This window comes from Algoriphagus sp. AGSA1, from assembly GCF_021390545.1.
Taxonomy (GTDB): Bacteria; Bacteroidota; Bacteroidia; order Cytophagales; family Cyclobacteriaceae; genus Algoriphagus.
The window spans coordinates 1-115,343 of record NZ_JAJUWR010000008.1; the positions used below are offsets into that span (position 1 = coordinate 1).

Annotated in this window: 94 protein-coding genes (1 of these 94 running past the window's edge); 57 read left to right on the top strand and 37 right to left on the bottom strand. The window is 42.8% G+C overall.

Translation table 11 applies throughout. The features are described from left to right. From LZF95_RS07485 to uxaC, 6 genes are all read right to left on the bottom strand, one after another. Positions 1–352, bottom strand: a 352-nt coding sequence (locus LZF95_RS07485; protein ID WP_233754359.1) for a hypothetical protein, incomplete at its 3' end; no start/stop codon positions are given. Positions 353–1,034: 682 nt separating this feature from the next. Continuing rightward, the gene (locus LZF95_RS07490; protein WP_233754360.1) at positions 1,035–1,967 is read right to left on the bottom strand and encodes a UDP-glucuronic acid decarboxylase family protein; all 933 of its coding nucleotides are present in this window, start codon (positions 1,965–1,967) and stop codon (positions 1,035–1,037) included. Positions 1,968–2,064: 97 nt separating this feature from the next. Continuing rightward, positions 2,065–2,619 (bottom strand): sugar O-acetyltransferase, encoded by a 555-nt coding sequence (locus tag LZF95_RS07495; protein ID WP_233754361.1) that lies wholly within the window; start codon positions 2,617–2,619, stop codon positions 2,065–2,067. Then, positions 2,616–3,791 carry a mannonate dehydratase gene (gene uxuA, locus LZF95_RS07500; RefSeq protein ID WP_233754362.1) on the bottom strand — a complete coding sequence of 392 codons (1,176 nt, stop codon included), beginning with the start codon at positions 3,789–3,791 and terminating at the stop codon, positions 2,616–2,618. The genes LZF95_RS07495 and uxuA overlap by 4 nt, the downstream gene beginning before the upstream one ends. Positions 3,792–3,857: 66 nt before the next feature. Continuing rightward, positions 3,858–4,676, bottom strand: a complete 819-nt coding sequence (locus LZF95_RS07505; protein WP_233754363.1) for an SDR family oxidoreductase — start codon at positions 4,674–4,676, stop codon at positions 3,858–3,860. A gap of 2 nt (positions 4,677–4,678) precedes the next feature. Further along, entirely contained in the window at positions 4,679–6,118 is a 1,440-nt protein-coding gene (uxaC, locus tag LZF95_RS07510; RefSeq protein WP_233754364.1) for a glucuronate isomerase, read from the bottom strand. Positions 6,119–6,293: 175 nt separating this feature from the next. Between uxaC and LZF95_RS07515 the strand changes: the two genes are divergently transcribed. Continuing rightward, positions 6,294–7,316 carry a LacI family DNA-binding transcriptional regulator gene (locus LZF95_RS07515; RefSeq protein ID WP_233754365.1) on the top strand — a complete coding sequence of 341 codons (1,023 nt, stop codon included), beginning with the start codon at positions 6,294–6,296 and terminating at the stop codon, positions 7,314–7,316. Positions 7,317–7,523: 207 nt separating this feature from the next. Here the strand turns inward: LZF95_RS07515 and LZF95_RS07520 are convergent, their stop codons facing one another. The 5 genes from LZF95_RS07520 to LZF95_RS07540 form a co-directional block, all read right to left on the bottom strand. Continuing rightward, the gene (locus LZF95_RS07520) at positions 7,524–9,359 is read right to left on the bottom strand and encodes a RagB/SusD family nutrient uptake outer membrane protein (protein WP_233754366.1); all 1,836 of its coding nucleotides are present in this window, start codon (positions 9,357–9,359) and stop codon (positions 7,524–7,526) included. 16 nt (positions 9,360–9,375) lie between these two features. Continuing rightward, positions 9,376–12,474 carry a SusC/RagA family TonB-linked outer membrane protein gene (locus tag LZF95_RS07525; protein ID WP_233754367.1) on the bottom strand — a complete coding sequence of 1,033 codons (3,099 nt, stop codon included), beginning with the start codon at positions 12,472–12,474 and terminating at the stop codon, positions 9,376–9,378. Between the two features lie 375 nt (positions 12,475–12,849). Continuing rightward, the gene (locus LZF95_RS07530) at positions 12,850–14,520 is read right to left on the bottom strand and encodes a RagB/SusD family nutrient uptake outer membrane protein (RefSeq protein ID WP_233754368.1); all 1,671 of its coding nucleotides are present in this window, start codon (positions 14,518–14,520) and stop codon (positions 12,850–12,852) included. Between the two features lie 5 nt (positions 14,521–14,525). Next, complete coding sequence (locus LZF95_RS07535) at positions 14,526–17,543, bottom strand: TonB-dependent receptor (RefSeq protein WP_233754369.1); 3,018 nt, start codon at positions 17,541–17,543, stop codon at positions 14,526–14,528. 555 nt (positions 17,544–18,098) lie between these two features. Further along, complete coding sequence (locus LZF95_RS07540) at positions 18,099–19,481, bottom strand: DUF1080 domain-containing protein (RefSeq protein WP_233754370.1); 1,383 nt, start codon at positions 19,479–19,481, stop codon at positions 18,099–18,101. Positions 19,482–19,652: 171 nt separating this feature from the next. Between LZF95_RS07540 and LZF95_RS07545 the strand changes: the two genes are divergently transcribed. Beyond that, positions 19,653–20,816, top strand: a complete 1,164-nt coding sequence (locus LZF95_RS07545; protein WP_233754371.1) for a class I SAM-dependent RNA methyltransferase — start codon at positions 19,653–19,655, stop codon at positions 20,814–20,816. Positions 20,817–20,940: 124 nt separating this feature from the next. Here the strand turns inward: LZF95_RS07545 and LZF95_RS07550 are convergent, their stop codons facing one another. The 4 genes from LZF95_RS07550 to LZF95_RS07565 form a co-directional block, all read right to left on the bottom strand. Next, complete coding sequence (locus LZF95_RS07550; RefSeq protein WP_233754372.1) at positions 20,941–22,452, bottom strand: DUF4301 family protein; 1,512 nt, start codon at positions 22,450–22,452, stop codon at positions 20,941–20,943. A gap of 182 nt (positions 22,453–22,634) precedes the next feature. Further along, complete coding sequence (locus LZF95_RS07555; RefSeq protein WP_233754373.1) at positions 22,635–23,507, bottom strand: biotin-dependent carboxyltransferase family protein; 873 nt, start codon at positions 23,505–23,507, stop codon at positions 22,635–22,637. Beyond that, positions 23,504–24,202 (bottom strand): 5-oxoprolinase subunit PxpB, encoded by a 699-nt coding sequence (pxpB, locus tag LZF95_RS07560; RefSeq protein ID WP_233754374.1) that lies wholly within the window; start codon positions 24,200–24,202, stop codon positions 23,504–23,506. The genes LZF95_RS07555 and pxpB overlap by 4 nt, the downstream gene beginning before the upstream one ends. Then, positions 24,199–24,918: a LamB/YcsF family protein gene (locus LZF95_RS07565; RefSeq protein WP_233754375.1), complete on the bottom strand. Its 720-nt coding sequence runs from the start codon at positions 24,916–24,918 to the stop codon at positions 24,199–24,201. The genes pxpB and LZF95_RS07565 overlap by 4 nt, the downstream gene beginning before the upstream one ends. 140 nt (positions 24,919–25,058) lie before the next feature. Between LZF95_RS07565 and LZF95_RS07570 the strand changes: the two genes are divergently transcribed. Further along, a complete protein-coding gene (locus LZF95_RS07570; protein WP_262912226.1) occupies positions 25,059–25,208 on the top strand; it encodes a 30S ribosomal protein THX in 150 nt (49 codons plus the stop codon). A 20-nt stretch (positions 25,209–25,228) separates the two neighbouring features. On the opposite strand, the gene LZF95_RS07575 is transcribed toward LZF95_RS07570, so the two are convergent. The 4 genes from LZF95_RS07575 to LZF95_RS07590 form a co-directional block, all read right to left on the bottom strand. Further along, positions 25,229–25,738, bottom strand: a complete 510-nt coding sequence (locus LZF95_RS07575; RefSeq protein WP_233754376.1) for a YdeI/OmpD-associated family protein — start codon at positions 25,736–25,738, stop codon at positions 25,229–25,231. Between the two features lie 313 nt (positions 25,739–26,051). Next, positions 26,052–27,497: a hybrid sensor histidine kinase/response regulator gene (locus LZF95_RS07580; RefSeq protein WP_233754377.1), complete on the bottom strand. Its 1,446-nt coding sequence runs from the start codon at positions 27,495–27,497 to the stop codon at positions 26,052–26,054. Positions 27,498–27,505: 8 nt separating this feature from the next. Then, a complete protein-coding gene (locus tag LZF95_RS07585) occupies positions 27,506–27,949 on the bottom strand; it encodes a response regulator (RefSeq protein ID WP_233754378.1) in 444 nt (147 codons plus the stop codon). Positions 27,950–28,050: 101 nt separating this feature from the next. Continuing rightward, positions 28,051–29,490, bottom strand: a complete 1,440-nt coding sequence (locus LZF95_RS07590; protein WP_233754379.1) for a CHASE3 domain-containing protein — start codon at positions 29,488–29,490, stop codon at positions 28,051–28,053. A 188-nt stretch (positions 29,491–29,678) separates the two neighbouring features. On the opposite strand from LZF95_RS07590, the gene LZF95_RS07595 reads away from it, so the two are divergent. From LZF95_RS07595 to arfB, 6 genes are all read left to right on the top strand, one after another. Continuing rightward, entirely contained in the window at positions 29,679–29,831 is a 153-nt protein-coding gene (locus LZF95_RS07595) for a lmo0937 family membrane protein (RefSeq protein ID WP_233754380.1), read from the top strand. A gap of 121 nt (positions 29,832–29,952) precedes the next feature. Then, positions 29,953–30,204: a hypothetical protein gene (locus LZF95_RS07600; protein ID WP_233754381.1), complete on the top strand. Its 252-nt coding sequence runs from the start codon at positions 29,953–29,955 to the stop codon at positions 30,202–30,204. Positions 30,205–30,329: 125 nt separating this feature from the next. Then, the gene (locus LZF95_RS07605; protein WP_233754382.1) at positions 30,330–30,710 is read left to right on the top strand and encodes a response regulator; all 381 of its coding nucleotides are present in this window, start codon (positions 30,330–30,332) and stop codon (positions 30,708–30,710) included. A 3-nt stretch (positions 30,711–30,713) separates the two neighbouring features. Continuing rightward, the gene (locus LZF95_RS07610; RefSeq protein ID WP_233754383.1) at positions 30,714–32,126 is read left to right on the top strand and encodes a sigma-54 dependent transcriptional regulator; all 1,413 of its coding nucleotides are present in this window, start codon (positions 30,714–30,716) and stop codon (positions 32,124–32,126) included. Between the two features lie 458 nt (positions 32,127–32,584). Beyond that, positions 32,585–33,073, top strand: a complete 489-nt coding sequence (locus LZF95_RS07615) for a Dps family protein (RefSeq protein ID WP_233754384.1) — start codon at positions 32,585–32,587, stop codon at positions 33,071–33,073. A 737-nt stretch (positions 33,074–33,810) separates the two neighbouring features. Next, entirely contained in the window at positions 33,811–34,242 is a 432-nt protein-coding gene (arfB, locus tag LZF95_RS07620; RefSeq protein ID WP_233754385.1) for an alternative ribosome rescue aminoacyl-tRNA hydrolase ArfB, read from the top strand. Between the two features lie 56 nt (positions 34,243–34,298). On the opposite strand, the gene LZF95_RS07625 is transcribed toward arfB, so the two are convergent. Then, on the bottom strand, positions 34,299–34,685 hold the full coding sequence (locus LZF95_RS07625) for a hypothetical protein (protein WP_233754386.1): 387 nt from the start codon (positions 34,683–34,685) through the stop codon (positions 34,299–34,301). Positions 34,686–34,798: 113 nt separating this feature from the next. Then, positions 34,799–35,557 carry a PAS domain S-box protein gene (locus LZF95_RS07630; protein WP_233754387.1) on the bottom strand — a complete coding sequence of 253 codons (759 nt, stop codon included), beginning with the start codon at positions 35,555–35,557 and terminating at the stop codon, positions 34,799–34,801. Positions 35,558–35,950: 393 nt separating this feature from the next. On the opposite strand from LZF95_RS07630, the gene LZF95_RS07635 reads away from it, so the two are divergent. Both LZF95_RS07635 and LZF95_RS07640 read left to right on the top strand, forming a co-directional pair. Beyond that, on the top strand, positions 35,951–37,201 hold the full coding sequence (locus LZF95_RS07635; RefSeq protein WP_233754388.1) for an NAD(P)/FAD-dependent oxidoreductase: 1,251 nt from the start codon (positions 35,951–35,953) through the stop codon (positions 37,199–37,201). A gap of 90 nt (positions 37,202–37,291) precedes the next feature. After that, entirely contained in the window at positions 37,292–37,633 is a 342-nt protein-coding gene (locus LZF95_RS07640) for a zinc ribbon domain-containing protein YjdM (RefSeq protein ID WP_233754389.1), read from the top strand. Between the two features lie 330 nt (positions 37,634–37,963). Here LZF95_RS07640 and LZF95_RS07645 read toward each other — a convergent pair whose 3' ends face one another. Beyond that, positions 37,964–38,896, bottom strand: coding sequence for a ThuA domain-containing protein (locus tag LZF95_RS07645; RefSeq protein ID WP_233754390.1), 933 nt, complete (start codon positions 38,894–38,896; stop codon positions 37,964–37,966). Positions 38,897–38,976: 80 nt separating this feature from the next. Between LZF95_RS07645 and LZF95_RS07650 the strand changes: the two genes are divergently transcribed. The 5 genes from LZF95_RS07650 to LZF95_RS07670 all read left to right on the top strand — a co-directional run bounded on the left by LZF95_RS07650 (position 38,977) and on the right by LZF95_RS07670 (position 45,411). Continuing rightward, complete coding sequence (locus LZF95_RS07650; RefSeq protein ID WP_233754391.1) at positions 38,977–39,945, top strand: PmoA family protein; 969 nt, start codon at positions 38,977–38,979, stop codon at positions 39,943–39,945. A gap of 85 nt (positions 39,946–40,030) precedes the next feature. Next, positions 40,031–41,401 (top strand): Gfo/Idh/MocA family protein, encoded by a 1,371-nt coding sequence (locus LZF95_RS07655; RefSeq protein WP_233754392.1) that lies wholly within the window; start codon positions 40,031–40,033, stop codon positions 41,399–41,401. A gap of 12 nt (positions 41,402–41,413) precedes the next feature. Further along, positions 41,414–42,787 carry a putative oxidoreductase C-terminal domain-containing protein gene (locus LZF95_RS07660; RefSeq protein WP_233754393.1) on the top strand — a complete coding sequence of 458 codons (1,374 nt, stop codon included), beginning with the start codon at positions 41,414–41,416 and terminating at the stop codon, positions 42,785–42,787. A gap of 53 nt (positions 42,788–42,840) precedes the next feature. Then, positions 42,841–44,247, top strand: coding sequence for an NAD-dependent epimerase/dehydratase family protein (locus LZF95_RS07665; protein ID WP_233754394.1), 1,407 nt, complete (start codon positions 42,841–42,843; stop codon positions 44,245–44,247). Between the two features lie 210 nt (positions 44,248–44,457). Next, a complete protein-coding gene (locus tag LZF95_RS07670) occupies positions 44,458–45,411 on the top strand; it encodes an aldo/keto reductase (RefSeq protein ID WP_233754395.1) in 954 nt (317 codons plus the stop codon). Positions 45,412–45,560: 149 nt separating this feature from the next. On the opposite strand, the gene LZF95_RS07675 is transcribed toward LZF95_RS07670, so the two are convergent. Further along, the gene (locus LZF95_RS07675) at positions 45,561–46,181 is read right to left on the bottom strand and encodes a phosphoribosylanthranilate isomerase (RefSeq protein ID WP_233754396.1); all 621 of its coding nucleotides are present in this window, start codon (positions 46,179–46,181) and stop codon (positions 45,561–45,563) included. A gap of 127 nt (positions 46,182–46,308) precedes the next feature. On the opposite strand from LZF95_RS07675, the gene LZF95_RS07680 reads away from it, so the two are divergent. The 10 genes from LZF95_RS07680 (at position 46,309) to LZF95_RS07725 (ending at position 60,625) form a co-directional block, all read left to right on the top strand. Beyond that, a complete protein-coding gene (locus LZF95_RS07680) occupies positions 46,309–46,968 on the top strand; it encodes a hypothetical protein (RefSeq protein WP_233754397.1) in 660 nt (219 codons plus the stop codon). Next, positions 46,955–48,616 (top strand): S8 family serine peptidase, encoded by a 1,662-nt coding sequence (locus tag LZF95_RS07685; RefSeq protein WP_233754398.1) that lies wholly within the window; start codon positions 46,955–46,957, stop codon positions 48,614–48,616. The genes LZF95_RS07680 and LZF95_RS07685 overlap by 14 nt, the downstream gene beginning before the upstream one ends. Positions 48,617–48,674: 58 nt before the next feature. Next, positions 48,675–49,334, top strand: coding sequence for a ribulose-phosphate 3-epimerase (rpe, locus tag LZF95_RS07690; protein ID WP_233754399.1), 660 nt, complete (start codon positions 48,675–48,677; stop codon positions 49,332–49,334). A 112-nt stretch (positions 49,335–49,446) separates the two neighbouring features. Then, complete coding sequence (locus LZF95_RS07695) at positions 49,447–49,956, top strand: hypothetical protein (RefSeq protein WP_233754400.1); 510 nt, start codon at positions 49,447–49,449, stop codon at positions 49,954–49,956. Between the two features lie 94 nt (positions 49,957–50,050). Continuing rightward, complete coding sequence (locus tag LZF95_RS07700; protein ID WP_233754401.1) at positions 50,051–51,076, top strand: hypothetical protein; 1,026 nt, start codon at positions 50,051–50,053, stop codon at positions 51,074–51,076. A 96-nt stretch (positions 51,077–51,172) separates the two neighbouring features. Further along, positions 51,173–53,737 carry a DNA gyrase subunit A gene (gene gyrA, locus LZF95_RS07705; RefSeq protein ID WP_233754402.1) on the top strand — a complete coding sequence of 855 codons (2,565 nt, stop codon included), beginning with the start codon at positions 51,173–51,175 and terminating at the stop codon, positions 53,735–53,737. Positions 53,738–53,763: 26 nt separating this feature from the next. Further along, entirely contained in the window at positions 53,764–54,975 is a 1,212-nt protein-coding gene (locus LZF95_RS07710; RefSeq protein ID WP_233754403.1) for a lipopolysaccharide assembly protein LapB, read from the top strand. Positions 54,976–55,126: 151 nt separating this feature from the next. Next, the gene (locus LZF95_RS07715; protein WP_233754404.1) at positions 55,127–56,257 is read left to right on the top strand and encodes an acyloxyacyl hydrolase; all 1,131 of its coding nucleotides are present in this window, start codon (positions 55,127–55,129) and stop codon (positions 56,255–56,257) included. Between the two features lie 83 nt (positions 56,258–56,340). Continuing rightward, a complete protein-coding gene (locus LZF95_RS07720; RefSeq protein ID WP_233754405.1) occupies positions 56,341–58,800 on the top strand; it encodes a PIG-L family deacetylase in 2,460 nt (819 codons plus the stop codon). A gap of 103 nt (positions 58,801–58,903) precedes the next feature. After that, on the top strand, positions 58,904–60,625 hold the full coding sequence (locus LZF95_RS07725; RefSeq protein WP_233754406.1) for a sodium:solute symporter: 1,722 nt from the start codon (positions 58,904–58,906) through the stop codon (positions 60,623–60,625). A gap of 194 nt (positions 60,626–60,819) precedes the next feature. Here the strand turns inward: LZF95_RS07725 and LZF95_RS07730 are convergent, their stop codons facing one another. Beyond that, positions 60,820–61,665 carry a DUF2911 domain-containing protein gene (locus LZF95_RS07730; RefSeq protein WP_233754407.1) on the bottom strand — a complete coding sequence of 282 codons (846 nt, stop codon included), beginning with the start codon at positions 61,663–61,665 and terminating at the stop codon, positions 60,820–60,822. A 181-nt stretch (positions 61,666–61,846) separates the two neighbouring features. Between LZF95_RS07730 and LZF95_RS07735 the strand changes: the two genes are divergently transcribed. After that, positions 61,847–62,767, top strand: a complete 921-nt coding sequence (locus tag LZF95_RS07735) for a glyoxylate/hydroxypyruvate reductase A (RefSeq protein WP_233754408.1) — start codon at positions 61,847–61,849, stop codon at positions 62,765–62,767. A gap of 7 nt (positions 62,768–62,774) precedes the next feature. Then, positions 62,775–63,617 (top strand): universal stress protein, encoded by an 843-nt coding sequence (locus LZF95_RS07740; protein WP_233754409.1) that lies wholly within the window; start codon positions 62,775–62,777, stop codon positions 63,615–63,617. A 5-nt stretch (positions 63,618–63,622) separates the two neighbouring features. Here the strand turns inward: LZF95_RS07740 and LZF95_RS07745 are convergent, their stop codons facing one another. Then, positions 63,623–64,351: a tetratricopeptide repeat protein gene (locus LZF95_RS07745; RefSeq protein WP_245405099.1), complete on the bottom strand. Its 729-nt coding sequence runs from the start codon at positions 64,349–64,351 to the stop codon at positions 63,623–63,625. Between the two features lie 304 nt (positions 64,352–64,655). Between LZF95_RS07745 and holA the strand changes: the two genes are divergently transcribed. The 12 genes from holA to mgrA all read left to right on the top strand — a co-directional run bounded on the left by holA (position 64,656) and on the right by mgrA (position 78,440). Beyond that, positions 64,656–65,684 carry a DNA polymerase III subunit delta gene (holA, locus tag LZF95_RS07750; RefSeq protein WP_233754509.1) on the top strand — a complete coding sequence of 343 codons (1,029 nt, stop codon included), beginning with the start codon at positions 64,656–64,658 and terminating at the stop codon, positions 65,682–65,684. A gap of 16 nt (positions 65,685–65,700) precedes the next feature. Further along, the gene (locus LZF95_RS07755; protein WP_233754410.1) at positions 65,701–68,703 is read left to right on the top strand and encodes a tetratricopeptide repeat protein; all 3,003 of its coding nucleotides are present in this window, start codon (positions 65,701–65,703) and stop codon (positions 68,701–68,703) included. Positions 68,704–68,706: 3 nt separating this feature from the next. After that, the gene (locus LZF95_RS07760) at positions 68,707–70,434 is read left to right on the top strand and encodes a TonB-dependent receptor (RefSeq protein ID WP_233754411.1); all 1,728 of its coding nucleotides are present in this window, start codon (positions 68,707–68,709) and stop codon (positions 70,432–70,434) included. A gap of 71 nt (positions 70,435–70,505) precedes the next feature. Beyond that, positions 70,506–71,291: a hypothetical protein gene (locus LZF95_RS07765; RefSeq protein ID WP_233754412.1), complete on the top strand. Its 786-nt coding sequence runs from the start codon at positions 70,506–70,508 to the stop codon at positions 71,289–71,291. Between the two features lies 1 nt (position 71,292). Next, positions 71,293–71,979 (top strand): MotA/TolQ/ExbB proton channel family protein, encoded by a 687-nt coding sequence (locus tag LZF95_RS07770; protein WP_233754413.1) that lies wholly within the window; start codon positions 71,293–71,295, stop codon positions 71,977–71,979. Positions 71,980–71,984: 5 nt separating this feature from the next. Next, entirely contained in the window at positions 71,985–72,374 is a 390-nt protein-coding gene (locus LZF95_RS07775) for a biopolymer transporter ExbD (RefSeq protein ID WP_233754414.1), read from the top strand. Positions 72,375–72,377: 3 nt separating this feature from the next. Next, positions 72,378–73,334 (top strand): energy transducer TonB, encoded by a 957-nt coding sequence (locus tag LZF95_RS07780; protein ID WP_233754415.1) that lies wholly within the window; start codon positions 72,378–72,380, stop codon positions 73,332–73,334. Positions 73,335–73,337: 3 nt separating this feature from the next. Further along, on the top strand, positions 73,338–74,747 hold the full coding sequence (locus tag LZF95_RS07785; protein ID WP_233754416.1) for a folylpolyglutamate synthase/dihydrofolate synthase family protein: 1,410 nt from the start codon (positions 73,338–73,340) through the stop codon (positions 74,745–74,747). After that, positions 74,748–75,407: a tRNA (guanosine(46)-N7)-methyltransferase TrmB gene (trmB, locus tag LZF95_RS07790; RefSeq protein ID WP_233754417.1), complete on the top strand. Its 660-nt coding sequence runs from the start codon at positions 74,748–74,750 to the stop codon at positions 75,405–75,407. A 170-nt stretch (positions 75,408–75,577) separates the two neighbouring features. Further along, positions 75,578–76,276 (top strand): NAD-dependent deacylase, encoded by a 699-nt coding sequence (locus LZF95_RS07795; RefSeq protein WP_233754418.1) that lies wholly within the window; start codon positions 75,578–75,580, stop codon positions 76,274–76,276. A gap of 48 nt (positions 76,277–76,324) precedes the next feature. After that, a complete protein-coding gene (locus LZF95_RS07800) occupies positions 76,325–77,260 on the top strand; it encodes a DUF5996 family protein (protein ID WP_233754419.1) in 936 nt (311 codons plus the stop codon). 160 nt (positions 77,261–77,420) lie between these two features. Then, positions 77,421–78,440 carry an L-glyceraldehyde 3-phosphate reductase gene (mgrA, locus tag LZF95_RS07805; RefSeq protein ID WP_233754420.1) on the top strand — a complete coding sequence of 340 codons (1,020 nt, stop codon included), beginning with the start codon at positions 77,421–77,423 and terminating at the stop codon, positions 78,438–78,440. A gap of 172 nt (positions 78,441–78,612) precedes the next feature. Here mgrA and LZF95_RS07810 read toward each other — a convergent pair whose 3' ends face one another. Then, positions 78,613–79,404 carry a hypothetical protein gene (locus LZF95_RS07810; RefSeq protein ID WP_233754421.1) on the bottom strand — a complete coding sequence of 264 codons (792 nt, stop codon included), beginning with the start codon at positions 79,402–79,404 and terminating at the stop codon, positions 78,613–78,615. 327 nt (positions 79,405–79,731) lie between these two features. Between LZF95_RS07810 and LZF95_RS07815 the strand changes: the two genes are divergently transcribed. Continuing rightward, a complete protein-coding gene (locus LZF95_RS07815; RefSeq protein WP_233754422.1) occupies positions 79,732–80,295 on the top strand; it encodes a GNAT family N-acetyltransferase in 564 nt (187 codons plus the stop codon). Between the two features lie 72 nt (positions 80,296–80,367). Here LZF95_RS07815 and LZF95_RS07820 read toward each other — a convergent pair whose 3' ends face one another. Continuing rightward, positions 80,368–81,597 carry an Nramp family divalent metal transporter gene (locus LZF95_RS07820; protein WP_233754423.1) on the bottom strand — a complete coding sequence of 410 codons (1,230 nt, stop codon included), beginning with the start codon at positions 81,595–81,597 and terminating at the stop codon, positions 80,368–80,370. Between the two features lie 440 nt (positions 81,598–82,037). Between LZF95_RS07820 and LZF95_RS07825 the strand changes: the two genes are divergently transcribed. The 3 genes from LZF95_RS07825 (at position 82,038) to LZF95_RS07835 (ending at position 86,509) form a co-directional block, all read left to right on the top strand. After that, a complete protein-coding gene (locus LZF95_RS07825; RefSeq protein ID WP_233754424.1) occupies positions 82,038–83,282 on the top strand; it encodes a DNA recombination protein RmuC in 1,245 nt (414 codons plus the stop codon). A gap of 431 nt (positions 83,283–83,713) precedes the next feature. Then, a complete protein-coding gene (gene trkA / locus LZF95_RS07830; RefSeq protein WP_233754425.1) occupies positions 83,714–85,060 on the top strand; it encodes a Trk system potassium transporter TrkA in 1,347 nt (448 codons plus the stop codon). 3 nt (positions 85,061–85,063) lie between these two features. Continuing rightward, positions 85,064–86,509 (top strand): TrkH family potassium uptake protein, encoded by a 1,446-nt coding sequence (locus LZF95_RS07835; RefSeq protein WP_233754426.1) that lies wholly within the window; start codon positions 85,064–85,066, stop codon positions 86,507–86,509. Here the strand turns inward: LZF95_RS07835 and LZF95_RS07840 are convergent. Beyond that, positions 86,506–88,962 (bottom strand): ligase-associated DNA damage response DEXH box helicase, encoded by a 2,457-nt coding sequence (locus tag LZF95_RS07840; protein WP_233754427.1) that lies wholly within the window; start codon positions 88,960–88,962, stop codon positions 86,506–86,508. The genes LZF95_RS07835 and LZF95_RS07840 overlap by 4 nt on opposite strands. A gap of 287 nt (positions 88,963–89,249) precedes the next feature. Here LZF95_RS07840 and LZF95_RS07845 point away from each other — a divergent pair, with 287 nt between their 5' ends. Then, positions 89,250–89,762 carry a hypothetical protein gene (locus LZF95_RS07845; protein WP_233754428.1) on the top strand — a complete coding sequence of 171 codons (513 nt, stop codon included), beginning with the start codon at positions 89,250–89,252 and terminating at the stop codon, positions 89,760–89,762. A 65-nt stretch (positions 89,763–89,827) separates the two neighbouring features. Here LZF95_RS07845 and LZF95_RS07850 read toward each other — a convergent pair whose 3' ends face one another. Then, positions 89,828–90,427 carry a hypothetical protein gene (locus LZF95_RS07850; RefSeq protein WP_233754429.1) on the bottom strand — a complete coding sequence of 200 codons (600 nt, stop codon included), beginning with the start codon at positions 90,425–90,427 and terminating at the stop codon, positions 89,828–89,830. 10 nt (positions 90,428–90,437) lie between these two features. Next, the gene (locus tag LZF95_RS07855) at positions 90,438–92,708 is read right to left on the bottom strand and encodes a TonB-dependent receptor (protein ID WP_233754430.1); all 2,271 of its coding nucleotides are present in this window, start codon (positions 92,706–92,708) and stop codon (positions 90,438–90,440) included. Between the two features lie 311 nt (positions 92,709–93,019). Between LZF95_RS07855 and LZF95_RS07860 the strand changes: the two genes are divergently transcribed. Then, positions 93,020–94,387 (top strand): exonuclease domain-containing protein, encoded by a 1,368-nt coding sequence (locus tag LZF95_RS07860; RefSeq protein WP_233754431.1) that lies wholly within the window; start codon positions 93,020–93,022, stop codon positions 94,385–94,387. A gap of 5 nt (positions 94,388–94,392) precedes the next feature. On the opposite strand, the gene LZF95_RS07865 is transcribed toward LZF95_RS07860, so the two are convergent. After that, the gene (locus tag LZF95_RS07865) at positions 94,393–95,292 is read right to left on the bottom strand and encodes a neutral zinc metallopeptidase (RefSeq protein WP_233754432.1); all 900 of its coding nucleotides are present in this window, start codon (positions 95,290–95,292) and stop codon (positions 94,393–94,395) included. Positions 95,293–95,389: 97 nt separating this feature from the next. Between LZF95_RS07865 and LZF95_RS07870 the strand changes: the two genes are divergently transcribed. Continuing rightward, positions 95,390–96,163, top strand: a complete 774-nt coding sequence (locus tag LZF95_RS07870; RefSeq protein WP_233754433.1) for a DUF1080 domain-containing protein — start codon at positions 95,390–95,392, stop codon at positions 96,161–96,163. After that, the gene (locus LZF95_RS07875) at positions 96,141–96,359 is read left to right on the top strand and encodes a hypothetical protein (RefSeq protein WP_233754434.1); all 219 of its coding nucleotides are present in this window, start codon (positions 96,141–96,143) and stop codon (positions 96,357–96,359) included. Before LZF95_RS07870 ends, LZF95_RS07875 begins: the two co-directional genes overlap by 23 nt. 279 nt (positions 96,360–96,638) lie before the next feature. Here the strand turns inward: LZF95_RS07875 and LZF95_RS07880 are convergent, their stop codons facing one another. Beyond that, a complete protein-coding gene (locus LZF95_RS07880; RefSeq protein WP_233754435.1) occupies positions 96,639–97,106 on the bottom strand; it encodes a histidine phosphatase family protein in 468 nt (155 codons plus the stop codon). Between the two features lie 155 nt (positions 97,107–97,261). Between LZF95_RS07880 and topA the strand changes: the two genes are divergently transcribed. Together topA and LZF95_RS07890 are read left to right on the top strand one after the other, a co-directional pair. Continuing rightward, the gene (gene topA / locus LZF95_RS07885; RefSeq protein ID WP_233754436.1) at positions 97,262–99,589 is read left to right on the top strand and encodes a type I DNA topoisomerase; all 2,328 of its coding nucleotides are present in this window, start codon (positions 97,262–97,264) and stop codon (positions 99,587–99,589) included. Positions 99,590–99,615: 26 nt separating this feature from the next. Next, positions 99,616–100,731 (top strand): carboxypeptidase-like regulatory domain-containing protein, encoded by a 1,116-nt coding sequence (locus LZF95_RS07890; RefSeq protein ID WP_233754437.1) that lies wholly within the window; start codon positions 99,616–99,618, stop codon positions 100,729–100,731. Between the two features lie 177 nt (positions 100,732–100,908). On the opposite strand, the gene LZF95_RS07895 is transcribed toward LZF95_RS07890, so the two are convergent. Next, a complete protein-coding gene (locus LZF95_RS07895; RefSeq protein ID WP_233754438.1) occupies positions 100,909–101,787 on the bottom strand; it encodes a 3-hydroxyacyl-CoA dehydrogenase NAD-binding domain-containing protein in 879 nt (292 codons plus the stop codon). A gap of 442 nt (positions 101,788–102,229) precedes the next feature. Here LZF95_RS07895 and LZF95_RS07900 point away from each other — a divergent pair, with 442 nt between their 5' ends. The 3 genes from LZF95_RS07900 (at position 102,230) to fabF (ending at position 105,157) form a co-directional block, all read left to right on the top strand. Then, positions 102,230–103,219, top strand: coding sequence for a zinc-dependent alcohol dehydrogenase family protein (locus LZF95_RS07900; protein ID WP_306422298.1), 990 nt, complete (start codon positions 102,230–102,232; stop codon positions 103,217–103,219). A 74-nt stretch (positions 103,220–103,293) separates the two neighbouring features. After that, positions 103,294–103,716 carry a hypothetical protein gene (locus LZF95_RS07905; RefSeq protein WP_233754439.1) on the top strand — a complete coding sequence of 141 codons (423 nt, stop codon included), beginning with the start codon at positions 103,294–103,296 and terminating at the stop codon, positions 103,714–103,716. Between the two features lie 187 nt (positions 103,717–103,903). Next, on the top strand, positions 103,904–105,157 hold the full coding sequence (gene fabF / locus LZF95_RS07910) for a beta-ketoacyl-ACP synthase II (protein ID WP_233754440.1): 1,254 nt from the start codon (positions 103,904–103,906) through the stop codon (positions 105,155–105,157). Between the two features lie 144 nt (positions 105,158–105,301). On the opposite strand, the gene trpS is transcribed toward fabF, so the two are convergent. After that, positions 105,302–106,276, bottom strand: coding sequence for a tryptophan--tRNA ligase (trpS, locus tag LZF95_RS07915; protein WP_233754441.1), 975 nt, complete (start codon positions 106,274–106,276; stop codon positions 105,302–105,304). Between the two features lie 70 nt (positions 106,277–106,346). On the opposite strand from trpS, the gene LZF95_RS07920 reads away from it, so the two are divergent. Both LZF95_RS07920 and LZF95_RS07925 read left to right on the top strand, forming a co-directional pair. Then, positions 106,347–107,441 carry a DUF1573 domain-containing protein gene (locus LZF95_RS07920; RefSeq protein WP_233754442.1) on the top strand — a complete coding sequence of 365 codons (1,095 nt, stop codon included), beginning with the start codon at positions 106,347–106,349 and terminating at the stop codon, positions 107,439–107,441. A 167-nt stretch (positions 107,442–107,608) separates the two neighbouring features. Further along, on the top strand, positions 107,609–111,304 hold the full coding sequence (locus LZF95_RS07925) for a T9SS type A sorting domain-containing protein (RefSeq protein ID WP_233754443.1): 3,696 nt from the start codon (positions 107,609–107,611) through the stop codon (positions 111,302–111,304). A 112-nt stretch (positions 111,305–111,416) separates the two neighbouring features. Here LZF95_RS07925 and LZF95_RS07930 read toward each other — a convergent pair whose 3' ends face one another. The 3 genes from LZF95_RS07930 to LZF95_RS07940 all read right to left on the bottom strand — a co-directional run bounded on the left by LZF95_RS07930 (position 111,417) and on the right by LZF95_RS07940 (position 113,638). After that, positions 111,417–111,749, bottom strand: a complete 333-nt coding sequence (locus LZF95_RS07930) for a DUF1801 domain-containing protein (protein ID WP_233754444.1) — start codon at positions 111,747–111,749, stop codon at positions 111,417–111,419. 113 nt (positions 111,750–111,862) lie between these two features. Further along, positions 111,863–112,348 carry a hypothetical protein gene (locus LZF95_RS07935; protein ID WP_233754445.1) on the bottom strand — a complete coding sequence of 162 codons (486 nt, stop codon included), beginning with the start codon at positions 112,346–112,348 and terminating at the stop codon, positions 111,863–111,865. A gap of 84 nt (positions 112,349–112,432) precedes the next feature. Then, a complete protein-coding gene (locus LZF95_RS07940; RefSeq protein WP_233754446.1) occupies positions 112,433–113,638 on the bottom strand; it encodes an acyl-CoA dehydrogenase family protein in 1,206 nt (401 codons plus the stop codon). A gap of 314 nt (positions 113,639–113,952) precedes the next feature. Here LZF95_RS07940 and LZF95_RS07945 point away from each other — a divergent pair, with 314 nt between their 5' ends. Then, complete coding sequence (locus LZF95_RS07945) at positions 113,953–114,921, top strand: tryptophan 2,3-dioxygenase family protein (RefSeq protein WP_233754447.1); 969 nt, start codon at positions 113,953–113,955, stop codon at positions 114,919–114,921. 126 nt (positions 114,922–115,047) lie between these two features. Continuing rightward, positions 115,048–115,343, top strand: partial view of an MATE family efflux transporter gene (locus LZF95_RS07950; RefSeq protein ID WP_233754448.1) — the 5' end (the start) only. Its footprint extends 1,093 nt past the window's final position; 296 of the gene's 1,389 nt are visible here — the first part of the coding sequence; the start codon lies at positions 115,048–115,050; the stop codon falls past the right edge of the window.

A 115,343-nucleotide genomic window follows, 5' to 3' on the forward strand; every position in this document is an offset into this window, starting at 1 on the left:
ATTTATTCACTTGTTTATGATTTTCAAAGGTGTTCATGAATCTCCCGTTGGTCGATTTGAAAGCAGTTCGCCAATCAGATACCTTTACACTACCGATCGTGCCGTTGGCACTCTGAAAACATATGAACACTATCGTTGACCCAGAATTGCATTCTGGGCATTTACAGGCCTTGCCTTTGGCAAGGGAAAGCATTTTGCCGGAAATAAGTTGGTCTAAGCGTTTGTGCCAAAGGCAGAACATGTAGCCGCCAATGGCACGACCGGTAAATCCTAGGACATTCCTACGGTCGGGGATTCCCATAGCTCTGGTAAAAACAGACCATGGTGGTTTGGTGGCTATGGGATCCAACACAAGTTAACCATATAATCAAGCATCACACCCCCACTCAGGTATTCAGACTGATCCGTAATTTCATTCACTAGTAAAGTACTGATTTATTCACTTGTTTATGATTTTCAAAGGTGTTCATGAATCTCCCGTTGGTCGATTTGAAAGCAGTTCGCCAATCAGATACCTTTACACTACCGATCGTGCCGTTGGCACTCTGAAAACATATGAATACTATCGATGACCCAGAATTGCATTCTGGGCATTTACAGGCCTTTCCCTTGGCAAGGGAAAGCATATTGCCGGAAATAAGTCGGTCTAAGCGTTTGTGCCAAAGGCAGAACATGTAGCAGCCCTGAATACAGCAAAGCAAAATTCAGGGTTGGGAAACCCGAATGGATTCGCAAAGAGTGCCAATGGCACGACCGATAAATCCTAGGACATTCCTACAGTCGGGGATTCCCATAGCTCTGGTAAAAACAAACCATGGTGGTTTGGTGGCTATGGGATCCAACACAAGTTAACCACATAATCAAGCAACACGATCCCTCCGGATATTCAGACTGATCCGTAATTTCATTCATTAGAAAAGTACTGATTTATTCACTTGTTTGTTATTTTTCAAAGGTGTTCATGAATCTCCCGTTGGTCGATTTGAAAGCAGTTCAGGGCATCAAACGGGTTTATACATACCTTTGACTATATATCAGATCACTGATTCGAAGTATTCGATTGTTTTGACCAATCCTTCACGAAGATTCACCTTGGGTTCCCAATCCAGTTCTTTTTTTGCAAGATCTATTAGCGGTTTTCGCTGCATTGGATCGTCCTGGGGTAGCGGGAGGAAGATGATTTTACTCTTGCTGTTTGTCAATTCGATGATTTGCTGTGCCAGTTCCAGCATGGTGAACTCCCCTGGGTTGCCGATGTTCACCGGGCCGGTAAAGCCATCACGGCTATTCATCAGGCGATACATGCCCTCTATATTATCGTCAACATAGCAAAAGGAACGGGTCTGTTTTCCGTCTCCGTACATAGTGATGTCCTTTCCTTGCAGGGCCTGTACGATAAAATTGCTGACCACACGACCGTCATTTGGATGCATTCTAGGTCCATAGGTATTAAAAATACGCATCACCTTAATCGGCACCTTATGCTGTCTATGGTAATCGAAAAAGAGGGTTTCAGCACATCGTTTACCTTCATCGTAGCAGGCACGGGGGCCTAGTGTATTTACACTGCCCTTATAGCTTTCAGGCTGCGGGTGGACTTCAGGATCTCCGTAAATCTCCGAAGTGCTAGCTTGTAGGATCTTGATCTTCAGTCTTTTTGCCAATCCTAGCATATTCATTGCTCCTATCACAGAGGTTTTTGTCGTCTGTACCGGGTCAAACTGGTAGTGGATAGGAGAGGCTGGACAAGCCAGATTGTAGATTTCATCGACTTCTACATACAAGGGATGGGTGACATCATGACGTAGAAGTTCAAAATTCTTGTTGTCCAGCAAATGGTGGATATTCCTTCTGTTTCCGGTGAAAAAATTATCCACACACAGCACTTCATTTCCTTCGTCCAAAAGCCGGTCGCATAGGTGGCTGCCAAGAAATCCACCACCGCCACTCACTAACACTCGTTTCATTTAAATTATATAAAAGGGTTGAAAACACTTGTGGCCAAAAATAAGCAAATGTTTTTCAAATTAAGGTTGGGGACAGGAAGAATTGATTTGCAGATAATCAGGCCAGCTTCTTGATCACTTTGGCAGGATTGCCGCCAATCATTACATCCGCCGGGAAACTCTTGGTGACCACAGCCCCGGCAGCGATCACAGTTCTGTCACCAATGCTGATCCCTGGGCAAATAACCGCTGAGCCACCTATCCATACATCATTTCCTATGGTTATAGGCTTACCATACTCCCACATATCACCTCTGAGTCTGGCATCCACCGGATGAGTGGCCGCATAGAACTGAACGTTGGGAGCTACAAGTACGCGGTCTCCCAGAGATACTCTGACCACGTCGAGAACCACACAATTGAAGTTGAAGAACACATCGTCCCCAACTTCAATATTTGTCCCGTAGTCGCAATAAAAAGGAGGCTCTACCCACAGGTTTTTTCCGGCTTTGCCAAAGAGTTTTCGCATCAATGAAATCCTGCCATCCGTATCCTGCAGATCAGAATCATTAAAGGATTTTATCAGTTTTCTTGCGTGCAGACGCTTTGCCACCAATTCAGGATCTCCTGCCTGGTATAGCTCACCAGCAAGCATTTTTTCCTTTTCGGTCATTTTTTTTGACTATAGAGCAATGCTGCTTCCACGCCTCTGATTTCCGCCAGACCTTTCAATCTACCAATAGCAGAATAGCCTGGATTGGTCTTTTTCTTCAAATCATCCAACATGAGATGTCCATGATCAGGTCGCATAGGGAGGCTTTTTCCTCTTTTTTGCTGAATCTGTATAATCTCATCTATTACGGCTACCATAGGCACATTTCCTTCCAAGTGATTGTCCTCAAAGAAATTGCCGTTTTCATCTCTTTTGGTGCTTCGCAAATGGACGAAATGAATGTGGTCACCGAATTCCCTGACCATAGCAGGTAAATCATTGTCTGCCCTCACGCCAAATGAACCTGTGCAAAAAGTCAGCCCGTTATTTGGGCTTGGCTGATCTTTCAGTATTCTGCGGGCATCTTCGGCTGTGCTCATAATACGGGGTAGCCCGAATAGAGAGAATGGTGGATCATCTGGATGGATGGCCACACTAACTCCATTTTCCTCGGCTACGGGAACTATGGCATCCAAAAACAGCCTTAAGTGCTCGGCAAGTTTGGCGGCATCGATGCCTTCATAAGTGGCCAGCATAGTTTTAAACTCATCCATCGTATAGCCAATCTCCGAGCCTGGCAGGCCTTTGAGGATATTGTCAATGATCATTTGGTGTTTTTCCGGAGTCAGTGCTTCGTAGTAGGCCTTGACCTCGTCATATTCTTCCTGTGAATACTCTGCTTCCGCACCGGCTCTTTCCAGAATAAACAAGTCAAATGCCTGCACTGCTTTTTTCTCATACAACAGGGCTTTTACACCATTTGGCAGCTCATATTCCAAATCCGTCCTCGTCCAGTCAAGTATAGGCATGAAATTGTAGCAAACTGTATATATACCCTCTGCGGCAAGATTCCTAAGTGTTTCCTTATAGTTTTCGATCACCTGCAGGTAATTTCCAGAGCGGGTTTTGATCACTTCATGGACAGGTACAGACTCTACCACTGACCAGGTCAGCCCGGCAGCTTCTATGATGTTTTTACGTTTCTTGATTTCTTCCCTGCTCCAGGTTTCCCCATTGGGAATATGGTGAAGCGCTGTCACAATTCCTGTTGCTCCGGACTGTAATATATCCCGTAGGCTTACCGGGTCATTTGGGCCATACCAGCGCATGGTTTGCTCCATTTTATAGGTCATAGTATTTTAGGTAAATTATCAATTATCAAATTCAACGTTCAATCCTCTGTTGGAGACCGGAAATCTTCACACTCCGGAGTAGGCGCTAAATCCCCCATCTACGGAGACGATAGTTCCTGTCACGAATCCGGAGGCATCCGCACACAGCCAATGGAGTGTTCCGTGCAGGTCCTCTGGCTTACCAAATCTCGCCATAGGTGTATGAGTCATGATCTGGTTTCCCCTTCCGGTCAGACTCCCGTCAGTTTCTGTGAGCAATGTCCTGTTCTGCTCGGTGAGAAAGAAACCTGGGGCTATGGCATTTACCCGGAAAGATGGGCCATGTTTTGCGCAAAGTTCCACGGCAAGGAATTTCGTCAGGTTATCGATCGCGGCTTTGGCGGAGGCATAGCCCATGACCCTTGTCATCGGTCTTGAAGCGGCCATTGAGCTGATGTTGATGATATTCCCTTTGCCGTTTTTGAGCATCAGGGGGAAAAGAACCTTGGAGGGAATTGCCGTTCCCAGGTAATTTAGATCCATTACTTTGCGCAAGCTGTCCAGATCCAAATCTTTTAATGTTTTTTCAGGTGTAATCACTGCACCGGGCATGTTTCCTCCAGCTCCGTTGATCAAAACATCAATATAGCCATGATCTTTTTCTATAGAGAAATAGGCGTTCTCCACACTTTTCTCATCAGTCACATCACAGATATATCCTGAAGCAGTACCTCCTTCGGATTGGATTTCCTTTACTAGGCCTTCTACTTTAGCGGGAGTGCGTCCGAGAATCAGCACTTCAGCGCCTTCTCTGCTCAAATATAAGCTCATGGATGTACCTAATACTCCGGTGGCGCCCGAAAAGGCTATTTTTTTCCCTTCAAGGGAAAATTGGGGATTACTCATAACTAAACGTGAAAGTTTTTTGGATCAAAGTCAAAATAGTTTTTTGCGTTGTGGTAACAAATATCGGAAATGATACCGCCCAGCCATTTTTCATCCCAGGGAAGTTCGCCATTTGCCACATCCTGGCCAAATAGATTACAAAGTATCCTTCTGAAATATTCATGGCGGGGAAAGGAAAGAAAGCTGCGTGAATCAGTGAGCATTCCTATGAAGCAACTGATCAGGCCCATATTGGAAAGAGTGTTGATTTGTTTTTCCATACCATCTTTCTGATCAAGATACCACCAGCCTGAGCCGAACTGGATTTTGCCTTTCACAGACCCATCATTGTAGTTGCCGATCATGGTGGCAAAAACCTCATTGTCCCTTGGGTTTAGGTTGTAGATCACTGTTTTTGCAAGCTGGTCATTGCTGTTTAGTTCATTGAAGAATCCACACATGGTTTTTGCCTGATCGAAATCGCCTATGGAGTCAAACCCTGTATCTGGGCCGAGGATTCTTAATGAGCGTTCATTGGTGTTTCGTAGGGCTCCCAGGTGGAATTGCTGTACCCAGCCTTTTGCATGGTACATTTTGCTAAGGGCGCGGAGTGTGTTGTATTTGAAGAATTCAATTTCCCCTAAGGAAAGCTCCTTTCCTGAGATCACCTGTTTAAATATAGATTCTATTGCATAAGCGTCGTCTGCATAGAAATACAGTTTTTCCAGTCCATGATCAGATAGTCTGCATCCTCTTTGGTGGAAGTAGTCTATTCTTTTGCTCAAGGCCTCAAGGAGTTTCTCGAATGAGGTGATTTCAAACCCGGCGCTTTCGCCCAGACTATGGATGTAGGCAATATAGCTTTTCGGGTTTTCTACAGAATAGGCTTTGTCAGGTCGGAAGGCAGGGTACATGCCCAGCTTCTTTCCTTTGCTGTGAAAAGAGATGTGTTGATCCAGAGAGTCTATGGGGTCGTCAGTAGAGCAGACTACTTCTACATTCATCCTGGCCAACAGCCCTTGGGTAGAGTAGGAGTCCTGTTCCAAGATCGTATTGCATTGCTTATAAACCTCCGCAGCATTGGACTCAGACAACAATTCATCAAAATCAAAATATCGTTTTAATTCGAGGTGAGACCAATGATACAATGGGTTTCGGAGTGTGAAGGGCAAGGTCATTGCCCAGTGGGTAAACTTCTCTTCGTCGGAGGTGTTTCCGGTGATATATTTCTCGTTTATCCCAAATGTCCGCATGGCTCTCCATTTATAATGATCACCGGCCAACCAGATTTTTGAGATGTTTTCAAATTTCCTGTTGGCATTGATTTCCGCGGGAGGAAGGTGGTTATGGTAATCAATGATAGGTAAGTCTTTGGCATACTGATGATAAAGGATTTTGGAAAAATCGTTTTGCAATAAAAAATCATCAGATAAAAATGAGGCTTTTGTTGTTGAGTAGGTCATCGGCTATTTTTGGCTAAATTTCTAAAACTTTTTCTTGTCCTAAAAATACCCTGAAACAACTGTAAATGGTTAATAAAATGCGGAAACGTTTGCGAAATTATGCAAGTGGCATGAGGCAAATACGCCCAATCATTTGTAATTTGGGGACTGTAACGAACCCAATAACCAGATTACCATGGCCGGAGGAATTAGTCTAAAAGAATTGGCCGCTGAATTGAAGCTTGCCCCATCCACAGTCTCTCGGGCTTTAAACGACAGTTACGAAATATCGGAGGCCACTAAGAAGAAGGTGATCAGCATGGCTGAAAAGCTGAATTACCACGCAAATCCGTTTGCACGTAGTTTGCGTGAAAACAAGAGCAAAACCATCGCGGTAATTATCCCGGAGCGTATCAACAATTTCTTTGCCCAGGTGATGGATGGAATCGAGGAAATCGCACAGGAGCAGGGATACCATTTGCTGGTCTATAATACCCATGAAGATGTAGAGCGGGAAAAGAAAATAGTGAATCTTTTGCTTAACGGAAGGGCTGATGCCATCGTGATGTCAGTGACCAGTCAGACCAGCGATATCACACATTTATTGAAGCTGCATGACAGGGGACTCCCCATCATTTTTTTTGACAGGGTGAGGGCGGAAATCCCCACTACTAAGTTCATCACAAATGATTATGAGAGTGCCTATGAAGGGACAAAGCACTTAATAAACCAAGGGTGTAGAAAGATTGCCTTGCTTACCTTGGGCAAAGAGCTATCTACTACAAAGGAGCGGCAGCGTGGATATAACGATGCGATTGTAAGTGAGGGCTGGGATCTGGATCCTGGTTTGACCTTGTATTGCTGTCATGATGAGGAAAATAACGTGAAACTGATAGGGGACTTGCTTGCATCATCCAATAGGCCTGATGGTATTTTGGCATCTGTGGAGAAATTGGCATTTGCGACTTATCAGACAGTAAAGAGAACTGAGCTCAGAATCCCTACTGATATCAAATTGATCAGTTTTTCCAATGCTTCCGTTGCCAATTTGCTAAACCCCTCTCTGACAACGATCACCCAGCCTGCGTTATCTATTGGCAATGAATGCGCTAAGTTACTGATTAAGAAACTGACCAAACCCAAGAACTATGATCTTTTGGATCAGGTGATCACTATTCCATCGAAGATTATGGTGAGGGAATCGACTTTGATAGAGTAAGGGAAAAGTAGAAAGCTGAGGAAGGAAGGCTTTAGCGCACATCGCTGACCTCCTGCCAATTGGCATATGGTTTTAGCCTGTACCAAAGAAGAAAAATTATATCTGTAGCCTTCTTTAGGACGAGTCAAGTTTAAAATAGCTATATGCCTAAAAAAGGGTGCCAATTTCGTAAACTGGCACCCTTTTTAATTTATAAAATTCAGATTGTTATTCCTCCGTTTCTATAGTTGTGAGTGGAGGAACATTATTTTCAAAACCATAATAGCCTTCATTTTGGTTTAGGTGTCCTTTGGTATTAGAGTTTATTGCATTCTGAGGAATTGGCCATAATACGTGGTATGGACTCATGGTATAGGTATCGCCGTGTCTGGTAAATACACCTTTGTTATAGTAGTCCGTTTTTTCCATGATTCTATCGTAGTAGAAATTGTTTTTGGAAAAGTCGGCTTCATTATAACTCTTGCCATTGTAAGCGGTTTTTCCGGTCATTGCGAATATCCTGGCTATCCTGGTCAGTTCAGTTTTTCTAGGCTCCTCATAGTATAGTTCTCTGGCTCTTTCGTCGAGAATTGTTCCAATATTAATATCAGCGGGAGAATATGGTGCGGCTCCTGCTCTTGTCCTTACCGCATTTACATCTTCTGCGGCACCAGTAAGATCGTCTAGCCAATATTTTGCTTCTGCTCTTAATAGATATGATTCTGCCAATCTAAATATGTACCAGTCCGTAGGTCCTCCCTGAGGCTGCACCCGTTGAGGGTCTGGAACATATAGTTTGTAGTGAGGCCATGAAAACCAGCTTCTGATGGTATCCACCACTAACACGACACCGTTTTGGTTTCTGAATTCTAGATTTTTGCCATAATAGGGGTCAGAATTTCTTATATCTGGATTGTTATAGACAAGGTCTTCCATATTCATCCAATTTCCAGGGGCATGTCTAAGGTCATTTTCATCGTCCCAAATCATACTTTGGTGGTACCATGTTCCTCTCAATCTGCCGATACCTCTTCCGTATTCTACTACCTGATTTATTGGAGCATTTGCCAAGTCGGATGTCCCCTTATTTCCTGAAGGAGTATTTATACTTGTTGACCAAAATGGTACAGCATTACGCATTGATATGATTCCATCGGAGTTGCCGTCTGTATCGATTCTATCCATCACTAATAAGATGGTTTCTGTATTTGTGAAAGTGGATTTGTTTTGAGAGCGATGCAGATCCCAAATTACATTTTTAGTAGGGTCATTTGCATCCACACCAAATCTCTGTGTCATAAGCGCATAAGGCCCGCCATCTATCAGTCGATTTGCTACATCCAATGCATCTTGAAATTCACCAAGGGCAAGGTTGATCTTGATAAGAAGATGCTGTAGAGCCCCTTTTGGCACTCTGCCTCTGTCTATAGTTTCTGGCATCCACTCCTCACCCCAATCCAGGTCTTCCTTCATTTTCCTTAAAATAACTTTACGGTCAGTAGAATAGAAGTCAAGTTTTGGTGCTGTGATTTCTTCGAGAATTAAAGGAACGTCTCCAAATTGCTGAGTTAATCTATAGTAGCGCAAAGATCTATGGAAGTATGCGGTAGCAAGTAGATGATTTCTTTCAGCTTCCGACGCATAGTCCTGAGGTTCATCAATTCTTGATACAGCTGTGTTTGCATACTTTATTCCTTTAAATCCTTCGTACCAGTACCAGCCGATCCTATTATAGTCAGTATGATTCAATTGGGCATCTGGGGTGATAAGCAGATTCAAATCCTGTGCGGGCCCGGATTTATCGGTAGTACCTTCTACAGCAACTTCAGAGAAGATGTGCTCAGTAAGGATGGGAGAGCCATCCCCGGTGTACTCATGTCGCATATTTCGTTCACATGCTACCAAAGCAGCCCATAGTCCACTTGCTTCATTATAGGTGTTTCCAGGGGAATAGAATGACAAGGGACGAGGTTCCAACCAATCCTCATTACAGCCAGAGGTGGCTACTAGTATCAATCCTGTCATTAGGATCTTTAATGTCTTTATTTTGCTTCTTATATTCATTTTATTTTTTTTAGGCTTAGAGTGTGACATCAATTCCAAGTGTAAAATATCTTGGTATAGGCCCTGAGGTTTCTGGATCCCAGAAATCCCATTGGGGAGCATAATGACCTACATTCCTGATGTTGCCATATATTCTTAAGTTTGTAATATTGGCTCTTTCGGTCAGTTGTTTAGGGAAATTGTATCCCATCGAAATGTTTTCCAGCCGTATAAATGATCTTTTGCGGTAAACATTGAATCCACCTGCTCCACCTTCGCTAGAGTTCAGTCTTGCCCATTCGTTGTTAGGATTTTCTTCAGTCCAATATGGGGTTATATAGGAACTGGTTCTATCCAGAAAGCCGTCCCTATTTTTCATTTGGTTAAATGAACCTTCATGTCCCCAATAGGAATACATCATGAAAGAAATGTCCAAGTTTCTAAATAGGGTAAATTCATTTCTCAAACTCCACCGGAAGCGAGGCTCGGTATATCCTTGGAACTGTCTGTCCGCATTGGTAAACAAACCATCACCATCAACATCCTCGATTTTGAAATCCCCAGGTCTAACACCATATTCCGCCGCTGCTTCGGCTTCATCAGATTGCCATATGCCCAGAGTTTTGTAATGCCAGATCTGGTCAATTGCATGCCCAATAAACCAACCATTTCTCGGGTCATCCAATTCTACTCCATTTTCATCTAAATCACCGTAAAGGCTCACAATTTCATTCCTGTTTAATTGGAAATTGGCAGTAGATCTCCAGATGAAATTGTTTCTCTCAATATTTGTAGAGTTCAAGGTCAGTTCAAATCCCTTGTTATCCACCTGGCCTAGGTTGTCATACACCCAGTTGAAGCCAAGGAAATCAGGTAAACTTCTTTCTACCAGTAAATCTCTTGTGGACATTTTGTACATTTCAAGAGTACCAGTCAATCTGGTTTTCAATAGTGAAAAATCCAACCCGAGGTTAAAAGATTCAGTTCTTTCCCATCTTAGGTTTTCATTTTCCATTCTATTTACATAGAGCTGGTTTACCAGGTAAAGTTCTCCACTAGGTCTTTCATAGAAGTACTTTCCTGTGTTTAGATCTGAAAGTGCGACGTATCTACCGATATCTCTATTTCCGTTACTTCCCCATGACATTCTTAACTTACCGAAGTCAAGCCAGTCGATATTTATGAAGTTCTCATCAGAAAACACCCATCCCACTGCTGCCGAATAGAATAGAGCTCTTGGATTACTCTGCCCAAACGCTGAATAACCATCCCTTCTCACGGATAGTGTGGTAGAATATTTCCCATCGTACGAGTAGATCAGTCTTCCCATAAGGGCATCACCTGTACTGTATTGATCATTACTGGATATAATAGGGTTAACCCCTCCGCCTATGTTATGATACCCTAAGCGGTCATGTGGTTCAAATCCATTGTTATTCATTGTATTACTCCATGATTGGAATTTCTCAGCATTGATTAGGAATGTGCCGTTGAAATCATGCTTCTCGGCAAAGGTCTTCTGCCAGGTCAGTATATTGTCAATCTGCCAGTAGTATTCTTTTTGGTTTCTCCTGTTAGCTACCCCCCCTTGGGTTCCCCATTCTTCATGATTTGCAGACCTGTGGTAGAACCTGTTTCCAAATACAAACCGGGGGCTGAAATTGGTTCTAAAATTGAAGCCGAATGGCAATTGTATCGCTGCGTAAAGAGTAGAGTTGACTGTTACGGTTTTCTCGTGCCTATCCGTAAAGCTCATGTTGTAAAATGGGTGGGTTCCCCCACTTTGCTCTTCATTCGGTCTCCATTTATATGTCCCATCTTCATTATACTCAGAGCCCCAAGGAGATAAAGTACGTAGTAAACCCCAGCTAGTATAAAGTGGAGCGGGGTCATCATCTATTGGAACTCTACTGTCATCACTGGCTGCAAATTGTGTGTTTAGACCTACTGTTAGCCATTTGTTGATCTTCCCTTCCATATTTACCCTACTTCTGATGGTTTCGTATTCGTCCCCAATTCGAATTCCTTCATTGTTCAGGTATCCCAAAGACCAGTAGTAGTTGAAGTTTTCATTTCTTCCTGAAAGACTGACAGTGTAATCCTGTCGGAAACCTGTCTGGAATATCTTATCATACCAGTTCACAGATCTACCGGCGTGGTAGTTCTCGATTTCTATAGGCTGCATATTCAGCCGCTGTAGCCATACGGTCACAGGATCACCAGAGGAGCCGTCATACGCCATCCAATCATCTAAAGAAAGACTGCTTGGTAGATTTCTGGGGTCGGAAAATTGATGAGGTTGGTATCCACCGGCATTGATACTTTTGAGAACATCCTCTCTCCACGAAATAAATTCATCCGGTCCGTAAACCTCAGGGAAGGTTGCCATGCTTGCAAGTCCTGCATTCATATTAAACTTTATAGTTGGCTTTCCAATAGTCCCTTTTTTTGTAGTGATTAGAATTACTCCATTGGCAGCTTTTGCCCCAAAAACCGCTGCTGCACTGGCGTCTTTCAGGACTTCCAGGTTTTCTATGTCATTCGGATTGATGTCTGCTAACTGTCCGTAATAAATAGCTCCATCCAATACCAATAGTGGTGAATTACCTGCATTCAAAGAAGTTCTACCCCTTACCTGAAGAGATCCTCCCCCTTTTGCATCAGTACTGATACCTACATTAAGACCGGCAGCATTTCCCCGGAGAATATCCTGGACTGAATTAGGGTTTTCGTTTTCAAATTTGGTTGCGTTCACTGAAGAAACAGCCCCCGTGATATCCCGCTTTTTAGCAGAGCCATATCCGATTACCACCACTTCTTCCAGATCGGATGTGTTTGGGTTCATCCGGATGTCTATCACGGATTGATTTCCGACTACCATTTCTATTGGGTCATATCCGATAAAGGAATAAACCAAAATCCCATCTTGGGGGGCGTTGATGGAATACTTTCCATCCAGGTCAGTGGTAACGCCATTGGAGGTGCCTTTTAGGATGATAGTTACTCCTGGCAAAGGCATGTCTGTTTCGTCTAAAACAGTACCTGTGATTTGTATTTCCTGTGCCTTCGATAATGTTATATTGAGGCATAGCAGACATACAATCAACCAGAGGTTTTTGTAAAATTTGTACCGCATAAGAAGAGGGTTATTGTAATTGTTTAAATTGACTAATGTGTTAATAAAAGAATTAAGATTTATTAACGCTCTAATGTAAAATAAAAATAAATAACAGACCTAAATACCCGCTGTACAATCTGCGCAATCGTTTTCGTGGTTTCCTGTGGTGGTTTTTGTTTTTAATTTCTTATGTTTTTTTTGTTTAATTTCTTCGTATATGTATGTGCTTAAAGTTGATGAGATAATCTATTTATATGTTTAATGGTTCTATATATATATATGAATGGTGAATTTAATTTTATTAGTTGTTAGGCCTCGTGCTAAATAAAAAAGAGCTGTACCGAGAATCGGTACAGCTCTTTTAGTATATTATTTTTTATATGGTTAAATTACTTAATACCCCGGATTTTGAGGAAAGGCACTTGCGTTTCCTTCCGCCCGGTCGATCTGGTTTTGTGGTATTGGTCTTAGGTTATGGAATTCCTGAATGCCGTCTGCTCCTTGAGGATTGTGGGCTTTTACCCGCTCTACCAATATCCCCCATCGCTTCAGATCTAGCCATCTGGTTTGCTCACCGATAAGTTCCCTTGCTCTCTCTTCAGTAATGAATTCGAATGTTAATTCAGATTCTGAAATTTCCATCTCAGCCTCTTTTCCCGGAAAAGCAGCTCTTCTTCTTACCGTATTGATATTTTCCGTAGCCAGGCCAATTTTTCCCTGACGAAACTGGGATTCAGCAAGTAGGAGATAAGTGTCTGCCAATCTCATTGCGATGTAATCCCTTCCTCCTTCAAATTGCGTACGGTCCACACGTCCCGGATCCATATGCTTTTTCATTGGAGGAAATAGACGCTCAGTATATAGCTCTGGAGTGAGTACCTGATAAGGATACTTTGCCCTTCCTGCTTCAGACATGTTGTAGCCGGGAAGCCACATAGTGGTGTCTCCTTGTTCGAATGTTACCGTTGCTTTTGATTTATCAAAGGTGGTATTGAAGGTACCAGGATTGTTGGATAGGAAATGATCCACATACGTGTTTTTATACCTAGAATCATTCACTCGGTCTGCAAAGATAGTATTCAACGTGTAATCAGTGGATTTATACCGCTTGAACGGTCTTCCGTTTTCGGTATCCCGGATCATTCCTGGCTGTACATCATACTCCATCAGGAAGAATACATGGGCATTGTTCCCTCCGCCATTCGTAAGTGGATCCCGGGTATATTGAACAGACCAGATTACTTCATCATTTATTTCATTTCCAAACGCATGAACATCACCGAAGTCTGGCAATAAAACAAGACCATAATTATCAATTACGCTTTGCAATAAGGGTTCAGCATTGGCATAATCAGATGCTTCACCGGCTTCTGAGGTGCCTTTGGTAATATACACTCTTCCCAAAAGATGCTCTGCCGCAGGACGCGTAGCCCTACCATAGTCCGATGATTGAGCTTCAGCTTCCAAGTCCGGGATTGCTTCTTGCAGATCCTTAATAATCGCGGCATATACCTCAGCTACTGAAGAACGTGTGACTTCCTTGGTCGGAAGCGCGGTTTCGGAAAGCTGCAGATCCACCGGTCCAAAAAGCTGCACCAGAAGGAAATAATGATGTGCTCTTATAAATTTGGCCTCAGCAACTCTTTGTTGAACAAGATCTTGTGAAACTCCGGTAATATTTACCGATCTGTCAATTACAGCGTTACAGGTATTAATACCTCGATAGAATTCGTCCCATACCTCACGGACATGACCGTTTTGAGAGTCAAATTGGTTGGTATAGAAGTTCATGAATTTCCATGAACCATCTGCACCGTTGGTAAAGATATCAGTTCCGAAAATCGTCAAGTTATTGCCTCGCTCTGTCCCGTACCATGCACGCATCGTGCTGTAAGCTGCATTAATACCATCGTTCAGTCCTTGAGGCGTATTTAAATAGTCATTCCCAATTTGGGACACCACATCTTCGTCTAGAAATCCATCACAAGAAGCTGCGATTGAAAGTACTAGGAGAAGGGTTGATGATTTAGCCCAGTATTTTATGTTTTTTGCTAGTTTGTTCATATTGATTAGAATTTAGCATTGATACCAAAGGTGAAAGAAGTAATAGCCGGTGACACATTGGCATTGACCGCACCCGCGGTGATTCCCTGCTCACCATCCATGAATACTTCAGGATCTATCCCCTTATGCTCTGATCTGTAGTTGGAAAAAATGAACGGTTGCTGGATACTTGAGTAAATTCTCAAACTGGTCAAGCCGATTTTCTTGGCGGCTTCGGGAGTGAAATTGTATCCGAAGTTGATATTTCTGACTTTGATAAAGGTTCCGTCGAAATATTCCATAGAGCTGGCGTATTTGGCACTTTCCTGGTTTACGTTTGGTCTAGGATAGGCATTGGTTGGATTGTTTGGAGTCCAGTAATCGATATCCAGGTTATTGTACCTACCGGCAAGCGTATTGTTACCGGTGTGGAATTGAGATCTGATCATATAACCAAATCTCCCATAGAGAAAGAAGGATAGGTCAAATCCTTTAAAGCTGAATCTATTGGTAAATCCTAAGGCAAACTTAGGGACTACTGAGCCCAAAAATTGCCTGTCCTCAGAATTGATCACCCCGTCATTGTTAAAGTCCTCGATTTTGATTTCACCGGGCACACTGCCATAGGCCTTGGCCTCATCCACTTCGTCAAGCTGCCAGATTCCGATTTTCTTCAAATCATAGAAAATAGTTAAAGGTTGGCCTATAAATCTACCTGCTGAGATATCGTCTCCGTTTGGTAGAGATATAATTTCTTCATTGTTCTTTGTGAAAACAATATCAGAAGACCAGATAAAGTCACCTTTTTCAACATTCAAGGTGCTTATGGTCAATTCCACGCCTTTGTTCCGGGTCTCTCCGATGTTGGTGGTGTAACCGCCAAATCCAATGGAATTAGGGAGAGGTTGCGGTGCAAGCAAGTCGCTGGTATTGGTGATGTAATATTCAAAGGATCCAAACACTCTGCTATTCCATAAAGCGAAATCCAATCCTATATTAAGAGTGGTGGAGGTTTCCCATCTTAAATCAGGATTGCCGATAGTTCCTGGTCTATAGCCAAATGCGGCTGAATTATCATAGGCATAGCTGGTCCTGCCTAGCAGTGCCTGGGTCTGATAAGGGTTTATCGCTTGATTACCTATAGAACCAAAAGAGGTTCTCAGCTTCAGCTGGTCGAAAACAGCAGAGTTTTGCATAAAGGGCTCAGAGTGGATATTCCAGCCTAAGGCCACGGAAGGGAAATAGGCGAATCTGTTGTTCTCCCCAAATCTAGAGCTACCATCTGCCCTTAAAGTCGCCGTTACCAACAACTTGTTTTTGAAATCATAATTCACCCTTCCCATAAATGACATCAATGACCACTCTACCAAATTAGTGTTTGCCCCGGTGATCTGGGACGCGTCTCCCAGTCGGTGGAATAGCTGTGATTCTGCAGGAATACCCAAAACAGATACTGTGGTTTGTTCATACCTGTCTTGCTGTATAGACTGCAATGCTGTGACATTCAGATTATGGATTTCATTGAAGGTTTTGGTGTAGTTCACAATGTTTTCCAAGGTATAATTGAAAGTGAATCTGTCATCTACACTGCCTGTAGCCGCCCCGCCTCTTCTGGCATTGGTCTGAGAGCCTGTGAATCTTCCATTTCTGCTGATGGTAAAGTCAGGGCCAAACACCATTCTATAGCTTAGTCCGGGAAGAATATCCCACTGTGCGAAAATACTGTTGAAGATTCTGTAGTTCTTGGTCAGGTCCATCTGGGCACCGGGTACGATTTCAGCAAATGGATTCGTCCTCAAGCCATCAGATGTAGGTAGGAAGATTAGATTTCCTTCGTCATCATATGGCTTCCCGAGGGGGTTTTCAGCCAAGGCTCCTCCGAGTGGATTGAAGTTTTCGCCATTTCGCTCACTATATGAAACCAGGGTAGAGGTTCCAAATTTGATGTTTTTGGAGATTTTGTGATCGATGTTTGCTCGAAAAGTATATCGGGTATAATCCTGATTGATGATTACCCCTTCATCTTTAAAGTAGTTGGTAGAGACGAAGAAGGTTGTTTTCTCACTGCCTCCACTTACGCCGAGCTGATAGCTCTGGATAGATCCGGTTCTCATCAGGCCCCCCGGGTAATCTGTTGATCTGCCTTGGGCGATCCCATCAAGCTCTACTGGTTCAAATATAGATTCATCAATAGCTGGAGTAGTGGGTCCTTCTGGGATCTCTCCACCTGCTCTCCTCGATTCTCTTTTGTATTCAGCAAATTCAGGTCCGTTAAACACATCAATTCTCCCCAACTCTTGGTTGATACCATAATAAGCATCTAAAGAAACAACGGTTTTGCCTACCGTACCTCTTTTGGTAGTGATCAGAACGACCCCGTTGGAGCCTCTGGATCCGTAAATAGCAGTTGCAGATGCATCCTTCAATACCTCCATGGATGTAATGTCCTGTGGGTTGATATCTTGTATGCCCCCTGCCAGCGGAATTCCATCAACTACATAAAGCGGTTCATTTGATGCATTGAATGATCTTCTGCCTCTGATCCGTACCTGAGGCGCTGACCCGGGTTTCGATCCAGGTTGTGTCACATCCACTCCGGCTGCACGTCCTTGAAGTGCCTGCCTGGCATCTGTGATTGGTAATTCCTGGATTTCCTTGTTGCCTACAGAAGATATCGCCCCGGTTAACTGGCTCTTTTTGGCAGTTCCGTAACCTACAACTACCACTTCCTCCAGATCTGATAAATCTGGTGTTAAATTGACATCAATGCTTGATTGATTTCCTACTACTATTTCAGTTGGATTATATCCTATGAAAGAAAAGACAAGGGTGCCATCGGGTGGGCTTGAGATGGTATATTTCCCATCAAGATCCGATGTAGTTCCTGTAGCACTGCCTTTTACGAGAATAGTCGCTCCAGGTAAAGGCTGTCCGGTTTCGTCATAGACCGTTCCACTGATTTGTACGTTTTGCGCATACCCACTTGAGATAGTGAGCAACGCAAAGAGTAGTACACTCAAATAAGTGTAAAGTTTTTGCTTCATAATTTTGGGTTTTTGTTAATTAAGAAAGTAAACTCTGATAATCGGTTATGACTGTAGGGAATTTAGGTACACTCATCAACACACATTATCATGCATTAAGGTATAACATATGTGGGGCTTTTTAAAAAATGTTAATCCCTATTTACGAAATCGATTGCGAAGTTGAATGGTCGTGGGGTAGTATATTTGGATTATATCACCTATAATCGGTGTGTATGGCTGTTTTTTTTAATTGCAGTCGGTTTGCAGAAGGCCTTTATATAAAGGATGGTTTAGCCTTATCCTTTTTTCAAAACCACACTTTGTTGGGTGGTCAATCACTAATCTTTTTTATACTTTTTTTTAATTATAAAAATATCTTGCGATACCATGGCTTCTTTGTATCATCAAAAGTATATGGAGTGGAGTAAAAGTGGAAAAGGCCAGCGTTCGCTGACCTTTTTATCAAGGATAATTAAATTGTGATATAACATTTTTTAAAGGAAGGGTGGGGGAGTTTGGCTACTACCATCATTCCTTGTATCCATATTGGGTTTTAATGTTGATTTTGGGAAGTTAGTTTAGCTGCTTGATCTTTATATTCCTAAAACTCACCTCATCGCCATGATCCTGCAGGAGTATATGTCCTCTCTCAGCTTCTCCGAAATTCTCCCACTTTTCATACTTACTGATAGCTACCAGGTCACGGTACTCTTGAGAGCCTCTTTCATATTCCACTACTTTTACCCCATTCAGGTAGTGGGCCACCTTGTTATCGGGAGTCACGACTACTCTTCCTTTGTTCCATTCTCCTATAGGCTTTATAAACCTGCCGTTTTTATCAGCTTTAATAAGGTCATAAAGAGAAGCTAGGGTACGGTTTCCGTCCCTTCCCATTTTGGCATCCGGATGTTTTTCATCGTCCAGGATCTGGTATTCCAAGCCTATGGCAGATCCCTTGTTGCCTTCAGAAAGTGTGACGAAATACTTTACGCCGGAATTGGCACCTTCGCTCAGCCTGAATTCGAAAGCCAGGTCAAAAGCTGAAAACTGCTCTTCGGTCACGATATCCCCGGCATTGGCAGATTCCCTACCATCGGATGCGGCTATAGTCAGGATGCCATCTGTGACGGACCATCCTGATTCCGGAAATGTCTCCTTATAGGCTCCTTTCCACCCATCCGAATCCTGACCGTTGAAAAGTAATTTCCATCCCTTGCTTTTTTCATATTCTGTCAAGGTGTTCAAGCTATTGTTGACTACAAACACATCTTTGTTAAATGCTTTTGGTTCAAGGTTTTCAGTTTGGATCCGTACATTTTTAAACATGGTCTTTCTGCCTGCATTTTCTGGATTTTGGATGCTATGAACCTGTAAGCCGATGAACCCGGACTTATCCATATCATCCACAATATACGCTACTTCCTGCCCATTGATCCAGGTTTTGATTTCATTGCCTATGGCCTCTATCCTGTAATGATTGAATTCTCCCATTTTGAAGGCGGATTTTGCCTCGGGATTCAGGTCCAGGGGATATAGCCATCCTCTTCTTGCCTCATCATATACTCCGCCAGACCAAGCTCTTTCTGAAGGATCTGCTTCAATCTGGTAACCATACACCAAGCCTTTCCCATCTCTGGCTGCCGGATCAAACTGTCCTCTGGCCATCACTCCTGAATTGCTGGAAAGGTGTTCGATCTTCAGATCAAGCTCCAGGATAAAATCCTCGTAGGTTTCCTCCGTAATCAAAAAAGTGTTGGGAGATCCGGCCACGGCTACTCCTTCGATAGTTCCATCTACTACGTCAAAGGTGGCGGTTCCGGCTACTGCCTTCCATCCGCTAAGATCTTTACCATTAAACAGATCAGTCCAGCCATCATCCGCTTTTTGTTCGCCTGCACAGCTTGCCAGCGCAAAAGAAGTGATCAATGCCGCAAGTACGTTTCGGGTGTATTTCATAAAATTGAGGTGTTGTTTATCAATATAAAATTCAAGATTTAGGGGCATTGTGCCAAGAAGTATCCTTTATAAGTTACGCAATCGTTTGCGACTAATCTTTGGAAAAATGACCAATCACAACCTCTGAGAGATGAGCGGACAAGAATCCGGCGATCTTTCTTACTTTTGCGCATGCTTGATTTTAATCTCAAAGGAAAAGTTTTTGTTACTTGTAAGGACCGCTCGGTCTCATACTTGGAAAAGGAGGTCCGTGAACTTGGTTTCGTACCTGAATCTGTCTCCAGGACAGGCATAGAATTACGGGCAACCATGGAAGAGTGCATGGATCTAAACCTATACCTGCGCACGGCTTCCCAGGTACTGTATGAGATCAAATCTTTTTATCTGCGAAATGCAGATGATATCTACCGTAGATTCAAAGCCATTCCTTGGGAAGAGTACCTGGATGTGGACGGTTATTTCTCAGTGAATTCCGTGGCGGAGAATGAAAGCATCACGACTCCCTTGATCGTCAATGTAAAAGCCAAAGACGCCATTGTAGATCGATTTAGGGAACTGAGGGGCAGGAGACCTGATTCCGGATCGGATTTCAATGGCCTGGTCTTTCAGGTTTATTGGAAAGAAACCCAATGCTCGGTATATATCAACACCTCTGGGGATACACTGGCCAAGCACGGCTACCGAAAAATACCTGGAAAAGCCCCGATGATGGAAGCTTTGGCCGCGGCGACGATCTATGCTACCGAATGGAATACCCGAGTCCCTTTTATCAATCCCATGTGCGGATCGGGTACTTTGGCTATAGAAGCGGCACTGATGGCGACCAAGCGATATCCGGGATTGTACCGGGATGTTTATTCCTTCCAGCATATTTTAGGATATGATGAGGAGGCTTTTTTGGCTAAAAAGAGAAAGTTGGAAAGCAAAATCATGGAGCTTCCGGACTTGAAGATCATAGCCTCTGATATTTCCTTGCAGGCGATATCCTTTGCCCAGGAAAATGCAATAACCGCCGGAGTGGATCACATGATTGAGTTTCAGGTATGCGACTTTGCCGAAACAGAAATTCCAGAACGGCCACGGGGTGTTATCATGTTCAATCCCGAATATGGGGAAAGGCTAGGGGAGAATGAAGAACTCGAACTCACTTACAAGAGAATGGGGGATTTTCTGAAGCAGAAATGCGCTGGATACCGGGGCTATATTTTCACAGGAAATTTGGAATTGGCAAAAAAGATCGGACTGAAAGCTAACCGGCGGATAGAATTCTGGAATGGGACAATTGATTGCCGGTTGCTGAAGTATGAGCTTTATGAGGGGAAAAAAGAGGAATAGGTGACCGAGCGGTAGTTTTCCCGCTGATTTTCGCTGATAATTATACGCAGACTAGGGCAGATTTAAAATTAGATCGGCGGGAATCAGCGATTTTTTTTGCGTAAATCAGCGGGAAAACTAACTTTTACTGATGTTCATCTCTCAATAGATCATTCACTGTTTTGACGGGATTGAAAGTGATCAACGGCACCTCTACAAAAATCGTGTTCCAGCCTGCCATGGCTCCATTCCATAGTCCGGGCAATTCGAGAGCTTTAAGATCTTTGCCGCTTTTTGACTTTTCGGTGATAAAGCCGGTCATCATATCCCTGAATTCCAGCAGGTCAAAAGACTCTCCTTTATAGTTACGGGTGGCACAGACCAAGTCCACAGGATTGAAGTGGGTAGATGCATTGAAATGTTTTTTGGAAGCAGGATCGTTCAGATCAATCTGGGCCGTTTCCAAAATCTGGAGTGATTGGAATCCATCCTCTTCCTTTACCCAGAAAGGCCCTCCTCCAGGTTCTCCGGTGTTTTTCACCATCCCACAGATACGCATAGGTCTGTTAAGCTTCATTTTAAGAAATGCCGATTTCGCCTCTGAGGACAAAGATGGGAAATCCGCAGGTAATTTAGCCCCCAAATCCTCCGTGAATACCTTTTCCGCATGGTTTATAGATTCTACATCCGCCTGTTTGTCCAGGGTATGTAAGGCCTCAAACACCTTTTGCTGTACCTCCAAAAGCATTCCACCAATTGCCATTTTATAGTTTTTAGTCTCTGCTTTCAGTCGATCCGGTACCACATTGTCCACATTTTTGATAAAAATAAGATCGGCGGATACCTCATTCAGATTTTCCAACAAAGCTCCATGGCCTGCGGGGCGGAAGAGTATGCTCCCGTCATCTTCTGTAAACGGGGTGTTATCCATATTCACCGCAATGGTATCGGTGGACTTTTTCTGCTGGGAATAACTGATGTCAAAGTCAACGCCATGCTCTTGCTCTATTTCAGGCAGAATTTGTTCGATTTCTTGTTTGAATTTTTCTATATGTTCTGGAGAAACCGTAAAGTGGATTTTCACCAAGGATCCTTTGCCGATGGCATATTGTACACCTTCGATCAAGTGCTCGTATGCGGGGGTTCTGCGCCCGTCTTTATAACGGTGGAATTTAAGCAGGCCTTTTGGCAAATTGCCATAGCCAAGTCCCTCATCAAGAAGCAGAGCGGCCAGGATGCTTTTGTAGTCTTTGATGTCGAGCGCATGGCTGATGCTGCTGCCCTGCTTTTGTAATACCTGATCAAGGTCTTCATAGAAAGCAAACTTTTCTATGTTGTTCATGAATTTCTGCACAAAAGCGGAGTTGCTGAGGTCACCATCTCCTTCCAGAAACGCAAAAAGATCCTTAAACATTCTGGATGCCGCGCCACTTGCCGGGACGAACTTCACTACTTCTATCTGGGAAGCATTTTTAGGATAGGTTTTTCGATAATGCATCAAGTCCTTTTCGTTGAGTACTTTAATGCCGTCACCCACAGTGGCAGGAGCTGTAATGTCCAGAAAAGGAAAACCATTCTCGAAATGCTGTATCTGCTGAGCTACCGTTTCAGGGTTCATGCCCTGTTTTAAAATCTGCTGTTTTAAATGATTTTCCATAAGGTCAATTGTTAAAGTAAAAGTTCAAGATAATAGGCTTTGTGACTTTCCTCAAGCCTATACAGGTATTTTTTCCCAGAATAGTGAAGGGAAGTAAACCATTGGATGGGAGTACAATCTTCGGTCCAGTTGGAAAGGTTTAAAGTTCTCTGGCTTCTGTTTTTCAAAGGACAATCCTTGGATCAAGGTAATTGCTTGAGCAGGAACCTTATTTTTTGACCAACTTTCTTTTGTGATAAAATCCACTGCCCATCCTCGGTCACCTGCAGAATTCGAGGATATCCTCCTGTAACCTGGGCATCTCTCATCAATATGATCAGTTTCCCCCCAGAGGTTAGCTGCACCGTGCCCGGAAAAACAGGGGCTGTAGCCATTTCTCGGATAGAGTTGGGCACTGGTTCATTTAATTGAATAGCCATTCTGTTTTTGAGGTTTGAAAGGGTGAAATAGACGGATTCCACCAGCATTTGGGATTTCTTATCCATTTGCACCCATTCGGGACCGGGAAAGGCTTCTATTACTACCTCTTCTGCCCAATGGAGATTCCATTTAGCCTTGGAAGCTGTACTTTCCGGTGCGAGAGGAAAGGAAAGGTAGGGGATTTGAGCTGCTTTTTTTGCATAAACTGAGGTTGTGATTCCCTGATACCAACTTCTAGACCCCATGATTTCTTTACTTTGAATGCCTTGTTTGATGCCTAAATAGATCACAGCCCCTTGGTGAAATTCGCCTACTTCCAATAGGTCACCTCTATGTATAGCCTGGATGCCGTAGCAGGAAATCTCCTGTCTATTCAACAGTACCTTGGCTTCCGCACCGGCAAGGCAAATGATAGTGGGGGAGCCAAAGCTAACCTTTAATCCGGGATTGCAGATTTCCAGGGCAGCATCAGAGGGATTGTTTTTCAAAAGATGATTTACCCAGAGTAATGCCCTCCTGTCCAGGGCGCCGGATAGGGGGACCCCATATTGGGCAAAACCCTTTCTCCCCAGATCCTGAACTGAGGTGCCGGGGGCTGTTTGTAGGATTGTCAGATATCCGATAGAATCCCTCATGCTATGAATCCAAGGATTTTTGGTTGCATTTCCATCCGCTCAAATTCCCGCTCTGAAATAGGGATGAACTTTACTCTTTCTCCGATTGAAGCAAGGACAGGTATTTTCTTGGCCGGATCAAAAATCGATAAAGGCGTCTGGCCGATCAAATGCCAGCCTCCCGGACTAGAAGTGGGGTAAATTCCTGTTTGGGCTCCGCCGATAGCGACGGAGCCGGCCGGAACTACCCGGTCAGGAACACTTTTTCTCGGGGTGTTTAGATTTTCATTAAGTCCGTTCAAATACATGAACCCTGGTAAAAAACCGAAGAAATGTATGCGATAAAGCATTTGGGAATGCATGAATATCAGTTCTTCCCGAGAGATGTTTTTGTGCAGGGCCAAGGTGTCGAGATCACGTCCTGTTGATGGGGAATAGCATACCGGGATGCTCCAGATTCTTTCCGGTAGTTTCCCGCAGAACCCTTCCTCTCTTATGGACATGACCCAGCGATTGATCACAGCTGCTTCCAGAGGTTTTGAAAGTACCATGGCCAAGGTTTTATACCCCAACCTCAGTTCTTCTACCCAATTGTTAAATTCATGTTCGATCAATTCTTTGAAACCCAGCTGCTGCTTAAGGAGATTGTCCGAAATGTCAGCGTCCCACATGAATTCATACAGCAAAGGGGTGATTCGCCTTACTTGGGGCTTCACGACCAGAATTTTTTTCGGATGAGCGGCAAAAAGTCAGCGATTCCGGGATTGTCACCATGAAAACATATGGTGTCGGCTTTTACGGGGAGCAATTTTCCTGAATCACTCTGGAGAAATCCTTTACCGAGTATTGTCTCTAAATGGGGTGTAATATCGGTCTCGGTCACCATATGGGAACCGAATACCGATCTGGGCACCAGCCGGTAAGTGTCGAGATATCTTCTGTCTCCGAATACTTCTACACGTTGCTTTAGACCTTTTTGAATGATATACTTCTCAAGTGCGGAATGAGGAGGGGCGAATATAGGAGTATTGTGAAAATAGGTGGCCATAAAATCTGTCAGACTGTCTGCCAGGTCTGGATTTGCTACAGCATCGTTATAGAGTGCCCCATGGAATTTGATATGGTCCATGGGGAGCTCTGCTTTTTCAGCAAGCTGCTCGAATTTGAGAATCTGTATTAAAATTGACTTTTTCAAATCCTTGTCCTGGATTTTCATTGTTTTTCTCCCAAAATTTTTTGGATCTGGATAGGAGGGGTGCGCACCTACATTTTTCTTATAGTATATAGCCAGAGCCAATGATTGACTGATGGACTCTTCATCCCCATAATGGCCTCCGCAGGCTATGCTGGCCGTATCTATGTAAGGAAAGACGAGCCTTTCGTCTGCTATCCCTTCGCCTAAGTCGCAGTTGATTTCCGGAAGTTTACTCATGGTATTGAAGATCAATAATCCTGCTTAAACCCACAAGTAAAAACAGTTCTAATCCCAGATTTGCTGTCTAAAATGTAGTCGATTGACATTTCCTGAACTTTTTGATAATTTCGGAATTCATCAACTAACACTATATAACTATGGGAAAAGGAGACATGAAGACCAAACGAGGCAAAGTGAACAGAGGTACTTTTGGGGTCCGTCGGCCAAAACGGAAAATAAACAAGAAGGCTCTCACCGAGAGCTTGGATCCTAAAAAATCAAACACTCTTGACAACCCCGGCGGATAACCGGGGATTTTTATAAGCCTTTATAGGTTATTGTAATACTTGATCAGCTCATTGAGTTGTTTATAGTCCAGTTTTCCCTTGACCAGCTTGAGATGATGGATGATAGCCAATGCTTTTTTCATCCTGCTTTCCGGATTTTTCACTTTGGTCACCGTATATACCATCATCCGTTGTTTTCCTGGGGTCAATGACTGGAAGTACCTGGCCCCTTCTTCGTCCTGATCCATCAGTACCTGTAATTCTTCCGGCATTTCATGTCCATATTCGCTGTGGTCACGGTCTATTTTGACGGTAAAAGGAGTTTTTTCGTCTAAATTGAAACGGGATCTAAGGGATTGATTGACTAGGACATACCAGTATTCCTTAGCTTTCATCAGTGCCATATGGAATGGCCCTTCCCCTTTGATCCACACCAAGACCCGACGGTGTTTCTCATCCATCATCTGGGAAGAGATATCGTCAGCTACAGGAATATGGTATTGCCAATGATTAAACTCGAAAACCTCCAGTTTTCCATTGAATTCTATCATAACACTGATTGTATAGTCATATCTATTCGGGAACAAATTAGCTTTTCCAAGCAAAATACCTAAATAGCGCTAGCTTGAAAATCACGGTATTGGGATTTTCCGGTGCATGGATAGAGGTCTCTTATCATCAAAAGCCTACTCTTGCTCAAAACCGCCCGCATAAGAAATAGACCAATCAAAATGACGGTTTTTGATTTATTGCCTGCGTTTTTCAGCATGCCCCAGATAAAGACGCAGATCCACACAGATTACAAGAAAAGAAAGTTTTTCTTTCATTTCCATAAGTGAAAAGCCAGTTCATGAATGTTTTAGGTCAGTCAGGAAGATTGAATATGATCAGGAAGGTAGTTCCTTTGCCTACTTCGCTTTTCACTCGGATGGAACCTCCGTGGCTTAATATGATATTCTGCGTATTGGTTAGTCCCAGGCCGGATCCTGTGGGCTTGCTGGTGAAAAACGGTTCAAAGAGCCGTTCCAGGTTTTCCTTAGGGATCCCCTCTCCATTGTCCTTAATCTCAATTCTACACTGATTTCCTTTGACACTGGTTCTAAGGAGTAGTTTGCCTGATTTTTCCGGCATCGCCTCAATTGCATTTACGATAAGGTTAATCAATGCGATTTTCACCTTTTCTCCATCTACTTTTATATCACAGATATCAGTCTGAAATTGTTTTTGTACACTTATGCCCTTTAATTCTATTCTATCCTTGGCATGCTCCAGGGCATCATCGAGCAAGGTGTTTATGGAGTGGCTTTTCGAATCCAGCTCAGTAAATCTGGTGCTGTCCAAAAGCTGGGTAACCAAGTGGTTGATCCTGTCACAATTTCTCCGGATCACATCAATCAAGTCACCGCTTTCAGCGATGACTGATTCCGGAAGCTCCATATTGAGTTGGTCTGCGGAAAGAAGTATGGTAGTGAGTGGGTTTTTCACCTCATGTGCCAGAAGCCTGGCGATTCTTCCCGTTGAAGAGAACTTCTTTAGGTTCAGTTCCTCTTCTTCTTTGGCCTTGATAGCACTTAGATCTTTGATCAACACTTGAAAAATGTTGATGTCTTGCTTTACTATACTTATCAGACTGTTGATGGAATGCCCGTTTTCAATGGTCAAAAGTGCCTCCATGTCATAGAGCTCCTGACTATCGAAGAACAATCCTTCGAATTCCCGGCGGGAAGATTCTTCCGGTAGTAAATCCTTAAAATAGAAGCTATTGCCGGATGTAGGGTCGTATGCCTTTTTTCCGAATTTTTTGAGAAAGGCCGGGTTTGCTTCCAAAATCTCCCCTTCACCACTCATTAGAAGAAATGGATCACTCGCCATTTCGAATATTGATCGGAACTTCCTTGCGGCATCGGCCAGAGACTCCATCAAATGTGAATCCCGGATGGCGTATCTGAGTATTCTGTCCAGGGAATTCGCATCAAACTCCCCTTTGACCAGATAATCTGAGGCCCCGAGTGTAAGTGCTTCCCTATCGATATCCGAGGTGGCCATTCCCGTAAGCATGATTACGGGAGCATGTTTTCTGACCGATTTGATTTCCCTGATCAGCTCCAGACCGGTGTCCTTTCCCAAACGATAATCTACCAGATATACATCAAAGTTTTGATTTATTTTGGTAATTGCTTCTTCGAGACTGGTAGCTCCTTCTAGTTCATAGGTGGTATCAGCGATTTTTTTTAGAAGAGTGGAAACCAGAAAGAAATCATCCGGGTCATCATCTACATATAAAATCCTTATTTTTTCTTCAGTTATCATACTTGGTTTTACGCTGGCAAAAGGACTGTTTTTGACCAGTAGTTTTCTATTTCCTCAGCTATTCGTACCAGTTCCTCAAAAGAACCAGGCTTGGTGATAAAACTGCTTGATCCCATCTTGTAGGTGATTTTTATATCATCAGCACTGTTGGAAGTGGTGAAGATGATCACAGGAATGGATTTCAGATCTTCACAACTTTTTATTTCGGCCAGAGCTGTCCTGCCATCTTTTCGGGGCATGTTGAGATCAAGCAGGATAATGTCAGGTTTAGGGTGTTTTGCCAAATCATCATAAGGGGCTGTGTGCCTCAGATATTTCAGTAAAGCTTCTCCGTCCTCTACGCAAGTGATTTTCTCTTTGGGCAAAGTTCTCTCGAAGGCTTTAAGGATTAATAGTTTATCGTCTTCATCGTCTTCTGCGACTAGGATTTGGATTGGTTTCTCGAAGGACATATGCATATAGTCTTTGCCAAAGAATGGTTAAAATTGTCCTGAAAAGATAAGCACGATTTTAGGAATAAAATACTGGTCTTAAAATTACCGACAAACTGAGTTTATGTATTTACAACAGGCAATAGTATATGGAATATAGTTCCCTCACCCAATATGCTTTCTGCAAAAATGATTCCACCGTTTTTCTCTATAATCTTCCTGGTGATAGAAAGTCCTATTCCCGTGCCTTCAAATTCGTGTTTTCCATGTAGTCTCTGAAAGATCGAGAATATCCTGTCAGCGTGCTCTTTTTCAAAACCTATGCCGTTGTCAATCACCTTGATTAAATGGTAACTTAGACGCTCGTCCAGTGTCGGGAATTTCCTGATCAAGGATGGATCTGCTTTCTGAGAAGAGATCGTGATTTCCGGAGCTTTGTCTTTTTTAGCAAATTTCAGTGAATTTGATATCAGGTTTTGGAACACCTGACGGTACTCTGTATCCGACCCCTTCACTTTGGGTAGTTTCCCGAGTGTTATTTTTGCTGACTTCTCCTGGATTGCCACTTCAAAATCATCAAGCATGTCTCTGATGACTTCAGTAAGTTTTACCTCTTTTGTTTTTTCTAAATCTTTTCGTCCCGCTCTGCTGTAATCCAGAAGATCTGTTATTAATCTTCTCATCCTTACGGCGGCAGCGGTAATACGGTTGAGATATAGGTCACCGTCCCCGCCCAAGGCATCATTGTATTGTTCTTTCAGTAAATCAGAAAATGAGGTGATTTTGCGCAATGGCTCCTGAAGGTCGTGAGATGCAACATAGGCAAATTGCTCCAGTTCCTTGTTTGTATTGTCCAATAACTTTATCTGGTCTCTGAGTTTTTCCTGATAAAGCACAATTTCTTCGTTGGCAGTAATTTGGGCTCTGTTGTATTGATAGATGGAGAAAAATGTCAGCAAGCCAATGGTAATGGAGAAAACTGATATAAGTCCTACTATCAACGGCAAGGCATTTATGTTATTGATCAAACTCTGGTTTTTTTCTCTAAAAAGGTCGTTTTCAACTTTGTTTATGCGGAGAACCACCTCTTTTATCATTTTATAGCCGATCAGTGCATCAGAGGTCTTGGTAGAGTCTAAAAAACCGTCCAAACTGCCATGTTCCTTCATAAAGGCTATAGTTTTCTCGAACGACCTCACCCGGGAATTGATAAGTCCACGCAATTCCTCCACATTGTTTTGCTGTAGCCCATCATCCACGGTCAATGCCTGCAATTGGTTCAGCAGCAGTTCTGCATTGACATCGGACTGGTTATAATGACTTAGAAATTCTTCGTCTCCTGTCAGTATATATCCCCTGACATTACTTTCTCTTTCCAAGATGCTTGAGTACAGTTCATTGGTACGTTGAAGGACTTTGGAGGTGTGCATCACCCCTTCTGTGTAGAATGCTATACGACCAGCAGTCCAGTAGGAAATTCCGCTGCCTATGATTATTAGGATAAGCGTCACTATGGAGTAGATTTTGACGTGACGGAGCGAGGGGTTTTGGTTTTTTTTCATTTAATTTTCCCTGATCTGGGGAATTTTTTACCCGTAAAGCTTTGGTGTGATGACTAAGTTTAGATACAAAGGTAGGCTTAATTGTCTGATTAGGGCAATTAAGGGCATTTTCTCCCATCCGGAATATTTGGGGCACGCAGGTTGGTCTTAGAGACATAAATTAATCACACAACCTAAATATCGAAACTATGAGTTCTTTATTGTATTTCATCGCAGTAATTCTCCTGATCGGCTGGTTAATAGGGGTTTTTGCCTATAGTGCCACAGGTTTGATACATGTTTTACTAGTATTGGCGATAATCGCCGTGCTGTTCAGATTGATTTCTGGCCGGCCTGTCTAGTCGTGAAGGATAATCCATAAAGTAATGAAAGGTGAAATTAAGCCTATATCTAAATTGCTTTTTGTTTTTTTGTATCAAAACTTTACTTAATAATCTGAGTTTTAACACTAAATAAATCACAATGAACAAATCAACAATCAATAAGACACTTTGGTTTAGCGGACTTGTCACCGGAGCTTTGCTTGGTGCTTACCTTTATAAGAATAAAGACGAATTTGGTCCTCAGAAGGAAAAACTCAACAGCCTCTTGGGTGATTTCCAGTCCGTTTTGCTGGATTTGAAAACCAAGCTGTTAGAAGCTAAAACGGAAGGTTTGGAAGCTACCAAATCCGCACTTCAGGCAGCGAAAGACAAGGCAGAAAAAGTGAAATGAAATAGGTTTAGAATTGGGAAAAGGTGTGGCCTTTAGCTACACCTTTTCTTTGGTCTTGTCCACTCAGGGCTACCCCATTTACACAATTAATTTACTTCAGGTTTTCAAGTGAAGATGAATATGAGATGAAGAATAAAGTGATTTTAGTAATAGATGATGAACCGGAAATCAGAGCTCTTTTATCTAGGTTTTTAGATAGAAGAGGGTTTTCAGTAATCACAGCGGGTACGCTCAAAGAGGGCAGAAGACTGTTTGAACAAAGAAAACCTGAATTGGTATTCTTGGATATAAATTTGCCCGATGGAAGTGGGTTGAGTGAATTGAAACATATCAACTCCGGCAAATTACAGTTCAAGGTAATCATGATGAGTGCCTTTGATCATAACGAAGTAAAAACGGAAGCTATCCGATATGGAGCATTGGACTTCCTAAGTAAACCATTTAACGTGGCTCGGCTGGACTCGGTGGTCCAAAGCCAGCTGATTAACACCCCCAACACCAAATAAACAATGGCTAAGATTCTCGTAATTGACGACAATATAGATATATGTCAACTTTTAGAGCGATTTCTCACCAAGAAGGGCTACGATGTGGAAACGACTATCTCAGGAAAGAATGGACTCGAATTGGTCAAGAAAACCTTTTTTGATCTGATTTTCTGCGATTTCAAATTGAGAGATATGGAAGGTAGAGATGTCCTGATGAAAGTCAGGGAAATGTCTCCAGGAACCCAGGTCGCTATAATTACAGGTTATGCGGATGTGAAGATAGCTGTGGAAGTGATAAAAAATGGAGCCTTCGATTATGTGACCAAGCCATTGATCCCAGATGAGATCATAAATCTGATCGAACGAGCCCTGGCTGCATCTGTAGCCAGTAAGTCTAATACGCAGACGTTTTCTAAAGCTACCCAACTTAAAAAGGAATCAGAATCCGATTCCCAGAAATCCAACTCTAAGTATCTCAAAGGTACCGGGGCTGAATCAAAAAAACTGTACAAGGAGGTAGCACTGGTAGCACCTACCAACCTAAGTGTGGTTATATATGGGGAGAGTGGCGCAGGGAAGGAAAACATAGCCAGGACGATCCATGATCAAAGTGAGCGTGCGGGCAAGCCTTTTATTGCAGTGGACTGCGGTGCAATGACCAAGGAGCTTGCGGGGAGTGAGCTATGGGGGCACGAAAAGGGGTCTTTTACCGGGGCCGTGGGTGAGAAGCCGGGACAGTTCGAACTGGCTGATGGGGGAACAATATTTTTGGATGAAATCACTAATCTCACCTATGAAACCCAGGTAGGGTTATTGAGACTGGTGCAAGAAAGAAAGTTAAGGAGAATCGGGGGAACAAAGGATAAATCCATAGACGTAAGGATCATAGTAGCATCCAATGAAGACTTGAGAAAAGCGGTATCCGCGGGAAAATTCCGAGAGGATTTGTATTTCAGGTTCAATGAATTTAGTATAACTGTACCTCCATTACGCCATAGAAAAGCCGATATCGAGGCCTTTGCTTACCACTTCTTGGAACTTTCCAATCAAGAGTTGAACAAAAAAGTTTTTGGGTTTGACGAGCAGGTTATGGATGTGCTTAAGGAGTATCCTTGGCCAGGAAACCTGCGTGAAATGTTGAACGTGATACGTCGTGCGACTCTACTGACAGATGGGGGTAAAATGTCTGTTTCTGCCTTACCGCCAGAAATTGTTTATTCCAAAAAATTCAATTTTTCGGATTCTGAAGGTAACAGGACAGATGAAAAAAGCAGCAAAATCCCACTTAACCTAAAAGACGCCGCCGCTGTAGCAGAAGCGGAGGTATTGAAGAAGGTGCTGGAAGAGGTAAAGTACAACAGAACACAAGCGGCAAAACAGTTAGGGATAGACAGAAAGACACTCTTCAATAAGATGAAGCAGTATGATCTGTAAGAAAAGTTGCCCACCCTGCCCGGACTTGGTCCGGGTTTTTTTTTGATGATTCCTCCCGGATTATGCATGAGTCTCTGTGACGAGAGCTAAAAATACAGGGAATCCGTTGGTTTTGGAGTACCTTGAGCGCGGAATAGGAAGCCTAATGCATATTTGGGTTATATCTGGAATAGGAACCGACTGGCTTTATAGATGATTGCTTGTGATTGTAAACGCCTATGAACCGTACAGCTTATTGTGGGCGTGTTTTCAGCGTTTTGGGGAAGTTTTTGCATGTTATTGATGCCCTGAGTTGGTTTGGGGATTGATCAATAGAGATAATATTTGTTTTCCAAGCGTCAGAACAAAATTCTATTGCATAAGCTCCAAATAATGGTAAGCGTTCCTTTGGTGTGCCCTATCATGGCATAGGACTTGGGGATTTGATATGTAATTTGAATCAAATAAACCATACTAATATGACTACTGCAAAAGCAACACTCGCCAATCATTTAAAACTCGACAACAAAGCGATGAAAAATGTCTCGGACAAGCTAAATGACTTGTTGTCGGATTATCATATATTTTATCAAAATGTAAGAGGATTTCATTGGAATGTGAAGGGGGAGAACTTTTTTGACCTACACGAGAAGTTCGAAGAATTATATTCTAGGGTTTATGAAAATATAGATGAGTTGGCAGAAAGGATTGTTACCATAGGTTTCAAGCCCCTTCATGCTTATTCTGATTATCTGAAGAACACCATTCATAAAGAAATCACAGATGTAAGCAATGGAGAGGAATGTGTAAAGCATGTCATTGATGGCTTAGGAATATTGGCCCAGTCCCATAGGAAAGCAGCTAAAGTGGCAGAAGAGGCCGAAGATATCGCCACAGCCGACCTGTTGACACAATTTGTAGGGGATATAGAGAAAAGAATGTGGATGTTCACGATGTTCTCTAAATAAGCCTTGCTGAAAAGCAGTTCGCATGAAAAATAGTTAAATCACTCAAAATGATAGCTTACTGGTGTTTTAGAACATGCCCTAAATAATCTATCGTATTTTATACATGAAAGGCCATGGCGAAAGCTGTGGCTTCTTTTTAAGTCTAAAATTGTTCCCTCAGATTTCTCAGATAAGGATGCGGATCAGTGTAGATTACACGAAAAGGAAGTCTTGCTTTCATTTCAGTGTGTTAAATCCCAGTTCATTAATTTTTTTGGGAGAGGGAAATGGATGTTTTATTGGTGAGAGCAGCTTATAGAATCTACTTTGCAAACAAGGAGTATGCGATTACCCGATGGTAGAAAATTGGTAAGAGTTGCCGCTAGTTTATTTAATTATTCAGTTCTTCTGTGGAGTGGTTTTTTTAAGGGTGCAATCCGGTAGTCCAAAAAGAAGGTCTTTAATAATAATGGGAAAGCGGCAGATTTCTCTGCCGCTTCAAAAAATAGTTTAAAAAGGGCTATGGATTATAGTCTTACTAAGATAATGATTTGATACAAAATTCATGACATTTTGAACTTCTTTTATCGCATCTGAGCCTTCATGAATCTGATATTCCAAGTGTATGGTTGTGGGGAACTGATGGTTGTCAGAGTTAAAATCAGTATATACATTCACTTTTATTGGGGAAATTTTACACTTGTGCTATTTTCAAAGCTGGCTGGCAAGAAAGTCGTTTAGTCATAGAAATTCAGGACATGTATAGCAAAAAGATGGGAATTGAAGAAAGAATAAAAAGAGGGGATTTTATGAGTGAGGTACAGTTTCTAACTTCTAGAAGTGGGGGTGCTGGAGGACAGCATGTGAATAAAGTGGAGAGCAAAGTCCAGCTGAAGTTTGATATACCAAATTCCCGGCAACTGACAGAGGATGAAAAAGCCCTCCTGATGGAGAAATTAAAGACTAAGACTGATCAGCATGGAATAGTTCAGCTCCAGTCTCAGGAAAAGCGTTCACAGATCCAAAATAAAGAACTTGTGATCCGGAAATTCGAGGATATGCTTCGCAGGGCTTTTCACAAAAAACGGATCAGGAAAGCCACAAAACCTGGAAAGGGAGCAGTGGAAAAGCGGCTCAAGGCAAAAAAGAACCAAGCTGAGAAGAAGGCCAACAGGAGTTGGAAGGAATGAGTTTCCGGTAAACTGTTTACTCGCGGCCATCCATCAGGGTATTATTGGTTAAGCCCTTAATATTCTTTAATGAGAAGGGTATGATTCTTAGTAGAGTCGGGCTCATGGATTTTCATAAGGTAATTACCACTTGGCTTTATGATCCGCATAGAATATTTCGGTTCCGGATTGGTGATAATTTCCAGGTTATCCTGATTTTTGAAGAGATTGGTTTCTCCGGGATTTAGATCTGGAAATTGATCCAGGCTGTCATATTTTTTGAAGTACACCGTGTCATTCCCGAATCCCTTGAAGGGTATATCCAGAAAACCACGATTGTTTTGAGGCTGCTCGAAATTGAATTTCCCATTTTTCAGTTCACTGTAGCCGGGACTGGTGTTTTGGGAAAACGCCATTAGACTCGTCCCAAGGATTGCAAAGGAGAATAGGATTGATTTTTTCATTGCTATGTGTGATAGAGGAAAAGGTGACTTTCATTGGTTGGATAAACTTCAAAGCAAGTTACGGGAAAGTTTATTTATAAGTTTGTGGCCACTTGATTTTTAAGTTTTTCTAACTAGGAGTTCATCTTTTGAGACAAGTCTTTCAATGCATCATCCAATTCATCACCTGAAGATTTGAGATGATTGATCAGTTCTTCTATTTCCGAAGGCTCCAAATCAACGTTCTGGATCAACTCTATGATACCTAATATTCTGGCTAACGGTGCCCTGACCAGGTGAGATTGATCTGAAGAGAGTTCTTGAAGCTGTTTGTTCTTGGCTTTCAGGGATTTCATATATTCCTCTTGCTCAGTAATATTTTGAAATGCAGCCAGATAACCTTTTTTGATGCCTTTTTTATCTTTCAGCGCAATGCCATAGACTTTTATTATGATTGGGTTTCCCTGCTTGTCCTGCAAGTGCTTTTTGAGGATAAATCCTCCTCCTGTGTTTTTGTTTCGAATGTTGTATAAAATTTGTTGGTCTTTTTTGAGATACTTTGTTGGGGTCAGGTCTATGACATTTTTGCCTATGATCTCAGTGTCCGAAAATCCGGTTATCTGCAAGATGTTTGAGCTTACATAGATGAAATTACCCTCCACATCCACTTTAAAAATCCCAAGGTTGGGGTTAGTGAACAGCAGCTCCAACTCCTGTTTTCCGCCATTTACTTGGTCATAGAGTTTTTTGATCAGATAGTAAAGCAAAAGCCCTGAAAACAGTACATAGAGGCAGCCCTTTAGTATCTGAAACCGGGACATTTCCCTGATATCATCGCTTAAAACAGTAACGAGCAGAAGATCGCTGAAAAATATCCAGACGAAACCTAACATTAAGTAGATGAGTGTAATGAACCAAGGTTGGTTATAAACTTTCGAATTAGATTTTTGCATAAGAATTATAACAATCTATCCTGAAAAAAAGTAGTGCAGTAAGCTATGATGATACAAGATAGGTTTTTCTCTCTAAATCCGTATTTTATTGAATGTCAGGTAAATATTAATCGGTAAAAATCTCATGATGGGTGGATTTGAATTCATATTTAAAGGGGCGCTACCCGGTTTTTACTGCTTTTTATGACAGTTATCTTCCAAAGCCAGATAAGGAAGACAAGTTTATGAAAATGCTTTACTTTAAGTGAGCTACCCAACAGAAAACAATTGCCTATAATGTTGGTTAAATTAAGAACTACGCAAAGAATAGCGTTATATAAACAAAATTTGTTAATGAAAGATCAGAAAATATACATTATTGGAGCTGGTTTGGCTGGCTTGGTAGCAGCTTTAGAACTTGAAAAGGCAGGTTTTTCTCCAGTGATTTTAGAAGGGACTGATGGCATAGGTGGGAGGATGAAGACCGATGAGGTAGATGGTTTTCTTCTGGATCATGGTTTTCAGGTGTTACTCACTGCCTATCCTGAAGTGAAGCGATACCTCAATCTGGCTGAGTTAAATTTAAAATATTTTGAGCCGGGGGCTGTGATTTTTGGTGAGGGTAATACATTTGTAATCTCCGACCCACTTCGAAATCCCCTCAAAGTGGTAAGTATGGCCTTTTCCCAGGTAGGTAGTTTTTTGGATAAGGTCAAGATGTTTAACCTGACTCAAATGCTGAAGCATAAATCCATAGAAAGCATTTTCAATGACCCTTCCATTACTACTGAGCAATACCTAAGGGATTATGGATTTACTGAGCAGATCATCAGCAATTTCTTCAAACCTTTTTTCCGTGGGATATTCTTGGAGAAGGAGCTGAATACCTCTTCCAGGATGTTTGAATTTGTCTTCAAAATGTTTTCTCAGGGACTGGGAGCTGTGCCAGAAAGAGGAATGATTGAAGTTCCGAATATACTCCGTAGAAAATTGAAAAACACCCAGATTGCCTTCAATGCAAGCGTGAAAGAAGTACGTGGACAGGAAATTATTATGGAAAGTGGCGAGTCTCTGCTAGCTGACCGTATCATCATAGCTACCCAGCCGGACAAAATAATGAAGCAGGTAGAGGGTCAATTCGAGCCATCTAAATCAGTGATTACGCTTTATTTTTCCCTTCAGAAATCATTTATGGTTCGGCCCATGCTGGGTTTGGTTCCTGGTGAAAATCATCTGATTAATAACTTCGTGTTTATGACAGATGTCTCATCAGCCTATACCTCCAATGGAAGAGCGTTACTTTCCGTTTCTATTTTGAATACTGGACTGATGGAGAAAGATCTTATAAAAGTGGTACAAGCTGAACTGGAATCGCTTACTGGAATCAATGCGGAATTCTTCAAATTCCTGAAGTCTTATTTTATACACTACGCTATACCTGCTGTGGGAGATATGAAGGACTCTATTCCATTTACGGAGTGCCAGATCGCTGAGAATGTATATCTGGCAGGCGACTATCTGCTCAATGGATCCATCAATGCCGCGATGACTTCTGGACGAATCGCTGCTGAAGCAGTTGTTCATAGTTTCGCACCCACCTACTGAAAATCCGAACAGGAGGTAGAAATAAAGTCAGATGCTTTCTGTAAATGTTTTTTGTATTCTGCGCCTGAGATTTTACGTTAACTTTGCCCTATGCAAACTATACCTCCCTGCCCAGCGTGTAATTCGCCCTATGGCTATGAAATGGATGAAAAACTGATCTGTCCGGAATGCAGTTTTGAGTGGAAGTACGAAGATGTTAAAGATGAAGTAGAAGAAGGACTGATCGTAAAAGACGCCAATGGTACTGTGCTGGCAGACGGTGACGCTGTGACCATAGTAAAGGATCTTCCGGTAAAAGGAGCTCCCAAACCAATCAAGGCAGGAACAAAAGTGAAAAGTATCAGATTAACGGAGGGCGATCATAATATCGACTGCAAGATTGAGGGATTTGGGTCAATGGCGCTTAAGAGTGAGTTTGTGAAAAAGGCATGAGGATGGTGGGGTTGTGGCCTTTCCCGCGGATTTACGCTGATAACTATGCTGATTAAAGCAGGTTAGATTATAGTTTTTCCTCTTAGCTTTTCAGTCATAGTAAATGGCGAAAAGCGATTGGCAGGACAGTATGATCAAAAGGCCTCTATCGTTGCTTCTGGAGCTACATAATTATAGAGTACTTTTCCGGAGTCTTTTGATCATAGGATTGAAGAGTAAAATTAATACGCAGGATGCAACTACAATAGAAGTTGCATCCTGCGCTTACTGGTCACTGTAAACTTTTGTGGACTGTCGACTTTGGACTGTAAACTGAGCACTGTAACCTGATCACTGCTTACTTGCCATCGGTGTTTCATCCACTTTTACATCTCCTGATACGTATTGCAAGGCGTCCAGGAAGTAGGCAAGGACTGCTGGATTTTCAAAGCTCTGTGCGTTGTGGGAAGTGGAAATATACATCGCTCTTCCTTTACCGTCTTTTCTGATCCAAGAGACATACGTCTTGCCGGAGGTTTTTTCCTGGCCTTTTCTTTGCCCTTCGATCTCGGCATTGTTGAAGTAGGTCAAAGGATGAAAATCCAACTCGTCGTAGGCGTTTTTGTAGAAATAAGGCTCGTCCACATGATTGAATCCTTCTGCTGGAAGTGACTTGGTCAATGGATGATTAGGATCCTCAATTCGTACCTGGAAAGCCTGCTGTTTCGTATGATAATCAAAACTTCCGCCGATCAGTTTGGAGAATTCCATGGAATTGTTCAGCATGGTATTTCCTCCATGCACGACGAGAATTCCACCACCTTTTTTGACGTATTGTATGATGTTGTTTTCCAGTTCGCCGGCTTTTTTCCAAACGGCTACACTATCCATAGATGCGTCTTCGCTGAATACATCTACAAAGAGATTTCTATAGTCACCCTTCGCATTGGTGTTGTTGAATACCACTGCGTCGAATTCTTTCAACTTCTCTTTTTCCATCATAGCGATGTCAGTGCTGCCTGTCACTTCAAAAGCGCCACTTTTCTCACCGAGGATTTCGATCATGGCTTGGGTATGGGGATTGACCCAGTGCCAGAAGCCCGTGTGCAATGAAAACACAAGGATTTTCTTTTTCTTTTTAAACGGGAAATTGGCCTTCTCAGGAGCCATATCCTTGATTTTGTCCTTCCAAGCTTGATCCAAAGGGATTTCTTGCGGGTTCTGTGCAAAGGCAAAACTGACACTGGCTAGGAAAACGATTCCGTAGATAATAATCTTCTTCATGGGGTAATTGGATGAACGGGTTAGTCGATAATTGAGATTTCCATATCTTTAAAATTCGATCCCAATAACCTGAATTTTATATGATATTCAAAAGAATTTTCTGCGCTGCGGTCATTTACCCAAGTTTAATAACGCTGATTTACGCTCAAAAAGTAAGCTTGAAGGAAACAGATAACGGAATTGATTTCGTGATTGATAGTCAGTCTGTTTTGACTTATCAAACGACTGTAGAGGATGTTCCGCAGGGAATAAAAAAAGATTTTGCAAAATCGGGATTCATCCATCCATTGAAATCACCTTCAGGGGAAGTGCTTACCAGGATTCAGCCCAAAGACCATTATCATCACTATGGTATCTGGGGGCCATGGACCCGTGCCACGATCAATGGCAGGGAGGTTGATTTCTGGAATCTGGGAGATGGAAAGGGGAGGGTGGACTTTGACCATGTGATTTCAAAGAAGGAGGCAGGAGGGGCTGCTGAACTGAATGTGCGCCAAAACCATATTGATCTCAAAGCTCCGGAATCAGAACGGATAGCCCTTGCGGAAGATCTTCGCATCAAAGTAAAGCCAGCGGACAAGGGGCGCTATATGGTAGATTACACCAGTACAATAGAGACAAAAATAGCTGGGGGAATCCTTCTGGATGATTATCGCTATGGTGGAGGGATAGGTTTCAGAGCCACCGAAAAATGGGGTAAGGATAACAGCAGTATCCTTACTTCCGAAGGAGATGCCCGAAAGACCGCAGACGGGACGAATGCCCGATGGATCATAGTCCAAGGCGAGACTGACAATGCTTTGGGTGGGAGTGGCATCCTGTTTTTGAGCCATAATACGAATAAGGCATTTCCGGAACCTCTTCGTGTATGGCCAGAAGATCAATACAAAGGGGAGGGAAACGTATTTATCGAATTCACTCCAATCAGACATGAGTCTTGGGAGCTATTGCCCAATAAGAGATATACATTAAAATACAGAATGATAGTCTTTGACGGTGAGATGAGTAAAGAGGAAGCAGAGGCGTACTGGAGGGCTTTTGTCAAGTGAGTGTAAGGCCTTCTCACAAAAAAAATGAACATGCAATAACTTGCGAATTAAAATAAACCCTGATTTTACATAACCCATTATGATTATGAAAAGAAGAGAATTTATCAAGAACAGTGCCTTGGCAAGCGCGGCAATAGGTTTTCCAACTATAGTGCCCGCTTCGGTTTTTGGAAAGAATGCCCCAAGCAATAAAATAAACATTGGTCAGATTGGTTGTGGACGTATTGCCAGGGATCATGATATGCCAGGGGTATGGCGGCACGATGTCGCACGTATAATCGCGGTTTCTGATTTGGACAGCAATCGAATGGCAGATGGCAAAAAGCTGGTAGAGGATTATTACACCAAGAAAATGGGCAAAGCATATCTTGATGTGAAGGAATATGGCGATTACAAGGATTTGCTTCAAAATAAAGAAATAGACGCTATCGTGATCAGTACCCCGGATCACTGGCATTCCCAACCGGCCATGGAAGCCGCATTGGCGGGTAAGCACGTCTATCTGCAAAAGCCAACATCCCTGACCATCCGTGAAGGAAGACAATTGGTAGATGTGGTGAACAAAACCGGTGTAGTCCTTCAGCTGGGAACACAGCAGAGATCTAGTGAGCAGTTTAGAATTGCGGCGGAACTGGTGAGAAACGGCAGAATCGGTAAATTGCATACCGTGAAAGTAGGTCTTCCAGGAGATCCATCTGGGCCTGATGCTCCGGAAATGCCGATTCCTGCCTCTCTAAATTACGACATGTGGCTGGGATCTACCCCCGAGGTCCCATATACAGAAATAGGCGTTCATCCTCAGCAGGGATATGGCCGACCGGGATGGTTGAGACTGGAGCAATATGGTGCAGGTATGATTACCGGCTGGGGACAGCACCACTACGATTCAGCTGCGTGGGGAATGGATACGGAGTTAACGGGGCCGAGATTTATTCAGGCCGTGGCTGAGTTTCCACAATCAGGTCTTTGGAATGTGCATGGTGATTTCATGTCCAAGGCCGAATATGACAATGGGGTAATGATGTACACCAGTGGGGGCTATCCAAACGGGATCCGATATGAAGGTACAGAAGGCTGGATTTGGGTTTCAAGGGGCAATTATGTAGCCTCTGCTTCTGACCCCGTAGCCAAAGGTAACAGTGCCAAAGCACTGGATGCTTCCGACCCGAAAATTTTGCAATCCGTGATCGGGCCGGATGAGATCCAGCTGATCAGAAGTGATGAGCATCATGGCAACTGGCTGGGAGCAATACAAGGAGAGAATGAGTTGCTATCTCCTGTGGAGATTGGTCATCGTTCGTGCTCAGTGTGCTTGGTGACACATATTTCTATGAAATTGGGGAGAAAGCTGGAATGGGATGCCAAAACGGAGAGATTCGTCAATGACGATGAGGCAAACGCTATGCTTGAGAGACCTCAACGAGCACCTTATGGCACCAACAATGTAAAAGTTTAATAAGTAACTGTTTTGAAAAATACTGTATTAGTAGCTGTGGCGGCAGTGGGAGTTTTGCTTTCCTGCGAAAATAAAGAATCAGTGAGCCAAACACCGGAGTCGAATGCCGAAATAACGATCATGTCCTTGGACCCAGGGCATTTTCATGCCGGATTGATCCACAAGTCTATGTATCCCCAAGTGGATTCCACGGTCTATGTTTTTGCCCCTGAGGGTGCGGAACTCCAAGACTATATGAACCGCATGTCTGGATATAATAATCGTGAGGATGCTCCCACGGCATGGAATCTACAGGTCAGTACCGGAGATGATTACCTGGACAAGATGATTTCCTCCAAACCTGGTAATGTGATGATGGTCGCTGGCAAAAATGACCGTAAGATTGATTACATCTCAGCAGCTGTCAATAATGGGATTCATGTATATGCAGACAAGCCTTTGGTAATCAATAAAGATGGATTCAAAAAGCTTTTGGATGCTTTTGCCCAAGCGGAACAGAATGATCTTTTACTTTATGATATCATGACAGAACGCTTTGAGATAAGTACAATCCTTCAACGGGAACTGTCTATGGATCCTGCTGTTTTCGGGGAATTGGAAAAAGGAACCTTGGAAAATCCTGCGATTACCAAGGAATCCATACACCATTTCTTCAAGTATGTGTCCGGAAGCCCTCTTATCAGACCTGATTGGTTTTTTGATACCGATATTGAAGGTACAGGCATAGTCGATGTGACTACTCATTTGGTGGACTTGATTCAATGGGAAGCTTTCCCAGAAGTCATCCTGGACACCACGGATGTAGAAATGCTTACGGCAAAGCTCTGGCCTACAGTAATGGATCTGGAGCAGTTTAGGTTAGTTACTGGCAAATCTGAGTTTCCGGGATTTTTGCGGAAAAACGTGACCAATGACAAGCTGAGTGTCAACAGCAACGGTGAAATGAACTACAAGCTGAAAGGTGTACATGCTAAAGTGAGTGTCATCTGGAACTATCAGGCACCTGAGGGAGCCGCTGATACACACTACAGTATGATGCGAGGAACAAAAGCCAACCTGATTATCCAGCAGGGTGAAGCTGAGGATTATGTAGCCACGTTATATGTAGAACTGTTGGATGGACAGGATGAGGCTCTTTTAAGTTTGGTGAAAAAGAAGCTTCAGGGACGTTTTCCGGGACTTGATCTGCAAAAGACAGGAGAGAGTAAGTATAAAGTCATCATTCCTGAAGAATATCACAATGGACATGAGGCACATTTTGCACAGGTGACCGAAAAATATTTGGAGTACTTCACCCAAGGCAACATGCCAGCTTGGGAGGTGCCAAATATGATCGTAAAATATCATACAACCACTGAGGCTTTAACAAAAGCATCAGAAAACTAAAATAGTCTAAACAGGATTGCCTTATTTTAGGTTGGTTAGATAAGTTCAACATTATGGATCAAGCTAACCAACCTACTTACGTGTCTAAACCTACTGTGGCAATCGCAGGAGCAGGTGGATATGTGGGGCGATGGTTTATCCATCAGTTCAAGGATAAATACAATATCATCGCTCTTAGCCGCAAGAAAATTAAGGAAAACCCATATCTCCAGGTGACCTGGAAGCAGGTAGAGCTGTATTCGATTTCCAGTACTACAGAAGTGCTGAAAGGTGTAGATGTTGCCATTTATCTGGTACATTCCATGAATGCTTCCACACGCCTCAACCAAGGGAGTTTTGAGGATACGGATTTACTTTTAGCTGATAATTTTAGCCGTGCAGCTCATATCAATAAAGTAAAACAGATCATTTACTTAGGAGGACTTTTGCCAAAGGAGACTGGAGAGAAATTGTCCCGGCATCTCAAAAGTCGCCTCGAAGTAGAACAAACCCTAGGAGCTAGATCAGCAAAACTTACTGCGATTCGTGCTTCCATCATCGTAGGGCCAGGAGGATCATCTTTTGACATGATCAAAAATCTGGTAAAAAACCTTCCTGTGCTTATGTGTCCCAAATGGACTGAGTCTTTGACGCAGCCTATTTCCTTACGCGACACCTTGGATATCATAGATACCTGTGTGGGAAATGAAGAGGTTTACGGAAGGGCCATAGAAATAGGCAATCCTGAAGTGATATCATATCGCAAAATGCTGGAAGTCACTGCCAAGGAGTTGGGCAAGAAACGATTGGTTTTTTCCGTCCCAGTATTTTCTGTGGGGCTTTCCAAACTCTGGGTTGGTTTTTTTGGAGAATCTCCTCCTCAATTAGTATCCCCCTTGGTAGAAAGTCTCAAGCATACTTTGACGGTATCGGAGGAATTGAAATTCCGTGAAAAACAGATAGATTATCTTACCTATAAAGAATCTGTACGAGAAGCCTTGGATTCCAAGATCGAACTGCCCAAACCAAGTTTTTATCCAGTGGATAAGGTTAAAAATACAGTGAGAAGTATCCAGAGAATGTCAAATCCCCAAGGGGATTCGGCCACATGGGTTGCCCAACGCTATAATATCTGGTTGCCTTCGTTTTTCAAGTTTTGGATCAAAGGAAAAACGATGTCAAGCGGAGAGATTGTTTTTTGCCTATTGTGGAGTAAAAAACCCATGCTACAGCTGACATTGATACCGGATCGCAGCGAAGAAAATAGGCAATTGTTTTATATTTCAGGAGGGTGGCTTGTCAAGAGATTTGATCACGGCTGGCTGGAATTTCGGGGAGTTTTAGATAGCAAATATGTCATAACAGCCATCCATGAGTTTGTGCCCAGATTACCATGGCTTATCTATGTGAACACCCAGGCTAGAATCCATTTATGGGTGATGAATAGATTTAAGAAGTATTTGGAAAATCGACCGACTTAAAATATCTATTATGTATATCCGCTTTTCTGCCAGTAAAACAATAAAAGCATCATAGGATTCGGAAAACACCAGCATCAAGGCCACTTCGGTCACCCGTCTTCGGTCTTCCGTCCAGTAAAGCAAAGAGAATATGGTTACTGGCATCATTGCGGATAATCACAATATCTATTTTTAAAATATCTTAAAGCGAGCATTAAATATTTAAAAACTATGAAAAACTTAATTTTCAAGAACGGAGATAAAATTCCAATCATTGGACTCGGTACATGGAAAAGTAAGCCGGGGGAAGTAAGTCAGGCAGTTTATTGGGCAATAGGGGCTGGGTATAGACATATAGATTGCGCTGCTGTGTATCAAAATGAAAACGAAGTAGGTGAAGGCATCGCCAAAGCAATAGAAGAAGGTCTGGTAAAGCGGGAAGAGCTTTTTGTGACTTCCAAACTCTGGAACAATTCCCATAAAAAAGAACAGGTTTTACCGGCGTTAAAACAATCTCTTTCCGATCTGAAGTTGGATTATGTGGACCTGTACCTTGTCCATTGGCCTATTGCCTTCAAAGCCGATGTTGGTTTTCCGAAAGGCAGGGAAGATTACTATACCTATGATGAAGTATCCTTAGGGGAAACTTGGGAAGCCATGCAGAACCTAAAGCAAAAAGGTCTTGCCAAACATATAGGCGTATCTAATTTCAATCAGAATAAATTAGAAGAACTCAACAAAGTAGGTGGTCAACAGCCGGAAATGAATCAGGTGGAAATGCAGCCATATCTTCCACAAGAGGCTTTGGTAGAGTATTGCCAGTCACATGGGATCTTATTGACTGCTTATTCTCCGCTGGGATCACCTGATTCCAGGGCAGAAAGACATAAAAATGACCCTCAATTACTTGTGGATCCAGTGGTGAGGGAGATTGCTGACAAGCATAAGGCAGGGATCGGCCAAATTCTCATTGCCTGGTCTATTGCAAGGGATATTGCTGTAATTCCAAAATCGGTGAACAAAGAAAGGATAATTGATAACCTGGCAGCCGCCAATATCAATCTGGATGATCATGATATGATGGAACTACGAGATATAGGAATCACACATAGGTTTATAGACGGCTCTATATTCACAGGTGAGAACAGTCCCTACACTACCTCGGATCTTTTTGATCAACCGTGAAATAGAAGCCAGAGAGCAAATAAAAAGGCTGTCCCACAAGAATAGAGGGGCAGCCTCTGGTTTTTGCAGGAAAAGAGGACTGACTGATTCCCGATTTTCAGGTGCCTTATTAAACTTGGGTTCAACTAATTGCTGCTTACAGAATCTTTTCAACCTTCCTCCTCCAATGCTTCCAGAATATCCGCAAGTTCATCAAAGTCTTTCAACCCGGGTTTGATTTCTTCTCCTCCTGTCAAGGATATCCCATATAGATTAAGCTCGGAAATCAAGGTCTCTACATTGTCGGCTGTAATCCCTACTCCAAGGATGACTTTACAGTTTTCGCTGATAATCTTAATGGATTCCATATCCTTTTCATCAAGTTTTTCATGTGCGGACGTCACGTGAAAATATATCCCAGACCCAGCAAGTTTTTCTGCCACTTCTACTTCTATACGCCTGACCTCTTCCAGCTCCATTTTGTAGATCAGGCCATAGCCCTTGCCTTCCAGTTCAGTTAAGGGTTCGATTCTGTCATGTTCTATCCATTTCACTGTGGGATAATTTTCCAGCGTCGCAAGTATATCGCCAGCCTCGTAGTTTTCAAATTCTCCGACAAAGTCCAATCCTGATACCCATCCAGTGATCTCGTTGAATTGGGTAGGGTTAATGTATTTTCCGGATTCTTTTTCTAAGGAAAAACCCAACAAATCCACATACATTCCCGCGCAGTATCTTGCATCAGAGAGATTGGTGATACCGCTTATTTTTACAAAAGTGCTTAAAGACATGATTCAAATTTTGAATCCGCTAAGTTAAACAGGATGATTGGGTAGAAAAATATTTCATGATCTGCCATAATGCTGTTTTACCTGTTTTTCAAGAAAATCCTAGTATTTTTAGTCATTGAAGGATTATATGAATAAAGCACTACGATTTGTTTTTACGATTCTGCTCGGACTTCTTATTTCCTGTGATCGGGAAATAGAGGAAAGCCAATTAGATTTGGGCTATGATTTTCAGCCTCTGGAAGTAGGGTTGTTTTGGTTGTATGAAGTGGATCAGACCATTCATTTTGGTGAAAATGATTCCGAGCAAACGCAGTTTTTTTACAGAGATAAGATCCGAGGTTTTTATACTAACGAAGCAGGGGAGCAGGTTTTTGTGGTGCAGCGTGACAAATCCTTCGATAGAATTGAATGGAGTCTAGCATTAGCCTATACGTGGATCAAGCGGGATTTCTCTTTGGTGAGAACCGTACAGAATCAAGCACTAGTCACATTGGTCTTCCCGCCTACAGACCAGGTGATCTGGAATGGGAATGTGTATAGGGATACGGCGATGGATGAGTTTAGCCTGGAAAATTCAGGTGGCTTTGTCCTAGTGAATCAAGAGGACAGCGATGATGAGGTGACTTATCGGGATATTCGGTATGAGGTGTATGAAAAGGGGGTGGGAATGGTAGAAAAATATGACGAGGTGCTGACCTACTGCTCCAGAAATGACTGTTTGGGAGATAAATTAATTGACTCAGGATATAAAGTAGCCATGAAAATGATTGACCATGGGAAGGATTAAACTACTGATCTGCCTGCTTATATGGACTTCTATGGTCGAACTTGCCGCACAGGATCGTTATGCGGTGTTTTATAAGTTTAAGCCTCAGGTGAATTTTTCACTCGATCATCCCGAAGATTTCCTAAGCCAGAAATCGCTGGCCCGTAGAACTAGGGAAGGGGTCGTCGCAGACAGCCTGGATCTTCCTGTGGCGCAGAAATATGTGGACGAAGTAGATCAAAAGTCCCATTATATACTTTATTCCAGCAAGTGGTTCAATGCAACGATTGTAGTCACAGACGCAGAGCGTGTGAAAGAAATTCTAGCTTTCCCCTTTGTGGATAGAGTGGAACTGGTAGGGCATGGTTTTATCCCAAATCCCAATGCAAGAACCGGGAAAACGATATACGATTCGGCGAGGAATAAATTCTGCCCACCCACTTCAGAAAGTGCCCGTTTATTGGCTACTAATGAAGAGGTGTACGATTTTCAGAATAATCTACTCGCAATAGATAAAATGCATGAGGAAGGATACACAGGGAAAGGAGTGACCATTGCAGTGTTTGACGCAGGCTTTCCGGGTGCCGATGTAGCCAGTCCTCTAGTGCATTTACAAGGCAGCGGACAGATTATCGGAACCAGGGATTTTGTGCGTCCATGGAATCAAAATGTGTATTCTGACAATCAGCATGGAACCAATGTGCTTTCCCTGATTGCTTCAAACGAGGCAGGAAAGCTTGTGGCGGGGGCACCGGACGCCAATTATATATTAGCGATGACTGAGGAGGTAGCCACTGAGTATTGGGTGGAGGAATACAATTGGGTACGTGCAGCTGAGTATGCGGATAGTTTGGGGGCTGATATAATTAATAGCTCGTTAGGATATTTGGATTTCGATGATCCGGAGATGACCTACACTTTGGATGATCTGGATGGTGAGACCACCATAATCGCCAGAGGGGCGACGATAGCGAGTAACAAGGGGATTTTGGTGATAAACAGTGCAGGCAATTATGGTTCTTCAGAATCCTCGTTGAGTTCTCCATCGGATGCCAAAGGGATTTTGGCCATAGGTTCGGTGACCAGGGATCTGAGTGTCTCAGGTTTTAGTTCCCGTGGTCCTACAGGAGACGGAAGGATAAAGCCTGACTTGGCAGCTTTCGGAAGCGGAACGGCTTTGATCCGTGCCAATGGCCAGGTGGGCTATTCCAACGGCACTTCCTTCTCAGCACCGCAGATTGCCGCTTTGGCAGCTGGGCTGTGGGAAGCGAAGCCGGAATGGACTAAGGATAAGCTTGTAGAGAGTCTATTGAACAGCGGCACACAAGCGGATGATCCAGACAACCTCTTGGGGTATGGGATTCCTAATTTCTTCGACGCATTATATGGAGAGATACTTAATGTAGATGGAAATGAGAAAGCTGTGGAATGGAAAGTTTATCCAAATCCTTTGCCAGGAGATGAGCTTCAAATATATTTTGGGAATAGTTTACATGCTGATTTCACGCTTATTGACTTGAATGGACGTATTTTGGAGCATAAATCGCTGGAAAGACCCAGCGTCAAAGAACCTTTCAGCATTCTATTGGAAGGGGTGAAGTCAGGGTTTTATATAATCCAATTGCAGGAGGGGGCCTTGATCAAACAAAGTAAAATAGTAAGGCAGTAGAAGTAAAGTTGGGGACTTGGGATATTTTTAGCTTTTTTACATAAACAATCCATAACGCATGTCACCATTAATAGCCCCTTCAATCCTTGCGGCTGATTTTGCCAATATTCAGGAAGAAGTAGAAATGCTAAATGCCTCGCAAGCTGATTATATCCATGTAGATATAATGGATGGGGTTTTTGTACCCAATATTTCTTTTGGATTGCCAGTAACAGAGGCGATTCATAGGCATGCAAAAAAGCCGCTGGATGTCCATCTGATGATCGTAAGCCCTGACAACTACTTGGAAGCCTTTAGAAATGCCGGTGCGGAAGTGATCTCTGTACACTACGAAGCTTGTACTCATTTGCATAGAACCTTGCAGGCAATCAGCAGCCTCGGAGCTAAAGCAGGTGTGGCAATAAATCCCCATACCCCTGTGGAATTATTGTCCGATGTCATAAATAATATAGATGTAGTTTGTGTGATGTCTGTGAATCCTGGTTTTGGAGGGCAAAAATTTATAGAAAACACCTATTCGAAAATTTCCCGTTTGAAGGATTTGATTTTGGCCAAAGACGCTGACACCAAAATTGAGATTGACGGAGGAGTAACTTTACATAATGCGCCTCAATTGGTTGCTTCTGGGGCTGATATATTAGTGGCAGGAAGTTTTGTGTTCAATTCTAAGGATCCTATAGAGACTATCAGGGAATTAAAGGATGTCCGCTTGGTCTGACAGCTCAGAACACCATTTATCATAAAATTCCTTAAAAAAAGCCAATAACCTTTGAATTTTTGGCTTTTGGTTTTTTTATTGAGGATTATACAAAAATTAAATTACAAAGTTTATGAAAAAAGTACTGCTTTTCGGAACGTTGTTCGCGTTTCTAGGACTTGCTGCTTACGCACAAGACGAGAACAAAGTCACAGATGAGGACTTGGTAAAATATGCAAGTATGGAGGTTCAATTCTATAATTTCCTAAATTCTAGAACTGAAAAGATGAAATCAATGATCCAGGAAAATGAAATTTTCCAAGGTGGTGCTAGATATAATGAGATAAAAGCCGCTTGGGGTGACGAAGCTAAAATGACTGAAGCTAAGGTGACTGAAGAAGAAAAAGCAGCTTTTGAGGAAATCCAAGCTTTCCAAAATTCCCAACAGGAAGTTTTGAAAGAATATAAAACCGAGTTGATTATGGACGAGGAAGTTTTGGGAGCGGGGACTTACAATAAGGTATTGGCAGCGACCAAAGAGGATCCTTCAATAAAAGAAAAGCTGGACAGCTTGATAGCTGAAATGAAGGCAAAGCAGGAAGCGGAGAAAGGCGATACCGAGGATCCTACAGACGGAAAATAGGATTTTATTCATCTTAATATCATGATGCCTCCCAATCGGGAGGCATTTTTTTTTAATTTCACACCAAGAGTATCAAGACATCGTTTAGATAAGTATGAATTTCAAAAATATAGCCTGCTCATTTCTATGTTACTTTATCGGTGTTTTGGCGGTTTCGGCCCAGAACGAAGACATATTTGGTATATCAGATAAGGCCAAAAGCCCAAAGAGCGAGTCTGGACTGGGAAATGTTGCCAGAAATGTGTTGGAGATGTTCAGCTTGGAGCTTTCCGGTGGGGGTGCCTATCAGCAGTTTAACACAAGCTTTTATTCGGCCAATCCAGGATTATATCCTTTCACACGAGTTCAGAACCTAGAGGGAGACCCACTGGATATCTCTGAAGAAAACCCATTGGAAATGAAAGGCGGAGACTGGGTGTTCCCCAATTGGAATGGTGGGGTGAGGATAAACCTTTTTAACCTACTGACTATTGGGGGTGGTTTCGGTCAGGAGTGGGGTAATCTGTCACCTATGCGAGGTGGAGATTATCAGTTTGACTTTGAGGGAGCGAGCTATCAGGTGGATAAGCTTTACGGAACTGTAGGATTGGTGCTCTATGATGCAAATAGGAGACGCTCATTTCTTAATTGGCGCTATAGACATTACTCATCATCCAATTATTACATGCAATCCGAGTTAAGACAAAGGGCCAGACAGAACTATCCTTGGAGATTTATCCTCGAAGCAGAGTTTGGTACGTTGAATCTCAAAAAAACCTATGATGCCTCATTGGACCAAGGGCCGGAGCCCTACCAATCAAGGCTAGCTGTATCAGACAAGAACTATTATGGATTGGGATTAAGGATAGAACGTGATTTTTCCGATTACACGAAAGTGTTTGTGAAAGGGGGGGCGGATTTTCGAAGCTTTACCTATGCGGCATCTGATTTTTCGGAGTTCCAGGAATTAAATCAACAAGTCTATGCCATGCAAGTGGGATTGGCTGTTCGGTTCCCTGGTACCAAGCGTTGCAAAATCGCTGGCTGCGGTGTAGTAATGAAGCACATGCACAACGGAGTCGAGTATAGAGGCAGCGGAATTTTCAATTTCCAGGATAGGAAAATAGGACAATGGTATTAATGTTCTGAATATACACTTTGGTGTTTGTAATCTCTTTTCAAAACCAGTCGGTTTTTACTATCTTGCAGCCTTAATCGACCCCGTGAATAGCATTATATGGCTCAAGGAGAAAACGAGAACATCATACCCATTAACATTGAAGAGGAAATGCGTGGTGCCTACATCGATTATTCGATGTCGGTCATTGTTTCAAGAGCGCTTCCTGATGTCCGTGACGGACTGAAACCAGTACACCGCAGAATCCTTTTCGGTATGCAGGAACTGGGAGTATTACATAACAAACCTTATAAGAAATCTGCCAGAATTGTCGGTGAGGTACTTGGTAAGTATCACCCACATGGTGATTCTGCCGTGTACGAAACTATGGTCCGTATGGCGCAACCCTGGTCTCTAAGATATCCTTTGGTGGATGGACAGGGTAACTTCGGTTCTGTGGATGGGGATAATCCCGCGGCGATGCGTTATACTGAAGCCAGACTGAAACGGATTGCTGAGGAGCTTTTGGTGGATATCAACAAGGAGACAGTTGATTTCCAGTTCAATTTTGACGACTCCCTCAAGGAACCAATAGTATTACCTGCTAAAATACCGGCACTCCTGTTGAATGGAGCTTCTGGTATAGCAGTAGGCATGGCGACAAATATGGCTCCTCATAACCTAGGAGAGGTCATCGATGGGATCATTGCCTATATAGACAACAATGAGATCACTATTGCTGAGTTGATGGAGCATATTATTGCTCCGGATTTTCCGACGGGTGGTATTATCTACGGTTACAATGGAGTGAAGGCTGCCTTTGAAACCGGCCGTGGTAGAGTAGTGATGCGTGGGAAAGCCAACGTGGAAACAAAAGAGGGCGGAAATAAGGAGATGATTGTCATCACTGAGATTCCTTATTTAGTGAACAAGGCGAACATGGTGGAGAAAACCGCCGCTTTGATCAACGAAAAGAAAATTGATGGGATCTCCGCCATCCGGGATGAATCTGACCGATCAGGAATGCGGATCGTCTATGAATTGAAGCGGGATGCCATCTCCAGTGTCATCCTCAATAACCTTTATAAACACACTCAGTTACAGACTTCATTTTCAGTGAACAACGTAGCTCTGGTGAAAGGCAGACCTCAGACCCTGAATCTGAAGGACATGATCGTCCATTATGTCAATCACCGTCATGAGGTGGTGATCCGCAGGACAGAATATGAACTGAGAGAAGCAGAGAAGAGAGCCCATATTCTACAGGGGTACCTGATTGCCCTAGACCATCTGGATGAGGTCATTTCCTTGATCAGAAACTCAGCAGATCCAGAAACTGCCAGGAATGGTTTGATGGAAAAATTTGATCTGAGTGAAATCCAGGCCAGGGCCATCCTCGATATGAGGTTGCAGCGGCTGACCGGAATGGAACGTGACAAGATCATCAATGAGTATAAGGAGATCATGGCCTTGATCGAAGAGCTCAAGGAAATCCTGGCCAACGAGGACAGAAGAATGGAGATCATCAAAGAGGAGCTTACAGAAATGAAGACCCGCTACGCTGATGACCGCAGAACTGAGATAGAGCATAATGCCGAGGATTTTAGTTATGAGGATATGATCCCAAATGAGGAAGTGATCATTACCGTTTCCCATGAAGGATATGTGAAGCGCACCGCGCTTACGGAATACAAGACTCAGGGGAGGGGAGGAGTAGGATCCAGAGGTGTAAGCACCAAGCAGGATGATTTTACGGAATATTTATTCACGGCTTCCACACATAATTACCTGCTGATATTCACTGATAAAGGGAAATTATTCTGGCTAAAAACCTATGCTATCCCCGAAGGCTCAAAGACCTCCAAAGGAAGACCTATACAAAACCTGATCAGTATTGAGCAGGATGATAGAATCCGCTCCATCATCCAAGTGGCGGATCTGAACGATCAGGACTATCTGAACAATCACTTTCTAGTGATGGTGACCAAGCAGGGAATTATCAAAAAGACTACACTAGAGCAATATAGCCGCCCAAGAACAAATGGTATCATCGCATTGAATATCCGTGAGGATGATCAGTTGGTCAATGTGGAAATGACAAACGGCAGTCAGCATATCGTCATTGCGGCCAAATCCGGTAGAGCTATTCACTTCAATGAATCGGCAGTACGGCCAATGGGACGTACCGCCACGGGTGTACGGGCTATCAGGCTAAATGATGAAAAGGATTATGTGATTGGCATGGTATGTGCGTCTAAGGAGGATGCAACGTTGCTGGTTGTTTCTGAAAGGGGTTATGGTAAGCGCTCCAATCTTGATGAATATAGGATCACCAATCGTGGCGGGAAAGGTGTGAAAGCAATGAGCGTCACAGAGAAAACAGGGCCCTTAGTCGCAATAAAAGAGGTAGTGGAATCGGATGATTTGATGATTATTAACAAATCGGGTATTACCATTCGAATTTCTGTGGATGGACTTCGTGTAATGGGAAGGGCTACTCAAGGAGTTCGCTTGATTAAAATCGGAGAAAATGACGAGATTTCGTCCGTAGAGAAAATCTCAAAAGATGAAGAGGTGGAAGCTATAGTTGATGCTGCCCTTTCAGAAGAAGAAAACACAACTGAATCACCATCAAATGAGGAGTCTGATAATGCTTCAGATGAATCAACAGAAATAAACGAATAACCAACCAAACAAGAAAATACGCTAAAATGAAGAAGCTAATTCTATCAATGGCCTTGATCGGTGCAACGACCCTGGCTTTTGGACAAAAAAAAGTGGTTCGTTCTGCAGGGAAGAACTTCAAATCGGGGGATTTGCCAGCGGCAATGGCTGATATTGAAGCTGCTAGTGCTGATCCAGATACTGGAAGTGATCCTGCTACTTATCTACTTAAGGCCCAAATCGAAACCAAGATGTTTGGTTCGGATTCCTCTAACACCGCTTCCACAGTGGAAACCGGGCAGGAGGCATATGCTACTTACATGAAAGCCTTTGAAATGGGAGGAAGTGATAAAGAAAGTGGGGTAGGAAAGGATATTTTTGCTGAGGATATGCCTGGTGTACCGGATAATCTCAGACCATATTCCATCTTTACCTTGAAAAATATCGCCTTCGATAAAGCACTGGAAAGATACAATGATGACGATCAGGAAATGGCTTATGAGTTCTTCGATCTGGCTGGTGAGATTGACAAATCTGATACTGTAGTGCATTACAACGCAGGTTATATAGCCAATGAGCTGGGCAAAACGGAAGAGGCTAAAAAGCACTTTGGCTACCTGCTGGATATCGAAGAATATAATAAGCTGACTATTTATTATTTGATGGTGCAGATATTAAGCGGTAATGATAAAAACCCGGAAGCAGCCTATGATATGATCATGGCGGGTAGAGAAGAGTATCCTGAAGACAAAATTCTTGCTGAGTATGAAATTCAATTGTTGCTACAGTTGAACAAGATGGATGAAGCTATGGCTTCAATTCAAGATGCATTGAAAAATGATCCTAACAACGCCGGTATTCTATTGAGATCCGGTTACCTGAAAGAGCAGTCAGGTGATGTAGAAGGAGCTTTGGAAGATTACAAAAAATCAGTGGAAGTAGATCCTGAGTTCTATGACGGAAACTATTATGCAGGAGCCCTTTTGTTGGAGAAATCAAGAGAAATAGTTGTTGAACTAGGCGGATTGTCGGATGAAGAGTGGGAAGCTAGATCTAAATCTATGACTGAGGAAGCAAATCAGTATTATAAAGAGGCTATTCCTTACTTTGAGAAAGCACTTGAAATTAAGCCTGATAATACTGAAGTGATGATAATCCTGTTCCAAATTCATACCCGGTTGAAAAACGAAGCTGAAGCGGAAAAATACAACAAGAAGTTGGTAGAATTGAAAGGAGCCAACTGGCAGGAAAACATGTAATGCAACATGATTGAAATAATCTCAAAAGCCTCTGAACAATCAGGGGCTTTTTTTATCTCTTGCCATAGCATATTGGAGTGCAGAGGATGAAAAAATATATAGTCTGTATTTTTAATCTTTTTATCTTTGTGCCCGGAACTAAGTATTATCAATGCGCTTGCAAAAAATATTCATTTTAGCTCTTATTTTTTCAGGGATACATTCTTTTCAAGCTGAGGCCCAGTCGAAGAAGTTTATCGAGCTCTCCTATGATAGAGGGCCAATAATCGGTAACAACAAAGACTGGGCAAGTGAGCTTATAAATAGGATCGATTACTCAGGAGTAGATCTTAGATTTGGGTGGAGAAGTAGCAAAAACACTTACTATAATTACATCAATCGCTTTCCAAGCTATGGATTGGGATTCACTTCAGCAGTAAATTATTACAAGGAAATCGGAAGGCCAATGGGGGTATATGCCTTTGGAGAATTCCCTTTCGGTAAGAATGATTTCAGCAGAAAACTGAATTTCAGTTATTTTGCCCAAGTAGGACTTGGATTCAATATGAATCCTTATGAACCGGAGACCAACCCCATTAACGGTTTTGTAGGAACTTCAATAAACGCGCATGTTCATTTTGGTTTAAAAGCCGCATACAAAGTTTCTGATAACTATGAAGTATTTACCTCTGTAGGTACCAAGCATTATTCTAATGGGTCTTATAAAAAGCCAAATGCGGGAATAAATTTTGTTCCCATAGCTTTGGGGCTGAAGGTGAACCTAGATAAAGCAGAATTCCATCCAGGTACGAAACCGGATTTCCCACCTTTGCAGAAAAGAGGTTTTTGGAATATTGCGGCCTACACAGGGTTGAAAAGTTATGAAATCGGTGAGAAATCTTATTTCAGAGGTGGGCTAGGTGTGAATTACCTATGGGAACTCTCTTACAAATATAGAGCAGGATTAGGCATTGACTGGTTTTACGGGGCAGGAGCTCGTGAGAGGTATCCTGAAGAAAATATTGTTTTCACTGATGTGAATTCCTTTGCGGTGGTTGGATCCTGGGAATGGAAACTCACAGAAAACCTATATATGCCCATTGCCTTGGGAGTATATATAAGTAAGGCACATTTCAATGAGGAGACGACGGGTTTCTACGAACGGATAGGCATACGCTATAGGATGGATAATAACGTATTTGCCGGGGTACAGATCAAAGCCCATAAAGCAAAAGCAGATTTTTTTGAGTTTACCTTAGGCTACACCTTGCCAGGAAGGGTCAGGAAAGTGGTCGCATATTAACCAGCTCTGTCTCCTTTAATCAAAAAACATTTTTATTTACAGGAAGCTTGTTCTAGCTTGTGATAATTAATAATGCCCATTATATGATCAAGCCTATTTTGCTCAGCTGCTTAGCTTTCTTTTACCTGATGCTAAACAGCCTTTGTGGTATTGCCCAATCCCTCCCTACATCAGTCCTGTACCATCAGCTACTTCAGCTAAAAGAAACAAAAAGAGTACTATATGTGGCTGCCCATCCTGATGACGAAAACACCCAGCTTATATCAGCCCTTAGCAACGGTGAACATGTGGAAGTAGCTTACCTCAGTCTGACAAGAGGTGACGGGGGACAGAATTTGCTGGGAAAAGAATTGGGGACAGAACTTGGCCAAATCAGAACCCAGGAACTGCTGCGTGCCAGAGAGATCGATGGGGGAAGGCAATATTTTACACGGGCTATAGATTTCGGTTATTCCAAACATCCAGATGAGACCCTACAGAACTGGGATAAGCAAAGCGTGCTTTCGGATGTGGTTTGGGTAATAAGAAACTTTCAGCCGGATATTATTATCACCCGGTTCAATACCGTGCCTGGGGGAGGGAACCATGGCCACCATACTACTTCCGCTATGTTGGCTGAAGAAGCATTTGATCTTGCCGCCGATCCCAAAGCTTTTCCTGATCAATTGCAATTTGTCTCGCCTTGGCAGACGAAACGGATCTTCTGGAACACTTATAATTTCGGAGGTGATTTCCAACCGGAAGACTCTGAGAAGTATGCCGTGATCCAAGTAGGTGAATACAATAGCCTGCTAGGCAAAACATATAGCCATATAGCTGCGAATAGCCGTACTATGCATAAGTCGCAGGGATTTGGTGCTACTCCAAGAATCGGTGCGGGAGTGGATTACTTACAGCTTATCAAAGGAGAAGCATTTGAAGTATCGGCATTTGAGGGTATTGCCAGTAGATGGAAAGAGATAGACAGTGGGGAAGAAATAGAAGCCATGTTTCAACAGCTCTTAGAAAAATTTGACTTTAAAAACCCTCTAATCAATCTTAAAGCCCTGATGGAAATCAGGGCAAGACTTGCGACAGTCAATTCAGAAATCCCATGGTTGACTGAAAAATCCAAGAAGCTTGATGAATTTATTATCAGGTTATTAGGTCTTAAAATGGAATTTGTAACGACAAAGGAACTTGGCTACACCGGAGAGAAAATCCAGGCGCAACTGGTAGTCAATAATCCTTCTAGGGTTTTGCTGACAGACGTATCATTAAGCTTATTTGATGAAGAATATGACAGCAAAAAAAAGGTTTCGGCAAACAATGAACCCATCTATGTACCCGTGGATTTTACTATTTCCGAATCTACTCCATTGTCACAACCCTATTGGTTGATAAACCCTATTGTTGGTGCCCTCTATGATGTGAAAGATCAGACAATGATCGGAAGACCTTTTAACGAGGTGAGTATAGCAGGGGATCTCACTTTCAGGATCAATGAACAGGAATTCCAGACAACCCTTCCATTGGAGTACAAGTACAATGATCAAGTGGACGGAGAGGTAAAGCAGCCTTTCACGATTGTTCCGGAAGTCGATCTGGAAGTGTCAGAGCACAATGTCTTTTTGCTACCAGGAGTAGATCCGGTGGTGTCCATTGCGGTCAATTTCAAAAGTGAAATAAAGGAAGGGGAACTTACTTTTAAAAATCTCAAGAAATCAGAATTTGAGATTTTGGGTGTGGAGGATGATCTCAGTCAGAATAAGAAAATTTATAGAATATCCTTTAAGCTGGACAAAAACGAACAGCGGGAAGCGGTGGCTCAGTTTACAACTTCTGAAGGGATTAGTTACGAACGAGTTACGCATAGGATTTCCTATAAGCATGTTCCCAATCTTACCTACTTTTCGCCGGCTTCTATTAATGTGATACAGGAGGAATGGGATGTATCGGGGGGTAAAATAGGTTATATCATGGGAGCTGGAGATGATGTGCCATCGGTACTCGCTTCACTGGGATATGAGGTTTCGGAAATCAACGATTTTTCCCTTGTAAACCTCTCACAATTTAAAAGTATTGTGTTGGGAGTCAGGGCATATAATACAAACAAGAAACTTGTTGCAAACCAACAAAATTTAATGACGTATGTAGAAAATGGTGGTAATCTGGTAGTTCAATATAATGTAGCTAACCCCTTGCTTATTAAGAATTTTGGCCCTTATCCATTTTCTATCAGTAGAGGCAGGGTGACCGTAGAAGATTCTCCCTTTGAGGCCGACTGGGATCATCCGGTATTAGCTGGTCCAAATAAAATCACAGAAAAGGATTTTGGAAACTGGGTTCAGGAAAGGGGACTCTATTTTGTGACAGATATCGCCCCGGGATATTCCAATCCCATCACTTTCCAGGATCCGGGAGAAAAACCTCAGCCTGGTTCATTGATCTATACCAAATATGGTAAGGGAACATACATTTACACCGGGATTTCGTTCTTTAGGGAATTGCCAGCAGGAGTTCCTGGAGCGATCAAATTATTCATCAACCTGATCGAGCAGTAATTTTGGAAGAAAAGCGAATACGTTGGGATTACTTGTATGCAGGTTTGATAGCCTCACTTTTTGTATTTATGGCCTTGTTTTATTGGCTTAAAGTTGCTTTCGAATGAGCGGATTGGACTGGGTTGTGCTTTTTGGGACTTTAGCGCTAATTGTTACTTATGGAGTTTACAAAACCTATGGGCCAAAGAGTTTAGATTCTTATCTACGCGGTAAAAACTCTGTGAACTGGTGGACTATAGGCTTGTCAATTATGGCAACCCAAGCGTCTGCGATCACTTTTTTGAGTACTCCTGGCCAAGCGTATGAGGATGGCATGAGATTTATCCAGTTTTATTTTGGCTTGCCATTTGCGATGATCGTGATTTCTGTGGTGTTTATACCGATCTACTATAGACTGAAGGTTTATACAGCCTATGAGTTTCTGGAAAGTAGATTTGATCTGAAAACAAGGACCCTTGCCGCGTTGCTTTTCATCATTCAGCGTGGCCTTGCTGCCGGGATCACCATCTACGCACCAGCGATTATCCTTTCCACACTACTGGGCTGGAATCTCACCTTTACCAATATCCTGATAGGATCACTCGTGATTCTCTATACAGTGTCCGGAGGCACGGAAGCCGTGTCTATTACACAAAAACAACAGATGGCCGTAATGATGGGAGGCATGATCCTAGCAGGTGTAATAGTAGTCCAACTGCTTCCCATAACTTTTCAGGAAGCCCTACATGTGGCAGGCAAGATGGACAAGTTGAACATGATAAACTTTGAATTCGATATTTCGGATCGATACAATGTCTGGTCGGGGATGACCGCAGCCGTGTTTTTGTTTCTCTCATATTTTGGTACAGATCAAAGCCAGGTACAACGCTATCTATCAGGGCAGACCCTTTCCCAAAGCCGTATGGGTTTGATTATGAATGGCTTTCTGAAAATCCCGATGCAGTTCATTATTTTGTTTATCGGCGTGATGGTTTTTGTTTTTTACCAGTTTTTTCTTCCTCCTGTTGTTTTCAATAAGGTTCAAACGGATAAACTTCGTGCAAGTGAATATGCAGGGGAGTTTGAAGAGCTGGAGCAGCGATATGAGGAGAATTTTGAAAAAAGCAAAGTTTCCTATCTGGAAATGCTTGAAGCAATCCAGCTACAGGATGAGGGTAGAGAAGCGGATATCCGAGAGAAGATAGTGGGACTGAAATCCGAACAGAATTCCATCCGTGAGGAGGTTAAAGATCTAATTGTGACAAACGATCCTGTTGCAGAAACACGGGACACTGATTATGTTTTTATGCGTTTTGTGATGGATCATTTGCCTAAAGGAGTCATAGGTTTGCTTTTTGCGGTAATTTTCTCGGCGGCGATGTCTTCCACAGCTTCAGAATTGAATGCCCTCGGGTCTACCAGTACAGTAGATTTATACAAAAGGTCAATCAATAAAAATGCTAGCGATAAACATTACCTGCGCTCATCTAAGTTATTTACTGCTTTTTGGGGATTAGGTGCAATACTCTTTGCTACGTACGCTTCTTTGTTTGAAAATCTTATCCAGGCAGTGAATTTATTGGGCTCACTTTTTTACGGTACTATTTTAGGCATCTTCTTGGTCGCTTTCTTTATGAAATGGGTGAAAGGACAAGCGGTTTTTATCAGCGCATTGCTGTCCCAGGCTCTTGTTTTATTTGTCCATTTCCAGAATGGTGATGTAATGGAAGGCAATCTCTGGGACATAGGATACCTCTGGTACAATCCGATAGGGTGTCTATCGGTTATGTTGTTAGCAGCCCTTATTCAGCTGGTAATTCCGCCGAAAAACCCTAAATCAAGCTGATTTCTTCTATTAAGAAAAATATAAGCACCGATATTCCCGCTTAAAATTATAGAATTCCTGGCAGAGTCGCTGCCTAGTCAGGATTTACACTAATGTCTGAGTCAGCAGAAATAAAGAGAAGCTTTCCTGCGAGGAAAGCTTCTCTTTGAATTAGGCTAGCCGTCTCATGTGAATGGACAAACCTGGACAAAATATTATTTTAAAGTTTTGATGAGGCGCTCGTTCAGTGCCACATAGTCCTGGTTTCCAGCTTCCTGGGCGAGTTTTTTTGCTTCCTGCGCTGTATGCGCCGCACTGGTTTTTTCACCTAGTGAAGCTTCGATTTTCGCTTTCAGGTGCATAGTCCAGTATTTAGGATCATCTTTCACCGACTCACTTATCCATTTGTAGGCTTGCGTCATGTCTTTTTTGTTGGTGTAGTAATAGCTAGCTGCGGAATATAGCAGACTTGGGTCGGTCGTATTACTGTCTATTACATATTTTCTGATCTGCTCCATTACCAGCGGGTCAACTTGGGTCTCGATTCTAAAATCAACTTTTGTGTTTTCCCACCTTAAGGAAAGGTCAGAGCCTGTATCCGTCATGTTGGTAAAACTGATTTCAAATGTTTCTGCCTTTTTTTTCAATTTTTCAGGCTTGGTGCTGAACCTAAGCATATCATCTCCTGGGTCATAGCCTATAGCTCCCCATAATTCTATATTCTTGGAAAGAATCATTGTCCACTCAGATTTATCTGGAATAGCATATAGTGCATATTTACCAGCGGGGATAGTTTTGCCTCCAATGATCACATCTGTGGAAAAAGAAAGCACCGTAGCCCCATTTGCACCGGTTCTCCAGATCTGCCCGTAAGGTACCAGCTCCCCGAAAATTTTTCGCCCCTTGATACTTGGTCTGCTATAATCCACCGTCACGTCCGTGAGCCCGACCTTTTGTGCTATTTTGGCGGATGGTGAGGCTTGAGGCATCTGGATTTGCTGTGCAAAGGAAATGATACTGCATAGCAAAAAAGTCAAAGTAAATGCGATTTTTTGTTTCATTGAATTGGGATTAATAACTTGGTTTAAGTTTCTTAAGCGTAAAATTTAAGGATAGGGTTTAACATACTGCAATTTCAGTTTTTTCATAGAAAAAAGACTACTGTAAAATCAATTTTGTTTAGAGCTCCTAGCCTTTTCTGTTGTTTATCACCTTCAACCAATAACCTTCGTATAAGATACCATGAGCCTAGCAATTATAAGCCCCGGCAAAAAACCGGATATTTGGATTAAAGAATTTAGAGCCCTGGCACCTGATCTGGCTATAGAAGTATATCCGGAAATCAAGGAGCCTGAAAAAGTAGAATATGTTTTTCTCTGGCAGCATCCTGAAGGCATCCTGTCCGATTTCCCTAATCTAAAACTGATCAGCTCTATGGGGGCAGGCGTGGATCATATTCTACGGGATAAGTCAATTCCAGAATCTATACCAATAGTGCGGATAGTGGATGAAAAACTCACCTTTTCCATGACCAATTATGTGGTGATGGGAGTGCTCAATTTCCATAGACAGACTTTGCGCTATCAGGTTAATCAATCCCAAAAAATCTGGGATATGAGCAACCCTGAACTGGAGGCGGCCATAGGGGTGATGGGAGTAGGTGCCTTGGGTAAGGACGTGATGGATAAACTGGACTACATGGGGTTTCCGGTAGTTGGATTTGGATCCACCGCGAAAGCGGATTTTGAATACCCCTATTATGTTGGGAACAAGCTGGAAGAGTTTTTACAAAAGGTAAATGTTATAGTCTGCCTGCTTCCACTTACTCCCGATACCGAGAATATCCTGAGTTTATCGTTATTTGAAAAGTGCAAGCCCAACACCTACCTCATCAACGTGGCTAGAGGAAAGCATCTGGTAGAGGAGGATTTGATCATAGCCTTAGAAAGAGGATACCTTTCTGGAGCTATGTTGGATGTATATAGAGAAGAGCCCTTACCAGAGGAGCATCCGTTTTGGGACAATCCGAAAATAACCATGACTCCTCACATTGCAAGCGTGACCAACCCTCAGGCTGCGGCACCGCAGGTGATAGAAAACATCAAGCGGATAAGGGAGCATAGAGAATTGATAAATGTAGTTGATCGAAAACGCGGATATTAGAAGTTTTATGGAAAAGACATTTAAAATTTTGTGCCCTACCGATTTTTCAGAATGCTCTCTCAATGCCATAGAATATGCCACCAAATTGGGTGAAAAATACCAGGCTGATTTGGTGCTTTTTCATGTACTGAATAGGGAGGATTATGAGAAATTGTCTCCTCAGGATATTTCCGGCAAGCATCAGATGGATTTTGTAATGGAAAAATTGAAAAACCTACAAGAGGCAGTGCTTGGGGAAGGAATTAATAACGGCCTTAAAACTTGTTCTACTGTGGTGAAGGAGGGGAGTATTGTGAAGCAGACCTTGGATTTCGCTGCTGAAATGGATGCGGATTTGATAGTAGTAGGTACAGAGGGCGTGAATGATTTCAGGGAAAACATGATTGGGTCCCGGGCAAGTAGAATAGTGGAAAAATCGGATAGGGATATTCTGGTGGTTCCCAGAAAAGTATATTTCAGAGCTCCCCGTAAGCTTGTGTATGCCAGTGATTACCTGGAGGAGGATAAAGTGGCTATCCAGAAGATCGTGGAAGTGGCTAGGTTCTTTGATTCTGAGATTGACCTGGTTCATGTCAGCTCCACGCACAAAGCACTTGATAAATCCCTTCACATGACAATGATAGATGAAATCAAGCCGTTTGTGAAGTATGATAAAGTCAATTATGTCTTGAAATCCTATAAGGATGAGGTGGCGTTGGGGTTGGAAAACTACCTGCAGACTGCCAAGGGTGATATATTGGTTACATTGAGCAAAAAAAAGAGCTTTTTTGATCAGATATTTTCAAAAAACCTCTCAAAAAAAATGACTTACTTTATCAATAAACCACTTTGGGTGATTAAATCTTTTTGAAGTTCTTACTCACTTTTTTTCCAGCCAAAAACCCCCTTTAAATACTCGGTGAATTCTTTTCTGGTTTGTGCATTATTGAAAACAGAACCCAAGGTATTTAAGAAGTGGTTGAAAGTCATTTCTTTCTTTTGAACTGGGGCAATAGGCTTTTCACTTGGTTTCGAGCCTACTTTTGGAAGTTCCGAGCTTCCCTCATTTGTTTTTAGACCTGGAGTAGGAGTCTCTGTTGGTTTGTACCCCACCAAGTCATCCGCCCTTCCAAAACTTCTCTTAGATCTGTCCCTATAACCAAGTTTTTCCTCAACCAACCCCTTATTATTATGGGATACAGCATCCTCAGGATCCAGTTCTATTGCTTTTTCATAATCTGCAATAGCACCTTCCAAATTGCCGATCCTGTCTTTCAGATATGCCCGGCTACTGTAGCGGTAGGGATTTTTGGGATCTAGATTCGCAGCCCGGTCGAGCTCGGATAGAGCCTCCTCATTTCTCTTGAGCAGATGCAAAACCACTGCCCGGTCAGAAATATAATCGGTATTGTAGGGTTCCAGAGATGTGATCAGGTCAAATTCCACTAAAGCTTCTTCGGTACGTCCTAGGCGGGAAAGCACACGTCCTCGGCTGAGATGGATCTGAGGTTGGTTTGGGCTGGTTTTTACCAATTCATCAAAGATTACCAAAGCCTCTTTGAATTTCCCTGATTTATATAATTCTATTCCTTTTTCTAAACTCATAATTCTGTTTTTTTAACCACAGAGGGCTCGGAGTGATACGCGGAGGGCGCAAATTTTATATGTTCTTAATCAATCTTTTGGATGCCTGCCGAAGTCTGGTACGAAAACTTAATATTCCCTGATCATTAGTGCCTAATTTTTCGAAACTCACCACTTTTCAACCTTCCAACTTTCCAACACACAACCTACCTACCCTACAAATACAAAGTTAATCCCAGAATAGTTTACCAAAGAATCTTTCCTGGGTTTTTGCCTGCTAATGGATCGGCATGTTATCTTTAAGCTCCCAAGAATAGACTGAGTGATGCCTCAAAATCCACAAACGGTACTTAAAGACCTGAAAGCGAAGAAATTTGCACCCATTTACTTTTTGGATGGGGAGGAACCCTACTTTATAGACCAGATTACCGACTATATAGAGAAAAATGCTATTGCCGAGCATGAGCGGGGGTTCAACCAGCTAGTGCTTTACGGAAAGGATGCTAATGTGGGGTTGATCCTGAATAATGCAAGGAAGTTCCCTATGATGGCGGATCGCCAAGTGGTCATTGTGAAAGAAGCCCAGAGCTTGCCTGATCTGACCAAGGAGGATTCCCAGAAGTTGCTGGTCAGTTATGTACAAAACCCTTTGCCAAGTACAATTCTGGTCTTTGCCCACAAGTATAAAAAACTGGATGGGAGAAGTGCGCTCTATAAAGAACTGGATAAAAAGGCAGTCTATGTACGCTCAGAAAAAGTCAAGGATTACAAATTGACAGATTGGATAGAGGGATTTATCAAGGAAACAGAACATTCCATAGATAATCGCGCTGCCCAACTTTTGGCAGATTCCATTGGCAATAACCTGGAAGTGCTTTCCAATGAAATTGGCAAAATGCTGATCAATTTCCGTGAGCCGACGAAAATCACCACTGAGCATATCTCCAAATATGTGGGGATCAATAAGGACTATAACAATTTTGAGTTTTTAAAAGCCATAGGTTTCAAGGATGTGGTGAAGGCAAACCAGATCATCCATTACTTTATCCAAAACCCCAAGGCCAATCCGGTGATCCCTATGTTTTCCCTGATGTTCAATTATTTCACCAGAATTGCGCTTATCCATCAGGCTAAGAAATCAGGAGCGGGCGAGCAGCAACTTGCCAGCCTTTTAGGGCTGCCACCTTTTGTGGTCAAAGAATATTTAGTAGCGTCCAGAAACTACAATTTGGGCAAGGTAATTGATGTGTTCGCATACATCAAAGAGGCTGATCTTCGTTTCAAAGGAGTTGACTCCGGAAGTATGAGCGAAGCTGAAAACCTCCGCGAACTTGTTTACAAGATTTTGCACTGATTACCTGAGCCACTTTATGAAACATCACTTTGTGCTCCTTGCGGGCCTGCTCGTGCCGAGCCTAGGACTTAGTTTGGAGGCGTATTCCCAATCTACCCTCTATCAGACCAGTTCGCAATATAAGCTAGATCATAACCTGGAGCTTTTTGACAAGCAGCTCTTTTCTGCAAGTATCTATGATCACACCCGGCTCTTGGAAAAGCCCATGAGCTCTGGTCAGGCCAAGACTTCAGAACTGAACAGGGCAATGGCGGCACTGAAGCTGGAAAGCCCAGATGGTGCAGGCCTGATGAAAAAGTACATTTTTGATCACGGAAATGATCCATCTGTGACCACAGCCGGATTATACCTAGGTGATCATTTTTTCTTTAAGAGGAATTTCTCTGAGGCAATTGAAAGCTATCAATTGGTGGATGAGGAAAAACTACCCTTGGGCACCCAGGCAGAAGTACTTTTCAAAAAAGGATATTCACATTTCCAACTCAATCAATACGCAGAGGCAGCGCCTTATTTTGATGCAGGAAAAGCACTAAACCAACAGGCAAGTTTTGATTCCTATTATTACAGCGGTTTCATTGCTATGGAAAACGGCAACACTTCCAAAGCAATAGCAGATCTTCAGACAGCATCCCAATCTGCCTATTACGCCAATAGAGTCCCGTATTTATTAGCCGCACTTTATTATAAGCAGGGCAGCTATGATCAGTTGATCAGCTATGCGGAACCAAAATTGACAAACGGTCAAAATCTGGAGAAAAAAGAGGTGATCTACCTGTATCTCGCAGAGGCTTATTATGCTAAGAAGAACTTTGCAAAAGCAGCAGAAAATTACGATGCCTTCATCAATTCCCGAAAAGGAGAACTCGGGAGAGAGGAAATCTATAAAGCAGGGATATCCCAGTTTGAAATCAAAAACTACCAGCGGGCAACCGATTATCTGAAAGCATCTGCCTCAGCTACTGATGAGATTGGCCAGGCCTCCAGTTATTATTTAGCTCAGGCATACCTGAAGTTGGAAAACTATCAGTTTGCATCCACCAGCTTCCAATCTGCGGCAAAATCTGACTTCAATCCAGCTATCAAAGAGGAATCCATCTTCAATTATGCCAAAGTAAACCTGCAGAAAGGAAGTTTTCAGGCTGCGATAACAGCCTTGGATGAATATGTAGATGCTTATCCTTCGGGAAAATATAGGGCAGAAGCTGAAAGTCTCCTTTCAGAAGCACTGGTAAACACCAACGATTATCTGAGGGCCATCGAACAGATGGATAAGATTTCCAACAAATCACCAAGAATTCAGGAAGCTTACCAGAAAGTGGCTTTCTATCAAGCCATGGCTTATTACAGGGATCAAAAATTTAACCCTGCTTTGGCATATTTGGATAAATCCCTGAAGTTTCCTGTGGACAGAAGTCTGGTATTGGATTCACATTTCTGGAAGGGTGAAATCAATTCAGCCGCAAACAATTTGCCCCAGGCCATCAAGGCTTACGAGACTGTGCTGAGCAATCGTCCTTCCGGAGCAAATGGAACGGTAGCCAAAACCTATTATGGACTTGGTTACGCATATTTCAATTCCCAGCAATATGCCAAAGCTGAAGAGCAGTTTAGAAAATTCACAGAAAACAGACAGATCATTGCCAACAAACAGCAATATGATGATGCGGTTTTGAGACTAGGAGATTGCTACTACGTCCAGAAGAGGTTCAATGAGGCAGCCGCTACTTTTCAAAAAGCTATCAATGAGGGTAACTCAGGGGTGGATTATGCCTATTACAGATTGGCTGTGGTGCAGAATTTCCAGTCCAGGAACCAGGAGGCATTGGGGCAGCTAGATGCTTTGATATCCAGGTACCCAAATAGCCTGTATTTAGAAGATGCCCTTTTTCAGCGTGGACAGATCTATATGGAGGAAAGCAGCTATCAGGCGGCCTCAGTGTCTTTCTCCGATCTATTGAGCACAAGACCCAACAGTCCATTTGTCCCGTATGCTTTGGAAGGAAGGGCCGTGGCTAATTTCTCTCTTCAGAATTACGATCAGACGGTAAAAGATTATAGCGCGATCTTAAATAACCACCCCAACTCTGAAAATGCGGAAACGGCTCTGAAAGGCCTTCAGGAAACCTTGGCATTGCAGGGGAGATCAGGAGAATTTTCTGATTACCTGACTCAATATAAAGGTGCGAATCCGAGTAATGGCAGTGTACAGTCTCTGGAATTTGAAGCTGCAAAAGGAACCTATTTTGACAAAAACTTTGCGCAGGCAACCAGAAGTTTCGAAAGCTACCTTAAAAATTATCCCCAGTCAGCACAGCGTGCGGACGCCCTTTACTTCCTAGGTGATAGTTATTTGCAGATGGGGGATACGGATAAGGCACTCGTTCAATTTAAAACATTGGAAAGAGAGTCTGCTTCCCCACAGAGAATCAGGGCAATGCAGAAAATAGGCACTATAGAATTGGATCGAGGTAATTTTGCGGAAGCCATTCCTTATTTGGAAACTTCCGTACAGAATGCACGAAGCAAACCCGAGGAAGCTGAGGCTGTACAAGGGTTGATGACTGCGAATTTTGAAACAAAGAACTATCAACAGGCAATCACCCAGGCTGAGCGCCTGTCAGCACTGGACGGAGTGATTCCCGAATCCTCGCCCAAAGCTTTGTTGATCAAAGCCAAATCACAAAATGCACTGAACCAAAAGGGGCAGGCTGAGCTTACTTTGACTGCTTTGGTGGGAGATTACAAAACAGAACAGGGTGCGGAGGGTCTTTATCTGCTGGCGTCCGCATTACAGGAAAAAGGGGAAATACAACAGTCGAATGAATTGATCTTCGATCAATCAGGTCCATTTGTGAATTATGATTATTGGTATGGGAGGATATTCTTGCTTTTGGCTGACAATTATGTGAAAAGCGGGGAGGAGTTTCAGGCAAAAGCCACGTTGGAATCTATCGTGGAGAACTCCACCAATGCTGAAATAAAAGAAATGGCTCAATCCAAACTCCAAACCCTTAACTAAACCATGATAAAGCTAGCGAAAACTGTCCTTATGACAGGGATTATCGGTTTGATGTCCGGATGGGCTATGGCCCAGACCCAGCAAAGAGGGGCGGTCACAGACCAGGAATTTGTGATCCGAAAAGACCGTGTACTCACTGTTCCCGTACAGCCTAGAATGTACGAGAAATTACCTGTGCTCCCTAAGCCTTCTGGGTTGAATGAATATTCTTATTTGGTATCAAACTATCCATTGAACATCAAGCCTTTGGATTTGAAAGCAGAGCCTTCCCAGAAGGTTTATACGCCAGAACGTTTGGATTTATACCCCGGTTATATCAGGGCTGGTTATGGCAATTTTGCCTCCCCGCTTTTGGAAGCAAGATATATGGGAACAGAAATTTCTGACTTCAATTACTCCCTTCAGCTGAATCACCAGAGTTTTGGTAAAGGCCCTGTGTTGGCAGAGGAGTCTAAAGAATCCCATACCAACCTCGGATTTGATGGGAGTTACTTCACGGATTTTTTTGAGGTTTTTGGTGGAGTGAGTTGGGATCAGGACAGTTATCAGTTTTATGGGGAAGATCCTGATTTTCTGATTGATGAAAACGGTGGTTTTGCCGGATTTGATGGGAATGTGCTCCAAGCAATTGAGTTTAAAGCCGGGATTAGGGAATTGGAGAAAGTGGGGCCGTTTAGCTACGAAGGACAATTAAGCTTTAGGAATTTCAATGATAGCTACTTGGTTAAGGAGAATCAGTTCGGAGTAGAGGCTAGTGGTACCATCAGACCTAATGACGACTGGTCGGGGAAAGTAGGGCTTTCGTATTTCACCACCAAGCCCCAGGATCTAAATTACTCCTTAAACAGGACATACTTTGCCATCCGGCCTACGGTTTCCTATAAATATGAGGCGTTTAATTTCACTGCGGGTCTGAATCTTGTTTCTGAAAATGATTCCTTGGAGAATAAATCCAGCGATTTCCATGTTTTTCCGGTGCTAAAAGCCAATTATCAGTTTGCTGAGGAGTTTGGCTTTTTTGGGGAGTTTTCCGGGGATGTACAGCGAAACACTTATTATAGTTTTGTAAATGAAAATCCTTTTTTGGGCCCCAGCGATCAATTGCTTAATACAGTTCAAAACTACAAAATCGAAGGAGGGATAATTGGCCAGTTTCAGGGAGCTTTCAGCTATCGTGCTGCTGCCAATGTGAGCCGCTATAATCAGATGCACTTCTTTGTGAATAATTATACCAATAATCTAGTGACGACCGATTCAGCTAGATTTAGACTGGTATATGATGATAAGACCACCGTTTTCAACATCAATGCGGAGTTAGGTTATCAGTTTTCTGATATTTATTCCCTTAATGGGAGACTGGATCTATATCAATACGACCTGGGCACCCAGGCAGAAGCCTGGCATAGACCTGTTTGGGAACTGAGGGTGAACAACCAGCTTACCCCTATTGACCGATTGATTGTACAGGCCAATTTAAACCTCATGGGGGGGGTAAAAGCCCGTGGTCGTGATATGAACGACATTCTGGGGCAAGAACCTTCTTCAGGCCCTTATGAGGTGGTCAAATTAAAAACTATTGCTGATTTGCAATTGAAAGCAGATTACGGGATCACAGAGAGAATCTCCATTTTTGCTGAAGGCAATAATCTTCTGAACGGGAAGAATATGCGCTGGCTTAACTATCCCGTGAGGGGAATTCAGTTCATCGGTGGAGCATCTTTCAAATTCTAAGAATGTTTAGGAGTGAGGGTTGGGGTTTAGACTCAATTCCCTTAGTTTCGTGACATTGCCCCCTTAAAATAATGACTGATAAAAGCGTAGATAATAAACAGTGGACTGATCCAAAAGATTATGGGCTGCCCTATGTGGAGCTTGTCCCATTGACTCAAATCCGACAACCTAAAAGAGAAGAAGAAATAGCAACTGCTATAGATGTGGCAGAAGTCAAAAAGAGAACGATGCAGACTATCACCCCTTCTCTCGCCCAAGCTGAAACGATCTCTAGACAGGAACATAAAATAGAGGAAAAGAAATCAGATAATTCCTGGATTTGGATAGCTGCTCTTTTGGCTTTAGGGGTAATGCTTGTAATTATCTGGCAGATGAATAAGACAGTGGTCTCTGAACAGGATTCGACAGTTCTTGCTTCCAAGTCAGTAGAGGGAGTAGCAAAGCAAGAAAATGATGAAGTTGCCGTTAACGTCTCTGCAGGTGAAGAATCGGAAATATATGATAATCAGGCTGTTGTTTCGGATTCCGTAAGTTCTCCAACACCTGCGGCTGAATCGGTTCAAACTGGTACAACAATTGCGCCTAAGGTGTCTGGAAACTTGGTCAGAGTTACTGAAAAAGGAGATCGTCCCCAATTCTATATTATAGTGGGAAGCCTTCCCAATGAAGCCTTAGCCTTGAAAGAAGCTGAGCAATATAAGAACCGGGCTGAGACGGTTTATCTGATAATGCCATACGAAGATGTCACAAATTATCGTTTGGCAATAGGTACTTCACGTGGCTGGACAGCCATTAATGAAGAACTGACTCGTGTCAAAGACCAGTACACAGAGGATTTATGGATTTTGAAATATTAATATGATTCTACTTCAAACGCTCTCTACAGATACACTTTCTGCAGCAGACAGCCTGGCGATGGGCGCCACGAAAGGTAACATTGGTCTTCTTGATCTATTGATCAAAGGCGGGTACATGATGGTGCCGCTGTATCTACTTTTCATTTTGGCGATTTTCATTTTTGTGGAGCGCCTGATCACACTCAACAAGGCTTCCAAAACCTCCTCTCATCTCATGGATCAGGTAAAGGTGCTGGTTCAAAACGGACAGACGGAAAAGGCGAAAATCCTCTGTGCTGGAGAACAGACTCCGGTAGCTAATATGATTGCCAAGGGAGTGGAACGTATAGGTTCCCCATTGAAAAACATAGAAGTAGCCATTGAAAACGTTGGGAAAATCGAGATTTACAAATTGGAGAAGAATCTTAATCTCTTGGCTACTGTTTCCGGTGCAGCCCCTATGATCGGTTTTCTGGGGACTGTGGCAGGTATGATACAAGCATTTATTGCCATTGCCCAAGAAGAAGGGATGGTTTCTCCAAAATTACTCTCTGAGGGTATCTATGAAGCGATGATCACCACAGCAGCTGGATTGGTGGTTGGTATCCTAGCTTACTTGGGTTATAATTTTCTGGTGTCGAAGGTTTCCAAGCTGGTACACAACATGGAATACTCTTCGATAGAATTCATTGATTTGTTGCAAGACTGATACGAATGGGACTTCAAACAAAAAATAAAGTAAATGCGGCATTCAGCATGTCATCGATGACAGATATCATATTTCTGTTGTTGATCTTCTTTATGCTTACCTCTTCCTTTATTACACCCTCAGGCCTGCCTGTGAACCTACCCTCTAGTGAGACTTCGGATATCATTATGCAGGAAGTCACTGTCACTGTGACCAAAGATCTGAAGTATTCCGTAAATGATAAAATCGTTCCTAGGGAACAAATCAAGACTGAATTAACTTCTTTACTTAGAGATAAGAAAGGCCAGGTCGTGTTACATATTGATAAAGAAGTACCTGTAGAGTACTTAGTAGAGATCGGAGGGATAGCTGCAGGGTTGGAGGCGAATGTGTCTATAGCTACAAAACCATTCTAAAAAATGGAATACTGGAATGCAGATAAAATAGAGAGCGAAAGCAAAAAGAAATCGTGGATAATCACAATTATCTTCAACATACTGCTTTTGATCGCACTTTATTTTATTGTGGTCTGGAAGCAGCCGGTTCCTCCTTTGCCAGCATTCGGTTTAGAACTCAATCTAGGGTTTACGCCTACAGGATCAGGGGAAAGAAACAGCCCCGCACCTCCCTCAGAAACTCCAACTCCAGTGGTGGAAGATGCGGCTCCAGGTGAAATAGCAAAGGCAGTGACCCAACCTGCTACACCTCCTCCAAGTCCTAAAACCGAAACTGCTAAACCGGCAGCACAGCCTAAGCCTTCAGTAAATAAAGCAGTCACGACTAAGCCTTCACCCATAAAGGGAGAGGAAAAAGCCACAGAACAGACTAAAAAACCTGAACCCGCTCAGAAAGAAGTAGCAAAACCAGTGGAAACTCCTGCCAAAGCAGAAGAAAAGGAAACCGTCCAAAAAGCTCCTGAAAAACCAAAAATCGACCAGAGAGCAATATTCGGTGCAGGTGGGACAGCAGGAAAAGGAACCACTCCTACTTCCGGAGGAGCCCAGGGAACATCAAAAGACAAAGGTGACGAAGGGGATCCAAAAGGAACCGTAGATGGACGTGCAATTATGGGAGTAGGCTCTGGGAAAGGAGCCAATTCCGGAGATGGATATAGCCTCGACTTGGCGGGTTGGGACTTTGCCCAGCGGCCTAATATCAATGATAGAGTTTCTACACGCAATGGAAAAATAGTTTTTAAGATCACCATTGATGATTTGGGAAGGGTAGTGCAGGCTGTTCCGCTGGAGTATAATGTCTCCAATGATGTTTTGGCCTATTATCGTCAGGTAGTCAATCAAATCTCCTTCAAGAAACAAGGAGGCACTGCTGCTGAGTTTTCTACAGGAAAAATCACGTTCGTTATTAAGGTTGATTGATAAATGGACTACCAGGAATCGCTGGATTATTTGTTTAATTCCTTGCCCATGTTCCAGCGAGTGGGGGCCGCAGCCTTCAGAAAGGACCTCCGGAATACGATTGCGCTCTGTGACCACCTCGGAAATCCAGAGCGCAAATTCAAATCAATTCATGTAGCCGGTACTAATGGAAAGGGAAGTTCTTCCCATAGTTTGGCTGCTGTTTTCCAAAGCGCTGGATACAAAACAGGACTTTATACCTCTCCGCATCTCAAATCTTTCACTGAGCGGATCAGGATAAACGGGCAGGAAATCAGTCCTGACCTGGTCGTTCAGTTTGTGCAAGAGAACAAGAGCTTTCTGGATGAGCTGAAGCCTAGTTTTTTTGAGATGACCGTAGGAATGGCCTTCTGGCATTTTGCACAACAAGAAGTTGATATCGCCATCGTGGAAGTAGGGATGGGAGGAAATTTCGACAGCACCAATGTTATTGTTCCGGTGCTTTCGCTTATCACCAATATTGGCTTTGACCATGTACAGTTTCTGGGAGATACGCTTCCTTTGATCGCAGGAGAAAAGGCAGGGATCATCAAGAAAAACGTCCCTGTGGTGATCAGTGAAACACATAATGAGACTAGTACTGTATTTGTAAAGAAAGCCCATGGGATGAATTCTCCGATCACCTTCGCTGACGAAAACTGGAAAGCAGTGAAGGTTTCTGAAGAGGATGGGAAGGCGAAATTTAGAATTTACACCCGTGATGGATTTAAGCGGTCTGGGGGGACACAGATCACGGCAGGAGAGAATGCTACGGGTGGAGGGCTTCAATCCACGGCAGACGGTTCAAATGGTCGGTCTTTGGCACAGATCGGGGCAAAGGTTGAAAAGGAGTTTGGTCTGACATTTGGCCTGAACGGGAATTATCAGCAGTACAATCTTCCCGGAATACTGGAATCTATCGTTAAGATGCGCCAGATGGGTTGGGATTTGCCGGAGAAGGCGGTTTTGGATGGGCTGAAAAATGTCACTGAATTGACCGGCTTAAAAGGGAGATGGCAGACACTTTCTACAAATCCTACAGTACTCTGTGATACAGGACACAATGAAGCTGGTTTTCGTGAGATCCTGTCCCAGCTGGAAACCTATACTTTCGAAAAGCTATGGATGGTTTTGGGGATGGTGCAGGATAAAGACATATCCAAAGTGCTGTCCATGCTTCCCAAGTCAGCTTTTTATATCTTTTGCGAAGCTAAAATCCCTAGGGCTTTACCTGCTGAACAAATGGCGGGAAAAGCTGCCTCGTATGGCTTAAAAGGCGAAGTTATACCCGAAGTCAATGAGGCTTTAGCTTTTGCCCGAAAAAATGCGGGGGAAAATGACCTGATTTTTGTGGGAGGGAGTACTTTTGTGGTCGCAGAAATCGAAGAGCTTTAGATGAGTAGAAAAAAACTGGTTCGCTTCCAAGAAAATGAGGGCAACCCAAATGTGATCCAGGCTGGAAAGCCAATTTTTGAAACAATAAAAGGGAACTGGAATGAAGCCCAGTTTCAGAATGCGAATCCTATTGTGGTGGAACTGGCGTGTGGCAGGGGAGAGTTCACGGTGGGCTTGGCTCGTAATTTCCCAAATCAGAACTTTATTGGTGTAGATATCAAAGGAAGTCGAATCTGGAAAGGCAGTTCTACAGCGACAGCTGAAGGTATCAGCAATGTAGCTTTTCTGAGGACTCAGATTGAGCTTTTGGATAGGTACTTTGCTCCGGATGAGATTTCAGCGCTTTGGATCACTTTCCCTGACCCATTTCCGCGGGAGGGTGATGAAAAACGAAGACTTACTTCTCCCCGCTTCTTGGATATGTACAAGCCTATGCTCAAACAGGATGGTATAGTGCATTTCAAAACTGATAATACTGATTTGTTCAATTATTCCTTGGAACTTTTCCAAAGTAGAGAGGATATAGAATTGGTGGGCTTTACACATGATTTCTATCAAAGCGAATGGAAAGATGACCACTTTGGGATTCAGACCCGTTATGAAAAAATGTTTTCGGAGAAGGGCGAGAAGATAAAGTATCTCAAGTGTAGGTTTATTTAAGCCGCCTGCTGAATTTTTCCCGCAGATTAACGCTGATCAAATTCGCAGATTGTCGGAGGTTTTGAAGAGTCCTACACTGAATCAAGCCGAAACATCAGCGAAAATCCGCGGCGTTTATCTGCGAAAATCTGCGGGCAAAAAGTAGTTAAACAATAAAATCTAGAAATATCATGAGCAAAAAGCAGCATTTGGTAATTCTAAGCGGAGCAGGGATTTCTGCTGAAAGTGGAATCAAAACGTTCAGGGATTCCGGAGGACTCTGGGAAGGCCATGATGTGATGGAAGTAGCCTCACCAGAAGGGTGGAGAAGAAACCGGCAGTTGGTCCAGGATTTTTACAATCAACGTAGAAAGCAGCTGTTCCAATGCGAGCCGAATGAGGCACATGTGATTTTGGCTGATATGGAGAAGGATTATCAGGTGTCTATCATTACCCAGAATGTGGATGACCTCCACGAACGGGCAGGTTCTACTCGCGTAATCCACTTACATGGGGAATTGAGAAAGGCCCAGAGTACATTGGATCCAAATTTGATATATGAGCTTGACAGTTGGGAAATCAAAGAGGGAGACAAATGTGAAAGGGGGAGTCAATTGAGGCCGTTTATTGTCTGGTTTGGAGAGCAGGTGCCGAAAATGGAGGAAGCTATAGCGATAGCAGCCACGGCAGATGTTTTTGTCGTGATAGGTACTTCACTTCAGGTTTACCCTGCGGCGGGATTGATTGACTACGTACCATCTACTTGTAAGTTGTTTTTGATAGATCTCAAAAAACCTGAAGTTGGTATTGGCAAAAAAGTTGTTTCTATCCTCGAAAATGCTTCTACGGGAGTAAAGACACTGGAAAAAATGCTAAAGTCTGGGATTTAATTTTTGTTCAGGCTGGAAAACCCATAAATTGACAGTTAAATTTTAACTATGGCAGCGAAAAAGAATTCTTGGCCAATATTTCAATTTGAGGAGAATAAAGACACCATTTATCTCTTACATCAGTGGACGCAGATTGTGGGCAAGGTAAGACTCAAAAAGTCTCCATGGCAGAATCATTCGTGGCATGTGGCACTGTATGTGGACTCACAGGGATTGACCACTGGTTTGATCCCTTATGAAAGCGGTGTTTTTGAAATTAAATTTGACTTCATTCACCATGAATTGAAAGTAAAAACAAGCAATGGAACCAGAGACCGATTTGCACTAGGTGGTCAGACTGTTGCCAGTTTTTATGAGCAATTGATGGAAAAATTGAAATTTTTGGGGATAAATGTGAAGATTCACGACAGCCCAAATGAAGTCGCTGACCCTATCCCTTTTTCGAAAAACAAAAAGCGGATTATGTATCAGGCCAATGCCGCACAATCACTTTGGAAGACCTTGGTTCATGTCCAGAATGTTTTTGGGGTTTTTAGGACAAAATTTACCGGCAAAAGCTCGCCTATCCACTTTTTCTGGGGATCATTCGATTTGGCTTACACCCGCTTCTCAGGTAAACAAGCACCTGAGTTTACCGGTCAGGTTCCCAATATTCCATTAGCGGTCATGCAGGAAGCTTATTCACATGAAGTGTTTAGCGCCGGCTTTTGGCCTGGAAGTGAGGCATTTCCTTCAGCGGTGTTTTATGCCTATTGCTACCCGAATCATCCTGACTTTAAAAACGCCTCTGTTTCACCGGATAAAGCCTATTGGAACGAGAATTTAGGGGAGTTTATGCTCAGTTATGAGGAGGTCAGAAAGGCTTCCGACCCAAATGAGGTGCTTCTAGAGTTTTTGGAGAGCACCTACAATGCTGCTGCTAAAGCAGGGGATTGGGATCGAAACACCCTAGATTGTGACTTCTCGCATTTTGACAAGCATTGAAGGCTGAACGATGTGGCCCCTGCTTTTTGAGTCAGATTGATCTTAATATACTTTGGCGCATCCGGTCTAAAAGTCTATGGCTTATTATGCCATAGGATTTGATATCAGTTTTAATCACTCTATTTTGGGTCGCCAAAACATAAACTCAAAACTCCAACTAATGGATATCAACGATCATTTACCACTTTTCCCTTATCAGCCAGCCGCTGATCGATATCATCAGATGAAATATCGCAGATGCGGTAACAGCGGTTTAGTCCTACCGGAAATCAGCCTTGGTCTTTGGCATAATTTCGGACATAATGCTGATTTTACCCTTGGGCGTTCTATTCTTCGTCGCGCCTTTGATCTTGGGATTTGTCATTTTGACCTGGCAAATAATTATGGGCCTCCATTTGGGTCTGCAGAGGAGAATTTCGGTAGGATGCTGAAGAAAGATTTCCACAGCCTAAGAGATGAGTTAGTGATTTCCTCCAAAGCAGGTTGGGATATGTGGCCCGGTCCTTATGGGAATTTCGGATCCAAAAAATACTTGATTGCCAGCTGTGACCAAAGCCTGAAGCGGATGGGACTGGAATATGTGGATATTTTCTATCATCACAGGCCTGATCCCGAAACTCCTCTGGAAGAAACCATGGGGGCTCTTGACCTATTGGTTCGACAAGGCAAAGCTCTCTATGTCGGGATATCACAGTATTCTGCTGAAGATACTGCTAAGGCTTATGAAATCTTGGAGCGTTTAGGAACGCCGCTTTTGATTCACCAACCGAGATATTCCATGCTTGATCGGTGGGTGGAAAATGGTCTGATGGATGTTTTGGGAGAAAAGGGTATAGGAAGTATTGCGTTTTCTCCTTTGGAACAAGGCCTGCTTACAGATAAATACCTGAAGGGGATTCCCAAAGATTCCCGTGCAGCCAAGGATGGCAGGTATCTCAAGGCTGAGCATATTTCTGATGAAAAGATCAAAATGATCTCCCAATTGAATGGTATAGCGATAGACAGGGGGCAGACCCTTGCCCAAATGGCTATTGCATGGCTTTTAAAGAACATGCGAATCACATCTGTGCTGGTGGGTGTTTCCAGCCCCGAACAACTGGACGATAATGTGACAGCAGTGAAAAACTCCCTGTTCAGCCCTGATGAAGTAGCAACAATCAAAGGAATCCTGGAAGATTGAATTTTCGGTTAAACTCCCGAAGTCACCCAGCTTCTCAATCTTCCTGGGATATTGGCCAGTATTACATCAGTAGCGCAATTTGGTTTTATTGGGTAGCTTAATATTTGTTTTTTTTGTTCCGGACAAAAAAGGAGGCTCCTTTCGAAGCCTCCTTACGTAAGTTACAACCGGACTATCGAACTACGTTTTCTAGTGTGGCCAGATATACCCATTTTTGGTCTCTGGAATTTAAGCCTTCATTGACGGCCTCTCTCTGGGCGGCTGTTTGATTGATGTCTTCGTAAGACTGCGCATTGAAAAACTGCATGTAATCCTTGTAAATGTTCATGGTCAAGTGGGTGGATTTGGCTTCCGACCCCAGAGGCAATGCAGTTCTCAATAAACTCCAATGCCCCATCAGCCCCTGATCTACATACTTTTGGTGGATAGGCCTGAATACCTCATCTTCGGCTTTTTCGTAGATATCAAACTGCCCTTCATTTGCTTTCATGAGATCAAAGGAAGCGAGTACTCCGGGTTTCATCTGAAAATTATCCTTGGTCTCAGTGATCTTTTTCATATATAATCTCATAGGCATGTCCCTCATCTTGAGTGATTCCTGAAATAATTTTGCAACTTGGGCGCTGCTCAGATGAGGATAGGCTATTTTAGTATATTCCATCATGGATTGTTCATCTAAGCCGTTCATCATCTCCACGGGATTATTGTAATAAGTGACCATGATGTATTGGAAGGATGAATTGTCCGTACCAGATTGCAAGGACCAGAAGTCCCATCCTTTAATTCGCTTGTCATTTAGAGCCTGTCTATATACTTTCTCCATCAGACTTTTGAATTCGATGTAGTCGAAAAGTTGTTCATTTTCAACTTTGACAAATTCAAATACCATATACTGCGTTTGTTGAGCCTTGAGACTACTTACCCAAAGCATCCCACAAAGCAGAAAAAACAATAACTTTTTCATGGATATTAGGGTTTAGGGTTAATTTCGCGTTTGTATAATTTAAAAAAATATTTTGTTGAAAAGTATTTATAGCAGATAAAATTTTTTTTTGTAATGAAAATGACCTTGAAACTTATTTTTAATAAAGTGTTCCAGAAAATGAAAAAATGGTAATCCCCTGTTTGATATCTTATAGTTTTGATAACCATACAATGCTTTTGTAATACATTTTGCAAGCTGAATTTTCTTTATTTATGACAGGGAAATTGTAGAAAATGCATTAAAATTGGAGGTCTTTGGAATTATTTAGGATTAAGACCCCGTTTAATATTTCATTTTCCCATCTCTATGAATTTCCAGCACGTTGTTCTTGAAAACGGGAGGGTACTGCTCCGTCCCCTTTCCACCTCTGATTTTCCGGCTTTAAAAGTTCTGACAAGGGATTCAATGCTTTGGGATTATTTCACCTATGATCTCAGTATAGAAGAGCAATTTGATGATTGGGCAGATCAGGCTATGGGGGGTGGGAGACTTCAGTTTGTGGTGTTTGATAAATTGATTCAGAAAATTGTAGGCAGTACAGCTTTTGGAAATTACTCCGAACGGGACGAGCGAATAGAAATAGGATGGACATGGCTGGGAAAGGAGTTCCATGGAACTGGCATTAACCAAGCTATGAAGCTGCTTATGCTTGAGTATTGTTTTGAAAAACTGAAGTTGAAGCGCGTGGAGATCAAGACGGATGTGTTGAACATGCCGGCTCGGAAAGCATTGCTGAAATTAGGTGCTATAGAGGAAGGTGTGCTGAGAAGCCATACATTGCTGGCGAATGGCAGACGCAGAGATAGTATTTACTACAGCGTGCTTCAAGAGGAATGGGAGACAATCAACAAATTAGCCGGTCAATCTTAGACTATCTGGGGGCATTAAGTCTTTAATCAATTGCTTTCAAAGAGGAGGCTGGCTGGCAGGGTCCTTCCTACGTCAAATACCAATTTTCAACACAGCCATAATACTTTTCAATCCCAAGAAAAATGTCACCAACCAAATGGCGACAGCAAGAATGCTGTATGCTGTACTATTTTTAAAAACTCCCATAAGACTTCGTTGGCCTGCCACCCAGATAATCCAACCACTGACCAGTGGCAAAAGAAATCCATTCGCCAACTGCGCCAAAGTGATAAGTTGAACAGGTTTGATTCCTAAAGAAGCAAACAGTAGTCCCAAGCTTACTATGCCCCCCATGCATACTCTCATACTCGGTGATCGGATGTCCTGATTCCAGCCCATGATTCCACATATGACCAGTCCTGCTGCCAGAGGAGCTGTGATACTGGATGTAAGTCCTGCTGCTATTAACCCTAAGCCCATTAGGTATTTGGCAAATCTGCCAAAAGTTCCCTCAAGCCCCTTGGACACGTCAAGTGCATTGTTGATTTCAATGCCGGAATTGGTGGCACCCACTACCACTATGGCCATGGAGACCAGGCCGCCTAGCACAATGGAAATGACTATATCTCTCCGCATCCAGTGGATCTCAGTCGAACCTGACCACCTTTTTTTTGCCAGGCTTGCATATAGAAATAGATTGTAAGGCACGACGGTAGTCCCTATTAAAGCCACGAGGGTGGATAGATTGCCATCATTCCATTCAGGTATAAACCCTTCGAGGATCTTGTTCCAGTCCGGATGGGTAAGTATAGCAGTACTTATAAAAGCAATGGACATAAAAATCACCAATGCCACCAATACACGTTCTAAGCGTTTATAATTACCCAGCAAAAGCAGCGTGAAAGCAAGTGCCCCTAAGAACAGCGTACCCGAATAAACTTCGAAGCCTGAAAAAACCAACCTAGGGGCCTCCCAAAAAACCTGTAAACCTAAATTTGACCCGGTGATATTTCCTGACTCGTAGGCGGCATTTCCCAATCCTATAGCTGTCAATACCAATATCATAGAAAAATAGCGAAAGACAGGATGACCTTGTTGGCTTCGGAGAAGCTGACTTAGATCTTTGCCGGTCACCAAGCCAATCCTGCCCGATATCTCCTGCAGGATTATTGTAGAGATAATGGATAAGCCTAAAGCCCATAGGAGAGAAAACCCAAAATCAACACCTGCCAAAGTACATACAGTGACGGTGCCTGGTCCAATGAAGGCTGCCGCGATAATAGGACCAGGTCCAAGGTTAGCCAGTAGTGTCCTTAAATTCAAAATATGGCTTTATTGATTTTCATCTGTTTATAATTGTTTTTCTAAGGCCAGATGCCCGCCAGGCGGACAGGGAACCTTTGACGATTAATCCGCCAGTCGGCGGGGGACTGTATGTTTTAATGATGATTTTAATCGTGTCGATTTCATATGCACAGTAGGTTTTTCTCGCCTACTTTTGGATTTAGCTTTTGAAAAGATAAAAAAGTCGAATTTATGGTTTGGATCAAATGTATTTTTACAAGATTTATTCATTCTGATATGGCCTGTATTCCTTCTTTTTGTTTTTCGGGAAAGCCATTTCATCCAAACCTAGTGCTTTGAGGGAGGGGCTGAATATTTCCCCTTGAAAGGAAAGCCCGACAGAATCTGTCGTTAAATAGTTTTCTTCTTTAGGGGTGGAGATACGAAAAGACTACTTTCAGATGCCAAAACTATGAACTATGCAGACAGATTACCTTTTAGTGTTGATTATTCTTTTACAATTGATTCTCCTTGCTGCTTATTTTCTTCGGAGGAGCAATGATAGTGAAAGAGCTTTTCTACAAGCTGAGCTAAGCAGGATGAGCAGGGAACTTGAATTTGCTTTGGCTCAGTCAAGGAGAGAAGCAGGTGAGAATCTGGCGAACCAGTTTCAGTTGGTTTTCAATAGTATCCGTGCAAATTCCAAAGATCAAAATGAGGCCTTGAAATCATTTGGTGAGATTTTTAGCAAGAATGTCAAGGAATTCAATGTATTGCAGAAGGAGAAGTTTGAAGACCTTAACAGGAGACAGGAAGATCTGATGAAGACGACCGAGCTGAGGCTGGAAAAGATTCGCGAGACCGTGGATGAGAAACTACAGAAAACGCTTGAAACCCGGTTGGGGCAGTCTTTTGAGCTGGTGAGCAACCAACTTCAGGCAGTGCAGAAAGGACTGGGTGAGATGCAGAACCTGGCAAACGGGGTGGGAGATCTGAAACGGGTATTGACCAACGTAAAAAGCCGGGGGGTGCTGGGGGAGTATCAGCTACATGCGATATTGGAGAACCTACTCTCGCCGGATCAGTATATCCTGAATGCGGAGGTAGGAAAGGGCAACAGGGAAAGAGTGGAATTTGCGGTGAAGATGCCCGGTCAAAGCGAAGCGGTGCTATTGCCTATTGACTCAAAGTTTCCTCAGGAATCTTATTTGAGATTGGTAGAAGCCTATGATGTTGCTTTGAAACCGGAGATAGAAATCTGCAGGAATGAGCTTTACAAAGCTGTAAAAAAAGCCGCCCAGGAAATCCAAAGCAAATATATCAATGCTCCCTATACCACCGATTTTGCAATACTTTTTCTTCCTGTGGAAAGTCTGTATGCCGAAATTCTACGTGAACCTGGCCTGTCCCAGCAGATTCAGCAAGACTACAAAGTAGTGATAACGGGCCCCACTACGCTTTCCGCAATTTTGAACAGTCTTCAAATGGGTTTTAGAACCTTGGCTATCCAAAAAAGGAGTTCGGAAGTATGGCAGGTACTGGGAGCTATCAAGACGGAATTTGGGAAGTTTGGGACATTGATAGAAAGGACTCAAAAAAAAATATCTGAGGCCAATTCCGAGCTGGATAAGCTGGTAGGAACCAGAACCAGGGTTATTCAAAGGAAACTTAAAAACATACAGGAGTTACCAGATGCGGAGAGCAGCAAGCTTCTGGAGGATTGATAATTTTGCAGGGTAGGTTAAATTGAAACTTGTCAGGACAGCAGTAATGATCCAGGTGGTACATAGAAGGATCAATATTCAATACATGCCCCTTTGTCACCCTTAACCAGAAATATGAATAGACTTCCTGTTCTGAGCTAAAAATGCTTCAAAATCAAATGTTTGACTGCACATTTAACCCATTCACCACAGCGATGCCTCCTTCTCGAAATGCTTGATTTTCTAGCGTTTTAAGCTCTTGCCACGGATTCTGTGCAGAGGCAGGGTTTAAAAGTCAATTCTAAACACATGAAAAAACTTCATGAAATTTAATTTTCAGGTTTTAGCTTTGTTACTTTGGCCTATAAGTTAAGAAAAGAATTGGCTTAATATCTGATTACCATTCAGAAAGCTATTACTTTTGCTAATTATTAATCACCTGAACTACCTCTATGGGGATGAATATTGTGATTGCCGGTGCCGGAGATATGGGATATCACCTCGCTGAGCAATTAAGTTACGATAATAAGGATATCACGTTAATTGATACTGATAGGGAAGTTTTGGACTATGTAGCGTCCAAACTCGATGTATTGACCGTACAGGGTGACGCCACTTCATTCGAAATCCTCACACGTGCCAATGTAAACCGTGCCAGTATGGTGCTGTGTGTGACCACTTCCGAGAAAACCAACATCGTTACGGCGGTATTGGCTAAGCAGCTTGGTGCAAAACGTGTGATGGCTAGGGTCAGAAACCACTCCTACATGGAGGCTGAAAACTTAACCTATTTCAAAAACCTGGGAATAGATAATTTGATTTCCCCTACCATGCTTTGTAGCAAGCATATCTTCAATATGATCGAAAACTCCAGCTTTACTGAGGTTTTTGATTTTGAAGGAGGGAAGCTGAATATTGTTGGAATTACCTTGGATCAAAGTAATCCCTTGGTCAACCAGCGGATTTTGGACACCAAGTCCAACCCGATTTTTGAGGATATCAGGATCATAGCTATTCTACGCGACCAAAAGACCATTATCCCCCGTGGAAGTACCATTATCAGGAATAATGACCATGTGTTTTTCATTTCCAATAAGAAAAACACCCAGACAATCATGGAGGTGCTGGGACAGGAGAAGCACACCATCAAGAATGTAATGATTATCGGTGGAGATGACATGGCACTGACTACAGCATTGAGACTGGAGGATCATTATCGGGTGACCTTGATCAATAAGGACAAAGAACGGTGCAAGTGGCTGGCCGAAAACCTGAAGAGTTCTTTGGTGATTAATGGGGATTACAAAAATGTGGAATTACTAATAGAGGAAGGTCTTGAGCAGATGGATGCGTTTCTGGCCTTGACCGATTCTTCGGAGACAAACATCATAGCAAGTCTGACAGCTAAAAACCATGGTGTATATAAGACTATAGCCCATGTCGATACCCGGGAATACATTCATATTTCACATAGTATTGGCGTGGATTCCCTGATCAATAAAAAGTTGGTAGCTGCAAATGAGATATCAAGATTCTTGAAAAAAGGAACAGTAGAGGCTGTTTCAGGTATATATGGTGTGGATGCGGAGTTTATTCAATATTCTGTTTGCAAGAATAACAGGTTGATCAAAAATCCGCTGAGGGAATTGCACTTCCCTGATTCTGCCATTGTGGCTGGGGTCATACGGGGAGAGCAGGTTTTTATTCCTGATGGGGATTTTCAGCTAAATCTTAAAGACAAGGCAATCGTATTGGCTTTGCCCGAGGCTAAAAATGCCCTGGAAAAACTGTTTCATTAAGGTATGATTCATTTTAAAGAAATCGGGAAAATCATGGGGGCGCTCTTGGTGCTGATATCCTTACTGATGCTTCCCGGGATGTTTTTTTCTGTCTATTTTGACGAGGATCCCTGGCCGATATTGAGTTCCGCGGTGATCACTATGATCATAGGGCTGATTCTGTTTTTCTCATTTTCCAAGCAAGACCAAAACATCCGAAAAAGAGAAGGCTATCTCATCGTTGCCCTAAGCTGGGTTTTTATGGCAGGCTTTGGTATGCTCCCCTATGTCTTCAGTCAGCAGATAGGAGGTTTTGCCAATACCTTTTTCGAAACCATGTCCGGGCTTACTACTACCGGAGCATCGATTTTGACCGATATAGAGGCTATGCCAAAGGGACTGCTGTTCTGGCGAAGTATGACCCAGTGGATTGGAGGTTTGGGGATTATTGTGTTGACTGTAGCCATATTTCCTTTGCTGGGAATAGGGGGGATTGAACTATTTGTAGCTGAATCACCTGGGCCTACTTCTGATAAGGTCCACCCTAGGATATCTGAGACGGCAAAGCGCCTTTGGTATGTCTATGTAGGACTTACTGTCTTAGCCACTTTGCTTTACTGGGCTGGAGGAATGACTTTTTTTGATGCGATCAATCATGCCCTGACCACCATGGCCACTGGAGGTTTTTCTACAAAAAATGCCAGTATGGCTTATTATGATTCCGCATTCATTCAATATGTGGCGATTGTTTTTATGTTCTTGGCAGGTACCAACTTCACTGTGATTTATTTTGGTTTGATGGGGAAATTTAGAAGAGTACTACAAAGTGATGAGTTTAAGACCTACGGTTTGGCATTGCTGGGAATTTCTATCATCCTGTACTTTCCTATTTCCAACATAGAACACAGTTCTGAATTAGCTTTCCGCAAATCACTATTTCAAGTAGTTTCCCTGGTGACGACTACTGGATATGTGACGGATGATTATACCAAATACAGCCAAGGGGTTACTTTTATATGTTTTATGTTACTGTTTATGGGGGGCAGTGCCGGTTCTACAGCGGGTGGAATCAAGTTTGTAAGACATCTTACATTCATCAAGAATTCCTGGCTGGAATTCAAGCGTCTAGTGCATCCCAGAGCTATTGTCCCTTTGATCATCAATGGGGATCGGGTGACAGGACGGATCATTACCCACATCATGAATTTCCTATTGATATATTTATTGACGTTTGTACTGGGAGCTTTGGCACTTTCCCTGATGGGATATGATCTGCCCACCTCGCTAGGGGCAGTGGCTACATCGCTTGGAAATGTAGGGCCAGGAATAGGAGCTGTAGGCCCAGTGGATAATTTTGCGTTTTTCTCACCTACAGCCAAAATTTTCCTTTCTTTCATAATGCTTCTTGGCAGGTTGGAGTTGTTTACCATATTGATTTTGTTTACTCCTTATTTCTGGAGAGCAAATTAATCTACCTGAAACTGTGCCTGGATTTTTGCAATTCGGTCTTCTATCGATTCCGAACTGATGGAGGTTCTACTCAGTCTGTCCACCATGATGGGAAATGAAAAAGGGGTGAACTGGACAGGATGTTTCACGATGATCTGTTGATGGTTGATTTTCTGAAGGGCATGGATCATTTTGTCCTCTTCCATTTGCTGATCAATCGCTTCCCCGTGTGCTTGTTTCAAAAGTAAATTGTCCGGATCGTATTGCTCAAAAACCTGAAAAAGCAGGCTTGAATTCGCCTGAACATGTTTGAAAGTAGTAGGTTTGCCAGGATATCCTTGGAAAACCAAGCCTGCGATACTTGCGATTTCCCTAAACTTCCTTCGCGTCATTTCTGTCTCGTTCACGCAAAGTAGTATGTCTTCACGCAGGTTTTTCAGTGTGAAGATATCCTCCTCTAGGATTTCTTCCACATTCACATAGCTGTCGCAAAGAAGCTCAAAACCGTAATCGTTCATTGCCATGCTGAAGGTGACGGGATAGCTGACGCTGATTCTATATGCAATCAATGCACTCATCAATTCATGGATAGCCCTTCCTTCAAAAGGATAGAAGAAAATGTGATATCCTTGATTGCTTTGATGGGACTCTATCAGAAAAGTGTTACGGTCAGGTACTATAGATAGGCGATTCTGTAACTCCAATATAGGTGCCGCATGCTGGATTTCATCAGAGAGAATAATTCCATGGTTATAAAGTTCTAGGATTTCCCGGATTTTATCTGAAAGTCGTGAGGAAAGCGACATGCGCGCTCCCATCCAGCTCACCACGTTTCCCGTCTTCTTTTCTGAGAGTTTTACAAATGCTGTCAGCCCGTTGACTTTAAGCAATTCCAGGTTTCTTCCGGTGAAGAAAAAACGGTCTCCGATTTTCATTTTAGAGATAAATGATTCTTCCACCGTTCCCAGGTAAGCGCCATTTTTGAATTTGACCTTGACCATAGCTTCAGAAACTATCGTTCCCATCGATAATCTATGCTTCATGGCTATTCTTTTGTTCGTGACCCGATATAGTCCGTCTGCTGTCCGGACTACCTTCAAAAAGTCTTCATAGCTACCCAGCGAGGCTCCTCCCTTAGTGATAAAGTCCATTATCCATGACATTTCCGCTTCCGATAGATCTTTATAAGAATGACATTTTTTCACTACTACGTAGATGGACTTTTCATCAAATCCATCTCCTACAGCAAGTGTGACCAAAAACTGGATCAATACATCGTAAGCAAGGACTGGTGGAAATTGGGATTCCAGTTCTTCTTTCTCTATTGCATCCCTGAGCGCTGCTGCTTCGATCATTTCCAGAGAATTGGTAGGTACAAAGAATATCTCTGATGGAAGCCCTGGCTGGTGAGAGGCTCGTCCGGCACGCTGCATAAAGCGGGACACCCCCTTGGGACTGCCCACTTGTATTACCCGATCTACTGGGCGAAAGTCCACTCCCAGATCTAAGCTAGAGGTGCATACTACCAGTTTGAGTATCCCCTCATGTAATGCGTTTTCTACCCACCCACGAACTGACATATCAAGGGATCCGTGATGCATGGCTATCCAGCCCGCCCAATCCGGTCTGGCTTCAAGGATTTTTTGATACCAAATCTCGGTCTGGGAGCGTGTATTGGTGAAGAGAAGTACTGAACTCCCCGCTTCAATAATGGGGATTACCTTATCTAGCATTTTAATTCCCAGATGCCCGTGCCAAGGGTATTTTTCTACTTCCTCCGGTATTACAGAATGCAGGATGATTTGCTTTTTAATATTTGCTTTTATGATATGGATGGGAAGATTTTCACCGAGTAGCGTCCGTGCGGCAGCTTGAAGGTTGCCCATCGTTGCGGAGATTGCCCACCTTCTGAAGGTGCTGGGACAGATTGATTGAATGTATTCCAGCGCAAGCTGGACCTGTACGCCTCGTTTGTTTCCTACAAGTTCGTGCCATTCATCTACCACTATGGCCTGTAAAGATTGGAAAAGAGGGGAATGATCCTTTTGGGAGATAAGTACATGCAATGTCTCAGGGGTAGTGATAAGGCATTCAGGCGGTCTTCTTTTGATAGCTGCCCGGGTTTTGGCATCGGTGTCGCCATTTCTCACTACCACCTGCCACGGAAGACCTATGGTTTCGCAGACTTCCTGCATAGCTTTCTGGATATCCTGGGCCAGTGCGCGAAGCGGAGTGACCCATATCAGTTGGATTCCGTTTTTTTTAGCCTTCATCCAAGTCTCAGGATTGTTTTGGATGTATTCCAAAATGACGGGAAACCATAATGCAAAAGTTTTTCCTGATCCGGTAGGGGCGTTCAGCAATCCTGATTTTCCATCTAGATAATCATTCCAAGTCTGCTCCTGAAAAGGGAAAAGCGTCCAGTTTTTCTGTTTGAAATATGCTAAGCCAATTGCCAGGCGCGTATTTTCCATATTGGGAAGCTACCGGTAGTTTTTATAGGTTTAATTAGTATTAAACTATAATTGAGGGAAAAAGATTAGTAGGTTATCCAAATGAATTGATAATTTTAAAGATAAAGAAACTGAAGTGGCTTTATTACGTTTGCAATACCAATGTTTGCTGTGTGATATTGAGCAAGATGGAGGTGTTTTAGAGGGTAGATTGTCAGATATCTATATCCAATTGACATGTATTGAATGATTTATCCTTAAAGTACAAGCAGATGAAGTTTGGAGTCTATTGAACAAAAATTCGACAAATGAAAAATGTAATACTTAGTGTTCTAATTCTGATTGCTTTAGGATCCTGCAGTGAAGATGAACCTGAAGTTTATACGGGGCAAACACTGGAATATGCTATGTTTAAAGCCAGTGATTTTGACTATAATGGGACGTTGACAGTAAAAGAGATGCGGGATGGAAACCTGCAGTTGGATTTGCAGTTGGTGGGGGAGAGCAACAATTCCGGAACTACATTTCCGGCACATCTACATCATGGGGATTATTCCAATCCGGATGCTCCAATGGCTTTTATGCTGAATCCCGTAAGTGGTTCGGATCTGAAAAGTACTACTGTATTGGGGCCTTTGATCAATGGCGAGAAGTTGTCTTTTGAGGGGATGAAGACTTTCGATGGGCATGTGAAAGTGCATTTGGCGAATGAAGGCCCTGACTATAAAGTAATATTGGTTGCAGGGGGGATAGGCGCCAATCTGCAAGAACCTGCTGCATTTGATGCTGCTCAGATGTCTATTTGTTCACAGGATTTTTAGAATGGATATTCTGAAAATAGAAAAAAGCAGCCCTAAAGCTGCTTTTCTATTGATGTGAAGGTGGATTATTCGATCACAAGCGGAAAGGTAATGTCCAGATCCGTTTCCCCTCCAGCTTGTACATAATTGGTGAAATTTGGATTGTCCGCTCCAGCGAAGTTTTTGTCCAAATCATGTCTGAGTATGATCTGCATAGTTGCAGTAGTAGCAGCAGGGTTCTCGTTTACGGTTACGATTCCTTTTAAGCCAAGTTTTATCTCACCCTCATCATCATAAGCATAAGTGAGTACTGGAGTCCCTACAAATGCAGAGCCTAGAAAATAAAACTGATGTTCATCTGATTCCTCACTGATTTCTTCGGTGATATCCTCATTTTCAATGGAGTTGTATAGTTCGATGGTCATCTGATACGTCTTTCCCTTTTCCAATACCACTGTTTCCACTGTAGGAGTGGCTCCTGTTTCTATCCCTTCAGGATCAGAAGCAGTGAAGTCAAACGACGCACCTACCGGATCGCCGTTTTCATCCAGTTCCAGAAAGGTAAGAGTGACATCAGTGATCAGTTCTCCGTCATTTTCCGGAGTAGGGTCGTCACTGCTACAGCTGAGCGTGAAGGCCGAGGCTGCTAAAAGAGCCGCAAGATAGAATAGGTTTTTAGTTTTCATAAGTGATCGGTTAGAATTCATAATTGATTTTTATAAGCGCATTTGTTCCCATATCATAGGTGAAGTATCGGAATCGGTTCATATAGTCTTTATACCTGGTATTGAACAGGTTTTGTATCTGAAGTCCTAGATTTAGCTTGTCTTCCCCCACTTCAAACTGCTTACTGTAGGAGACATTAAACAATGCATAAGCTGGTGGAGGAGGTGCTATATCAAAATCAGGATCTCTGGTTTGCTTGGCCACAAGAACATTGCTTAAGGTTAATTTGTGTGTAGGGGTGTGTATGTCTTTGGCAAAATCATATGAAATTCCCCATTCCATCCTGTTGGCAGGAATAAAAGGGAGGTAACTATTGTTGTCTGTGTTTTTAGCTTGGACTATTGCACCCTTCAAATATCCACTCAATTTGCTGGTGAAATCATAGCTTCCGGCAAAATCAAATCCATAAAAGAATGCGTTGGCCTGCAGATATTCATAGACATTGAATGTCCCCCGAAGGCTTACAAAAACCTCGCCTGTAGGGTTGAGAAATATGTAATCCCGAATAGGGTTAAGATAGGCAGTCAGTTCTAGATGAGTTCTCCTACCATCATACTGAAGTTCATTGACCCATTTAAGGGATTTTTCAGATTTTAAATCTGGATTTCCGATTTCTACTGCCGCCGCACCATGGTGAAGCCCTTGACTAAAGAGTTCATTCACGTTGGGTGGTCTCCAGGCAGAACCTAGATTAGAATTGAAGGTAAGTTCGGGGCTGATATGATATAGTCCGCCCAGAAATGCTGAGAGGTTCTGATAGTTTAGATCAGAGGATCTTAATTCCTGGTTGATAAATCTCGCGGTTTGAACGTTTCTAAAATCATATCGCAATCCAGCCTCTATTTCCAAAGGACCCTTGGAGTAGTTCTCCATGGCATAGATGCCTGCATTTAGCATGTCAAAGTTTGGAATGAGTGGGGTAACTCCCGTGCCGGGTACATTTGAGTTTGCCTGTTGGATAAAATTAATGCCCCATGTCCCACTAAATTCATTCTGATGGGTATGGTTTACATAAAGATCTATAGTGTTGGTGTAAAGCTCTAAATCCAGACTGGCTTGCTCATTCATGTCTCCACGTCTCTTGTCAAATTCCTGTCGGTGATTAAGCTGAAACCCATATTGAAAATTGACCTTCCAGTTCTCAGAAATATGGTAATGTGATTTCAGTTTTGCTAGATGATGGGTGACCCGCTGTTTTGGATTGAGAATAGCATAGCTATACTTACCATCTGCAAAAGGCCGTCCATTTTCAATAATAGCTTCTAAATCCGATAGGTTTCCGGTATGTGAATCCTTTAAAATCCCCAATTCGGTATGAAAAAGACTGTAATAGGTTTCTAGCCCAAGCTTAGAGGAACTGTAACCAAGTGAACTGCTGAGATTGAGTTCTCGTACTCCGGTGTTTTCCTGAAAGTACCCGGGAGATCTCACATTTCCTGAGGTTTTGGCTGAACCCTGAATCCGGTATCCTAAACCCCTCACTCTATCAGAGCCACCCACATGTACCAGGTTGATGTTTCCCATTCGTCCGTTTGAACCAGCTATCAGGTTCAGGTTGGTTTTATTTTCTTTTTTGGTTGGAAGCGGAGCAGGGTTCACTAAGATTACGCCACCCATGGCTTCGGGGCCAAATCTAACCGTTTCTGCACCTTTGACCACGGTGATTTCATCTGCCAGAAAAGGGTCGATCTCTGGTGCATGTTCGGCACCCCATTGCTGCCCTTCCAGCCGGATACCATTGTTCATGATCATGATTCGGTTACTGTGCATTCCATGGATTACAGGTTTCGCTATGCTGTTTCCAGTAGAAAAAGTGGACACACCGGAAATTCGTTTTAGGCTTTCTCCTAGATTCTCTCCTCTCGATTCCAGGAGACCCTCTCCATAAAGTGCCGATACAGCGGTGGTAGTCTGAATTGCGTCCCGGTGTCCATGCACATCTACTCCTGTAAGTGACAGCCCTTCATCTTCCAGTCTGTAGGTTTTGGTGAAGTTGCTGGCAGTCAAAGACACTGTATCCATGATAGATTTGTGTCCTAAGTATTGGATTGTGACGGTGTATGTGCCTTTACAAAGGTTTTTGACTGTAAAATTACCATTTTGATCACTTACAGCCCCTTCTTCAGCTTCTACTACCCAGATATAGGCCGCTTCAATAGGCTCATTGTTTTCTAGGTGTATGACCTTTCCCCGAATAGAAAGATTGCAGTCTTGAGCCTCGATACTCAGAGTCGCTAGCAAGAGAACCGATAATAGGATTCCAGATTTTAAATTCACAATGCAAAAATAGGGGGAGTAGGATATTTAAACCATAATATTTGAAACAAAGTTGCATAGATGGGATAATTGGTCAATTTTGGTCGGGAATAGATCAATTTCAGGCAGGGCTCTATTCTTGCGGCAGATGGATGTTAGCGTGGCAGTGATTTTGTGTTGAGTCTGGAGACCAAGTTACTGTCCCTATATCGGGTCTTTCCTGGTGTGGACGAATGATCCTCGTCATTCTGTGACAACTGTTCTAATCTGAATTTTCTAATACGTAATTTTATCCGATGGAATTTGCTATAGTAGATATTGAAACCACGGGGGGAGCTGCCAAGCATGGTGGAATTACAGAGATAGCTGTTTTGATCCATGACGGGAAGTCCATAGTCAGCGAGTATCAGACCCTTATCAATCCTGAACAAGCGATACCTACTTATATCACTGGCCTGACGGGAATCGATAATTTTATGGTCAGGCATGAACCTACTTTCGAAGCTATTCATGAAGAACTGTGGGAATTATTGAAAGACCGGATTTTTGTAGCCCATAACGTAAATTTTGACTACGGTTTTCTACGGGAAGCTTTTATGAAAGTGGGAAAGGAGCTCAAAACGCCGAAATTGTGTACGGTGCGACTGAGCAGGAAAGTCTATCCTGGAATGAGATCCTATAGCCTAGGGCGGCTTTGCGAAAGCCAGCGTATTCCTATCGAAGCGAGGCACCGGGCAATGGGAGATGCCAAGGCCACTGCTATTTTGTTTGATCGAATGATCAAGACTGATTATCAGATCATCAACCAGTCTCTGAAGAAAAACACCGGTGAGGCTTTTCTTCCTCCTAATTTCCCTCATTCCAGGTTTAAGGAGATCCCCACGTCCTGTGGAGTGTATTACATGCTGGATGAAAATGGCAAAGTGATCTATGTGGGCAAGGCAATAAATATCAGAGAGCGGTTCAAAAATCACTTTTCAGGTCAGCTACTACCAAATCTAAAGCAGAAACTTAAGACAGAAGTCTTTGATCTGAAGTGGGAGCTGACGGGTAGTGAATTTATGGCGCTTCTATACGAAGCTTTGGAGATCAAAAGATTATGGCCTAAGTATAATTCTGCTTTGAAGCTTCCCAAGCGTACCTTTGGTTTGTTCCATTACGAGGATAATTCCGGTTATGGGAGATTTCAGGTGTCTAAAGTCACTAAGTTTTTCAAACCGATCGAGTCCTTTTTATCAATAGAAGAGGCAAATGCTTTTCTTAAAACAGGGATTGTGACCTATGGGCTGTGTCCTAAGCTATGTGGACTTAGGAAAATAAATTGTTCCACCGACGACGAAATGTGTTGTGGAGGAGCCTGTAGCTTTACTGAGAAACCCAAGGAGTATAACCAGCGGGTAGGGGAATTCATGGGGAAAATAAGAGAAACCCAAAAGGAAATCCTGATTAGGCTGGAAGGGAGAACTCCCGAAGAGTACGCCTATTGTATGTTTGAAAGTGGCATGCTGAGTAAATTTGCCTATGTAGATTCCAAAACTACTTCAGAGGATACTATACCTTCCTTGCTGAATCCGGTGCCCCAGGTGCCTGAGACATATTATCTGTTAAGGCAATATATTCATCAAATCAAACCGGAGCAGATTTCAGTACTTGAGCCTTCTTGATTAATTTATAGATTAACAGCATTAAATGTGTCTCCCTGAGCTAAGTCTCCGGTGTCGAAACCTTTTTTAAACCACCTCATGCGCTGGGCTGAGGTGCCATGAGTGAATGAATCCGGTGTCACGCGGCCAGTGGCTTGCTTCTGAAGCCTATCATCTCCGATCGCATTTGCTGCGTTCAAAGCTTCTTCCAGATCTCCTTTTTCCATCCAGCCTAATGATTTTTGACTGTGGTGAGCCCATACTCCAGCCAAAAAATCTGCCTGTAATTCCAATCTTACAGAATATTGATTGTATTCTTTTTCACTTACCTGTCCCCGAAGTTTGTCCAGCTTCGCAGTAATCCCCATTATTTTTTGAATATGATGGCCCACCTCATGGGCGATGACATAGGCTTGGGCAAAATCACCCGGGGCGTTCAGTTTGAGTTCCATGTCTTCGAAAAAACCGAGATCGATGTACAGCTTTTCATCACCTGGACAGTAGAACGGCCCTGTAGCACTTGACGCCGATCCACATGCAGAGGATACCTGTCCGCTAAAAAGCACCAGCGTCGGCTCCCTGTAATTTTCCAGAAGTTTATTCCACACATCTTCCGTGTCTGCCAATATCGTCTCACTAAATGCCGCTAATCGATCTTCCTCAGCAGAAGGGGGATAGTTTGTTTCCGTAGTAAAGCTTTGACCTCCTCCGCCCAAGAAGCCTCCCAGAAAGTTTAGAGGGTTAGTACCTGTAACGACCGAAAAAGCAATAACGAGCCCGATGATTATCAGTCCGGTTTTAGAAAAGAGGATTTTGATCAGCGGGCCGATCAGTAGGGGGTTAAATCCTCCTCCTCCCCGCATTCCAGCGCCATGGCCCCGTCTATCCTCTACGTTGGAGCTTCGTCTTTTTCCTTCCCATTTCATAGACTAAAAGGTTATATTTTGCTTAAAATTAACCAAATTGAGCAATTAGATAGTGGCATCATCTATTTTCAAAGAAATTTTAAACAACCCAAAACCTATGAATTATACCATTTTCAAACGGCTCTCTTTATCCTTGGCTTTGATTGCGTCATTTACTGTGGCAAATGGCCAGACAGGAGTAGGGGCTAAGCCTGTAAAGGGAGCAAAATTATACCTGGACGGGAGCAAAAAATCCCTAGAGAAAAACTGGGAGTATTGGGAAGGCCCCAGGTTCAAAGCTGAAATGCCCATCAAATGGCAGGAAGTGACGGATCCCGTAGGAGGAGGAAAAGCCATCAGCAGTAATGACCCAGCCGCTGCAGGAGGCTTATACGGTGCCGCGGATATCGTGACAAAAGATAAATTCAGGGATTTCCATGCACATGTAGAGTTCTTTATCAAAAATGAGGGAGGGAATTCCGGGGTCTATTTGCAAAATAGGTATGAGATCCAGATACTGGATGGAGATTACGGGGATCATGGGATGGCGGCCCTGATCAATGAGCATATCCCTGTCTCTGAGGAATACCTGGGTACAGGTACCTGGAATGCCTATGATATAATGTTCAAAGCAGCCCGCTTCGAAAACGGGCAGTTAATAGCCAAGCCTAGAGCTACAGTATATTTCAATGGTGTTAAAATCCATGAGGACAAAGAGATTCAGCAGGTATGGGGAGGTCCCAATTCCGGCCTTGATGGAGGAAATGAAGGTGGGAAAGGAATCACTGATACTCCTGGTGGATTGAAGCTTCAGGCAGAAGGCCATGATGTTTTTTATAGAAATATCTGGATAAAAAAACTTGACCTAGATGGTCAATCCACAGACTTTTGAGGGGAAAGCCCAGCTAAAAAAAGCCCTGGTCTTTACTGGTTCAGGGCTTTTTTATAAGTTTTTGCCACATTTCGGGAAGTATTGGATTCCTGAAGGCGCAAAAGAAGGTTCGATTAAAGCGGTTTCAGTCCTCAGTGGAACCTGGGGAAAGTCGGCTATAGTCGTCAATCGTGATTTGGGTAATTATATTCATTAAAGGGTGTTCGATGTTTTGCCAGCTGATAAGCTATCGTGCAGGTTCCCTGGCATCGGATTCTTTCGAATATTTTGGGTGATTTTAGGGGCAGATCCGTTTGGTACTGATTTGGTTGAATTGTGTTTGAATGTCGTTAGTGGGGTCTGTAAATCTGGCTTTTACTTTGTTTATGTGTAAATATATTGATATTGGGTTTAATTTCTTATCAAACAAGGTGAAATTGTGATAAAAAATGGAAAAGTGGTTTCATTTCCTGATGAGCAGTTGGAGGCTGTTTTATCATTGGATTATTTCCTTTAGTGTACCGGTTCCAAACCCTATCATTTTCCAATCAGTTATTTCCAAGTCAAGCAATGCCAGCATTCCGGGTTGTAGGCCTAGGTAGTTTTCACCGGATAGATGAGCCAGGAGCAAGCTCAAGGTTGGATTATGGCCTATAAGCAGACAGGTCTCTACTGTTTTTGGGGTTTTCTCGAGTATCTCTATAATATTTCGGAGATCTCCCTGATAAATTTCCTTGGTGAATTTGGACTCTTTAATGACCAATTCACTGCCAACCAATTCGGCGGTTTCCATGGTTCTCTCCGCAGTGGAGCAATAGAGCAAATCTATATTTTTCAAGTCTTCTCTGAGGTTTTTAGCCATCCTAGTAAGGTTTTCCCGGCCTTTTTCGGTGAGTTGTCGTTGAAAATCCGACCCATTCGAAAAACCCGCCTCTCCGTGCCTGAGTAAAAACAATCTCTTCATGATAAGTGCTTTATGTCTTCAAAAGAATTCTTTGCTTTGAACAAAAACCTATCCAAATGCAGCTGACAATAGTTTAATTATTTGGACGAGAATACAATGCCATCTATTTTTAGCTTTTCTTATCGGGTTTGAAATCCCGGAAAAACCGCTTTTCTATGTCAAAAAACCTAGTTATCGTCGAGTCACCTGCCAAAGCCAAAACCATAGAAGGGTACCTGGGCAAAGATTATAAAGTAGCTTCCAGCTACGGTCATGTCAGGGATCTTCCTAAAGGTGATAAAGCGATTGATATTAAAAATAGATTCAGTCCTACCTATGAAGTCACTCCCGACAAGAAGGAAGTGATCAAAAACCTAAAAGCTTTGGTAAAAGATGCGGAGACCGTCTTCCTCGCAAGTGATGATGACCGCGAGGGAGAGGCTATATCCTGGCATCTAAAAGAAGTATTGAAGCTCAAGGATGAAAACACCCGGAGGATAGTGTTCAGGGAGATCACTAAAAACGCGATCACGAAGGCAATAGAGAATCCTAGAGGGATAGACATAGATCTGGTCAATGCACAGCAAGCCAGGAGGATTTTGGATCGTTTGGTAGGGTTTGAACTTTCACCAATATTGTGGAAGAAAATCAAGACGGGATTATCGGCAGGAAGGGTTCAGTCGGTGGCGGTACGCCTTATAGTGGATCGAGAACGTGAAATAGAACAACATAAGGCAAAATCAAGCTTTAGAATCACTGCGATTTTCGAAGTAGAAGGAAAAACATTCCAAGCAGAACTCCCCAAAAAGTTCGATACCAAAGCGGAGGCAGAGGAATTCCTCAGAAAATGCCTTGATGCTGATTTTTCTGTTGCCAACCTGGAGAAAAAACCAGGAAAGAAATCGCCAGCCGCACCTTTTACCACTTCTACGCTTCAGCAGGAGGCCAGTAGAAAACTTTATTTCTCTGTAGCCCAGACTATGTCGGTAGCACAGAAACTTTATGAAGCGGGTAAGATTACCTATATGAGAACCGATAGTGTAAACCTTTCTGAAGATGCCATGTCTTCGGCCAAAAACGCGATCCTTGAATCCTATGGAAGCAAGTACCATAAATCCAGAAAATTCGCCACCAAGTCTGAAGGTGCCCAGGAAGCTCACGAAGCCATTAGGCCTACGGATTTCGGAACCACCCAAGCTTCCGGTGACCGCAATGAGCAGCGACTTTATGAACTGATCTGGAAACGTGCCATTGCATCCCAGATGGCAGACGCGGAACTGGAAAAAACTATCATTACCATAGATATTTCCAACCAACCTCAAAATCTCGTTGCCACTGGGGAGATAATTAAGTTTGATGGCTTTCTGAAAGTCTATCTGGAGAGTACTGACGACGAGCCTGAGGAGGAAGATGGGAACGAGGGCAAGGCTTTATTGCCTCCTCTGACTGTGGGGCAGCACTTGAGCTTGCAGCAGATGAAAGGCCGTGAAACTTTCACCAGGCCTTCTCCTAGATATACAGAGGCTTCCTTGGTGAAAAAATTAGAGGAATTGGGAATTGGGCGTCCTTCTACGTATGCCCCTACTATTTCTACTATCCAGCGAAGGGAATATGTGATCAAAGAGTCAAGGGACGGTACTCCTAGAAATTACGTGGAAATGCTCATTTCCAAAGGAGAATTTAAGGATGCTACCAAGACAGAAACTACAGGAGCGGAGAAGCAAAAACTTTTTCCTACCAATATAGCGATGGTTGTAAATGATTTCCTCGTAGAGCATTTCCCTAATGTGATTGACTTTAGCTTCACCGCAAGGGTTGAAAAGGAATTCGATGATATTGCCGCCGGAGGTCAAGTGTGGCAGGATATGCTGGACTCCTTTTATGGGGATTTTCATAAAAATGTGGAGGAAACCGAGCAAGTGTCCCGTCAGGATATCAATTCCAGCCGTGAACTTGGCAATCATCCAGTAAGCGGAAAACCAATGATCGCCAGATTGGGAAGATTTGGACCATTGGTGCAGATCGGAGATGCAGAAGACGAGGAAAAGCAATTTGCCAGCCTCAAAAAAGGACAGTTCATAGAAAATATCACGATGGAAGACGCACTGGAGCTATTTAAATTGCCTAGGGACATCGGGATGTTTGAGGATAAAAAGATGGTAGCCGCAATTGGCAGATTCGGGCCCTACATCCGTCATGACGGCAACTTTGTGTCTCTTCCTAAAGAGATGGATCCTTTGAGCGTGACCGAAGAAGAGGCAATTCAGCTGATCAAAGACAAGCGAGAGGCAGATGCAAAGAAGCATATCAAATCTTTTGATGAAAATCCCGAGATTCAGGTTTTGAATGGGAGATGGGGCCCATACATCAAGATGGGGAAGAACAACTACAAAATCCCCAAGGATAAGGAAGCAGAGAGTTTGACTTATGATGAAACTATTCATATTATTGAAAACCAGCCAGAACCAAAGAAAAAAGGCGGAAGGTTTGCCAAAAAGAAATAAGTAAGCAACATCCTAACCCTGCTTTTATGAATAAGCCTAATCCAATTCCTCCGAAGATTGCATTAGGCTTTTTTTTGCTTTTATGTACTTTTACTTCCTATGCCCAACATGTTTTCAGAGGAACTGTGGCAGATTATGAGACAGGTGAAGTAATACCTTATGCCACAGTGTTTTTGGCTAATACTACTTTTGGTGTTTCTGCAGATGAGGAAGGCAGGTTCTCTCTTGCTATTCCGGAGGGTAACTACGAGGTAATCGTGAGGATGCTGGGATACGAAGGGCTGACATATAATCTTCGTACATCAGAGATACAGCCACAGGGATACAAATTGATGTTGATAGCAGCCGATGAGGAATTGGATATCTTGGATGTGAAAGAAAGCCGTGACCCAGCCTGGTACAGAAACCTCGATGAATTCAAGAGGAATTTCCTTGGAACCTCTGAAACCGCCCAATCTTGTAAACTTCTCGATGAGACGGTTTTGAGACTGGATGATCAGTCGGAAGCTGGGGTGTTGAAGGTTTCTGCCATAGACTTATTGAAGATCAACAATCCAAAACTAGGGTATAGAATAGATTATTTGCTCAAGGAGTTTAAATTTCAGGCCAGAGAAGGTTACGTCTTTTATGCGGGCTATCCGTTCTTTATTGATGATTCTACCTTGTCCAAATCAAAGAGAAAAAAAGTGGAAAAAAGACGTGATATTGCCTACAGAGGAAGCTTGCAGCATTTGATCAGATCCTTGTATGAAGGTGTTACGGAAAGAGAAGGTTTTGTGCTGAGGAAGATCTATCGGATACCTGATCCTTCTAAACCAGGGAAATATATGGACCAGTTAGACACTACGCCAATTTCCCCGGATGTTCTTGTCAAGAAAAACTTAGAGGGGGAAGTTTTTCTGAGTTTTCAGGATCATCTTCATATCACATATACCCATGAACGGGAAAGTTTAGCATATCTTGGGTCAAACTACCGAGGAAAGCCTGGAAATCAGGTCTCTATTATGCATCTGGAAATCGACTCTTTGAAAATTTATCCGAATGGAAGCTACGACGATCCATTTGGGCTGCTGATGGAAGGATATATGGCTTGGGAAAGGGTAGGAGACTTGTTGCCTATAGATTATGGGCCAGAGCAATAAAGATAGTGATTATCCGCAATGAAGCCGGTAACCATATTTTCCTTGCTTTACTGGCTGGAAGACCGATACTTCGACTACGCTACAGGTGACGGAAGATCCCATGCGGCCAGTGTTTTCCGAATACTTTGATGAATTTATTCATTTAATGGCAGAAAGCGGATATACTGAATTTCATGTTTACGTGCAAAAATCCTTGTTTTCATAGCGTGGGTTAGGGTACGAATAAAATCCTTCTCCGGATTTGATCCCCAATTTCCCTTGATCTACGTAGGTTTTGAGCAATGCCGCAAAAGCCCTAGAGGCGGGATTTCTTCGGGAATTGGTAATGTGCCATGCGGTGTCCAGCCCTACCTTGTCCAATATCCCAAACGGGCCAGCGGACATATTGAAATTTACCATCCAAGACTTGTCTATTGCTTCTACTTCTGCTATATCTCCTGTGAGCAACCGCCCGGCCGCATCTATCCAAGCAATGAGTAAGGTGTTGAAGATATAACCCGGATGCTCTTTTTTTACCAGAACAGGAACTTGGTCCAGCCTTTTTCCCAACTCTTGAAGGATGCCGATTAGTTCTGTATCTGTCTGCGAATGCGGCATAATATCCACCACCCTGGACTGGAAAACGTCATGAAAGTGAAATGCACAGAATCTGGCTGGTCTTCCTGAAGCTTCAGCTAGTTGAGAAGGAAGCAAGAAGGAGGTATTCGTGGTGAAAATAGCATGAACTGCAGCCGATTCGCCTATCAGCTTCCAGACAATTAATTTAGTTTCAAGGTCTTCGGTCACGTTTTCACTTACAAAATCCACCTCCTGTAAAGCATCCTTGAGATTAGGTGAAAAAGAGATTCTATGTAATGATTGTTCGCCTTTTTCCTTGTCCAGAAGTTTTGCCCCATCCAATTGAGCCAATAATTTCCTCATGGTGACCTTTGACCTTTCAAAGCTGTTCGGATCTATATCATATACGTTCACCTTAAACCCGGAAATAGCGCCCTGCAAGGCAATCCGTGTCCCTAAACTGCCTGCTCCTACTATGCCCAATGTTTGGATTATCATGTGGTTTTCAATTGTCTTTCTATGATCCAGTGGTCATACTTGAGTGTTTAAAACTATTGCCGGAAAATCAGGACGATCGTGTCAACGTGACTTTTACTGTTTTTTCCTTAAGATGTTGATGTTTTGCTGATTAAAGTCAATTCTTAGATTGAAACATAGTAGAATATTGACATTAAGTAAATATGCTCAGTTTTTTTGGTAAAGAATAGAGTCAATCCTAACATTGAGACTGATAGCAACTGATAGGTTTGACTCTCAAGAACTTAATTTAAGTTCTCAAGGTATAAAAGATAAGCAGTATGCGTGAACGAATGGCATATTTTCTTAGTTAGAAATACAGAGAAATTTCAGATTCGAATTTATTGAGTTGTGAACTTATGCATCTCACCTCCTAATATGGAGAAGTAGTGAATTGAGTTCACAGAAAATCAGTTATTTACACATGATACATATGAAGGAAGTGATTTTTGAGGAGACGGGAAGAGCAATGGATGTACTAAAGGTACGGGAGGCTCCGATTCCCGAACCCAAACCCCTGGAAGTCCAGATCGAGGTTAAGGCAAGGAACATCAATCCATCGGATCTGATGTTTATCAGAGGGCGCTATGGTGTCAAGCCTGATCTTCCCAGCAGTGCGGGCTTTGAGGCAGCAGGTATAGTGAGCAAAGCTGATGCTGAGGGAAAGTTTCCGGTAGGCACAAGGGTGATGTTTACTTCACAAGGGACAAACATGGGCACATGGAGAGAGTATATCACGCTTCCAGTGAGGCAGGTTTTTCCAATGCCTGAAGGGATGTCTTTTGAAGTGGCCTGCCAGGCCTTTGTCAATCCTGTGACAGCCGTGGCCATGGTCAATAGATCTGGGCTTAAAGCGGGAGATTGGCTTTTAGTCACTGCCGGAGCCTCGGCTTTCGGGAAATTTGCCATACAGGTGGCTCGGAGTAAAGGAATCAATGTGGTGTGTACGGTCCGCCATGATGAGCAGAAAGCCTATTTGACGGAGTTTGGTGCCCAGTTGGTAGTCAATACGGAAAAAGAGGATTTGAAGCAGGCAATTTCCACCATAGTAGCTGATGGTGTGTCTGCTGTGTTTGATGCGGTGGGTGGAGAGCTAGCTGCCAATGCGCTAAGCTGTATCAGGCCGCTTGGGAAGATGTTTGTTTTTGGAGTGCTGAGCATGCAGGATTTGCCACTTAATACGGGGCTTCTGATTTTCAAGGAGATAACGATCGAAGGGTTTTGGCTTAGTAGTTTGCTGAAGCGGATAAATGATGAGGAAAGGGCTAAGCTTTATCAGGAGACCCAAGGTTTTCTGATGAGAAATGACACCAGGGCAGAAGTAGCAGAGAAGTTTCCGCTTACGGAAGTAAAGGCAGCTATAGAGGCTTACAATAAGCCTGGGCGAAACGGAAAAATCCTTTTGGTGAGTTAATTTCTCTGAAATAGTTCTTTATAAAAACAGGGAATCCTCATCTTTGCATTTCAAATCAAAAAAAACGGAAAAGAATGAATTGGGATACGCTGGATAAAGAGCTTACCGAAATAGTAGAAAAAAGAAATCAACTGGCATCCATGGATTACAGCGATGAGCGCTATGATGATCTGGAAGAAGAGCTCCATGACCTAGAGGATGATTTCAACGAGAACTATGAGGATAGACTTGAGAGTGAAATCGAAAAAATCCAGGATAAGTTACAGTCTGATACGGATATTTTGTTGCCCACTGCCTACATTGCCAATGTTTATAAGCCGCTTTTGCCTGATGCCAATGGCATCGTGAGCTACGAAGTCTCCGGGCAGCAAGGTGTTCCGATTGAATCAGAGCAATTTGATAAGCAGGATGTACGTGTTGTTTTGATCCCCAATCCCGCTAGATTTGTGATGCTGATCAACGGCAGGCAGCTTAAAGATCTATGGAGAAGTAGGTGATTTAAAAGTATAAAGAGTTAATTATCAAGATGTTAGGTTTTAGAATCAAGAATCTGGATTTAGGATAAAAGTAAATGGAAAGACCTGGTGAAGAGCCGGGTTTTTCTGTTTCATGTGGAAGAATTAAGTCAAAAGGGAATTTTGGTTTTATACACATTTATGTAAGTGAGGTTTTATTATATATTTAATGAATTCAAAAAGAGTAGTTATTACTGGGTTGGGAGCTTTGTCTGCTCTTGGGAATGATGTGAAGACAAACTGGCAAAACGCCAAAGAAGGTAAAAGTGGGGCGGGACCCATTACTTATTTCAATACAGAGAAATTCAAAACCAGGTTTGCTTGTGAGATCAAGGGGTTTGATCCTACAGTTAAGCTGGATAGAAATGAGATCAAACGATCCGATCTATATACTCAGTATGCACTTTACACTGCCGCGGAGGCGATGGAGGATTCGGGGCTGGAAGTTTCTCGGCTAAGTTCCCCATACGATGCAGGGGTGATTTGGGCCACCAGTCAGGGAGGTATGAATACCATAGAACATGAAATGAAGGAGTTCATAGGCAATGATCTCACCCCTCGATTTAACCCGTTTTTTATACCTAAGTTTCTTGGAAACATGGCGTCTGGAGTGATATCGATGAAGTATGGTTTTATGGGAGTTAATTATACGCCAGTTTCAGCTTGCGCCGCATCAAATAGTGCAATTATGGACGCTTTTAATTATATCAAGTGGGGAAAAGCTAAAGTTATCGTTACGGGAGGTTCTGAGGCTTCCATTACTGAGGTTTCCATTGGTGGATTTAATGCGCTAAAAGCACTTTCCAACCGCAATGACAATCCCACCATCGCGTCAAGACCTTTTGATGTGGAAAGAGAGGGATTTGTGATGGGAGAGGGGGCTGGAGCTTTGATCCTGGAAGAGTACGAGCATGCGAAAAAGCGAGGTGCTAAAATCTATGCCGAGATAGTAGGAGCCGCAATGACAGCTGATGCCTACCATCTAACCGCAACTCACCCTCAAGGTGAAGGTGCTTACCACTGCATGAAGTTTGCCCTGGAAGAGGCAGGTATCTCTATGCAGGATGTAGATTACCTAAATGCACATGCTACTTCTACACCTACCGGAGATTTAAGTGAGGTAAAGGCTATAGTAAGACATCTGGAAGGGGACTACTCGAAATTACATATATCCGGAACCAAATCCATGACTGGGCATTTGCTTGGTGCCGCAGGGGCAATAGAAGCTGTTTTATCCGTGAAATCAATCAACGATGGAGTTGTTCCCCCGACTATCAATACTGAAAACCTTGATCCATCCATTCCCCAAGGAGTGCAGATAGTCACCCAAACAGCCATACAGAAGAAAGTTAGAGTTGCCTTGAGTAATACTTTCGGTTTTGGTGGACATAATGCTTCTGTGATTTTCAAGGAGTTTGTTTAAAATTCCTAACCTTTGAGGTCTCAAAGGCCTCGAAGGTTTTTGTTTTTTCACCAAAGAGCACACGCAGGTTTTGCAAGGCACACAAATGCTTTATTCCATAACTCTTTCTTCCCAGGTCGAAATTTCATCGCAAAGGGCGGGCAATTATTTAAAACCTAACTTCATCCTTACCTTATCCAATAACTCCGCTCCCACAGCCTTTGCTTTCTCTTCCCCTGCAGCCAGCCTTGATTCGATTTCCTCAGGATGGCTCATATAGAAATCAAACAGTTCCCGTTCTTTTCGATACTTATCTATTATCAATTGTAGGAATTCTTTTTTAGCATGTCCATAGCCATAATTCCCCCCCTCGTAATTCGCCCGCATTTGCTTCGTTTCCTCTTCTGAGGCTACCAAACTATATAACTTAAAAACATTGCATGAATCGGGATTTTTGGGCTCTTCCATTGGAGTGCTGTCAGTCACAATACTATTTACATTTTTCTTAAGCGCTTTTTCTGGAAGGAAGATATCGATGAAGTTATTATAGGATTTACTCATCTTCTGGCCGTCTGTTCCGGGAATCGTCTTTACTACTTCATCGATTCTTGCTTCTGGCATAGTAAGAATATCCTCTCCTACTATCCTGTTGAATGTGGAAGCGATATCCCGGGTCATCTCCAGATGCTGCATCTGGTCCTTCCCCACAGGCACCAGATCGGCTGAATACAGTAGAATGTCCGCCGCCATCAAGACCGGATAGGTGAAAAGCCCAGCATTGACGTCTGAAAGTTTTTCTGCTTTGTCTTTAAAACTATGCGCATTTGCCAACATGGGAAACGGAGTAAAGCAGTTCAGGTACCACGTTAATTCGGTTACTTCCGGTCTTCTGGACTGGCGATAAAAAGTGGTCTGCTCTATGTCCAAACCAAATGCCAGCCAAGCTGCGGCTACAGCAAGTGTATTCTGCTTGCGAACTTCCCCATCCTTAGTAGTAGTAAGGGAGTGCAGATCTGCGATGAATATAAATGACTCTTGTTTGTTTTGCTTGATCAATTCTATAGCCGGCACGATTGCTCCCAGTATATTTCCCAGGTGTGGCCTGCCGCTACTTTGAATGCCTGTAAGTACTCTTGCCATTGGTCTGATTTTGCTGCAAATTAAGTAAATCAGCCTATAATACGTTTGAAATTATGCGTTAATTGCGGGCATGATCAGAACAGTGAAACTCCTACTACTCCTATTGATAATAGGCCTATTTCCGCAACTTGCACAGGCTCAGGATACTATAGCTCCTAGGTTGATCTGGGCAGTAAATAAGGTGGATTTTGGAACTGTTTTGGAAGAGCAGGGTTCCCAGATGGCAGAATTCCAGTTTACGCATACACAGGATTCCCTTTTTTATATAGAGACAGTAGTCACGGATTGCGGATGCACTACAGTTGATTACACGGAAGACACCCTGCGGGTAGGGGAAAGCGGCACCTTGCGGGTATCATTTGATCCCTCTTCAGGTGTTGGTCCTTTTTCAAGAATGATTGTGGTGAAGGGCAATCTGTTTGGGGTTCAGGATACCCTTTATATTGAGGGAAATGCGATCCCGAGAGCAAGTGATCCGGAAAGAACATACAGGACCCGAAAGGGGGACCTGGGTTTTCGACTACCTAAGATTAATGTAGGTGAGGTGTTTACCAATGTACCTAAACTAAAACAGGTGGAGGTTTATAATTTTGGTGACCAGCCCTTTTATAAAGACAGTCTAGCATATGCAGGTCCTGAATATATCCAGGTGGGCCAGTTGACGGATTCCATTATGCCAAAAGATAGGGGATTGCTTCAGCTTGTTTATGATGGTTCCGCAAAAGGAGACCTTGGGTATTTCGAGGATCAGGTCTCTCTTAACTGGCAGGATAGCACCACGTTCATCCAGTTAGAAGTGCTGGCAGATGTTTTTGAATATTATGCGCCATTTGCCAAAGATAACCTGAATCTGGTGCCGCAGCTGGTGGTCGAGCCAAAAGAAATCGATCTGAAGACCATCAAGTCCACTGCTGTTCAGGTAGAATATGTGGTGTTAAGCAACAGAGGGAAAGAGGTATTGGAAATCAAAAAAGTCCAAGGGAACTGCGACTGCCTGAAACTTGAACTGCCAAAAACTGATTTGGATCCTGGAGAGTCTATCCAGTTAAAAGTAGTCTTTGATCCCAAAGGAAGAAAGGGGATAGACCAGCGGAATATCTATGTTTTCAGCAATGATCCGCTCAATCCGGTCCAGTTGTTTTTGGTTAAAAGTAGGGTAGAATAAGGGGTATTGGGACAATTTGGTCATTTTTTCCAAATCCGGAATATTTTGATATTTTGTAGAATGGGGGAGGTGTTTTTGAGTTTTCCAACAATGATATTCTATATTGCTAATCTGAATTTTTATAAATGAAAAGACGTGTACTGTTTAGTGTCGGATTATTAATTTGTATGGTTTTCACCTCGTTGAAACCTATTGAGATATACCCCTTTCGCATATATCCCTATTTGCAAGTATATGGAAACAATAAGATTCAACTTACATGGTTTAGTAACTCGCTGGCAGAAAGTTCTATTAAGGTCATAGACGAAGAAGGAACAGTTATTTTCGTAGGTAAAGTTGACGCTGAGGCAGTTCCCGATATTTATTATACTTCACAGGAAAAAAATCAGAATATCAATGGGCTTGTGCAAGGAAGTTGGCTAGATACTGACCAGGTATTTCGATATAGATTTTATGTTGATTTGCCGCAAGGACGTAAGGTGAACTATACGGTCACACTGTCAGACTCTGATTATTCTGGGTCATTTACCACTCCAAAATCTAAGTCCAACTGGGATAAAATTAGATTTATCGCCTTAGCAGATTCTGAAACAGATCCAAAAGGTCGGGTAACAAATAGAGCTTGGTATCCCGGACAGCCATTATTTCGTCCTTTTTCTAACCCTATTTTGTGGAAAGAAAAGTTTGGAACCACTACAGAGCAGGGTATAGAGTTCCTTAATTATTTTCTCACGGAGGAAAAAGGATATAATGAAAATCTAAAAATAGTAGATTCAAGAAATCCTGATTTTATACTGATGCCCGGAGACTTGGTTCAGGGAGGTGGATATCAGCCGGCTTGGGACGAGTTTTTCAGGCATAATGCAGGTCAGGTTGGAAATGGATTGTCCAGATATGCGATTATTCCTGCGTTGGGAAACTGGGAAGCCTATGGCGGCATTAATGGCGGATATGGGACTAATGAAAAAGGTGAATTTATCCCTCTCGTGGGAAGGAAGCGTTTCCATACCTATTTTGAAACACCCACTGAAGACCCATTACAAAAGCATCGTCAAAGCTACTACAGAGTAGATTATGGGCCAGTGACGATTTTGACTTTGGATTCCAGTAATGGTACACCAGACCAAACAGCCGCTGATTTCGAAGGACAACCAAAACTCACTGGGAAGCAATTTAGTGTGCCTGGCACAGATACTCAGGAGAACTATAATCAAGCACAATATAACGCTGCTGGAGGAAATGATTTAAGTGGTTTTGGGCCGGGCAGCGATCAATATATTTGGTTGGAGGAAAACCTTAAAGATGCCAGTGAAAGTGGGCAATTGATCTTTGTACAATACCACCACATCGCTTACTCCTCTGGAGAGCATGGTGTACCTATGAATCATGAGCTTTCTGTGGGGCAGGTAGGTACACCGATGCGGGTTCTCAATCCAATCTTGGAAAGATATGGTGTAATAGCTGTTTTATCTGGGCATGATGAGTTGTTTGAAAGAAGTTTTGTAGATGAGGATGGGGACGGCAAGGGGATTATGTACTACGATGTAGGCGTAGCTGGGGATGGGATGCGGGGAGAGAAGAGAGACTGGTTCGGCAATCCATTCAATACACTGGATTATAATCAATACAGGAAATGGACTGCAGACCAAAGCGAACCAGAACAATGGGATTTGAGCGGTACGAATCCAGTCTTAACTGATGGCGGAAAACATTATGGGCATCTGGAAGTGAATTTAGAGAAAAGCGTGGAGGGAAATCAGGAATTTGCTTTAATCAAATTCACCCCGGTTTATGCTTTTCCGGTGATGGATCAAAATTACAACCTTCAAAGAATAGAGCGGAGAGTGTATAAGGATGAGGTGAGTATGAAAATTCCGTTACGCAAAGCCGTGTTTGTGCCAGAAGTAAAAGACTCAGTGTCGATATACCTGGACAATGATGGAAAAGCAAACCTAGCTTCAGCGGACTTTCTCAAAGATCAACCTGAAGAGGCAGCATCTTTCACTTTTACATCATCTCAAGGTTTTGAGTTTGATTGCAGGGATTTAGGGTTTAATCAAATCACTATCACCTCTACAAACACTAACTCAGGAGATAAATGGGATGATGAAGTCAGACTGTTTGTATTGGATACCATTAAACCTTATTTCACTTCAATATCAAAGACTATTGAGTTTGACCCTGTGGTCGGCAAAGTTGAATTCAGTAAGGATGACTTTGCCGATATTGATATTCAGGATAATTGTTCGGGAGATTATGGTATATCGTTTGGTAGATCCACGACTATAACCTGTGCTGATTTGCAGGAATTTTATGCAAAAGGAAGACTGGATGTTGATATCACTGTTTCGGACGAATCTAATAATGAATATACTGTACGCTCATTCATTACACTCAATGTCGTTGAATCGGCCAAGGTTTCAGTGACTGCCACTACAGAATCCCATGATGGTGATGCTGTGAAATTAACGTTAGGTTCAGAGTTCCCTTTTGAGGTAATAGGTTGGTATAGAGAAGAAGGGCTGATATCGTCCAGTTCTGATAAGCAGTTTACAGTAACCAAATCAGGTGTTTATAAAGCCAAACTTCTTCCAGTGAATGGCTGTGAGGTATTTTCTAAATCAATTGAAGTGATTGTTGATGGGGGTATCGAATGGCCTTCTGTGAAGGAGAAAACGGAACTGGAACTTCTTAAAGACGGTAAGGCAATTTTAAAGCCTGAACAAGTGTTTACTAAGTGGCCAATTGGTTCAGGGTTCACAGTAGAGTTGAGTAAATCTGTTTTTACCTGTGAAGACCTTTGGTCAAATTCAGTAGTTGTAAAGACAACTGACTCAAAGGGGACAGTTGCTGAAGAGGAAATTGAGGTGATAGTCAGGGATAGATCAAATCCTGTCCTAATCACCAAAAACGTAGAGGCAGTTGTTGATTTGTCCATAGGTAAAATAGAATTGAATCCAGAGGATTTTATAGCTTCTGTTGAAGATAACTGTGGAATCAAAGAAGTGAAGCTTAGCAGACAGTCTGTGGGCTGTGAAGATATAGGAAAGGAGATAACAGTAGAAGTGGGGGCTTTCGATATTGCAGGGAATGTCATGCAGAAACTAGCCAAAGTGGCTGTGAAATCTACCAATTCTAGGCCTGTGACAGTTAGTGGCCCTGTATCTATCTGTATTGGTAATGATCAAACACTCACACTGGAGTCCCAAGCCGATTTTGAAGTGATAAGATGGAGAAGGAATGGAACTGATATCAGTGGTTCCACAGACAAAAGCTTAGTAATAGAAGAGGGAGGAAGCTACCATGCTATTGTAAGATTTGCGGGTGGATGTCTTTTCGAAACAGGGAAATTCGAAGTGGAAACAATAGCAAAACCAAATGGAGAAATCGAGGAAGATGGAAATATCCTGAGGGCACCGGATGGAGAATTTACATATAAGTGGTTTAAAAATGATGTTGAAATCTCAGGGGCAACTTCCAGAACTCTGGAAGTACACGCTATGGGAGAGTATGCGGTGGAATTGACCAATACCGCTGGTTGTACCGCACGACTTGCTGCGGTGACAGTGACTATTTCAGGAATACTGCAGCCAGGAATTATACTTTCGGAAGAACTCAAAATCTATCCTAACCCTGCCTCTTCCCAAGTGGAGGTGCAAGCATTGGGTGATCTGGAATTTGCGGAAAATAACCTTAGGATCTATAATTCTTCAGGTAAAGACGTAAGTTCCATCATAGAAATCATCCGACAAAGCCCAAGCGCGGTTACATTAGGCATCTCACGATTAGCGGCAGGAACCTATGTGATTTTGGTGGAGAGTCAGGAAAACCGCATGTTTGTTGGGAAGTTGATGAAGAGATAAGGAATTCAAATCTGCAGTTCGTCTTAAATTCTGTTTTGATTTCCCGCAGATAGACGCAGAAAAGGTCGCAGATTCCAAGCAGATGATTTGAAATCAAAGTGCTGATAGTAATTTATTTAACTAGCTGTTGGGTCCAATTTCGGATGATTTCCGGTTGTAAGTCATCCAGTCTTTTTAGCTTAATATGACGCATATCTTTCCCAGTTCCCTCTAAAAGATTTCTGTGCTCTTTTATTTTTTCATAATTAAAAAAACCAAAAGTCAGATGTGCTTTTGAAGTTTTGAAATATGCAAAGTCCGAATCAGTGGAAAAAACCGGTCTGCTCCACTTAAAGTTTTCTACAACGGAAGGAACTTCCTTATGAATTATTAACCGGATTGCTTCCATGATCTTTCGTTGTTCTTCTGTTGCTTCAGAAATGTACTTTGTTACTTGCTCTTCCATTCTAATCATGTTTTTGGTTTTACATAGCCCAAGCAATTTGGGGCTTTGCGGTTTGGGGGAGTTTCGGAGTACCCCAGGGGATGCACTGATTTTAACTGTTTGGGCTTATGTTGTTAGAGATTTTCAGTCATCTTACCCAAATTGATTTTCTCACCTTTCGAAAACGTAAGTTCTCTTACAAATTCCATATTGCCCCAGAGATAATCATTCCCTTTTAGCCATTTTGTAAACCTCATTCTTGAGTTTAATTTTTTCATTTCTATGTCAGTTGCTTTTCGTTTTTCTCCAAGCTGTCCGTAAAGTTTAATGGCAGGATAACCGGTAAATTGACCTTTGAATAAGGATGTCAACCAGAAGGAGGTGCTACTGTTTACACCCAAAACACAAATATTTTTGTTGTTCTTACTATTTGAGGGAAGTTTTGTGAGGAATTTTTCAAAGTAAAAACCCGTCTGATCCCTGTTTAGAAATAATGAGCCTATAGGCGTTACAGTCGGATTGTCGTCTTTGTCAACCGAACCAATTGATACGTGAAAATTTGTCCTAAAACTTTTGTTGAAATGATTTCTTATTTCCGGCCAATGTTTTTGAATGTCCATTTTAAATGCTGATTTGTTGATAAAATCCCCACTCGCACCCTCTGCGTCACCCTCCGTGCCCTCTGCGGTTAAAAACCCAAAACCTCACACAAAAGCCGGGATCCCAGTAATCTCCTGACCAAGAATCAGCAAGTGGATATCATGTGTTCCTTCGTAGGTAATCACTGATTCCAGGTTCATCATATGGCGCATGATAGGATATTCCCCGGTGATTCCCATACCGCCATGGATCTGTCTGGCTTCCCGGGCGATATTGAGCGCCATTTCCACATTGTTCCGTTTGGCCATGGAGATATGGACAGTCTTGGCTTTGCCTACATTCATCATTTTACCTACTTTCCAGGCAAGTAATTGGGCTTTGGTAATTTCGGTGAGCATTTCGGATAGTTTCTTCTGTACCAGTTGAAAACTTGCGATGGGTTTGCCGAATTGGATACGTTCAGCGGCATATTTTCTGGCTGACTCATAACAGTCCATGGCAGCGCCTATCGCCCCCCAAGCGATTCCAAATCGGGCCGAATCCAGGCACATCAGTGGGGCTCCCAAGCCGGATTTGCCAGGAAGTAGATTCTCCTTTGGTACTTTCACATTATCAAAGACCAATTCTCCGGTGCAGGAAGCACGGAGGGACCACTTGCCATGGGTTTCTGGGGTAGAAAATCCTTCCATTCCTCGCTCCACGATCAAACCGTGGATTCTGCCTTCCTCATTCTTTGCCCAGACTACTGCAATATCCGCTTCGGGAGAGTTGGAAATCCACATTTTGGCACCATTCAGCAAGTAATGATCTCCCATATCTTTGAAGTTGGTGACCATGCCGCTAGGGTTGGAACCATGATCAGGCTCGGTCAATCCGAAGCAGCCCAGCATTTCTCCTGAGGCCAGTTTTGGCAGGTATTTGTTTCGCTGCTCCTCTGAACCGAATTTATAGATAGGATACATCACTAGGGAACCTTGCACAGAAGCCGTCGAGCGCATGCCCGAGTCACCACGCTCAATCTCCTGCATGATCAACCCGTAGGAAATGTAATCCAAGCCACCGCCGCCATACTGCTCAGGAATCTGCGGCCCGAAAGCTCCCACATCACCGAATTTTTTGACTATTTCGTTAGGGAAGTAGGCCTTTTGTGCCCAATCTTCTATGTAGGGGGAGATCTCTTTTTTGACAAAATCCCGGATGGAAGTTCTGATCAATTTATGCTCATCTGTAAGCAAATCATCCAGGTCTAAAAAATCAACACCTTCGAAGGTATCCTGCTTTAATGACTTTCGTATTTCAACTGACTCCATGTTATTTTTGGTTTATTAAAATGAATCTGTGACTTTTGTCGGGAATTTAACCCGCATTTTGCATTAAGTTTCGTTGTAGCCTGTCCCGATTTTTATCGGGGAGGGCTGTAATTACAGGAGAATCAGGCTGTTTTGAGACTGAATCATAGCAACAACTACGGTGAAGTCGAAAACAGTAACATAATGACTGGTTTTGAGGTAATTCCAGCCCGTAATAGAAAGGTCAATGCATAATTCGGGTTTTAAGCTCCCACCTTGATTCTAATTAACCAGAAATGGGGGTAAAATACTATCAATTCGTTTAAAAAATACAAATGGTGGAGTCCCGGTTTGATCCAAAAATATTAGAGAAAATAGAGCAGCTTCAGGGGAAGTTTAAAGCATCAGGCCAGGATCTGCTGTCCTATTTGGAAGGTCTGTTGTATTCGGATTATCTTACCTATTGGGATTATATCAATTTGGATGTATTGCTGTCATTGCAGCAGCCCAAAACATCTTTCAAGGATGAGAAAATCTTTATCATTTATCATCAGATCACTGAGTTGTATTTTAAGCTGATTATCTCCGAGATTGAACAAGTAGCGGATGAGCCTTCGGTCACTGATGGATTTTTAAAAGAGAAATTGCATCGGATCAATATGTACTTTGATCAGTTGATCAATTCATTTGCTGTGATGTGGAAAGGAATGGAGCGAGAGCAGTTTCTTAAGTTCCGGATGTCCTTACTTCCATCCAGTGGGTTTCAAAGTGCCCAATACCGGGAAATAGAACTGATGTCCTGTGATGCGTTTAATCTCCTGGCACTGAATAAAAGAGCTGATCCTGATTTTCATACGCCTACCGACGAGATCTTTGAAAATCTGTATTGGCAGCAGGGAGCAATCGAACTGGCTACCGGGGAAAAGACACTTACCCTCAAAAACTTCGAAGCCAAATATGGCAAGAGATTAATGGAGCTGATCGATTCATACCGCAGAAAAAATATCTGGCAGAAATATATAAGTATTGGAAATCCTTCCGATGAACTGGTAGAGTTGATGAGGCAATTTGATCTGAAGGCGAATGTTTTCTGGCCTTTGGCACATTATAAATCCGCTGTAAGGTATCTTCAGAGGGATCCTGTGGATATCGCGGCTACCGGAGGGACAAACTGGCAGAAATATCTCCCTCCACGATTCCAAAAGGTGATTTTTTACCCTGATTTATGGTCTGAATCCGAGCGGGAAGAATGGGGTAAAGGCTGGGTGGTCAAGGAGATTTTTGGGGAGGATTATAAGGTATAAGAGAAATATGGCTTATTAGTTAGTAGGACTGCTGCTGGTATTCCCTGTTAGGGCTTGATTGTAATCCTAGATTTCTAATTCCAGAATTTTACTGGCATCTTAGTAAATCAAGTGAAATCAAGATTCATGAGCAAAAAAACTGATTTGTCACAAGGAAGTTTGATACGGAGCCTTTTTACCTTGGCATGGCCAATTATCATGGCCAATATACTCCAAACTGCCTATCAGCTGATCGATACTTTCTGGCTGGGAAGACTTGGGGCAAATGCCGTGGCGGCTGTCAGCATAAGTTTTCCGATTCTGTTTCTAGTCCTATCTCTTGGGGCAGGCCTGACGCTGGCAGGTACGGTGATCGTATCCCAGTTCAAGGGTGCAGAGGATGCTAAAATGATTGACTTTGCATCTTCCCAGACTGTATTTGT

Coding starts and splice junctions, on each gene's coding strand:
- LZF95_RS07605 (WP_233754382.1), top strand. CDS start 30,330: ATGAAGAATAAAGTGATTTTAGTAATAGATGATGAACCGGAAATCAGA.
- LZF95_RS07595 (WP_233754380.1), top strand. CDS start 29,679: ATGAGTTCTTTATTGTATTTCATCGCAGTAATTCTCCTGATCGGCTGG.
- LZF95_RS07730 (WP_233754407.1), bottom strand. CDS start 61,665: ATGAAACAAAAAATCGCATTTACTTTGACTTTTTTGCTATGCAGTATC.
- LZF95_RS07635 (WP_233754388.1), top strand. CDS start 35,951: ATGAAAGATCAGAAAATATACATTATTGGAGCTGGTTTGGCTGGCTTG.
- LZF95_RS07640 (WP_233754389.1), top strand. CDS start 37,292: ATGCAAACTATACCTCCCTGCCCAGCGTGTAATTCGCCCTATGGCTAT.
- LZF95_RS07645 (WP_233754390.1), bottom strand. CDS start 38,896: ATGAAGAAGATTATTATCTACGGAATCGTTTTCCTAGCCAGTGTCAGT.
- LZF95_RS07720 (WP_233754405.1), top strand. CDS start 56,341: ATGATCAAGCCTATTTTGCTCAGCTGCTTAGCTTTCTTTTACCTGATG.
- mgrA (WP_233754420.1), top strand. CDS start 77,421: ATGGATATCAACGATCATTTACCACTTTTCCCTTATCAGCCAGCCGCT.
- LZF95_RS07925 (WP_233754443.1), top strand. CDS start 107,609: ATGGTTTTCACCTCGTTGAAACCTATTGAGATATACCCCTTTCGCATA.
- LZF95_RS07940 (WP_233754446.1), bottom strand. CDS start 113,638: ATGGAGTCAGTTGAAATACGAAAGTCATTAAAGCAGGATACCTTCGAA.
- LZF95_RS07875 (WP_233754434.1), top strand. CDS start 96,141: ATGGTCAATCCACAGACTTTTGAGGGGAAAGCCCAGCTAAAAAAAGCC.
- LZF95_RS07590 (WP_233754379.1), bottom strand. CDS start 29,490: ATGAAAAAAAACCAAAACCCCTCGCTCCGTCACGTCAAAATCTACTCC.
- LZF95_RS07715 (WP_233754404.1), top strand. CDS start 55,127: ATGCGCTTGCAAAAAATATTCATTTTAGCTCTTATTTTTTCAGGGATA.
- LZF95_RS07840 (WP_233754427.1), bottom strand. CDS start 88,962: ATGGAAAATACGCGCCTGGCAATTGGCTTAGCATATTTCAAACAGAAA.
- LZF95_RS07575 (WP_233754376.1), bottom strand. CDS start 25,738: ATGATAGAATTCAATGGAAAACTGGAGGTTTTCGAGTTTAATCATTGG.
- rpe (WP_233754399.1), top strand. CDS start 48,675: ATGTCACCATTAATAGCCCCTTCAATCCTTGCGGCTGATTTTGCCAAT.
- LZF95_RS07655 (WP_233754392.1), top strand. CDS start 40,031: ATGAAAAGAAGAGAATTTATCAAGAACAGTGCCTTGGCAAGCGCGGCA.
- LZF95_RS07845 (WP_233754428.1), top strand. CDS start 89,250: ATGAAAAATGTAATACTTAGTGTTCTAATTCTGATTGCTTTAGGATCC.
- trmB (WP_233754417.1), top strand. CDS start 74,748: ATGAGTAGAAAAAAACTGGTTCGCTTCCAAGAAAATGAGGGCAACCCA.
- LZF95_RS07525 (WP_233754367.1), bottom strand. CDS start 12,474: ATGCGGTACAAATTTTACAAAAACCTCTGGTTGATTGTATGTCTGCTA.
- LZF95_RS07700 (WP_233754401.1), top strand. CDS start 50,051: ATGAATTTCAAAAATATAGCCTGCTCATTTCTATGTTACTTTATCGGT.
- LZF95_RS07550 (WP_233754372.1), bottom strand. CDS start 22,452: ATGGAAAATCATTTAAAACAGCAGATTTTAAAACAGGGCATGAACCCT.
- LZF95_RS07825 (WP_233754424.1), top strand. CDS start 82,038: ATGCAGACAGATTACCTTTTAGTGTTGATTATTCTTTTACAATTGATT.
- trkA (WP_233754425.1), top strand. CDS start 83,714: ATGGGGATGAATATTGTGATTGCCGGTGCCGGAGATATGGGATATCAC.
- LZF95_RS07745 (WP_245405099.1), bottom strand. CDS start 64,351: ATGAGTTTAGAAAAAGGAATAGAATTATATAAATCAGGGAAATTCAAA.
- fabF (WP_233754440.1), top strand. CDS start 103,904: ATGAATTCAAAAAGAGTAGTTATTACTGGGTTGGGAGCTTTGTCTGCT.
- LZF95_RS07920 (WP_233754442.1), top strand. CDS start 106,347: ATGATCAGAACAGTGAAACTCCTACTACTCCTATTGATAATAGGCCTA.
- LZF95_RS07780 (WP_233754415.1), top strand. CDS start 72,378: ATGGAATACTGGAATGCAGATAAAATAGAGAGCGAAAGCAAAAAGAAA.
- LZF95_RS07870 (WP_233754433.1), top strand. CDS start 95,390: ATGAATTATACCATTTTCAAACGGCTCTCTTTATCCTTGGCTTTGATT.
- LZF95_RS07685 (WP_233754398.1), top strand. CDS start 46,955: ATGGGAAGGATTAAACTACTGATCTGCCTGCTTATATGGACTTCTATG.
- LZF95_RS07710 (WP_233754403.1), top strand. CDS start 53,764: ATGAAGAAGCTAATTCTATCAATGGCCTTGATCGGTGCAACGACCCTG.
- LZF95_RS07835 (WP_233754426.1), top strand. CDS start 85,064: ATGATTCATTTTAAAGAAATCGGGAAAATCATGGGGGCGCTCTTGGTG.
- LZF95_RS07900 (WP_306422298.1), top strand. CDS start 102,230: ATGATACATATGAAGGAAGTGATTTTTGAGGAGACGGGAAGAGCAATG.
- LZF95_RS07650 (WP_233754391.1), top strand. CDS start 38,977: ATGATATTCAAAAGAATTTTCTGCGCTGCGGTCATTTACCCAAGTTTA.
- LZF95_RS07865 (WP_233754432.1), bottom strand. CDS start 95,292: ATGAAATGGGAAGGAAAAAGACGAAGCTCCAACGTAGAGGATAGACGG.
- LZF95_RS07630 (WP_233754387.1), bottom strand. CDS start 35,557: ATGTTAGGTTTCGTCTGGATATTTTTCAGCGATCTTCTGCTCGTTACT.
- LZF95_RS07785 (WP_233754416.1), top strand. CDS start 73,338: ATGGACTACCAGGAATCGCTGGATTATTTGTTTAATTCCTTGCCCATG.
- LZF95_RS07545 (WP_233754371.1), top strand. CDS start 19,653: ATGCTTGATTTTAATCTCAAAGGAAAAGTTTTTGTTACTTGTAAGGAC.
- LZF95_RS07570 (WP_262912226.1), top strand. CDS start 25,059: ATGGGAAAAGGAGACATGAAGACCAAACGAGGCAAAGTGAACAGAGGT.
- LZF95_RS07680 (WP_233754397.1), top strand. CDS start 46,309: ATGAATAAAGCACTACGATTTGTTTTTACGATTCTGCTCGGACTTCTT.
- LZF95_RS07505 (WP_233754363.1), bottom strand. CDS start 4,676: ATGAGTAATCCCCAATTTTCCCTTGAAGGGAAAAAAATAGCCTTTTCG.
- LZF95_RS07625 (WP_233754386.1), bottom strand. CDS start 34,685: ATGAAAAAATCAATCCTATTCTCCTTTGCAATCCTTGGGACGAGTCTA.
- LZF95_RS07530 (WP_233754368.1), bottom strand. CDS start 14,520: ATGAACAAACTAGCAAAAAACATAAAATACTGGGCTAAATCATCAACC.
- LZF95_RS07515 (WP_233754365.1), top strand. CDS start 6,294: ATGGCCGGAGGAATTAGTCTAAAAGAATTGGCCGCTGAATTGAAGCTT.
- uxuA (WP_233754362.1), bottom strand. CDS start 3,791: ATGACCTATAAAATGGAGCAAACCATGCGCTGGTATGGCCCAAATGAC.
- LZF95_RS07850 (WP_233754429.1), bottom strand. CDS start 90,427: ATGAAAACTAAAAACCTATTCTATCTTGCGGCTCTTTTAGCAGCCTCG.
- LZF95_RS07815 (WP_233754422.1), top strand. CDS start 79,732: ATGAATTTCCAGCACGTTGTTCTTGAAAACGGGAGGGTACTGCTCCGT.
- LZF95_RS07725 (WP_233754406.1), top strand. CDS start 58,904: ATGAGCGGATTGGACTGGGTTGTGCTTTTTGGGACTTTAGCGCTAATT.
- LZF95_RS07860 (WP_233754431.1), top strand. CDS start 93,020: ATGGAATTTGCTATAGTAGATATTGAAACCACGGGGGGAGCTGCCAAG.
- holA (WP_233754509.1), top strand. CDS start 64,656: ATGCCTCAAAATCCACAAACGGTACTTAAAGACCTGAAAGCGAAGAAA.
- LZF95_RS07580 (WP_233754377.1), bottom strand. CDS start 27,497: ATGATAACTGAAGAAAAAATAAGGATTTTATATGTAGATGATGACCCG.
- LZF95_RS07610 (WP_233754383.1), top strand. CDS start 30,714: ATGGCTAAGATTCTCGTAATTGACGACAATATAGATATATGTCAACTT.
- gyrA (WP_233754402.1), top strand. CDS start 51,173: ATGGCTCAAGGAGAAAACGAGAACATCATACCCATTAACATTGAAGAG.
- LZF95_RS07930 (WP_233754444.1), bottom strand. CDS start 111,749: ATGGAAGAGCAAGTAACAAAGTACATTTCTGAAGCAACAGAAGAACAA.
- LZF95_RS07945 (WP_233754447.1), top strand. CDS start 113,953: ATGGTGGAGTCCCGGTTTGATCCAAAAATATTAGAGAAAATAGAGCAG.
- LZF95_RS07775 (WP_233754414.1), top strand. CDS start 71,985: ATGGGACTTCAAACAAAAAATAAAGTAAATGCGGCATTCAGCATGTCA.
- LZF95_RS07555 (WP_233754373.1), bottom strand. CDS start 23,507: ATGAGGGATTCTATCGGATATCTGACAATCCTACAAACAGCCCCCGGC.
- LZF95_RS07535 (WP_233754369.1), bottom strand. CDS start 17,543: ATGAAGCAAAAACTTTACACTTATTTGAGTGTACTACTCTTTGCGTTG.
- LZF95_RS07795 (WP_233754418.1), top strand. CDS start 75,578: ATGAGCAAAAAGCAGCATTTGGTAATTCTAAGCGGAGCAGGGATTTCT.
- LZF95_RS07740 (WP_233754409.1), top strand. CDS start 62,775: ATGGAAAAGACATTTAAAATTTTGTGCCCTACCGATTTTTCAGAATGC.
- LZF95_RS07565 (WP_233754375.1), bottom strand. CDS start 24,918: ATGAGTAAACTTCCGGAAATCAACTGCGACTTAGGCGAAGGGATAGCA.
- trpS (WP_233754441.1), bottom strand. CDS start 106,276: ATGGCAAGAGTACTTACAGGCATTCAAAGTAGCGGCAGGCCACACCTG.
- LZF95_RS07675 (WP_233754396.1), bottom strand. CDS start 46,181: ATGTCTTTAAGCACTTTTGTAAAAATAAGCGGTATCACCAATCTCTCT.
- LZF95_RS07935 (WP_233754445.1), bottom strand. CDS start 112,348: ATGGACATTCAAAAACATTGGCCGGAAATAAGAAATCATTTCAACAAA.
- LZF95_RS07810 (WP_233754421.1), bottom strand. CDS start 79,404: ATGAAAAAGTTATTGTTTTTTCTGCTTTGTGGGATGCTTTGGGTAAGT.
- LZF95_RS07540 (WP_233754370.1), bottom strand. CDS start 19,481: ATGAAATACACCCGAAACGTACTTGCGGCATTGATCACTTCTTTTGCG.
- LZF95_RS07695 (WP_233754400.1), top strand. CDS start 49,447: ATGAAAAAAGTACTGCTTTTCGGAACGTTGTTCGCGTTTCTAGGACTT.
- arfB (WP_233754385.1), top strand. CDS start 33,811: ATGTATAGCAAAAAGATGGGAATTGAAGAAAGAATAAAAAGAGGGGAT.
- LZF95_RS07755 (WP_233754410.1), top strand. CDS start 65,701: ATGAAACATCACTTTGTGCTCCTTGCGGGCCTGCTCGTGCCGAGCCTA.
- LZF95_RS07600 (WP_233754381.1), top strand. CDS start 29,953: ATGAACAAATCAACAATCAATAAGACACTTTGGTTTAGCGGACTTGTC.
- LZF95_RS07520 (WP_233754366.1), bottom strand. CDS start 9,359: ATGAATATAAGAAGCAAAATAAAGACATTAAAGATCCTAATGACAGGA.
- uxaC (WP_233754364.1), bottom strand. CDS start 6,118: ATGACCTACTCAACAACAAAAGCCTCATTTTTATCTGATGATTTTTTA.
- LZF95_RS07765 (WP_233754412.1), top strand. CDS start 70,506: ATGACTGATAAAAGCGTAGATAATAAACAGTGGACTGATCCAAAAGAT.
- LZF95_RS07880 (WP_233754435.1), bottom strand. CDS start 97,106: ATGAAGAGATTGTTTTTACTCAGGCACGGAGAGGCGGGTTTTTCGAAT.
- LZF95_RS07495 (WP_233754361.1), bottom strand. CDS start 2,619: ATGACCGAAAAGGAAAAAATGCTTGCTGGTGAGCTATACCAGGCAGGA.
- LZF95_RS07490 (WP_233754360.1), bottom strand. CDS start 1,967: ATGAAACGAGTGTTAGTGAGTGGCGGTGGTGGATTTCTTGGCAGCCAC.
- LZF95_RS07890 (WP_233754437.1), top strand. CDS start 99,616: ATGAATAAGCCTAATCCAATTCCTCCGAAGATTGCATTAGGCTTTTTT.
- LZF95_RS07895 (WP_233754438.1), bottom strand. CDS start 101,787: ATGATAATCCAAACATTGGGCATAGTAGGAGCAGGCAGTTTAGGGACA.
- LZF95_RS07615 (WP_233754384.1), top strand. CDS start 32,585: ATGACTACTGCAAAAGCAACACTCGCCAATCATTTAAAACTCGACAAC.
- topA (WP_233754436.1), top strand. CDS start 97,262: ATGTCAAAAAACCTAGTTATCGTCGAGTCACCTGCCAAAGCCAAAACC.
- LZF95_RS07585 (WP_233754378.1), bottom strand. CDS start 27,949: ATGTCCTTCGAGAAACCAATCCAAATCCTAGTCGCAGAAGACGATGAA.
- LZF95_RS07760 (WP_233754411.1), top strand. CDS start 68,707: ATGATAAAGCTAGCGAAAACTGTCCTTATGACAGGGATTATCGGTTTG.
- LZF95_RS07670 (WP_233754395.1), top strand. CDS start 44,458: ATGAAAAACTTAATTTTCAAGAACGGAGATAAAATTCCAATCATTGGA.
- LZF95_RS07800 (WP_233754419.1), top strand. CDS start 76,325: ATGGCAGCGAAAAAGAATTCTTGGCCAATATTTCAATTTGAGGAGAAT.
- LZF95_RS07665 (WP_233754394.1), top strand. CDS start 42,841: ATGGATCAAGCTAACCAACCTACTTACGTGTCTAAACCTACTGTGGCA.
- LZF95_RS07735 (WP_233754408.1), top strand. CDS start 61,847: ATGAGCCTAGCAATTATAAGCCCCGGCAAAAAACCGGATATTTGGATT.
- LZF95_RS07905 (WP_233754439.1), top strand. CDS start 103,294: ATGAATTGGGATACGCTGGATAAAGAGCTTACCGAAATAGTAGAAAAA.
- LZF95_RS07770 (WP_233754413.1), top strand. CDS start 71,293: ATGATTCTACTTCAAACGCTCTCTACAGATACACTTTCTGCAGCAGAC.